This is a genomic window from Microlunatus soli (assembly GCF_900105385.1).
GTDB lineage: Bacteria > Actinomycetota > Actinomycetes > Propionibacteriales > Propionibacteriaceae > Microlunatus > Microlunatus soli.
This window is the reverse complement of the sequence record NZ_LT629772.1, coordinates 5,389,929-5,503,561: the sequence shown is the minus strand read 5'-3', so window position 1 is coordinate 5,503,561 and position 113,633 is coordinate 5,389,929. Positions and strand designations below refer to the sequence as shown.

Genomic DNA, 113,633 nt, shown 5'->3' with positions numbered 1-113,633 from the left:
CGCCATACTGGCGTCGACCACGACACACCGCGGTTGCTGGACCGCCAGCGCCGCGATCGCCTCCTCCGGCGTCGCCACCGACTCGATGTGCACCGGCGCGGCGCTGCCGAGATCCACCACGAACTCCCGCACCAGCGCTGCCAACAGCCGCTTGCCGGCGGCCTCCACCACCAATACCCGACCCGGACCGTCGTCGGCCGGCAGTCGCTCGGGGCTGCCCGAAGATCCCGGCTCGACCGGCAACGTCACGGTGAAGGTGCTGCCCTCGCCGAGCCGACTGTCGGCTCGCAACTCGCCGCCGAGCCGGTTCGCCACCTGCCGGCTGATGGACAGTCCGAGTCCGGTGCCGCCGTACCGGCGACTGGTGGTGCCGTCTGCCTGCTGGAAGGCGCCGAAGATCGTCTCCAGGTTTTCCTTCGCGATCCCGATGCCGGTGTCCAGCACCGCGAACTCGATGCTCGGCACCGCGCCGTCGACGGTGCGCCGATCAACCATCCGGACCCGCAGTTCCACCCGGCCGTGCTCGGTGAACTTCACCGCGTTCGACAGCAGGTTCCGCAGCACCTGTCGCAGCCGCTGCTCGTCGGTGGACAGCACCGCGGGCACGTCCGGTGCCAGCGTGACGGCGAACGCCAGCCCCTTCTCCACCGTCAGCGGCCGGAACGTCGTCTGCACGTGTTCCAGCAATTGCGGGAGCGGCGTCGGTTCGATCTGGATGTCCATCTTTCCGGCCTCGACCTTGGACAGGTCGAGGATGTCGTTGATCAACTGCAGCAGGTCGGTGCCCGCCGACTGGATCACCTCGGCGAACTCGACCTGTTTCGGGGTCAGGTTCTGTGTCGCGTTCTTCGCCAGCACACCGGCCAGGATCAACAGACTGGTGAGCGGCGTGCGCAGCTCGTGCGACATGTTCGCCAGGAACTCGGACTTGTAGCGCGACGCCATCGCCAACTGCTGGGCGCGTTCCTCGATCTCCTGACGGGCCTGCTCGATCTCGAAATTCTTGATCTCGATGTCCCGGTTCTGGGTGGCCAGCAGCTCCGCCTTCTCGGCCAGTTCGGCGTTGGACTGTTGGAGTTTCAGCTGCTGGGCCTGCAATTCGCCGGACCGGGTCTGCAGCTCGCCGGCCAGCCGTTGCGACTCCTCCAGCAACGAGTCGGTACGGGCGTTGGCGATGATCGTGTTGACGTTGACGCCGATGCTCTCCATCAGCTGTTCCAGGAAGTCCCGCTGCACCGGGCTGAACCGGCTGAACGACGCCAACTCGATCACGCCGAGCACCTGGTCCTCGAACACGATCGGCAGCACGATCAGGTTGACCGGCGGCGCCTGTCCCAGCCCGGAAGAGATGTTGACGTAGGCGGGCGGGGTCTGGTCCACCACGATCGGGACCCTGGTCAGCGCGACCTGCCCGATCAGCGACTCCCCCAGCTCGAACGTCACCTCGCGCCCGCCGCCGTACCCGTAGCCGGCGAGCAACCGCAGCACCGACGCCCCGGGATCCATCAGGAAGAAGGTGCCGTGCTGCGCACCGACCAACGGCGTCAGCTCGTTCATGATCAACTGCGCCACGGTACGCAGATCCCGGTGCCCCTGCAGCAATCCGGAGATCCGGGCGAGGTTCTTGTTCAGCCAGTCCTGGTCCTCTCCTGCCCGGGTGGTCTCGCGCAGCGACTGCACCATGGCGTTGATGTTGTCGCTCAGTTCGGCCACTTCTCCCTTGGCCTCGACGGAGATCGAACGGGTCAGATTGCCGGTGGCGACCGCGCTGGCGACCTCGGCGATCGCCCGTACCTGCCGGGTCAGATTGCCGGCCAGCTCGTTGACGTTCTCGGTGAGCCGCTTCCAGGTACCTGACACGCCTTCGACCTCGGCCTGCCCGCCCAACCGGCCCTCCTTGCCGACCTCGCGGGCGACCCTGGTCACCTCGGCGGCGAAGGCCGACAACGTGTCGACCATGGTGTTGATCGTCGTCTTCAGTTCGAGGATCTCGCCACGTGCGTCGACGTCGATCTTCTGGTTCAGCTCGCCACGGGCCACCGCGGTGGTGACCTGGGCGATCGACCGCACCTGGTTGGTCAGGTTGTTGGCCATCGAATTCACGTTGTCGGTCAGGCTCTTCCAGGTGCCGGCCACATTGGGCACCCGGGCCTGGCCGCCGAGCATCCCTTCGGTGCCGACCTCGCGCGCCACCCGGGTGACCTCGTCGGCGAACGCCGACAGCGTGTCCACCATCGTGTTGATCGTGTCGGCCAGCGCGGCCACCTCGCCCTTGGCCTCGACGGTGATCCGCTGCGACAGGTCACCACGGGCCACCGCGGTCGCCACCGACGCGATCGACCGCACCTGATCGGTCAGGTTGTCGGCCATCACGTTCACCGACTCGGTCAACCCCTTCCAGGTGCCCGACACACCCTTCACATCGGCCTGCCCACCGAGCCGACCCTCGGTGCCGACCTCACGAGCCACCCGGGTCACCTCGTCGGCGAAGGTGGACAAGGTGTCGACCATCGTGTTGATGGTGTCCTTCAGTTCGAGGATCTCGCCCCGCGCGTCCACCCGGATCTTCTGCGACAGATCACCCTGCGCGACCGCGGTGGTCACCTCGGCGATGGACCGCACCTGGTCGGTCAGGTTGTCGGCCATCACGTTCACCGACTCGGTCAACCCCTTCCAGGTGCCCGACACACCCTTCACATCGGCCTGCCCACCCAGCCGACCCTCGGTGCCGACCTCCCGAGCCACCCGAGTCACCTCGTCGGCGAAGGAGGACAGCTGGTCCACCATCGTGTTGATCGTCGACTTCAGTTCGAAGATCTCGCCGCGCGCGTCGACGGTGATCTTCTGCGACAGATCGCCGTTGGCGACGGCGGTCGCGACCTGGGCGATGGAACGCACCTGGGCGGTCAGGTTGCCGGCCATGAAGTTCACCGAGGTGGTCAGGTCCCGCCAGGTCCCGGCGACGCCGGGCACCTGTGCCTGGCCGCCGAGGATCCCTTCGGTGCCGACCTCCTTGGCCACCCGGGTGACCTCGTCGGCGAAGGAGGACAAGGTGTCCACCATCGTGTTGATGGTGGACTTGAGTTCCAGGATCTCGCCCCGCGCGTCCACCCGGATCTTCTGCGACAGGTCCCCCTCGGCGACCGCGGTGGTCACTTCGGCGATGGCACGCACCTGGTCGGTCAGGTTGTCGGCCATCACGTTCACCGAGGTGGTCAGGTCGCGCCAGGTCCCCGCTACGCCCGGCACCTCTGCCTGGCCGCCGAGCCGCCCCTCGCTGCCGACCTCCCGAGCCACCCGGGTCACCTCGTCGGCGAAGGAGGACAGCTGGTCCACCATCGTGTTGATCGTGTTCTTCAGCCCCAGCAGCTCGCCCTTCACCTGAACGGTGATCTTCTGCGTCAGGTCGCCCTTGGCGACCGCGGTTGCGACGCTGGCGATGTCTCGGACCTGCGCGGTCAGATTGCCCGCCATCGCATTCACCGACTCGGTGAGATCCTTCCAGGTCCCCGATACCGCCGGGACCGATGCCTGGCCGCCGAGCTTGCCGTCGGTTCCGACCTCGCGGGCCACCCGGGTGACCTCGGTGGTGAACAGTGCCAGCTGGTCGACCATGCCGTTGAACACCACCGCGATCTCGTCCAGCAGGGTGTTGCCGACCTGCGGCAGGTGAGTGCTGAAGTCGCCGTCCCGGACGGCCTTCAACCCGTCCAGCAGCTGCAGCAGGCGCTCGTCGTCAACAGCGCCGTCGAGGTGTCGGTCCGTCTCGCGTGTGGTCATCGCGGGTCCCCTTCCACTGCGCAGGTGTCAGCGCGTTCACTGCTCCAGCAGACCGACGTCGAAGGACTGCTCGCCGGCCGCGACCCGGTGGATCGTGCTGAGCAGATTGTCCAACCGCCCCGCCTTCAGCACCAGTCCGTCGCCACCGGCCGCCCGGACCCGGTCGGCGATCGCACGGTCCGCCTCGCCGGTGAAGATCAGGACGCGACCGGACGGATGGTGTTCGCGCAACGGTGCGATCGCGTCGACTCCGTCACCGTCGGGCAGCCGTCGGTCGAGCAGCACCAGATCGGGGCCGAGCTCGGCGGCCAGCGACACCGCTTCGGCGATCGTCCCGGCGGTCCCGACGAGGTCGATGTCCTCGACGGTCTCGAACGCGGCGACCAGGGCCATCGCCACCTGGGCGTGGTCTTCGACGAGCAGCAGTCGGATCGGGCCCGGTGCGTTCGGCTGGGAATTCGGTGCGTTCGGCTGGGAATTCACGCTGCATCATCTCCCGGGGCAACACCCACGGGATTCCGGGAGTTCGTGCCGCTGCTCGCAGCATACCGACCCGGGTCTGCCGGGGGAGCAGATCCGGGTCGACAGCAGAGATGAGCTGATCAGTACCAGGACATCGGGTTGATCATGTTGCCGTCCTTGTACACCATCAGGTGCATGTGGCAGCCGGTGGAGTAGCCGGTGGTGCCGACGTAGCCGATGACCTGGCCCTTGTTGACGTGGTCGCCGACGCCGACGGTGTAGCGGATGGCGTGGTTCATCGCCGTGGTGATGTAGTGCCCGTCCACCTTGCCGTGATCGATCAGCAGCCGGTTGCCGTAGCCGGCGTTGAAGTACTTCTCGGCGACCCGGCCGTCGTACGGCGCATGGATCGGGGCACCGCAGGCGGCGCCGAAGTCGGTGCCGTCATGCAGCTTCCAGATGTGCAGCACCGGGTGCAGCCGCATCCCGTACGGGGAGGTGATCGGTGCGTCGGCCGGATAGACGAAGCCGTGGTGCGCCGAGCTGTCCGATCCGCCGCCACCGCCGCCACCGGAGTTGTCGGAGGAACCGCCCCCGCCGCCTCCGGAGTGCGACTTGTTGGCCTGCCGCTCGGCGGCGCGTTCCTCGGCCCTGGCTGCTTCGGCCTCGGCCTTCGACCGGGCCTTGGCTGCGCGTTCCCGGGCGGCTCGGGCACGGGCCTCGGCGGCGGCCTTGGCTCGGGCGGCTGCGGCCCGGCGGGCGGCCTCGGCCTTCTCCCGGGCGATGCGTTCGGCGATCCGCTTCTGGACCGCGGCGTCCTCGTCCTGCAGGTTCTGATAGTGCGCCTTGTCCGCGGCGGCGGCCTTGTCGGCGGCAGCCTGGGCCGACTCGCGCTGTTTGACCAGCCCGGCGACGGTCGCCTTCTGGGTCTCGGCCTGGGCCTCCAGATTGCGTTTGGTCTGCAGGTTGGCGGCGGCCGCGGCGCGATCGGCGGCGACCTGCTTCTCCAGGGCTGCCTGCTTGGCCTTCTCGGCGTCCAGCTTCTTCTGCAGCGCGGTGAGGTCGTTGAATTCGGACTGGTTGGTGTCCAGCATCGTCTGCGACAGTTGGAGCCGCTTCTCCATGTCGTTGGCCGACGAGCTCGTGGTCAGCACGGCGAGCGGCATCAGGCTGGTCTGCTTCTGGAACTGGTTGCGGACGATCTCGCCGACCAGCGCCTTCTTCTTGGCCAGGTTCTGCCGGCCCTTGGCGACGGCCGCCTTGGCCTGGGCCAGTTCGGCCCGCTGCTGCCGGAGCTTGACCGCCATCGCAGCGTCCTTGTCCGCGGCGACCTGGGCCTCCTGCTGAGTCTTGGCCAGCGCGGCCTGCGCTGCGCTCAGTTCGTGTTCGGCCCTGGTCAGCTCGACGGCGGCGTCGGAGGCGGCCTGGGAGGACTCGTTCATGTCCTGCTGGGTCCGACTGATCTGCTGTTGCAGCTCTTTGTGCTTGTCGTCCAGTGGGTCGCCGACGGCGGCCGACACGGTCAGGCAACCGGTCAGCGCAGCGGTCGCGAGCGCCATCCCGATCCGGAACAACGGACGGCCCCGGCGCCTCGCGGTCGCCGAGCTGCCCGCCGTACGCGGATCGTTTTCAGTTGTGTGCATGGACGCTGGCCGGAGCCAGGCGAAGCCACCTCGTGCTGCTGGTGCCTCGCTGTCGTCCGGAACGCCGTTGTCGACGCAGGGAAGGTCCGGAACCACAGCTTTCCCCAATCAGTACCTAGGAGTGTGCTGTCAGATATTGCCCTGGATCATCCGGTTCGCACCTGCGGCGCAGCCGCAGCGACGGTGCAAACCGGAGGATCCGGGTCTACTGCCAGATGGAGTTGTGCAGAGCAGGCGGACGACGTCGTACGACGTCGGCAACGACCGACTCCAGGGTGATTTAACAGCACAGACCCCATCCGTCACACAACCTGGCGACGCGTGTCCGCCCGATCGGGGAGCAAACCTGAGTAACTCTCAAGGTCAGACGCGGAGGTACTTCCGGGTCGTCACAAGCGTGGGAATCACCGCCAGCAGGATGCCGACGATGCCGACGGCGCCCATCGCGAGGAAGGTTTGGTTCCAGCCGATCCAATTTAAAGACTGGATCGAGACTTGAGCCTTACGCATGATGATGAAGTAAACGCCTGCGGCCAATGTTGCGCATGAGAGAGCCGCTCCGATCAATGCGGAGATCACTGATTCCAGCAGGAACGGCAGCGTGATATAGAAGTTGCTCGCTCCGACCAGCCTCATGATGCCGATCTCGCGTCTTCGGGCGAACGCGGTCAGCCGGATCGTGTTGCCGATCTGCAGGGCTGCGGCCAGCAGCAGCAGGGCCGAGGCGATGATGGTCCCCCACTGCAGCAGGTTGATCCAGCTGAAGAGCGGGTCGAGGATCTGTTTCAGGTCCTGGATCGCCTGGACCCCCGGCAGCCCCTGCACCGAGGAGACGACGCCGTCGTACTGCTCGGGGTTCTTCAGCTTGATCCGGAAGGACTCCTGCATCTGGTCCTCGGTCAGCGATCCCTGCAGCGGGTTGCCCTCGTAGGCCTTCTTGAATTCCTGGTACGCCTCGTGCTTGGACTCGAAGTAGACACCGCCCTGGGCGACCTCGGGATTGGACTCCAGGGTCTGCCGGATGACCTGCTTCTGCGCCTCGGTGGTGTCCTGACCCGGCGTGCAGTTGTCGCCGGAGGAGACCGCCTTGGAGCAGAGGAAGACGGTGATCTCGATCTTGTCGTACCACTTGCCCTTGGCCAGTTCGACCTCCTGCTGGGCCAGCAGACCGGCACCGAACAGGGACAGCGAGACCCACATCGTGACGATCACGGCCAGCGTCATCGTCAGGTTGCGGCGCAGTCCCGCGCCGGCCTCGGCGAAGATGTGTCGGAGTCGCATATGTCCTACAGGTTCCTGTTCGTTCTAGGGGAAGTGCCCGGCGCAGCCACCCGACGCCGAGCCGCTCCACAGATCACGCCCGATCCGACGTGACCCGATCGGTCCGACCCGGCCATCCGAACCCGACCAGCCCGACCGGCCCGGGGGGTCAGGGGGGTCGTCCCCCCTGCTCTGATAGTCACGTCTGGTAGCCGTAGACGCCACGGGACTGGTCGCGGACGACGAGTCCGTCGTCCAACTCGATGACCCGCTTGCGCATCTGATCGACGATGGTCTGGTCGTGGGTGGCCATCAGCACCGTGGTGTCGGCCCGGTTGATCCGGTCCAGCAGCTTCATGATGCCCACGCTGGTGGCGGGGTCCAGGTTTCCGGTCGGCTCGTCGGCGATCAGGATCATCGGCCGGTTCACGAAGGCTCGAGCGATCGCCACCCGCTGCTGCTCGCCGCCGGAGAGCTCATCGGGACGGCGGTCCTCCTTGCCGTCCAGACCGACCAGGTCCAGCACCTCGGGGACCACCCGGTTGATGGTGGTCTTGGACTTGCCGATCACCTGCAGCGCGAACGCGACGTTCTCGTGCACGGTCTTGTTCGGCAGCAATCGGAAGTCCTGGAAGACGGTGCCGATCTGGCGCCGCATCCCGGGGACCTTCCAGCTGTGCATCTTGGACAGGTCACGGCCGGCCACGTACACGTTGCCCTGGGATGCCCGCAGCTCACGCAGGATCAGTCGCAGGAAGGTCGACTTGCCCGATCCCGACGTACCGACCAGGAAGACGAACTCTCCCTTGTCGATCTCGACGTTCACGTCGCCCAGGGCAGCGCGCCGCTGCCCCTCGTAGACCTTGGTCACGTTCTCGAATCGAATCACAATGCTTCTCAGCTAGGAGGTGTGCCCGCCCCGAGAATCGTGCAGTCACGAGTTCGCAGGCGGGACCGGCCGCAACGAGTGTAGGCGAGACCTGATCGTTATCCACATATTGCGGCGGGCGCGCCGGAAATGACCCTCTCTCGCAGCCGTCAGCTGGTGGCGAACTCTCCCCAGCCGTGCCAGCGGTCGATCTCGATCCAGGCGTCGACCCGCGGCCGGTCCCGATTCGGGTACGGGTTGCCGCTGTAGGCGCGGCTGAGTCGGTCGATGCCGGCCAGCTCGGTGTCATCGACGATCTCGACCACCCGGCCCTGCAGGCTGACGTGTTCGTACCAGCTGTCGGCCAGCACCGTCAGTGAGACCCGGGGATCGTTGCGCAGATACTCCAGTCGCTTGCGGCCGGCGTCCATGTTGACCAGGATCCGGCCCCCTTCATAGCCGTACCAGGTGGCGACGGTCACCGGCTGCCCGTCCGGGCGGACGGTGGCGATGATCGCCGGGTTCGGCTGGGCGAGGAACTTCTCGATCTCGGCGGGGATCGGTGGCTTGGGCATCTGGCTCCTTCTCGGTTAGACGGCTGCCTCTTCGGTACGGCGCCACCGGACGCCGGCGTCCAGGAAGTCGTCGATCTCGCCGTCGAACACGGCGTCGGGGTTGGAGGTCTCGTAGTTGGTCCGCAGGTCCTTGACCATCTGGTACGGGTGCAGCACGTAGGACCGCATCTGCGCTCCCCAGCTGTTGCCGCCGTCGCCCTTCAGCGCGTTCAGCTCGGCCTCGCGCTCCTTGCGGGCCCGTTCCAGCAGCCGGGACTGCAGCACCTGCAGCGCTGCGGCCTTGTTCTGCAGCTGGGACTTCTCGTTCTGACAGGACACGACGATGCCGGTCGGCAGGTGGGTGATCCGGACCGCGGAGTCGGTGGTGTTGACGCTCTGTCCGCCCGGGCCGGAGGACCGGAAGACGTCGATCCGGATGTCAGCCTCGGGGATGTCGATATGGTCGGCCTGTTCGGTGACCGGTAGCACCTCGACCCCGGCGAACGAGGTCTGCCGCCGGCCCTGGTTGTCGAACGGGGAGATCCGGACCAGCCGGTGGGTGCCCTGCTCCACCGACAGGGTGCCGTAGGCGTACGGCGCCTTGACGGTGAAGGTGGCCGATTTGATGCCCGCTTCCTCGGCGTAGGAGGTGTCGTAGACCTCGGCACCGTAGTGATGCCGCTCGGCCCAACGCAGATACATCCGCAGCAGCATCGCGGCGAAGTCGGCGGCATCGACGCCACCGGCCTCGGAACGAATCGTCACCAGGGCGTCGCGCTGGTCGTACTCGCCGCTCAGCAGGGTCCGGACCTCGAGGGAGTCGATGGCCTTGCGCAGGTTGGCGAATTCGGTCTCCGCCTCGGCCAGGCTGTCGGCGTCACCCTCGGACTCGGCGAGTTCGACGAGCACCTGGACGTCGTCCAGCCGGGAACGGAGCTTGCTGACCCGCTCCACGTCGCCCTGCAGCGAGGACAGCCGGGAGGTGACCCGCTGTGCGTTCTCCTGGTCGTCCCACAGGTCGGGGCGGGCGACTTCCTTCTCCAGCTCGGCGATCTCGGCCTGCTTGGCCTCCGGATCCGTGACGGACTCGATGGAGGTCAGGGCACGGTCGAGCTCGGTCCACAGAGCAGAGAAGTCGGTAGCCACAGCCGCCCAGCCTACCTCCCCGGAACGGCCCCCAGTCATCCCTGGTCGACCCCCTGGTCCGCCGACTCCGCGACTCCGGCCACCTATCGTTGGAGCCATGGGAATGGGATTCGTCAAAGGACTGGCCAAGGGCGCGATCGTCGCCAAGGTGGTGCAGGTCGCGCAGCGTGAGCTGCGTAAGCCCGAGAACCAACGCAAGATCAAGGAGACGGTGCAGCGCGTCCGGCACAAGATCCGCTGACCGCGGATCACCGTTAAGCTCCTGTCCCGCAACGATGGACGTCGGCGATGGGTGGAGTGAGATGGCAGAGGTGGCCGATCCGGTGCTGGCGATCGACATCGGCGGGACCAAGATCGCCGTAGCGGTGGTCCAGCCGGACGGGACGATCACCCACCAACTGCGGGCACCGACCCCGAAGGACGCCGACGCCGCGGCGACCTTCGCCCCGGCGGCCGAGGTGATCGGCAAGATCATCGGTGAGGCCGGGCTGAGTGGCCGGCAGCGGGTCGGAATCGGATCGGCCGGCCCGATCGACGGTCCGGCCGGATGGATCTCGCCGGTGAACATCGCTGCCTGGCGCGAGTTCCCGGTTGTCGAACAGGTCCGCCGGGTGGTGGCCGAGGAGACCGGCGCCGATCCCCTGGTCGGTCTGGCCGGCGACGGGCACTGCATGGCATTGGGCGAGCATTGGCTGGGTGCGGGCGCCGATGTGCATTCGATGGTCGGGATGGTGCTGTCGACCGGTGTCGGCGCCGGTGCGGTGATCAACGATCAGTTGTACGCCGGGACGACCGGCAATGCGGTGTTGCTCGGCCACATCAGTGTGAACGCGTTCGGGCCGCTCTGTGTCTGCGGCGGCCACGGTTGTGTCGAGTCCTACGCCCGCGGGCCGGCGATGGTCGTCCAGGCCCAGCAGGCCGGCTGGACCGGTGGCGACGACGCCGAGGCACTGACCGCCGACGCGCGGGCCGGCGACCCGATCGCGATCGAGGTGATCGACCGCGGGATGCGTGCGTTGGCCGCCGGGATCGCTGCCACCGCAACGTTGTTGGACGTCGAGACCTTCGTCCTCGGCGGTGGTGTCGCCAAGGCCGGCGAGGTGATCTTCACCCCGTTGCGCCAGCACCTGCGTGACTTCGCCACCCTGTCCTACGTACAGAACCTCGAGGTCCGACCGGCGATACTGGACAACGCCGGCATCCTCGGCGCCGCTGCCCTCGCCCAAACCCTGTCGACCTGATCGTTTCGGCCGACCCTGTCGTGATCACCGACTCGCCGAGCGGAACGCGCTCGGTGAGGTGGACGTCGCGATCCGGAACCGCCGGGAGAAGTACAACGGGTCGTCGTAGCCGACCCGGCCGGCGACCTCGGCGATCGGCAGGTCGGTCATGATCAACAACTGGCGGGCCAGATCCATCCGCTGCCGTTGGATGTGAGCCATCAGGCTGGTGCCGAGTTGATCGCCGGCCAGGTGTGCCAGCCGGGTTGCCGACAGACCGCCGATCCGGGCCAGTGATGCGACGGTGTGCGGTCGATCAAGATGATCACCGGCGTACTCCAGGACGGCCAGCAGTCGCGGATCGAGAACGGGCCGGCGCGGGTTCTGGGTGTCGCACCAGAGCAGCACCTCCTCCACCGCGTTCATCGCGAACTGAGGACTCTGCGGCAGACCGCTGCGGGCTGCGACGGTGGCCCGGTCGAGATTGGCGACCACCCGATCCCGGACCGCGTGCTCGATCGGCAACTGCCGGATGCCGGGTGCGACCGACGGCCAGTCCAGCAGCGGCAGCCAGTCCGGGCGTGGTTCCAGATGGGCCCAGCGCAAGGTCCAGCGGCCGGCAGCGGGATCGGTCCCGTAGTCGTGCGGCACGTACGGTTCGACGACGGTGATCTGGTCCGGGCCGGTCCGGATGTCACGCTGGCCGGTGACCCGCAACCGGCCGCCGCCGGCGACGGTTGCCAGCAGCAGCCAATCGGTGGTGCCGCGCAGCCGGACGGTGCGGTAGGTGTCGTCGCCGTCCAGCCTGCCGGTCAGCACCCGGGCGGTGCGGCGGGCGACCGAGACCGCGTCGGTCTGCTTGGCCATGACAGGATTATCCATGCTGCCGACCGGATCAATCCTTCAGACTCGGGGGCACCTGGGGCAGGATCGTGCCATGACCACATCGCACGCCGAACTGGCTGCCGAGACCAGGACACTGCTGACCGCCACCCGTTCCGATCTTGCCGCGGGCGTGATCGGTCCGGACGAGTTGCGTCGGCGCTATGACGCCGACGGCGTTGTCCAGGTCAACCAGGTGTTGACCGGTGACGACATCGACCAGATCCGGACCGCCTTCATGGATCAGGTGCACTCCGATCCGGGAGCGCTCGGCAATGTCAACGAGGTCGCCGACGACAACGTGCTGTCCCGGTATCCGCGGCAGATGCAGCCACATCGCCGGCCCGATCTCGCCGCCGGTGCGATCGCCCGTCGGCTGCTGACCGATCCGCGCATCCTGGACATCGTCAGCACCCTGGTCGGCCCGGCCTACGGCGCTCAGTCGATGTTCTACTTCAAGCCGCCGACCGCCCGCGGTCAGGCGATGCATCAGGACAACTACTTCCTCAAGGCCCATCCGGAGACCTGCATTGCTGCCTGGGTAGCGATCGACCGGTGCGATGCGGCCAACGGCGGACTGTCGGTGGTGCCGGGCAGTCACACGATGGACGTGGTCTGCCCCGAGGTCGCCGACGCCGAACAGTCCTTCACCACCGGGCTGGTCCGGCCTCCGGAGGGGATGACCGCGGTGCAGACCGAGATGCAGCCGGGTGATGTGCTGTTCTTCCACGGCAGTGCGGTACACGGGTCGCTACCGAACACGACGACCGACCGCTACCGCCGTTCGCTGATCTTCCACTACGTACCGCAGGCCAGCCAGGAGGTGTCCCGGTTCTACATGCCGTTGATCTCTCCCGACGGCACCGAACTCACCATCGACGAAGCCACCGGCGGCGGCCCCTGCGGCGACGGCTGGGAAGGGTCGGCACACTGAGCAAAGGCACGGACCCGACCACCTCGGGGGTCAGGAGGGTCGTCCCCCTGCTAATAAATCGTGTAGCCGCCGTCGAATACCAGTACTGAGCCGGTCATGAAGCTGGAGGCGTCGGAGGCGAGGTAGACGACGGTCGGGCCGAGCTCCTCGGGCGCGGCGGCGCGCTGCATCGGCGCGTCGTCGATCCAGTACGGCTTGAACTTCGGGTCGTCGGCGGGGGCCATCTCGGTCTTCACATAGCCCGGGGCGAGGGCGTTCACCCGAACGCCGTGCGGCGCCCACTCCGCGGCCAGTGATTTGGTGAGCTGGTGGACGGCGGCCTTGGAGGCGTTGTAGCCGGGCTGCCATTGGGGTCGGTTGACGATCAGCGCCGAGATCGACCCGATGTTGATGATGTTGCCATGGCCCTGCTGCACCATCCGGCGGCCGAAGGCCTGCGCGCAGTGCCAGACGCCGTTGACGTTGACGTCCATCACGGTGTTCCACTCCTCGGCGCTGACCTCCAGCGCCGGCCGGTGCACACAGGTGCCGGCGTTGTTGATCAAGACGTCGACGGTGCCGAGCTGTTGGTAGATCTCGGCGACTGCCGACTCGACCTGGGCCGGGTGGGTGACGTCGGCGCTGACCGCTGCGGCCCGTACTCCGTGTTGTTCGATCTCGCTCAGCAGGTCCTTCACCGCCGCCGGATTGCGGACCAGCACGGCGACGTCACTGCCGGCTTCGGCCAGCGCCAACGCCAGCGCGCGACCGATCCCGCGAGCCGCGCCGGTGACCACGGAAACCTTGCCCTGCAACGAAAAACTGTCCAGTACTGCCATGCCGGATCTACCTCTATCGGTGGGAGTCGGTGAGCTCGTCGATCTTGACCAGGCGTTCGGCCTTGGGCTTCTTCGGTGGCAGGTCGTGCAGCCAGATGATCACGAACGCCGCCAGCGAGCACCCTAACGCCAGCACCGGGCCGATGGTCGCCCACCACACCAGCAGGAATCCTGCGGCCGCGATCACGGCGACCGGAAGCACCGTTCTGACATCGAGGTCGCCGTGGTGGGCCCGGACGGCGCTGTAGACGACCCAGGGCACCATCGCCAACGCGACGAAGATCTCGGCGAACAGCATGCTGCCGGGAAATCCGGCACCGACCAGTCGGACCATGGCTACCAGTCCGATCAGGCCGGTGAGGCCGCCGACCAGGAGCCGAGCACGCGGTGTGAGCACCGACTCAGCCTATCGGCGCTCCCCCGGCTCGGCCGGAGGCACAGCGCTGTGTCGTCTCGTTCTGTGTTCGAACGGGCCGACTATCCCGACCAACCCGAGTAAGCTCCCCGGAAATGGGTGTCGACAGGGGCATCCGGCCGAAGCTGGGCGGCACGGCGACATCAGACATGGGGGACGAAGCACTGGTGGGCTTTTTCGATCCCGGGCTGCTGCTCGGCGGTCTCGGTGTCGGCGTCATCGTCGGCCTGACCGGGATGGGCGGCGGCGCCCTGATGACGCCGATGCTGGTCTTTCTGTTCAAGATCGATCCGCTGGTGGCGATCGCCAGCGATCTGGTCACCAGTCTGTTCATGAAGCCGGCCGGCGCGATCGTCCATCTGCGTCGGCGGACGGTGAACCTCAGGTTGGTGCTGTGGTTGTGCGTCGGGTCGGTGCCGGCGGCGTTCGGTGGGGTGTTCGCCCTGAAGGCATTGCATCTCGGCACCAGGACCGACGCGGTGCTGTCGACGGCCCTGGGCATCGCGCTGCTGGTCGCGGCGGCCGGCCTGATCTACCGGGCCTGGCGACAGTTGGTGATCAACGAATCCGCCCTCGGCGAGGGACGTCCGGTCGGTGGCGCGGCGCCGCCGATCGTGATCCGCCCGGTGCCGATCGTCATCCTCGGTGCGGTGGCCGGGCTGTTCGTCGGACTGACCTCGGTCGGGTCCGGTTCGATCATCGTCGTCGCGCTGCTGTTGATGTTCCCGGCGTTGAAGGCCTCGCAATTGGTCGGCACAGATCTGGTCCAGGCCGTACCGCTGGTGGCTGCCGCGGCCACCGCGCACGCGATCAACGGCGACGCCGACTTCGGGATCGCCATCTCGCTGCTGATCGGCGCCATTCCCGGCGCGTTCATCGGCGCCCAGATCTCCTCCCGAGCACCGGGCGGCATCATCCGCCGGGCGCTGGCGGTGCTGTTGGTCTGCTCGGGCATCAAGATGCTCGGAGCACCCAGCCCTGCGGTGTTGATCGCCGCGGTGGTGATGCTGGTCGCCGGCAATCTGGCCTGGGTCTGGGTCCGCCGCCGTTCCCATCGACGGGCCGCGGAACGTCGCACGTCGCGCCCGGCAGAGGGGAACGTGGCTGGGCCGCTCGGGGGAACGCGCCCAGCCACGTCTACCCACCCCGAGAGTCGGACCGCGAACTCGTTATCGGGGGATACGAGCGGATCCGACCAGAGCCCACGGTAGCGCCGAACCTGTCATCGCGGGAGCCCCGTTCGCTTCAGGGGCGGGAGAACAAGAACATCCCGTCGGCCAAGATCAACTCGGGGCCACACACGCCGACGTCGTGCAGGAACCGGTCGAACGGCACGGCGGCTCCGGCCGACCAGTCCAGATATTCGCGGTAGAGATCATCGACCGGTGCCTGGCCGTGCCACGGGCTGGCGGTCAGCCAGTAGGTGACTGACGGCGCCGGCCGTTCCTCGACGCGCCCCTTGACTTCACCGGCCAGAATCGTCATCTCTCCGCCTCCCGACGTGTTGCTCACTGTGTGTGCACCAGTCTCGCCGGGCGCCGGGCGGCAGCACATCGATCTGCGGGCCACACCGCCGTACGACCGAGGTCGTACGGGTTCACCCGGGTGACGGAACACGGGCGCGCGTACCCGATCCGCCGTCGATGCTGTGAGGATCGGTGAACCCGAACTCCAGGAGTACGACGGGCACAAGATCATCAGGATCGCCGCGATGGTCCTCGCCGGTCGCGCTCTGACGCTCGGAGTGAGCGGCTGGAGCGGCAGGGTTGATGCAACGGGTACGGCGATGTCGTGACGATCTGCGACAACACCGTCACAAGGGTCCTGAGCCTCTCGAAGGACCGTATGTTCGACCGCCCTTCGACAGGCTCAGGGATCTTGGTCAGCCGTTCTGTCCAGAGATCTTGATCGGCCGTTCAGGTGAGCGATCTTGATCGGCCGTTCTGGTGCTGCGACGGACGGCCTCGGCCCCCACCATGAGGATCGAGCAGGGAGCGGCCGAGGAAGTCCTGACGTCAGGCGCCGAGATCGTGGAGAAGCACACCGAGTTCCTTCTCCTGGGCGGCCGGCGCGGCTGCCTTCACACCTGGGTGGTCGATTGCGTACACCTTCAACACGCTGTCCATCTCACGGTCGAGGAAGGTCCAGGCGGTGTCGTCCTTGGGTTGCAGAGTCGGCTGATCGGCATCCCAGGTATCGCGCATCTTCTGTACCGTGGCGTGCGACGCGGCGGCCTTGCCGGCCTGGTCCTGTGTCCGTGCGGTCTTGGCCAACGCTACGTATTTGGCGATCGTCGGCTTCGGGAAGTGGGCAATCGCCTGAGCCGGCTTCAACTGCTTGACCGGTCCGGTCGCCGCACCGTCATCGGCGGCGGCCGCGTTCTGGTGCGGTGTCAGGTGTGCTGCGGTCATGATCACCGCAGTCAGCACCGCCAGCACCACAAACCCGATCAGCCCGATCCGTTGCCGACGCCGATCGGTGGTGACAGCCGGTTCGTGGGTCAGGTCGACGACCTCGGAAACGTCGGCGCGTGAGATGGTCAGGTAGATGACCGTGGCCAGGATGAGGCCGAGGAAGATCAGACTGGTGGTGAAGGTGCCGAGCCCGAGGCCGACCGGTTCGCCGGGGCCGGCAGGGGTCGTCGGAGAGGCGAGGAAGTCGCCGATGTTCGCACCCAGTGGGCGGGTCAGGATGTAGGCCAGCCAGAACGACAGCACCGGGTTGGCACCGAACCGCCACAACAGGGTGATGGCGATGATCAGCCCGAGCGGCAACAGGGCCGCGATGCCGGGCGACCAGCCGGTCAGCTCCAGCGACCAGTCGCCGGTCGCCGTGCCGAGGGCGAACGTGACCAGCACAGTCAGCCAGTAGAAACTCTCCCGCGGCAGCGAGATGATTGAATGGATCGACAGGGTGTGCTCCCGCTTCCACCAGATCCCGAACACGACCACCAGCAGGACGGCGAACACCGAGGAGGACAGCCAGAGCGGGACGTTCAGCTCATCGGTCAGGATGTCGGTGTAGAGCGTGCCCGTCACCGACACGACCACCACGGTCAGCCAGTACGGGAACGGTACGTAGCGCCGGCGGGTCAGCTGGATCGCCAGCACGGCGATCAGCACACCGGTGAAGATCAGCGCGGTGTTGTTCAGGCCGACGCCGAGCGTCATGTTGATCCAGTCGGCGAAGCTCTCGCCGACCGTCGTACAAAGGATTTTGATCACCCAGAACCAGATGGTGACCTCGGGGACTTTGTTGAGCAGGCGGCCGCCGGCGAAGCGCGGGCGTGATGCGGTAGTCGTCGCTGTTGTCATGCAGCGAAGCTAACTTCTACAACTGTGTAGATGCTTAGAACGACTCGAATCGCGCTGACGTAAAATCGGGCTTCCGCATCGGCGACCAGAGCGGCAGCGAACGGAGGAACACGTGGGTCCACTGGGCGAACGGCACTCCGGCCGAGAGTCGGCGCGCCGTGCACACGGCACTCTCGAGGCGGTGGTCACCAAGCTGCTGCTGGATGCCGACCGTCCACTGAAGGCCAGTGAGGTCCGTGATCAGCTCGCCGTCCGCGACCAGGATGCCCTGTCCTACAGCACAGTCGTCACCATCCTCACCCGGTTGTACGAGAAGAACGTCCTGACCCGCGAACGGGACGGCCGGGCCTTTCGCTACGCCCCGGTGTCGGACCAGGCCGGGCTCGCCGCGCGTCGGCTGAACGCGGTGCTGGACGACATGACCGATCGCGATGCCGTCCTGACCCGCTTCGTCAGCGGGCTCTCCGAGCACGACGAGCAGCTCCTCCGGCAGCTCCTCGACGAGCCGAACCGCCCCGAGTCCTGAGTGATGCAACCCGATGTCGTGATCTGCCTGCTGGCACCGCTGCTCGCGGTGCCGATCGCCAGAGCCACCACCCGATGGCTGCACCCGCGGACGGCAACGATGGTGATCACCGTGTCCGCGGTCGTGCTGGCCGCAACCAGCTGCATCGGCTTGGGCATCCTGGTCATCGGTGCCCTGGCCCGCTGGGACATCGTGTCGGAGTCGGACCGGATCGCCCACCGGTCGGTGCTGTTGCGCCAGCTGACCATCCCACCGGTCGCAGCGGTCGCCACCCTCGCGCTGACGGCCGCGAGTGTGGCTGCTATCGGCTATGGCATCCGCCGACTGCGCTCGTTGGTCCGGTCCCACCGACATGCACGCTCGTTCGCCGGCCCGGATCGGATCGTCGTCACCGCGAGCCCGGCTGCGGACGCGTATGCCATCCCCGGTCGCCCCGCTCGGATCGTCGTCTCCCGAGGCATGATTACCGCTCTGGACGCCACCGACTTCGATGCCCTGCTGGCCCACGAGCATGCCCATCTTGATCATGGTCACCACGGCTATGTCTCCGTCGTCCGACTCGCGGCTGCGGCGAATCCGTTCCTTCGACCACTGGTGCCGGCGGTCGAATTCGCGATCGAGCGGTGGGCCGACGAGCACGCGGCCCAGGTGACCGGCGACCGTCGGGCCGTGGCGGTCGCCATCACGAAGGCGGCCCTGGCAACCGGACCTCGGACCGACCCCGGTGCCCTGCCTGCGGTCCGACTGGCGATGGCAGCGCCGATCGCCTCACGCGCCGACGGCCCGGTCCCCCGTCGGGTCCGAGCACTGCTGACGCCGACTCCACGCAGCAACTCTTTTGCCATGGCCGCGAGCTGCGCGTTGACTGCGATCACCGCTTGGTGCGCAGCCGAAGCAGCCGGCGATCTGGGCCAGCTGTTGGCGCTCGCTCCGGGATCGCTGACCTGATAGAGGAATCGGCTGTGACCGGCAAGTGGGTGCAGAGGGACTCGAACCCCCGGCCCCTTCCTTGTAAGGGAAGTGCTCTAACCAACTGAGCTATGCACCCGGGCAACCGCAGCACATCGATGACCGGCGGCGGATCGGCGCGACAAACCCTAGCCGACGACGTCAGCGGCACCGAATCAGTTGGGTGCGCGTGGCCCCGGGAGTCAGCGCCGGAGCCGGCGATTAGTACGGACCCGATGGACGTCGCACATCCCCACATCCCCCGAGTGGCCGTCAACCTCCATCGGGTCCGTCACCCCATCGTGCCACGAGCTCCCCCATTCAATGCAACTTTCATCGATTTCGAGATCGGTGTCGCAGCATCCGGCGCCGGTCCAGCACCATGTCCACGGCTCGCGGGTACGGCCGCTCCGGATGCGGCAGGACGCCCTCCACCACGATCGGCAGCCGTTGTTTGTTGCGGGCCTGCCGAGCGCGTTCGCGATTCTCCAGCCGCAACTCGTTCAACAGATGTTCCAGCGCCACGATCACACTGCTGCGCAGCAGCCAGGCGTTCCGCGCGTCCGGGCCGACGAGCATCAGCTCGGCCAGCATCGCGCGGGTCTCCCCGGCATATTCCAGACTCTGCCGCAATGCTTCTTCGGCGTGTTCCTCGCGGCCGTCCGCCTCGGCAGCGACGAGTTCGCCGAAGGCGCGCAGACACTCGGCGGTCTGGCCGAGCACGACGGCGAAGATCTGCCGCAGCTCGTCACCGAACCGGTCCTCGGGTTCCTCGCCGTCCGGCAACTCACCCACGATCGCGGTGAACAGCGCTCGCAACGCCATCAGGCACCGGTCGTAGGTGTCCAGCGCGCTGTCCAGCACCGGTACGGCGTTGGTGGTCCCGAGCGCCCGTGGATTCCACCGCCGGCGCTCCCGCAGGCTGGCCACCGACCGCACCACCTCGGCCAGCTCGCCGGAGGTGTCGCGGGCCAGATCGAGCCAGTCCTGCGCCTGCGCCCGGGTCGGTGGCTGATCCCGCATCGTGTCGGCGGCGTCGTCCAAGGGTCGGGCCATCGAGGCTGCCAGCCGCTTCAGCCCACCGATCACCGATGCCGCGGCCAGAGCGGTCGGGAACAGCATCCCCATCGCCATTCCGACCCCGGCACCGACGAACGTGTTCAGCACCCGGATCTCCGCCGCGACACCGTGGTTGGTGACGCCGAGGATCAACATCGCACTGATCGGCGCTTCCAACAGCTGCTCTCGCAACCGGAGCACCCGGGCCAGCAGCAGTGCCGAGGCGATCGCCGCGCCGAGGCTCCACCAGGTCAGGCCGATCCAGTTGGACAACAACGTCGCGATCAGCACCCCGGACAGCACCGCCCCGACCCGGACCAGCCCCATCCGGAAGGTTCCCACCGCTGACGCCTGGACCACCAGCATCGCGGTCAGCGGGCCGGTCAGGTCGATCGGCCCGCCCTTGGCCAACGGCAGTGTCAGCAGATAGGCGACCACGGCGGCGATCGTCACCCGCAGCATCTGGACACCGAAGGGCAGCAGCCGACCGGGGACGTCCCGCCACGAGGTCGGGTGTGCCGGCCAGATCAGGCCGAGCAGTCGGCTGTTCAGCACATCTGAAGGATTACACCCCACCGGTCGACGCGGTAGGCGTGAGCAGCATGACAGCGATCTGAAACAGCTCCGGCGTTCACTGGCTTCGGCCGCATCACCAGGTGAACGGTCACCGAATCGCAGCGGTGACGCGCACCGGCTCCGATCCGAGCGGCCGGAGGGGGTTCCATGCTGCGCTTCCATTTCACCGCAGATGATCTTGCCCGGGTCCGGATGACGCCGGGACCGGATCCGCTCTGGGAGGCGCTGCTCAGCGCCCATCTGCTGCACCGGACGTCGCGGGCGGCGCCGTTCGACCGATGGCGACGCCAGGTCGTCGGCGGGCTCACGCCCAAGGCCCGGATGTTGCCGACGCTGGCACCGCCGCGCGGCTATTCACCCGACTTCCTCACCCCCGATCTGGCCGGCAGCACCGACCTGGACGCCGCCGTCGAACGGGTGCAGCTGACACCGCGTCGACGGCTGCGGACCGAGTTGGAGTTGCTCGCGGCGTGGCGTCGACCGTGCGGCTGGATCCAGCAACTGAGCGCCGGCGACCCGGCAGTCCTGGAGGCCCTCGGCACCGGTCTGCGTGAGTACCACCGCTCGGTGCTGGCGCCGTCGTGGGAGCGGATCACCGGCGCCGTCGAGGCCGATCGGGCTCGGCAGGCCGCGGCGTTCCTGGAGGCCGGCGTGGACGGCATGCTGGCCGGGTTGCATCCGTCGATCCGCTGGACCTCACCGGTGCTCGAACTCACCGCCAAGGCCGATCGGGACATCCACCTGGCCGGCCGTGGCATCCGGCTGATCCCGTCCTTCTTCTGCTGGCGGGATCCGATCACGTTGCTCGATCCCGAGCTGGTTCCGGTCCTGGTCTATCCGGTACCTCATCCGCGTGCCGGTGACGCCGCTGCCGAAGCCGACGACGGCCGGCAACGACTGTCCGCCCTGCTCGGCCGGACCCGGGCATCGACGCTGCGAGCTCTCACCGTGAGCGCCTCGACCAGCGGTGTCGCACGACGGCTCGGCATCTCGGTCGCCTCGGCCTCCGAGCACACCCGGGTGCTGCGGGAAGCGGGGCTGATCGAGAGTCGACGTGACCAGGGCGCGGTCCGGCATTCACTGACCGGACTGGGTCGGAGTCTGCTGGCCGGCACCGAAGCCGCCGAAGCCACCCTGGTCCGTACCGCGTGATCGGTGCCCACGGGCCGGAAACAGCGCTGGCCGCTGATCCGTCGGAGGGCTAGTTTGTGGGTCGATGAGCTCACCACTGCAGGTGCGGCTGCTCGGGGAACTGGAACTGGTCCGCGGCACGGATCGGATCGCCATCACGGCCGGGCGACTGCGAGCGCTGTTGGCGCTGCTGGCGTTGTCAGCCGGCCGCTCGGTCACGTCCGAGCGGCTGGTGGGTGAGCTGTGGGCCGAACAGTTGCCGTCCAACCCTCGCCGCAGCCTGCACACCTATGTCAATCGGCTGCGCAATCTGGTCGGCGCCGAGACGATCGCCACCGATCCGTACGGCTACACGTTGCGGTTGGATCCCGATCAGGTCGACGTGCTGCGGTTCGGCAGATTGTTGGCCGACGCCCGGCAGGCAGCAGACCGCACCACCGAGCGACTCGCGTTGGAGGCGGCGCTGTTGCTGTGGCGCGACGAGCCGTTCGGTGGCATCGACGCCCCGGTCCTGCAGCAGGTCGAACGGCCCCGTCTGGTGGAGGCCTTCCTGACCGCCAGCGAGCGGCGGATCGATCTCGATGTCGAGCATGGCCAGCTGGACGGTCCGATCGAGGAACTGGCCGAGCTGACCGGTCGCTATCCGCTCCGGGAATCGCTGTGGGTGCGGCAGTTGCGGCTGCTGGACCGCAGCGGCCGCCGGGCCGAGGCGCTGGAGCGCTACGAGCAGGTCCGGCGGCTGATCGCCGATCAGCTGGGGAGCGATCCCGGTGCGCCGTTGCAGACCGTTCATGCCGCGCTGCTCGCCGACCCGACCACCGACCCGACACCCGAGCCGACACCGGCAGTGATTCCCCGCCAACTGCCGCCGGACCTGCGGATCTTCGCCGGCCGGTTGGATGTGCTCCAGGCCCTGGACAGTCGACTCGACGGGGCCGCTGGGGCGACGCTCCGCTGTTGATCACCGGCCCTCCCGGAGTCGGCAAGACCTCGCTGGCGGTGCACTGGGCGCATCGGATCGCCGACCGCTTCCCCGACGGCCAGCTGTACGTGAATCTGCGCGGCTTCGGTCCTGCGGATCGGATGCTCAACCCGGCCGCCGCGTTGCGCGGTTTCCTCGATGCGATCGCGCCCGGTGCCACCGTCCCCACCGACCCGGACGAGCAGGCAGCACGGTTCCGCAGCCTGATGGCCGGCAGGCGAATGCTGCTGGTGCTGGACAACGCCCGGGACAGCGATCAGGTGCTGCCGCTGCTGCCCGGCACCGGAGGTTGCCTGGTGATGATCACCAGTCGGCACCAGCTGACCGGACTGATCGCCACCACCGGGGCGATGCCGGTCGAGGTCGAGCCGGTCGGCGTCGAAGACGGGCACCGACAGTTGATGGCACGGCTGGGGCGCAACCGGGTGCGGGACGAACCGGCAGCCGTTGCGGAACTGGTCGCGGCCTGCGCCGGCCTTCCGTTGGCGATCGCGCTGGTATCGGCCCGCGCCGCGACCCAACCGCAATTGCCGCTGTCGGCGCTGGCCGCCGAATTGCGCGAGGCGCCGGGCGGCCTCGATGTCTTCGGTGGCGACACCGCCGCTGCCGACCTTCGTACGGTGTTCTCCTGGTCCGCTGCCGCTCTCAGCCCGGCGGCGGCGTCGGCCTTCCGGCTGCTCGGCCTGCACCCCGGCCCTGACCTGACGACGATCGCCGCTGCTGCGTTACTGGGCCGGCCGGTCGCAGCGACCCGAACCGTGCTGATCGAGCTCTGTCGGGTGCACCTGCTGCGCGAGCACCAACCGGGCCGCTACAGCAGCCATGACCTGATCGCCAGCTACGCAGCCGAGCTCGCCGCCGAGGTGCCCACCGCGGCACGCATCCAGGCACTGGCCCGGATGATCGACCACTACCTGCACACCGCACGGCGGGCCACCGAGCTGCTGGCGCCTCGGCTGCGGCCGCTGACCCCGTTCCCGGCGGCGGCTGAACCGGTGCCGGTCGCCGCCGTCGAGACCCAGCGAGAGGCCCAGACCTGGTTCAGGAGTGAGCATGATCAACTCCTGGCGATGATCGACATCGCCGCCGGCTCTGATGATCTTGTCCGGCGGGTGTTCCTGCTGCACGAGGCGATGCGGGATTACGTGGAGATGCAGGCTCATTGGTACGACTGGAAGCAGCTGGCCGAGCTGTCGCTGACGGTCGCCGGCAGGATCGGCGACCGGCACGAAGAAGCGCGATCTCTGCAGAGTGTCGGCGGTGCCTTGGCCCATCTCGGACGGCTGCAGGAGAGCTTGCGAGCCTTCGAACAGGCCGCCGACCTCTACCGCAGCCTGGACGATGACCAGGCGGTGGCGCGGGTCGAGTCCAATCTGGGCAAGCTCGCAGCCCTGAACGCCGATTTCGACTCGGCCATCGCCCATTCGGAGCGTGCCCTGGAGCTGTACGCCGCCCAGGACAACGGCTTCGGAGTCAACTGGGTGCGGGTCGATCTGGCCTGGTTCCACGGCCAGCAGGGCGACTACGACACGGCCTTGCGATACTGCCAACAGGTCCGCACGTTCCATCGTGAGGACGACCCGAGCCTGCTCGCGCCGGTCTGGGACACCGAAGGATTCGTGCACTACAAGCTCGGAGACCTGCACCGTGCAACAGAATGCATGCGGCAGGCTCATGATCTCTATCGCCAGATCGGTGACCGCTTCAACGAGGCCGATGTCCTTGATCATCTCGGCGACGTCCTGCTGGCTCAGGGTGACCGCAGCGGCGCGCGGCAGACCTGGCAGCAGGCGTACGAGATCCTGCGGCCGACCGGCCATCCGATGGCCGACACCGTGCACAGCAAGATCATCCGCCCGGTACGGTCGACCGACGCGATGCCGGCCGGCTGATCAGTCGTCCAGCGGCCGCCAATAGGCGCAGAAGTCCAGACGGCTCTTGGGCACTCCCGCCGAGCGCAGATGATTGCGGGCGGCCACCATGAAACTTGCCTCTCCCACCACATAGCCCAGCGACTCGGGATCGACTTGCAGCTCCAGCACGTGGAACAACAGCGCTGACCCGGGCATCGTGCCCGGCTGGCGGACCGCCCACACCGGATCCGCACCGACAAGATCACGAACGTCATCGGCATGCGGCACTTCGAGCAGGTACTGCGCCGGTCGGCCGTCCAGTGATCGAGCAATTCCCTCGACACCCGGCAGGCCGCTCTCGTCGGCGATGATCACGATCGGACGGTCATCCGGCTGATGGGTGAAGATCCGCCCCTGGTCGAGGATCGCCAACCGGTCACCGGGGGCGGCGTTGCACGCCCAGTTGGCGGCGATGCCTTCCACCTGTCCTGACGGCCCTGCGTGCACGACGAAGTCGATGTCCAGCTCCCAGCTGCCGTCGACCCTTCGAGCATCGCGGATGGTGTAGTTCCTGATCACCGTCCGCCGATCGGGGTCCGTGGCGGTCCAGCGCCCGTACCAGCCCTCGATGTCACCGTAGGGAGGGATCGAGGTCGACGCCTCGTTGGGCAGGAACAGTCGCAGCCACTGGTCGTACCCCAGATAGTCGAACTCGTCGGCGAACTCGGGATCGTCGCCGCCGACCGTGATCCGGACGAAGCCCGAGGAGAGTCGCTGGACCGCACGCACGGTCACGTCGCGGACCGATGCCCGCGCCGGCTTGACGTCTCGCTCCGAAGCCAGCTGTTCTGCCATCCTGCTCCCCTGTTCGTGTTGGTGAAGCTGCTCGGGTCGGGTCGGGTCGGCCCGGTCAGGACTTCAAGGCGGCCGCGAGCAGCGGCGGCACCTTGTCCAGCGCGTAGCGAACCGACAGCAGCGAGTCGACCGCATAGGCCCTGGAGATCGTCGGGTTGTCCAAGATCACGTAATGCCCTTGTTCCACAGCGGGCACCTGGCGGAAGAGCTTGCTCTTCTCGATCTCTTGCGCGCTGGTGCCGATCGGCATCACCACCAGCAGGTCGGCGTCCAGCAGATCGAGATTCTCCTCGGAGACCTCGACGCTGAAGCCGTCCGGTTCGGCGGCGTCGACCGCCGGGCTGTTCCGCAGACCGAGGTCGGTCATGAAGCGGACCCGATCGGTGGTCTTGATGTAGGCGCCCCAACCGTTGCTGCTGTTGGCCGCGACGGTGACCGTCTTGCCTTTCAGCTGCGGATACTTCGCGGTCGTCGCGGCGAATTGATCATGGACGTCAGCGAGCAACCGTGTTGCCCGATCAACTCGACCGAGCGCCTTCCCGATCATCTCGACCTGGATGTCCATCGTGGTTGCATAGTTGTCGCCGCCCTTCGGCACGCCGACCGTCGGGGCGATCTTGGACAACTGCTGGTAGCGCTTCTGATCACCGGACGCCTTCGTGTCCAGGATCAGGTCCGGTTTCAGCGCGGCGACGTCCTCATAGGACAGTTCGAGGGTGCCAAGGATCTTCGGCGACTTCTCGTACCGGCCTTCGGCCCACGGGCCGACACCCTCTCCGCCGAAGGCCAGCCAGTCCGCGGCTCCGACCGGCTGCACCCCGAGCGCCAAGGCTGTCTCGGCGTCTCCCCAACCCAGGGCGACGACCCGCTGCGGATTCTTCGGCGGTGTCACCGCACCGAACTTGGTGCTGATCGAGGCCGCGGCCGACTCCGAGGTGCCGGGACGATCACCGGCGTCGGACTGGCAGCCTGCCGTCACGACGACGAGCAATACCGTGATCAGCGCGGCGAGGCGTCGAGCCATCTGCACCCTTCCCGAGGTCCGATCGCCTTGACGCGCCGGAGTTAGGCAACCCTAACCCACCGGTGTCCGATGACTCAAACCGGTCTCACGACTGTCGCAGGTCAGGGTGTTGCGGTGATCAGGACAAGTGATCCCTGGTACTGATCCTGGCTCCGCAACTGCCCGTGTCGGCGGTCCCAGCTTCCGTCGGCGAGGTCAGCCCGCAGCGCCTCGACCGAGGCTTGCGCCAGATCGGGGGCGACGAAACTCCAGGCAGAGTTCGCCAACCGGGCACCCGGATCGAGGAATGCCTCCGGCCGGCCGTAGTACGCCTCCGAGAAACCGTCCCGGCACCGCAACGGGATCGGCAGTGGTGTGATCTCGGTCGTACCGCCCAGGGCCCCGGCGATGCGCGCCAGGGGCGGATAGCGGCGAGCCTCGGTGTCCAGTACCGCCGGCGCATAGTCGTTCAGCCAGAAGTCGTGCACCAGGACCGGGTCGCAGGTCAAGATCACCACCGGCCCGGTCGCCACCCTGCGCATCTCGGCCAGACCGCCCTCGAGGTCGGACCATTGGTGGACCGAGAAGGTTGTCATCGCCGCGTCGAAGCTGTCGTCGGCAAACGGAAGGTCCTCTGCGACCGCATCCACCGCGGGCGGCCGATCGGCCGGACGCTGCTCCCGCATCGCGACCGACGGCTCGACGGCGGTCACGTCACGATCGATGGGTTCATAGGAGCCGGCGCCGGCACCGATGTTGATCACCGTGCGAGCGGCACCCAGGGCGCTCTCGATCGCCGCGGCGAAGCGTGGCTCGGGCTCGCGATAGGAGCGGTAGCCACCGCCGATCTGTCCGTAGTCGGCGTCGCCGGCACTTCCGTCAGGTCTTCTCACGGCGACGACCCTAGAGAGTCGACGTCGCCACGATCAAGGCAAATATTCATCAGGTGAGATATTTTGGGGGCCCAGGATCGGTTTGTCGGTACGGTCACGCCCGGCAACATCCAGCACCCCTGTCCGGCGACATGACCTCGAACTGCCGGAGTTCGTCCGACCTCCGGCCGATCCGATCACCCTGCTGCGGGGCTGGGGCGGTGTCTCAGCTCGTATGGTGTTGATCAAGGACCTCGCCGACCGCAGAGTCGTTCCGGGCTTCTCCACCGACAGCCGCAAGGACCGCGATGTCGTGGCCAATCCTCATGCAGCATTGGACTTCTACCGGCGCGAGCGGGCGCAGCAGATCACCATCAGCGGCAGCATCTCCGAGGCCGACGCAGCGACCTCCGATGCCTTGTTCGCCGACCGGCGCAGTCGACCGCTTCCACCGTCGGCTGCGCTACCGCGCAACGATGATCGCTCCGACGTCGACACGCTGCAATCCTGACACCGGACAGCGCGACGCGTGATCATCGTTGCTCCCCACGCATCGCGGGCCCGGATCGCCACATTCGATCATCGTCGTCAACGCTTCGGATCCGCTCAAATCCGAGCCGCTCGTACAGTAGGGATGGATCTGTAGACCTGCGATCTCGATTGCAGTCCGCGGTGCGCACAACACGGAGCCGTCCGATCCGATGATCCGCGGTCATGATCACGTCCACATCATCGAGCGTCATCGGCCGAAATGTTCTCGCCAAGAGGTCAGCCGACCATCGAGAACCGGTTTCGGCAAATCCTTATCTCGCGCGCGCTGCAGGCAGGTCTTCCGACGCGAAGATCTCGCGCGAGTACTGCCAGGGGTCGCCAGTCTCGATCTCGTCGTCGATATCAACGCAGTCGACTCTGAACCGACGTCGAAATCGGAGCAGCGGTGCTGAGTTTCGTCTTTGTCCACAGCCTTGCTGATTGGCTGGGAAGAACTGTCGGTGGCTGTCCCTAGGGTGGCTCCATGAGTGCGGGCGCGGTGGTCGGTGGGCGGCGGGTGGAGCTTCTCACCGGTGCGTTCCGGCTGCTCCGTGCGTCACGGGCGGCACATGTTGGTTCGGTTGATGATGGCTGTGTTCGTGGCCACGGATCCGCGGGTTTTCCTTGTGTCCACAGGGATGCCGGCTGTCGGGCAAGACTGTCCGCGCCGGTCCGTAGGGTGGTTTCATGAGTACGAGCGGGGTGGTCGGCGGACGACGGGTGGAGCTTCTCACTCGTGCGTCCCGGCTGCTCCGAGCACGGCGCCCGGCGCATCTCGGTCCGGTCGGTAGTAATGGTGATCATGGCCGCGGCTCCGGCGATCTTCTCTTGATCCACAGGGATTCTGGCGCTCGGGCAAGACTGTCGGTGGGTGTCCGTAGGGTGGTTTCATGAGCGCGGGCACGGTGGTCGGTGGGCGACGGGTGGAGCTTCTCACTCGTGCGTCGGAGCTGGCTCGTGCCGAGTGGGCGGCCGGTTGTGGGTTGTTGGAAGTGGTGGCGGAGTGGGTGGTGGCGAACCCTGGTGATGGGTTGGTGCCGCAGCGGACTCGGTTGGAGATGGCCTCGGAGCGAGCGATGGTGTTGGCCGGTGACGGCACGCCGACGGTGGCCGAGACCGCGGCGGCGACGTTGGGGTTGGAGATCGGGCTGAGTCAGTGGCAGGCCTGTCGGCTGGTCGCCGACGTGTTGGATCTGCGGTATCGGTTGCCGCGGATCTGGACCCTGGTGCAGAGCCACGGTGTGCGTCCCGGTCATGCCCGACTGGTTGCTGCCAAGACCCGGTTGTTGTCGGTGCAGCAGGCGGCGGTGGTGGATGCCGAGGTGGTCGGGATGATCAGCGCTGTGACCTATGGCGGGTTGTTGACCGCGATCGATGCCGCCATGCTGCGGGCTGATCCGCAGGGTGCCCGAGTGCGGGCGGAGACGGCTGCCCGGTGGCGGGGTGTCCGGGTGGGTCGGGAGTCCGAGGACGGCGCGATCGATGTTCATGCCCGGATGGATGCCCCGGACGGGATCGCGTTGGGTGAGATGGTGAAGCGGTACGGCCGGTTGTTGCGGGACAACCGGGATCGGTTGCCGGAGTGTGTGCCGGATCGTGATCCGCAGTCGGTGGATGAGTGGGAGGCCTTAGCAGTCGGCCTGTTGCGGTTGCCGTTCGTGACCTGCCGGGTGTTGCTGGAACTCGGCTGCCCGGACCTGTTCGACGCCGCAATCGATCTGTTCACCGCCACCGACAACGACTGCACACCCGACACCGAAACAGATGATCACCGGACCTGTGATGATCATGATTCCCAGGGCGATCACGGCCGCCAGCCACGTGATGATCATGGTCCTGGTGATGATCGTCCTGGTGATGCCCAGCCGGACGGTGATCAGCCCTACCGTGACCAGCCGTATCGCGATCAGCCCGGTGGTGATCCGTGCGATGAGGTGTCTGAAGGTGGGCTGGGCCAGGGTGCTGCCGACCACGCTGACGTTGACCGAGCCGCGGCCGGCTCGACCGCCGGCACTCAACCAGGAGATGGCCGGCCCGATGAAGGCCAGGGCAATGGTGGCCACCACACCGACGATCACGTCGACACCGATCGCGCCGAGACGGATCTGACGGCCGCAGGCCCGACGGATACCGCGTCTCCTGGCGCCGGCCCGACCTCTGACCATCCGACCCACGACCAGCCGGACGGTGATCATCCCGATGACGACTCGCACGATGACGATCTGACAGGCGACGCCCAATCTGACAGTGATCGGGATGCTGCCCGGGAGCGGGCGCTGCGAGCGTTGATCCGCGGCATCGACCCCCACAAACTGTTGCCCCTGTCAGTACTACACGTCCACATCGACGAATCCGCGGTCCGCGGCGACCACGCCGTCGCCCGCGTCGAAGACCTCGGCCCACAACTGGCCGACACCGTCCGCCGCTGGCTGCGCACCGGCACCCGACTGCACATCACACCCGTCATCGACCCCGCATCGGTCACCGCGGTCGACCTCTACGAAACCCCGACCTGGATGCGCGAAGCCCTCCTCGCGCGCAACCCGCGCAGCGTGTTCCCCTTCTCCAACCGGATCAGCCGACTGATGGAGATGGACCACACCATCGCCTACCTGCCACCACCGATCGGACCACCGGGCCAGACCGGCCCCCACAACCTGGGACCGATGGCCACCGGCGAACATCGGGTCAAAACATTCGGCACCGTCCGCGTGCGCCAAGTCGAGCCCGGAACCTTCATCTGGCACACCGAGACCGGCCGGGTGATCATCACCAACCCCGCCGGCACCCACGACCTCGGCACCGGACCCTGGCCCCAACAACTCTGGCATGCCGCAACCAGACCCCAACACCACAAAACAGCCGACTGACCAGACCGAGGGTGGGCCCAGCAGACGTCCCGACCTGCAGCGCTCACGGCGGGGCGGCCGACCAGGCGCTCTGTGGAGGCCCGCCGGGCATCCGGCGCAGCTGACTGAGCGAGGGGTGGTCCGCTGAGCAACTGGCCGGATCGAGTGAGCATCCGGGGCGGTCGGCTACGCATCCGGGTCGATCTCCCCAGCAAAGAGGGACGGCCGACTCAGCAACACGAGACAACGACCAAGCTGATCAACTTCGCGCGTCTTCCAGCGCGTGCTGTTCCCGGTGATCACGCGGGACCGGAGTCAGCTTCGCGGTTGCCCGACCGCTGCGGCGCCGCAGAGGTGCCGACCTGCAGGGCAGGGCCGCCCAACCCGACCAGCTGTGGCCGCGAATTGACTCCTGTCCACTCAGCGTCGCAGTCGCTGCACCAGACGCGCGGTCCACAGATCGCCGTTGCGGGCTTCGAGGTCGACGATCGGGCGCCCGCGCTCGCAGGCCGCGATCGCATCGGACACGAGCCGTACGAAGATCCACGCCATCACTCGATCGGGGTCGACGTCGAGGCGCCCGCAGAAGCTCTCGATGACCGACCTCCACTCGCTCTCGGGATCGTGCAGGTCTCCCTTCCGGAACAGCAGATATTGCACGGCGTCGTAGCCGGGCTCGCCGAGCATCGGCAGCGGATCGATGGCCAACCAGGGGCGACGCGTCGCCGACAGAATGTTGTGATGATGCGTGTCGCCGTGCAGCAGGACCTCGGTGTCGGTCGATCCGGCCAACTGAACCAGTCCATCGACCGCCTCGCCCAGCAACCGTTCGTCGAACGGCCTTCCGACGGCGGCGAAACGATCGGGCAATTGTGCGGCCACCGCCCGGGCACGATCGGTCAGTCGGACGAACTCGACGTCATGATCATGAACGCCGTGGTGCAGTGCCTGGATGACCTCCGCCGCTGCCGCGTCCGCCGCCGACGAACCGATCGTCTCCAACGTCGCACCGGGCCGACACTGCTCGACAAGCATCGCCCCGGATCCCGCGTCCTGCGCAAGCAGCTCGGGCGCGCCGTCACCGGCCCAGATCCGCAGCGCCGCTGCTTCCTGATGGCGGAAGTCGCCGGCGATGGTGCCGGACTCGATCGGCGATGGCAGCGCGATCTTGAGCACGGCCGGGCTTGAGAAGCCATGAACCGGCGCCACCAAGGAGATGTGGCTCCCCGGATACGGACGGGCCAGCCGGATCCCCCACTGGGCACTCAGGTGAGCGCAGAGTTGCGGCAGCCCGGCGAGCCATTCGCGTCCGCGTAGGGTTGCGCCCGCCTCGGCGCGCAGGCGGGCGGGAATGTCCACTGCACGGCTCCTCGTGATCGCGGTGATCAGTGCGGGATCTCGGTTCCGGTGTAATCGGAGAGGTCGTCGATCAGCGGATAGATCATCGCAGCTTCGGAGTCGGGGCCGATCCCGAATTCGGCGGACCGTCGGAAGCCGAACCGTGGATAGTAGGCGGGCACGCCGAGCAGAACGATCATGGCCTCACGACCACGACGGCTCGCCTCCTGCTGTGCGGCGATCACCAGCCGGCTACCGATGCCATGGCGCTGCCATTCCGGGTGAACGCTCAGCGGCCCCAGCTGCAGCACGGGAGGCATCGGCCGTCCGCCGAGGATCTTGCGGCCCAGCAGGCAATGCCCGATGACTGCACCGTCCAGGTCGGCGACCAGGGACAGCTCGGGCACGAATCCGTCCGAGGATCTGATCGCCGCCACCATGTCGACCTCGACCTGTCTGCCGTCGAAAGCCAGTCGGGTGACCGCGGCGATGGCGCCGACGTCAGCATCGGTCTCCGGACGGACGGTGATGTCCGCCGTCCGTCGGGCGGCGTCACCGGACATGCGATCACCGGTTGAAGAGAACACGTGATCATCGTGTCGCAGGCCGCACCCGATGCCGAACGAATTTCCTCCCGATGGTGCTGGACCGCATCCGATATCCACCTTGCCGATCGGTGACAGCCTGGCTAGATTGACCCATAACGTGGATCTGATCGCATCACCGTGATGTGATCGCCGTCCGTGGCGGCCATCCGCCCCTTGAAGGGTCGTGTTGGCATGCCTCAATTCGCTCTCTCCCCCATCGTCGAGCGCTACATCCTGCATGTGAAGGTGCTCCGTGCTTGTGCGCCCGGGCTGTCTGTCGCCTGTCTGGCGCTGTCGATCGTGTCTGCGGCAGCGGCGACCGCGTCGATCGTCTGCACCGGCCGGCTGGTCGCGTCGCTGAATCGCGATCAGCCGACCGCGTTCGGTTGGGCGATTGCCACCGCGCTGACGTTCTTGATCATTCCGCTGGCCGGGTCCGCTCTCAGTGCGGTCGGCCAGGTGATCGCGGATCGGTACCTCGTGCTGATCACCGAAACCGTCTTCGACGCCGGTCTCTCGCCCGACTCACTCACCGTCCTCGAGGATCCGGAGACGGTAGGGCGGCTGAAGACCGCGGGCGAGGCATCGCGGGACTGGCTCTTCCAATCCGGTGTCCAGGCGACCTGGTCGTTGCTGACGATCCGGCTGAGTGCGATCGGCGCATTCGCGGTGCTGACCACCTGGTCATGGTGGCCACCGGTCCTGTTGGCGGTCGGATGGACGGCGTATTCACGCGCGTTCGGACGGTGGAGCAGCACGATCTTCGACGGACTGCTCGACCTGACCGGCACCGACCGGAGACGCGCGGGGTATTTGCGGGACCTGTTGATCCATCCGAACGGCGCCAAAGAGGTCCGCCTCTTCGGGCTGACCGATCTGCTGGTGAGCCGCTACGTCACCGTGTGGCATCGCGCCCAGAGCTTGGTCTGGGCACATCGCAGGTCATCGGTACGCCGCACGCTCATCGTGCTACTGGCGCCACTCGTCGCCACCGCCGTCGTTGTGTTGCTGTTGATCGTGGACGTGGACCGGAGCCGCGTCGACGCCGGCGCCCTGGTGACACTGGTCCAGGCGATCTCGGCGATGGCCGCGTTCGGCCCGCACACCGACCCGCAGGTCGCGTTGACGCGCACCCTGTCGACCCTGTCGGTCCTAGGGCGGACGCGGACCGACCTCGGACTCCCCGAGCTGCTCCCCCCGGTGCAGGGCTCACCTGCCGAGCCTCGATTTTTCCTACCTGCCGAGGATCCGACACCGATTCCGGCAGCGATCCGGCTGACCGACGTCTGCTTCAGCTACCCGACGGCGCCGCGTCCGACGCTGAACGGAGTGAATCTGGAGATCCCCGCCGGACAATCGGTGGCAGTGGTCGGCCTGAACGGTGCCGGCAAGTCCACCTTGATCAAGTTGCTCTGCGGCCTCTATCAGCCCGACACCGGCGCCGTACGGATCGACGAAAGCGATCCGGGCGTGGACCGGACCGTTCGCAGCCGACTGGCGGTGATCTTCCAGGATTTCGTTCGTTATCAGCTGTCGCTGCGCGACAACATCGCTCCGGAGGTGTCGCCATCCGGTGCCGACGCCCTGGTCGCTCGGGCGATGCACGATGCCGAAGGGGACGAGATCCTGCAACGCCTCCAGCACGGCTTCGACACCGTCCTGTCGGCCGAATACACCGGAGGCACCGATCTGTCCGGTGGGCAGTGGCAGCGGGTCGCACTGGCACGAGCCCTGGCTGCGCTGAGCACGGGTGCCGGCGTGTTGATCCTGGACGAGCCGACGGCCGCGCTCGATGTCCGAGCCGAGGCGGCATTGTTCGATCGGTTCCTCACGGTCGCCCGTGGGGCCACCACCGTTCTGGTCAGTCACCGGCTGTCCAGCGTGCGTCATGTCGACCGCATCGTGGTGCTCGCCGACACCGGTGACGGCTCACGGATCGTCGAGGACGGCAGTCATCACGAACTGATCGGTGCCGGCGGTCGGTACGCGGAGCTGTTCAGGCTCCAGGCGTCCCGATTCGGTCAACAACGGGACGCATCGTGATCAAGGCGTTCCGTGCGGTCTGGTTGATCATCTCGACCTCGGTCCGGGTCGATCCGTTGCGATCGGTGTTGTGCCTCGCTGAGTCGGCCGGCGTGGCGATGGCGGTGCTTCGACCGATGTTCCTGGCGTGGATGATCACCGGCGCTGGTCACCGGGATCTGCAGCGGATCGTGCTCGGAGCCGCCCTGTTCGTGGCCTCGATCGCCGCCGACAAGGCCCTGTGCATGATCGGTGTCAACGCCAGGATCCGACAACTCGAAAAGGTCAGCCACACCTTTCAGGCGCGGGTCGCCGAGATCACGGCCCGGATCCCGACGCTTGATCATCTGGAGTCCCCGCAGTACTTGGACCAGTCCCAGCTCCTCCGGGAGCGGAGCGGGACCCTCGGCGTCGCGCTCAATACTCTACTGAACACGCTCAACGACGTCGTTCGGGTCGGGGGCACGCTGATCCTGGCGGCCGCCGCCGACCGCCGTGTCCTGCTGATCGCTGTCGCCGGTATCCCGTTGTTGATCAGCACCCGGTGGTTCGTTCGTTGGCAGGCCGCTGCGGAGAACTCGTCGGCACAGCCGGGCCGGTTGACCGCACACCTGCTCGGACTTGCCAGCGACCCGTCCGCCGGTGCCGAGATCATGGTGTTCGATCGCGGCACCGTCCTCCGCCGACATCTGCATCAGGCGGCGCTGCGATGGCGGCGGCCGTTCACCGAACTGGCTCGGCGGACGGCCGCCGTCGAGTCGGCATGCCACGTGCTGTATTTCATGATCGCCGGCGTCGTCCTGGCGTGGCTGGTGGCCGACGTGCTGAACGGACTGCTGGCGGTCGGCTCCTTCGTGCTCGCCCTGCTGCTCGTCAATCGCATCCAGTCCGGCAACCAGGATCTGCTCGAGGCAACCGGCAATCTGATCGACATGATCCGTACGACGATGCGGCTGCTCTGGCTGCTGGACTACCGGCAGCAGGTCTCGTCGGCCGACTCCGGCCAGCAGCACCCACCCCGGACGTTCAGAAGCGGCATCACGCTGGACCGCGTGAGCTACCGGTACTCAGCCGATCGCCGACCGGCCGTGGACGAGGTGTCCCTTCGGCTGCCGGCCGGCACCGTGGTCGCCGTCGTCGGGGAGAACGGCGCCGGCAAGACCACCCTGGTGAAGTTGCTCACCGGGATGTATCGGCCGACCGACGGTCTGATCCTGATCGACGATGTTGATCTTGCTCAACTCGACACGTCGGCCTGGCGGTGTCGGATCAGTGCCGCCTTCCAGGACTATCTGCAGCCACAGTTCCTGGCCTCCGAGGCCATCGGTCTGGGCGACCCTCGGTATCTCGACGACCGTCGTCGGCTACGGTCGGCCGCCCGACGCGGAACGGCCGAGACCGTCATTGATCAACTCCCGGCCGGCCTAGACACCCAGCTCGGTGCCCAGTGGCCGGACGGCGTGGATCTGTCCGGCGGTCAATGGCAACGGATCGCCCTTGCCCGCGGCATGATGCGGGACGACCCGTTGCTGCTGGTCCTCGACGAGCCGACGGCGGCGCTCGACGCGGCCACCGAGAACGACCTCTTCGAGCGGTACGCCGAGGCAGCCCGCTCGGGCAGCCGGACCGGGATGATCACGTTGCTGATCACCCACCGCTTCTCGACCGTCGCGGCGGCCGACCTGATCATCGTCCTGGACCACGGCCGGCTGATCGAGGTCGGAACCCACCGCCAATTGCTGCGCAGCGGCGGTCACTACGCCGAGCTCTATCGACTGCAGTCGAAGGGCTACCGTCGGTGACCGCCGCGCCAGTGCTAGCGCGTGACCCCGCCCGGCGCGTCGCCGAGCGGGACCGGTGCCGGCCGTTCACAGCTGGTCTCGACCTCGACCGCTACCCCGTCGGAAGCCGAACGGAGGAAGGACAACATCACGTCCAACGCGTGCAGAGCAAGATCACCGGAAGCCCGGATCTGCTGGTCGGCAGGTGTCACCGCGAGATCGGCGATGCCGTAGCCGCGACCGGCGTCACGATAGCCGGCGCTGACCGGCAGGACACTCCACTCACCGCCGACCGGATGCACCGAGACGTCGCCGTCGAAGCGGTTCGGGTCGGGCACGATCAACGAGCCGTCGGTGCCGTGCACCTCGATGTTGGATGCCTTGCTGGCCGCGGCGTCGAAGCTCATCACCACGGTGGAGAGCACTCCGGACTCGTGCACCAGGACGCCGGTGACGTGGGTGTCGACCGCGACATCGAAGCTCTCGCCCGCCCGGTCACCGGATCCGATGGTCCGCGTCGTACGGGTGTGGCTGGCCTCGGCGATCACCCGACGGACCGGCCCGAGGATGGTGATCAACGCCGAGACGTAGTACGGCCCCATGTCCAGCACCGGGCCGCCGCCAGGCTGGTAGTAGAAGTCCGGATTGGGATGCCAGCGCTCGTGACCCGGTGTCACCATCGTCGCGGTCGCCGCGATCGGGCTGCCGATCACACCGTCGTCGACCGCCTTGCGGGCAGTCTGGATGCCGGTTCCGAGCACGGTGTCCGGTGCCGAGCCGACCCGGACACCGGCCGCACGGGCCGCCTCGATGATCTTGTTCCCGTCCTCCAGCGTCGCCGCCAGGGGCTTCTCCCCGTAGACCGTCTTACCGGCCGCGATGGCCTGCAACGCAACCTCGGCATGAGCCGCAGGCAGGGTCAGGTTGAGCACGACGTCGACGTCGTCACTGGCGACCAGTTCGGCGACCGTCAGCGCCCTGGCACCGTACTTCTCCGCCACCGCAGCCGCTCGCTGTTGATCAAGGTCGGCGACCGCGACCAACTCCAGGATCGGCAGTCGCTCGATCACGGCGAGGTACTGACCGGAGATGTTGCCGGCACCGACCATCCCGATCCTGATCTTGGTCGCTTCGCTGCCGGCGCTCATCGGGTCACCCACAGCAGGCCGCGCTCGATGATCGTCTTGACCGACGGGTCCTGGACGACGGTGAGCTGATGACCGGGGGTGCAGACGAAGACCGTGCCTTCGCCCCATTGCCGGGTCCAGATCGCCGGGCAGGTGATCGGACGATGCCAGTTGTCGAAATCACGGGCCGGGATCGTGGTGGTGGCCAGAACGTCGTTGTAGTCGTCACTGAGCACCCAGTACTGCTCGGTCTCCAGCTCGAAGTCGGAGATCCCGGCGACGATGGGATGGTCGGCCTGATCATCGACGATGTCGACGGTGTAGCGGACGAAGTTGTTGCTCGCCCCACCGGTCAGATTTTCCGGGCGATCCCGGACCTGGTGATGGGCGAACTGGCCACCGATCAGCTGCAGGTAATCGGCCTCGTTGCGGTAGGAGTCGGCGATGCCGCCGTGCCAGCCGGCCAACCCGGTGCCGGCGGCGACCGCCTTCTGCAGGCCGGCCAGCTCGTCCTTCTCGATGGTCGACATCGTGACCACCTGGACGACCAGGTCGACACCGGCCATGACCTCGGCATCGGCGTAGATCTTGGTGCTCTCCTCGACCCGGACCTGGTAGCCCTGCTCCGTCAGGAACGGGACGAAGAAGTCGGTGGTCTGGACCGGCTCGTGGCCGTCCCAGCCGCCTCGGACGATCAACGCCTGCTTGCCGGTCATGTCCCGGGCTGTGCGATCGCTGCTGGGGTCAGCCTTGGTCTGGCTCTGTTCGGTCGTCATCGGCGCTCGACGTCTCTCCTCGGATTGCGGCAGCGGATGCCCGCGGCCGCCGTAGGCTGGTGAAGTTGCGCAAACCCCGCACTGCGTGGGTGCGTAGCAAGCAGCGTTCCACTCGCCTGATCCACTGTCAATCGACGCGAGGCCGAGATCTCGCCCCTCGACCCTCCTCCGGGCATGTTGCGCAAATCTGCCCCTGCCGTGAGGATGAATTCCGTGATCAGCAGTCCCCGGCAACCGACATTGGCCGACATCGCTGCCCGGGCAGGCACGACGATTCCGACGGTGTCGAAGGTGCTGAACGGTCGCTCCGATGTGTCCGAAGGCACCCGGCGCCGGATCATGGATCTGGTCGCCGAAACCGGATATCGGCGACGCGGCTCGACAGCTGCGCGGCCGGCGTCGGCCCGCCCGGCCGGTGACCGACGACTGATCGACCTGGTGATCAGCGGGGTCGCCGGCGGCTGGGCCAACCAGGTGCTGATCGGGGTGGAGAGCGCCGCCGCTGCAGCCGGCCTGGAACTGGTCGTCACCGTTGCCGGCGGCCAGAGCGACGGCAATCGGGAGGACTGGGTGACGCGGCTGCTGGCGCGTTCGTCGGCCGGCGCCGTACTCGCGCTGGTCGACGCCTCGACCCAGCAGCTGGCGATGCTGACCGCCGCCGGCATTCCGGTGGTGTTGCTGGATCCGGTCGATCGGCCACCGGAAGGCATCGCGTCGGTCGGCGCGACCAACTGGCCGGCCGGTCGCGACGTCGCTGAACACCTGCTGGGCTTGGGACATCGCCGATTCGGCGTCCTCGCCTGGAGCAAGGATCTGCTCTACAGCCGGGCCCGGGTCGACGGCTTCTGCTCCGCCGTCGGTGAGCTGGCCGGCGAGGAGTCCGAGATCTCGACGCTCTACGTCGACGGCCGGCTGAACGCCGTCCAGGCGGCGGCCCGGCTACTCGATTCGGCGGACCGGCCGACCGCCGTCTTCGCCGGTGCCGACACCCTCGCCCTGGGCGTTCTGCAGGTCGCCGCGGACCGCGGCATCGCGATCCCGGACGACCTCAGTGTGGTCGGCTTCGACGACGTCCCGGAGGCGAAGTGGGCCGGGCTGAGCACCGTACGGCAGCCGATCGCCGAGATGGGCGCGGCAGCCCTCCGACTACTGCTGCGGCAACGCGACGCCGACCGGCGCTTGCCCCGCGAAGAACTGGCCACCACCCTGGTCCTTCGCGCCAGCACTGCCGCACCAGCACGGCACCCCTGACACCTTCGGATTCGCGGGCGTTCTCCGCGCGTTCACCTGCGTGACTTGTCCGGCAATGTCATGATGGGCGTTTATTGTCCGCCGAATCCCGGAACCGCACCCGCAATGAACCTGCTCAGACTTCCGACGCTGCTCGATCCGCGGCACCTCGCGCTACGCACCGGATCGAACGACGCCGCCGTCGCGCCCCGGCAGCAGCATCGGCGGCAGCCGATCGCGCTCCCCGAGGCCGAGCCGGCCGAGGTCGGAATGGATGCCGCAGCGTTGCAACGGGCGACGTCCTTGGCGAGCCGGCGCGGCGCGGCCGTCCAGCTCTGCGTGATCCGGCACGGCCGGGTGGTCAGCAACCAGGCGATCAACTGTGAACCGGACGGGCTGTTCTGGATCTTTTCGGCCAGCAAGCCCTACACCACGGTCCTGATCCACCAGTTGGCCGAGCGCGGTCTGTTCGATCTGGACGATCCGGTGGCGACCTACTGGCCCGAGTTCGGCCAGCACGGCAAGGACGGCATCACGATCCGGCACGTGCTGCAACACCGCACCGGGTTCGCCACCGCCGGCGGCGCGCTCCGGGACGTGCTGGCCTGCACCGATTGGCAGCGTGCGGTGCGGATCATCGAGGGATTCCGGCCCCGACGGCAACCGGGCACCGAACCGGCCTACCAGTTCCTGATCTTCGGCTTCATCCTCGGTGAGGTCGTGCAGCGGATCACCGGGCGGCCGTTCGCCGACGTGTTGTTCGATCAGCTGATCGAACCGTTGCAGGTGGCCGACACCCATCTCGGGATCGGCCCCGACCTGGCGCCCCGGCAGGTGCCGGTCGAATTCCGGCATCTCGGCGGACGGATCGCCGCCGGTGGCATCAACCGACCGGCCACCCGGCAGGCGGTGATGCCCAGCGCCGGCATCTCGGCGACCGGCTACGACGTCGCCCGGTTCTATCAGATGCTGCTGGATGGTGGCCTGGTCGGGGACCGGCAGCTGATCAGCCCCGAGGCGATCCGCCGTGCCCGAACCCCCAGCAGCAACGGCGAGATCGACGGCTTCTGCCGCGCACCGGTGCCCTGGTCGCTGGGCTTCCAACTCGGTGGCCTGCGCGGCCCCGGCCGGGTGCCGCCGTTCGGCTATCGCAGCAGCCGCAACACCTTCGGCCACAACGGCAGCAACTGCTGTGTGGCCTGGGCCGACACCGATCGCGATCTCGCGTTTGCCTACCTGACCAATCTCCGCAGCTACACCGCGACCGACATGGCTCACCTGGCCGCAGTCGCCGATCACGTGTTCGCCGCCTGCCGGGACTGAACCCTGTCACCGGGGTGGGCGATGATGGGCACACCATGCCGAGCTGGACGCTGCGGGCGGTGCAGAAGGCCGCCCCGGATGCCGCGTCCTTGACGGCTGCCCGCAGGCTGGCCGGGCCGGGGCCGTGGTCCGATGTCGGCAGCACGGCAACCCTGGTCTGGGGCAAGTGTCAAGGATCGGGCGCGACGCCCTACCAAGTCAGCATCGACAGCACCGGCCCGACCTATCGGTGCTCCTGTCCGAGTCGGAAGTTTCCCTGCAAGCACGCTCTGGCGTTGATGCTGCGATTCTCGGCATCGGAGGATGACGACGACACCGCCGCCCCGAGCGCCGGTGATGGAGTGCCCGAGTGGGCTCGTGCCAAGGCGCAGCGGGCCGCCGACGACGCCGACCGGGAGGCCCGGGCCAAGAAGCCGGTCGACGCGGCCGCGCGGGCCAGGCGGATCGCCGATCGGCGGGCCCTGATGAGCGCCGGGATCGAGGATTTCGCCCGCTGGCTGACCGATCTCGTACGCGGCGGGTTGGCCGAGGCGGGCCGGCAACCCCTCGACTGGTGGGACCGGACGGCGGCCCGGCTGGTCGACGCCCAACTGCCGGGACTGGCCGAACGGGTCCGTCGGATGAGTGTGGAGTCCGAACGCGGCGAGGCAGCGAGCCGGCTGTTCCTCGAGATCGGTCGATGGTGGCTGGCCGTGCGTGCCTGGCGTCGTTTCGACGAGCTCGATGAGCCGACCCGGGCCGACCTGCGCGTGGTGCTGGGCTGGCATGTCAGCACCGACGACGTCCGCGCCGGCGATGCGATCACCGACGACTGGGTGGTGCTCGGTGCCTATCGGAGCGAGGACGAGGGTGCCATCTCCCAGCAGCGCACCTGGCTGCGCGGTGAACGGTCCGGTGAGATCGTCCAGATCCTCGACTTCGGAGCCCAGGGCCGGCCACTCCCGATCGCCCGGCTGGCCGGCTCGGTGCTGTCCGCCGAACTCGCCCGCTATCCCGGACACTCGCCGCGCCGGGCATTGTTCGCCGAGGAGCCCGAAGCACTGAACCGGACCGCGCCGCTGCGACCGATCGGGGCCGGGCCGGGGCTCACGATCGACGGCGGTCTGGCCGCGCTGAACGCCATCTGGCAGCACAACCCGTGGGCCGATCGAGCACCCGTCCTGCTGCACGGGGCCGTCGGGCTCCGGCAGACCGGCCGACGGCGCGACGAGCAGACCGCCGGTCGACTGACCGACGCCGACGGTGCGCGGATCGACCTGACCGACGGCTCCCCGACATTGCTGGCGCTGACCGGCGGACTGCCGGTGACGATCTTCGGCGAACTCGAACGCGAACGGTTCCGGCCGCTCTGCGTCGAGACCGAGGAGGGCCCGGTCCCGCTATGACCCGACCGACCGACGAAGCCGTCCGCTCCTGGTGGGCCGAGGTCAGCACCGCCGCACTGTTCGGCACCGGACGCAGACCATTGCCGCCGGTCCCGCCCGGAATGCCGTCCCGCCCCGCCGCGACACCGGAGATCGCCCTGCTGGACGCCGCCGCGCTCGGTGCCGCACTGACCCGGGCCGGCCGACATCCCGAGGCCGGCACGGTCGACGGGCCCGGCGACCGTACGACGCCGGCCGACCCCGACCGGCGGACCGAACCGAACCCACGGGCCCGTCAGCTGCTGGAGTTGATCATCAGCCAGTCCCCTGCCGGCCCACGACTGCAACGGCGACTGCTGCAGCACTGGTTGACCGCCGCGGCGGCATCCGATCATCGGATCCCGCATCGCTGGCTGCCGACCGTGATCGAGCTCGCCCGGCGGGACACCGCACTGCAGCCACTGGTCAAGATCACCGCCGACGCTCGCGGCCGCTGGCTCGGCGGACTGCAACCCGAGTGGGGCTGGTTGTTGCAGGATCCGGACGCCCCGATCGACCCGCAGCAGTGGGCCCGGCAGAGCACAGCGGAGCGGGTCCAGGCCGTCCGTCGACTGCGAGAGCGGGACCCGGCCGCCGTCCGGGACCTGATCGCCTGCACCCTGCCGACCGACGGCGCCCAGGATCGGGCGACGCTGCTGAACTGCCTGAGGATCAATCTCGGACCGGACGACGAATCCCTTCTGGAGCAGGGACTTGACGACCGGTCGATGCTGGTCCGAGCGACCGCCGCACGACTGTTGGACGGACTTCCCGGATCGGCACGGGCACAGCGGATGGCCGAGCGGTTGACCCCGCTGCTGGCCGAGCCCGGGGCGTCCGATCAGAGGTTGATCATCGATCTGCCGACCACTCCGACCGATGTCGGCGTCCGGGACGGGCTCGGCCGACCCCCGACCCGGCGTTCCGAACGCGGCTACTGGCTGGAACGACTCGCGGCCGGCGCCCCGCTCACCGTGTGGACCACCGTGACAGGCCGCGACCCGGCCCACAGCTGGGCGATGATCACCGACGACGACGCCCGGCACGGCATCGTTGCCGCCGTGCTGGCCCGGAACGATCGTCGATGGGCGCGGGCGATCGCGCCACAGGCCGACATTCCCGAGCTGTATCGACTGTTGCCGCTGAAGGAGTGGGACCCGTTGGCGGCCGCTGCGGTTGCCCGGCTGACGACAGGGGCGAAGGTCCGGACCATGATCGAATCCGCGCCGGCACCATGGGGCCCGGACTTCAGCCGAGCGGCGATCGACACCGTGACCCGGTTGAAGGGTCGGCTGTCGGAGCTGCTCGATCCGATGGCTCACGGCCTGCACCCCGCCGCCCTGGGCCGGCTGACCGAACTGGCCACCGGGGCCGGCGACTTCGCGGCCCGCGAGGCAGCCGGCCGACTGACCCAGTACCTGACCCTGACCACCGAGATCACGGAGGCGTTGAGATGACCGAGGCCGGCACCGGACCCGAACTGCTGCGAGCACACGCCGAGGACGCCTACGCCGCCGAACTGAGCGCGCTCGCAGCCACCGACGACCGACCGCGGCCACCGCGCTGGCAGCTTTCGCCCTGGGCGGTGACCAGCTATCTGCTCGGCGCCGAACTCCCCGACGGCACCGTGATCAGCGCCAAGTACGTCGGCGACCGGCGGCTGATCGAGATCGCGGTCGCCTCGCTGGCCACCGACCGCGCCCTGCTGCTGCTCGGCGTCCCGGGTACGGCCAAGACCTGGGTCAGTGAACATCTCGCCGCCGCGATCAGCGGCGACTCCACCCTGCTGGTCCAGGGCACCGCCGGCACTCCGGAGGAGTCCCTGCGCTACGGCTGGAACTACGCCCGACTGCTTGCCGAGGGGCCGAGCCGGGACGCCATGGTGCCCAGCCCGGTGATGCGAGCGATGCAGACCGGAGCTCTGGCCCGGGTCGAGGAGCTGACCCGGATCCCGGCCGACGTGCAGGATGCGCTGATCTCCATCCTGTCGGAGAAGACGCTGCCGATCCCGGAACTGGACGATGAGGTCCAGGCTCTGCAGGGCTTCAACGTGATCGCCACCGCCAACAGCCGGGACAAGGGCGTCAACGATCTCTCCTCGGCGCTGAAGCGGCGATTCAACACCGTGGTGCTGCCGTTGCCCGACACGCTGGAGTCGGAGGTGCAGATCGTCCGCCAGCGCGTGGTCTCGATCGGACACTCGCTGCAGCTCCCGGCCGAACTGGACGACGCCGCGCAGATCGAGCGGGTGGTGACGATCTTCCGCGAGCTGCGGGACGGCCACACCCTGGATCGACGGACCACCGTCAAGTCGCCGACCGCCACCCTGTCCACCGCCGAGGCGATCTCGGTGATGACCAACGGTGTCGCCCTGGCAGCCCATTTCGGCGACGGGAGGATCCGCGCGGTCGACGTGGCCGCCGGCCTGATCGGCGCCGTGATCAAGGATCCGGTGCAGGACAGGATCGTCTGGCAGGAGTATCTGGACACCGTGGTCAAGGACCGTGACGACTGGGCCGACCTGTACCGTGCCTGCCGCGAACTGAGCTGATCATCGATGGCGACGGTCGAGGTACTGGGGATCAGGCACCACGGTCCCGGGTCGGCGCGTTCGGTGCTGCAGGCGTTGGACGAGTTGCGACCGGACCTGGTGATCATCGAAGGACCACCGGAGCTGGACGGCCTGCTGTCGCTGGCCGCCGATCCCGATCTGGTGCCGCCGGTCGCGGCGCTGATCTACGTCACCGACGAACCGCACCGGGCGTCGTTCTATCCGTTTGCGTCCTTCAGCCCCGAATGGGTCGCGCTGCGCTGGGCGATCGGCAACAGCGCCGACGTACGGTTCGCCGATCTGCCGGCGACCAACTTCCTGGCCATGACCGACCGTCGGCAACACCCTGGCTCGGATCCGATCGGACGGTTGGCCGCCGCGGCGGGATACGACGACCCGGAACGCTGGTGGGAGGACGCGGTCGAGCACCGCGCATCCTCAACCCTGCAACGGTTCTCGCTGATCGGCGAGGCGATGGCGGTGATTCGGGAGCAGGACGCCGAGCAGTCCCCGGATCCGGAGACGTTGCGCCGGGAAGCCGCGATGCGCAAGATCATCCGCGCCGAGCTACGTGCCGGCCGCGAATCCGTGGTGGTCGTCTGCGGCGCCTATCATGCTCCCGTCCTGGTGCCGGACAGTTTCCCCACAGCGACCTCGGACAACCGGCTGCTGACCAAGCTGCCGCGGACCAAGGTCACGGCAACCTGGGCACCCTGGACGGCCGGCCGACTGGCGACCTCCAGCGGATACGGCGCCGGCATCACCGCACCCGGCTGGTATGCCCATCTCTTCAGCTGTTGGGAATCCGGACGTGCCGAGGAGGTGGTCCCGAGCTGGCTCACCCGGGTGGCCCGGACGCTGCGTGATCAAGGACTCGACGCGGCTCCGGCCACCGTCGTCGACGCCGTCCGGCTGGCCGATGCGCTGGCCGCCATCCGTGGCCGACCGTCGGTCGGTCTCGCGGAACTGACCCACGCCAGCCAGGCGGTGCTGTGTGGCGGCTCCGCGATCCCGCTCCAACTGATCGACCGGACGCTGGTCGTCGGCGAAGAGCTCGGCCGGGTGCCCGACTCGGCACCGCTGGTCCCTCTGGCCCAGGACCTGACCCGGCTCCAGCGACGGCTCCGGATGAAGCCGTCGGCGACGCCGACCGACATCATGCTCGACCTCCGCAAGGACAGCCAACGCGACCGATCGCTGCTGCTGCACCGGTTGCGACTGTTGGGCATCGACTGGGGCCGACAGATCGACGCCGGCGGCAGTACCGGCACGTTCAAGGAGGCCTGGCGTCTGGAGTGGACACCCGAATTCGCCGTCGGCCTGGTCGAGGCGGGGCTGTACGGGACGACAGTGCTGGACGCAACGGAGAATCGCGTCGCCGAACGCGCCCGATCCGCCGACCTGGCCATCCTCGCGACGTTGATCGAGGAGGCGTTGCTGGCCGAGCTGCCACGGGCCCTGACCGCGGTCACGTCGGCGCTGGCCGAGCAGACCGCCCAGCAGCACGACACGCTGACCCTGCTCGGAGCGATCGAACCGTTGGCCCGGGTGCACCGCTACGGCGACGTCCGACAGGCCGACACCAGCCTGGTCGGCGGCGTCCTGGAGTCGGTCGTGACCCGAGCGGCGATCGGCCTGCGCGCCGCCTGCGGGTCGGTTGACGACGACGCCGCAGCAACCTTGCGGGAGGCGATCGACGCCGCGCACCGTGGTGTCGCGTTGAGCGGGATCGGTGATCAGGCATGGCAACCGGCGCTGGAGCTGGTGGCGGCCGACGACCGGGTACACGGGCTGATCGGAGGACGGCTGAACCGGATCCTGACCGATTCGGGTGCGGTGTCCGCCGAGGAGTGCGCCCTGCGGCTCAGCCGGCGACTGTCCCGCGCCGTTCCGGCGGCCGCGGGCGCGGCCTGGCTGGAAGGCTTCCTGGACGGCGATGCACTGCTGTTGCTCCATGATCAACAACTACTGACCATGATCGACGACTGGGTGGCCGACATCGACGAGGCGAGCTTCGACGACCTGGTGCCGTTGCTCCGCCGGACCTTTGCCCGTTTCGAACCCGCCGAACGACGCCAACTCGGCCATCACCTGTCGCGACGGGACCGGACCTCCGACTCCCCCGCCGCGGAGAGCATGATCGACGTCGAACGTGCCTGGCCGGTCGTCCGGCGGGTCGGCGACCTGCTCGGCCTGGAGGTGGCATGACATCCGACGATCAGCACGCGGCCGATCCGACGGAACGGGAACGGTTGACCCGCTGGAGGCTGGTGCTGGGCGGCGGCGACGCTGACGGCCTGACCACCACCGACATCGAATCCGGCAGCGCCGCCGGCGACGACCTCGAGCTCAGCGACGACGACCGGATCCGCGATCGCGCGTTGTCCGAGCTCTACGACGGCAACCGGCGCGGCGGACTCGGCGCCTCGGCACCCCGGGTCGCGCGCTGGCTCGGTGACATCCGAGGTTACTTCCCCAGCTCGGTGGTCCAGGTGATGCAGACCGATGCGATGCAGCGGCTCGGCCTGCACCGGTTGCTGACCGAGCCGGAGATGCTGGAGGCGGTGCAGCCCGACATCGGCCTGGTCTCCACGCTGATCGGGCTCAACCGGGTGATCCCCGAACACAGTCGCTCGACGGCACGCCGGGTCGTCCGGCAGGTCACCGACGACCTGGAACGACGGCTGGCCGCAGCCACCGTGCAGGCGGTTTCCGGAGCCCTGAACCGCGCGGCGAAGACCCGCCGACCCCGGCACGCCGACATCGATTGGGGCAAGACGATCGCTGCCAACCTGCAGCACTATCTGCCCGAGTACCGCACGGTCGTTCCGGAACGGCTGATCGGCCATGCCCGCCGTACTCAACAGGTGCAACGCCGGATCATCCTCTGCATCGACCAGTCCGGCTCGATGGCGGAGTCGATCGTGTACGCCTCGGTCTTCGGCGCGGTCCTGGCCTCGCTGCGGACCGTGGCCACCAGCATGATCGTTTTCGACACCGAGGTGGTCGACCTGACCGAGGAGTCGGAGGATCCGGTGGAGGTGCTGTTCGGTGTGCAGCTCGGCGGCGGCACCGACATCAACCGGGCACTGGCCTACTGCCAGGGGCTGATCGACCGGCCCGAGGAGACCGTGTTGATCTTGATCAGCGACCTGTACGAGGGCGGCATCGCCGAGGAGATGCTGCATCGGTCGAAACAGATCATCGACTCCGGTGCGACCATGATCACGCTGTTGGCGCTCAGCGACAGCGGGGCGCCGTCCTACGACGCCGGCCATGCGGTGGCACTGTCCGAGCTCGGAGTGCCTGCCTTTGCCTGCACTCCCGACCTGTTCGGTGACCTGATGGCTGCCGCGATCGATCGCCGCGACATCGCCGGCTGGGCCGCCGACAACGACATCAGTGTCGCGGCACCGTCCGACGCTGCCAGCGGTTCCGCGCCGAGGAATGGGCCTTCCGGATCAGCGCCCTGACGTCGGCCTCGGTGCGCCGGCCGGGATTGACGACGGCGAGCCAGCCGAGTTCGCCGTAGACCGGATGGGCCATCACGGTGTCGCTTCGGCTCGGATCGGTGCCCGGCGGTTCGGCGTCCCTCGGCTGTCGTCCCAGCCGGTCGATGAACTCCTGCCGGCCGGCGGCGACATTGACCCGGAAGGTGTCCGGCCGATCGAGCCGGGACCGGTCATCGCCGGGATAGTCCTTGACCACGATGGTGGCGAACGGCTGCCCGGTCGCCGGCACCACCTGGTCCGGTGCGTAGTAGCAGAACACGTCACCCCAGGCGATCTCCGGGCTGCCGTCGCCCGGCCCGGGTCGCCAGACGAGCGTGCCGTCCAACTCCTGCAGCATGGTGATGATCTCGGCTATCGTCATGGTTCCAGCGTTCCATTGAAGTGCATGTGGAGGCTTTGCCCCGCAGCTCGGGAAGGGCGGACCGTGCCAACCCTCAACTCGGCCCGGATGCGGACCGCTCATCTGGCCCGCCGTGCCGACTATTCGGTGCAACAGGTCCGCAACCTCGAACGCGACGGGGTGCTGCCACCGGCCGAACGTTCCGACAACGGCTACCGGATCTACCACGAGCGTCATCTGCAGTGTGCCCTCGCCTATCGGGGGCTGGCCGCCGGCATCGGCCCGGTGCAGGCCAAGCGGTTGCTCCGAGCAGTACACAACGGCCCCGCGGCCGCGGTGCTGGCGATGCTCGATGCAGCCCACGCCCGGCTCGACACCGAGCGCGGCGATCTTGCGCTGGCGCGACATGCGGCGGCCCAGATCGGCAGCGAGCCGATCGGCGATGTGCGGCCGGCCGATGATCTGACGATCGCCGAGCTCGCCGACGCGCTCGGGATGCGGACCTCTGCACTGCGGCATTGGGAGGCGGCCGGGCTGCTGACTGCGGAGCGCGACCCTCGGGGGCGGCGCCGGTTTACGCCCGAGCAGGTCCGCGACGCGCGCATCGTCCAGCAGCTGCGCTCGGCCGGCTACCCGATCGATGCTGCCCGCGCGACGCTGGAACAACTCCGAACGCTGCACGGCTCCGCCGCCGGCCTCGAAGCGATCCTGGCCGACAGAGAGGAGTCGATCACCCGTCGCTCCCGATCCCTGCTGGCCGGCAGCGCGGCACTGAGCCAGATCCTCCCCCTCGACTGAGCTGCTCGCCGACGCAGCCCGGTCAGTCGGCGGCGTTGGCCATCGCCCGCTGTGCTGCGTCGCAGCTGTCGGTGGGATTGGAGTTGAAGGCGATCACGGCCTGCGGCGCGTGCCGTCTGATCAGATTCACCACGGTCTCGAAGAGCTCCAGCAGCGGCTCGGGCTTACGGATCCCGCCGCCGACGACGACGACGCAGTCGTAGGCGCGCTCGGCCAGTGCTGCGGTGATCTCACCGACGGCCGATTCGTCCAACGACACCAGGCATTCCGTCGGTTCCAGACCGGAGCCGGCGAACCTGTCGCGGCCGATCCGCAGCGCGGTGTTCACCTGCTCGGCGTCGACATTCGGAACAGTCGTCGGGTCGAAGCCGACCAACAGGACAGGGCGTGAGGTTGTTGCTGACACGCCAGCGAGGCTAACCCCGGCGGGTCAGGCAACGGTATGACAGCTGTAACGCCTTCCCGTTCGACCGGTGATGATCACCGACGGTTCACGGCAAGCAGTCGACCAGGGCCGACGGCCCGTGCAGCCAGTGCCCGGCGACGGCCGTGGCGTGCACACCGACAGTGATCAACTCCGGCGCGGCCAGTGTGTACGGGTCGGCGTCGAGCAGCACCAGGTCCGCCGGTTGCCCGGCGCGTACGATGCCGCGCCCGCGGGTCGAGAAGCGCAACGCATCGGCAACCGACAGCTGTTGTTCGGGGTGCCAGGGGTGGCCGATGATCGACTCCCGATCGACGGCTGCGGCGATCGCCCGCCAGGGATCGAGCGGCGCAACCGGCGCGTCGGAACCGAATTCGATCATGGCGCCGGCGTCGACCAGTGCCGCAAACGGGAAGGCCCGTCCGGTACGTCCTGCCCAGTAGCGGTCCGCGACCTGCCAGTCGTCGATCGCGTGCCAGGGTTGCATGCTGGCGGTGACACCGAGGACGGCGTAGCGGCCGAGGTCGTCGTCGGCGACCAGCTGGGCGTGTTCGATGCTGCCGCCGGCGCCGGTCCGTTCGAAACAGTCCAGCGCGATCGTATTGGCGAGGTCACCGATCGCGTGTACCGCCATGATCAACTTCCGCCGCTGGGCCTGCCGCATGATCTCGGACAGGGCCTCATGATCGAGAACGGTCTCACCGTGGCCGTCGGTGCCGGGATACCGGTCGTGGCACAACGCAGTCCGGGTGTTCAGCGAGCCGTCGACGAACACCTTGACCGGGCCGAGGGTGAGCAGACCGTCGCTGCCCGGCAACTGCTGACCGGACGTCAATCCACGGGTGGTTGCATCGGACAGCTCCGGCGCCAGCACCGCGCAGTCGACCCGGATCGGCGTCCGCCCGAAATGCTGACGTCGTTCCCAGACGGTGAGGTTGTCGGCGAACTCGAAGTCGCGCAGGCCCACCAGACCACGCCGGACGGCCGAGCCGACGACCTCCTCGACCAGGGCATCGGTGCGTTGCTCGCTCGGCTGCGGCAGCCGCATCAGGGCCTCGAACCAGACCTCCTCCTTGAGCACTCCGGTCGGGTGGCCCGGGTGTCCCAGCAGTGCGATCCCGGCGCTGTTCGCCCAACCACAGTGCAGATCGGCGCTGATCATGATCACCGGGCGGCGTCCGAACCGACGATCGAGCAGGTCCTTGTGCAGCGGCTCGGGCCACAGCCCGTCACGGAACCGGGCGCCGATCAGCGGTTCGTCGGAATCCGATCCGCCGGCTTGCGGTGCGGTGGCCGCTGCAGCAGCCACCAGGTCGACGGCGTGCGCGGCAGATGTCGCCGTCGACAGGTCGATCCGGCTCTGCTGGATCGCATACTGGGTGAGGTGGGCGTGGCCGTCGTACAGACCGGGGACCAGCCATCGCCCGCCGGCGTCGTACCGCACACCGTCATGATCGACTTCGTCATGATCAACGATCTGGGCCACCACGCCGTCGGCGATCCGGACGTCGAGCCGTCGGTCCGCACCCGGTCGACGGACGTCGATCAGCCAGTTGCCGCCCGTCACCAGCCCACTCGCTTCACGTATCGGGCAGCGACACGTGCCGTGCTGCCAGGTCGATCGAGCGGCGGACCCCGAGCAACTGCATCGCTCGGCGGTATTCGGTGCTCAGGATTTCGTAGGCGCGGGCGACACCGTCCTGGCCACCGGCCATGATCCCGTACAGGTAGGCCCGACCGACCAGCGCTGCATCGGCGCCCAGGGCCCGGGCCGCCGCGATGTCCTGGCCGTTGCGGATCCCGCTGTCGACCAGGATCGGTACCTGGTCGCCCAGCGCCTTGCGGACCTGTGGCACCAGCGTGATCGGCGCCGGCGTCCGGTCCAACTGCCGGCCGCCGTGGTTGGACAGCACCACCCCGTCGGCGCCGTGCTCGACCGCTTCCGCGGCGCCCTCGGCGGACAGGATGCCCTTGACCAGCAGCTGTCCCTTCCACTGCTCCCGGATCCAGTCCAGGCTGTCCAGGCTGAGATTGGAGTCGAAGACGCGGTCGGCGATCTCGTTGAACTTGTACTTGGACTCCAGGAACTTCAACGAGGCAAACGAAACCTGCTCGGTGGTCAGCTTGTTGACCCACCAGGACGGATGCCGCGCCATGTCGACGATCGTCGCCGGCCGCAGGGTCGGCGGGATGGTCAGTCCGTTGCGATCGTCCCGGAACCGTTTGCCGGAGACCGCGGTGTCGCAGGTCAACACGATCGTCGAGCAGCCGGCGTTTTGGGCGCGACGGATCAGTTCGGCGTTGATCTCCTGAGAGGTCGGATACAGCTGGAACCACAGGTCGACCTCGGGTGCGGCGGCCCGGACGTCCTCGACAGTGGTGTTGCCGACGGTCGACAGCCCGTACGGGATGCCGACGGCCTGCGCCACCCGGGCCACCGCGGCTTCGCCGTGGTGGTGCATCATCCGGGTGTAGCCGGTCGCGCCGAAGCCGAGCGGCAGCGCCCATCGGCGACCGAACACCTCGACCTCGAGCTCCGGGTCGGCCACCGGGTGCAGCGCATCGGGGTGGAAGGTGAGGTCGCGGAAGGCCTGCACGTTCCGGTCCGCGGTGACCTCGGACTCCGCCGCACCGTCGACATAGTCGAAGACCGACAACGGCGTCGTCCGCCGCGCGGCCTTGCGCAGGTCGTCGATGGTCAGGGCATTGTCCAGTCGACGCTGCGTCGGGTTCACACTCGCCGACCGGAACTGGATGTTCTGCCGAACCTCCGACCAGCGGGGTCGGCGACGAGTCACCGGGACCGGGGATACGCCGGGGAGCCTGGTCTTGCGCGGCATCGCTCAGTTCCCCCGTTCCGGATCAGCACCGATCCGCAACAGCACCTTGCAGGCCGCCGAACGGTCGCTGGCGGTGTCGAACGCCTGCTGCGCGTCGGCCAGCGCGAATTCGTGGGAGATCAGTGGCTCGGGATCGATCGTGGTCGCCAGCAGGTCGATCGCCTCGGCGAACTCGGTGTGGAAGCGCCACGATCCGCGCAACCGGATCTCCTTGTTCACCAGGGCGTTGCCGAGGATCGAGGTCATCCCGGGCGGCAGGATGCCGACCTGGACGATCAGCCCGGCCCGACGGACCGTACGGATGCAGCTGTTCAGCCCCGGCCCGGAACCCGACGCCTCGATCGCGACGTCGACCTGTTCCGGCCAGGAGCCGTCCTCGGTCCGATCGGCGCGCAGCAGCACGTCGGCGCCCATCTGCCCGGCCTGGGCCAGCGCCTGATCGGTCAGGTCGGACGCGTACACGGTGCCGGCCCCGGCCTGCTTGGCGGCGGCGACCGCAAGGCAACCGATCGGCCCGGCGCCGGTGACCAACACGGTCCTACCGGCGATGTCGCCTGCTCGTTTGACGGCGTGATAGGCGACGCTGAACGGCTCGCTCAGTGCTGCCCGCCGCAGCGTCATCCCCGGCGGCAGCGGCACTGCACGCTCGGCGTCGACCACCAACCGCTCGGTGAAGCCACCCTGGATGTGCGGAAAATGCGCAGCCGACCCGAGGTACTGACTCTTGGCGCAGAGCTGGGGCTCGCCGGAGGTGCATTCGACGCATTCACCGCAGACCTTGGCCGGATGCACCGCGACCGACTGGCCGACCTGCAGACCGGTCACGCCGGTGCCGAGCGCACCCACCCTGCCGACCACCTCGTGGCCGACGGTCAGCGGCTCCCGGATCGCGAATTCGCCGGCAGCGCCGTCGTGGTAGTAGTGCAGATCCGAGCCGCACACACCGCCGTACGTGATGTCCACCGCCACCTCGCCGGCAGCCGGTTGCGGGGTCGGCCGCTCGGCGACCTGCAGCCGCCCCGCCCCCTCGATGACACACGCCAACATGGCTCGTCCTCACTCTCGTCCGTCCGATCCGACCGGCGCTGAATCGCACCGGCCCGGAGTCATTGTCGCGGCACCGATTCGGCGTCCCGCCACCGGCCCCGCCGTCCGATTGGGCAGAATGGACCTCCATGGCATCGACAGCGGCGCGGATCTGGCACGCGGTGAACGTCCTGATCACCGGCGCGTCCCTGATCGCTCAGACCTGGCTGGTTCTGATCGGCAGCGTCGACGTCAACTCCGGCGCCAGCACTGCCGGCCTGCCGCTGTCCAGTCGGCTGGTGAATCTGTTCAGCTTCTTCACCATTCAGTCCAACATCCTGGTGCTGGTCGCGGCGATCCGACTGCTGATCGACCCCGACCTCGGCCGCGGCCGTGGCAACGGGGCCTGGTGGCAGGTGATCCGGCTGACCGGACTGCTCGGGATCGTGATCACCGGCATCGTCTACGTGACCGTGCTCCGCCCGCTGATGGACCCGACCGGCATCCACGCCGCGGTCAATGCCGGGCTGCACTACATCACGCCACCGGTCGCGCTGATCGGCTGGCTGATCTTCGGCCCACGCCCGCGGATCGGCTGGCGGACACTGCTGCTGTCGATGGTCTGGCCGATCGCCTGGATCGTCTACACCCTGATCCGCGGCGCGATCACCGACTGGTACCCGTATCCGTTCCTGGACGTCGCGGTGATCGGTGCGGCGGCGACCGCTCGCAATCTCGCGGTGATCGTCGTGCTGGCGGTGCTGTTGCTGTTGATCATGAAAGTCGTCGACCGGTTGCCGATGCTGCCGAAGGGCTCTGATTCCTCTCCGGTTGGTCTCAGCAAGGAAACCTAGGATGCGCGTGTGGCTCCTCTCGCGCTCGACATTGGCCCCTCCGAACTGTTGATCATCCTCGCCGTCGTGCTGGTGCTGTTCGGCGGCAGCAGGCTTGCCGGACTGGGCAAGAGCGCCGGTCGGGCGATCAAGGAATTCAAGGACGAGACCGGTATCCCGGACTCATCGACGACGGCCGACCTCGCGGAGCGCCCTGCCGTCCCCGCGGAGCACCCTGCCGTCCCCGCGGAGCGCTCTGCCGACACCGGTCAGCGGCCGACCCGATAGCGCCCGTCCGGGCCCGGTTCCGGTTCAGCTGCTGACGGCGCGCAGGTGCTCGCCGATGTCGCGAGCGGCACCGATCTCGTTGCACACCGACCAGCGGACCACGCCGTCGGCGTCCAGCACGAACGAGCCACGGACCGCACAGCCGCGTTCCTCGTCGAACACGCCGAAGGCTCGAGCGACGGCGCCGTGGGGCCAGAAATCACTCAACAGCGAGAACCCCAGCCCGAGCTGGTCGGCGAAGGTGCGTAACGCAAAGATCGTGTCCACCGAGATCGCCAGCACCCGCGTCCCGGCGGCGGTGAAGTCGGGCATTGACGTCTGCAGCTGACCGAGCTCGGAGCTGCAGATGCCGCTGAACGCGTACGGATAGAAGACCAGCACCGCCGGCGCACCGAGCAGGTCGGCCCGACTGATCGTCTGGCCGTGCTGGTCCTGCAGGCTGAAGTCCGGCGCAGCCGCACCGAGCGACAGCGGCTCCGAGGTCAACGTCTGGGCCCTGGGGTCAACGCCGGGGGCCCTTCGGCGGCACCAGCTTGCTGGCCGTCCAGCCCGCCGAGACCGGGACGGTGGAGGTCAGGGTCAACCCGGCGGTGACGGCACCCTCGTTCAGGTCGGTGGCGTCGACGAAGCCTTCCCGGCCGACCTTGGGTGTCAACAGCCAGACGTATCCGGTGTCGTTCAGGTCGGTGATGGCGTCGAACAGTCCATCGATGATGTCGCCGTCCTCATCGCGCCACCAGAGCAGGACGACGTCGACCGGCTCCATCGCCTCTTCGACGAGTTCGCCGTCGATGGCGTCCTCGACCTCTTGACGGAGAGATTCGTCGACGTCCTCGTCCCATCCCAGTTCCTGCACGATCTGCCCAGATTTGAAACCGAGCCTGGAAACAGCCGACGACGTTCCCTCGGGCCGTGCGGTCGAGCTCACAACACCTCCAGTTCCCTCGTCCCGCCCTCCGGCAAGGACTCGTCTGGCCGTACCGTGATGGGCCGGCCGGTCGTGCGATCGCGTGCCGATCACACGTCCTTGATCCGCCAGACTGCCAGAGCTTGACCCTCAGGGGAAAGTTTGAGCGCGGCCGTTGCCGTGTCGTAACGCAGCGTTTGCCCTCCTCAGCCGCCCGGACGACGTTCGATACCGCCGGTATCGATGATCTGCGCCAGCATCTGGACGAGCGTAAAGCAGGTCCCGCTGCGCCCGTGTGGAGCGAGGTGACAGGATGGGTGGACGCAATGTTCACAAAATGCCGTCCGACGCATCAGCCGGAAGGCATCGCGGATATGCACCGACGGCGGGCCGGACCCCCGACGACAACCCGAGCACGACAAGAAGAGAAGCAGCACCACCCCTGCTGCAACACGTGAGGAGCCTCGATGGCCAGTCCTGGAAAGCTTCCAGCCATCACTGCTGAAGGCCTGCCCAGCCAGATCCCGGACACCGATCCGGAGGAGACCGCCGAGTGGCTGGAATCCTTGGACGGGCTGCTGGACTCCGACGGCAAGCATCGTGCCCGCTTCATCATGCTCAAGCTGTTGGAGCACGCTCGGGAGCGTCAGGTCGGCGTGCCGGCCCTGCGCAGCAGTGATTACATCAACACCATCTCCACCGAGTTGGAGCCGGAGTTCCCCGGTGACGAGCTGATCGAACGGCGGATCCGGGCCTTCATCCGGTGGAACGCCGCGATCATGGTGTCCAAGGCCAACCGCAAGGGCCTGGAGGTCGGCGGTCACATCGCCACCTATCAGAGCGTGGCCAGCCTGTACGAGGTCGGCTTCAACCACTTCTTCCGGGGCAAGAACCATCCCGGCGGCGGCGACCAGATCTACTTCCAGGGCCACGCCTCCCCCGGCATCTACTCCCGGGCCTTCCTCGAAGGCCGGCTGACCACCGATCATCTGGACGGCTTCCGGCAGGACGCCTCCCGGGGCGCCGGACGGTCAGTGACGTCCTACCCGCACCCGCGGATCATGCCGGACTTCTGGGAGTTCCCGACGGTCTCGATGGGCCTGACCGGGATCAACTCGATCTACCAGGCGCGGTTCAACCGCTACCTGCACAACCGCGGCATCAAGGACACCTCGCAGCAGCGGGTCTGGGCCTTCCTCGGCGACGGCGAGATGGGCGAACCGGAGTCGCTGGGGGCGATCAGCCGGGCCGCCCGCGAAGAGCTGGACAACCTGACCTGGGTGATCAACTGCAACCTGCAGCAGCTGGACGGCCCGGTGCTCGGCAACGGCAAGATCGTCCAGGAACTGGAGTCGGTCTTCCTCGGCGCCGGCTGGAACGTGATCAAGGTGCTCTGGAGCCGGGACTGGGATCCGCTGCTGCATGCCGACGTCAACGGCACCCTGGTGAACAAGATGAACACCACGCCGGACGGCCAGTTCCAGACCTACTCGGTCGAGGACGGCGCCTACATCCGGCAGAACTTCTTCGACTCCCCCGAGTTGCAGTCGATGGTGCAGAACTACACCGACGATGATCTTCGTCGGCTCGGCCGCGGCGGCCACGACTACCGCAAGGTGTACGCGGCCTTCAAGGCCGCGACCGAACACGTCGGACAGCCGACGGTGATCCTGGCCCAGACGGTCAAGGGCTGGACCATCGACGCTCTGGAGGCCCGCAACGCGACCCACCAGATGAAGAAGCTCTCGGTCGACGACCTGAAGGCGTTCCGGGATCGGCTCTACCTGCCGATCGACGATGATCAACTGACCGATCCGTACGATCCGCCGTACTTCCATCCGGGTGAGGACTCGCCGGAGATGAAGTACATGCACGAGCGGCGGGAGGCGCTGGGCGGTTACCTGCCCGAACGCCAACCGAAGCCCAAGATCGTCAAGCTGCCCGGCGACGAGGTCTACACCCCGCTGATGAAGTCGGCCGGCTCGGCCAAGGTGGCCACCACCCAGGCACTGGTCCGGTTGCTCCGTGACCTGATGAAGGACCCGGAGATCGGCCAGCGGATCGTGCCGATCGCACCGGACGAGTTCCGCACCTTCGGCATGGACTCGATGTTCCCGACCGCCAAGATCTACTCGCCGCACGATCAGAGCTACGAGTCGGTCGACCGCAAGCTGCTGCTGTCCTGGAAGGAAGGTCCGAAGGGTCAGCTGCTGCACGAGGGCATCTCCGAGGCCGGCGCGCTCGGCTCCTTCACCGCGGCCGGATCGTCGTATGCCACCCATGGCGAACCGATGATCCCGTTCTACATCTTCTACTCGATGTTCGGCTTCCAGCGGACCGGTGACTCGATCTGGGCGGCTGCGGACCAGATGTCCCGCGGCTTCCTGATCGGCGCCACGGCCGGTCGTACCACGCTGACCGGTGAGGGCACCCAGCACGCGGACGGGCATTCGCCGTTGCTGGCCTCGACCAACCCGGCAATCGTGCACTACGACCCGGCGTTCGGTTTCGAGATCGCCCAGATCGTCAAGGACGGCCTGCATCGGATGTACGGCTACTCCGACGAGGATCATCCGGGCGGCGAGGACGTGATCTACTACCTCACCGTCTACAACGAGCCGGTTGCTCAGCCCGGTCCGCCCGATGATCTTGACCCGCAGGCGATCCTGAAGGGGCTCTACCACTTCAGCTACGCCCCCGAGGTGCAGGGCGAGGGTGAGCATCCGACCGCGCAGATCCTGGCCTCCGGTGTCGCGATGCCGGCAGCGATCGATGCTCAGCGGATGCTCGCCGAGGAGTGGGGTGTGGCAGCCGACATCTGGTCGGTCACCTCCTGGAACGAGTTGCGCCGCGATGCGCTGGCCGCTGATCACCACAACTTCACCCATCCGGGCGAGGACCAGCAGACGGCGTACGTGACCCGAGCCCTGGAGGGCACCTCCGGTCCGGTCGTCGCAGTCAGCGACTACATGCACGCCGTTCAGGACCAGATCCAGGGCTGGGTGCCGAACAGCTGGTTCAGCCTCGGCGCCGACGGCTTCGGCATCGCCGACACCCGCGCCGGCGCCCGCCGCTATTTCCAGGTCGACGCCCAGTCGATCGTGGTCGGCACCCTGGCTGCCCTGGCCCGGGACGGCAAGTACGACCCGGCCGCTGTCGCCACAGCGTTCAAGAAGTACGAGCTGAACGATCCGACCGCCACCGCGGGTGTGCACCAGGAGGGCGCCGGAGCCTGACCGGGTTGACGCTGAAGGGTTCAGCCACCGGCCGTGATGCCCAGATATTGCTCGGCGAAGGCAGCCGCGGCGGTCGGTGAGCTGAACAGCCGACGGAGCCGGGACAACGCGGTTCCCGCGTGATGGGAGTCGCCGGACGACGGTCCGTGGAACACCTCCGACAGCCAGCCGGAGAATTCCTGGTAGTCCCAGACCCTGCGCAGGCACCGCGCCGAGTAGTCGGCGAGCGCGGACTCGTCTCCCCCGGCCAGCCGGCCGACGAGCGCGTCGCCGAGCGCGAACGCGTCGTGCAGGGCGAGATTCATGCCCTTGGCGGCGATCGGGGCTGTCAGATGGGCCGCGTCACCGGCCAGGAAGAGCCGACCGTACGCCATCGGCCGGACCACGAAGTTACGCATCGGGAGCACGCGCTTCTCGATCAGCCTGCCCTCGGCGAGCGGCGCGGCACCCTGCGCAGCGAGGCGCTGCTGCAACTCCGCCCAGACCCGGCGGTGCGACCAGTCCGCCGGATCGTCGTCGGGTAGGCACTCCAGGTAGTAGCGGGTCATCGTCGCGCTCCGGGCCATGTGCCCGGCGAACCCGCTCGGGTGCAGGCCGAAGACCGCACAGTCGTTGGACGGCGGCACCTCGGCGAGCAGGGCCAGCCACCCGACACCGTAATCGTGTCGCGCGATGCCGGCCCGTGACGGCAGCGCGTGCCGTGTCACGCCCTGGGCCCCGTCGCAGCCGGCAACGAAGTCGCAGCGCAGGAGCCGCCGTCGGCCGGTCTCAGCGTCGGTGTAGCTCACCTGCGGATCGGCGGTGTCGGTACCCGTGAGCTCGACATCGGCAACGCCGAAGACGATCTCGCCGCCGCGGACGTCGGCGTACTCGGCGACCAGGTCGGTCACCAGCCGCGGCTGCGGATAGACCCAGTGGTGTTGGCCGGTCAGCTCACCGAAATCGAAGCGCAGTCGCTCCCCCTCGACCCGGAACTCGCAGGTCGTCTGCCGTACGGCGTGGCGGAGCAGATCGGCCGCCAGCCCACGTCGTTCGAGGCCGCGGACGACACACTCCTCCAGGACGCCGGCCCGCGGCCGCTGCTCGATGAAGGCCCGGGACCCGGCCTCCAGGATCACGCAGTCGATGCCGGCCGCGCGGAGGATGTTCCCGACCGTCAGTCCGGCCGGGCCGGCGCCGATGATCACGACCGATCCGGTCATGGTGCTGATCATGGCAGGGGCCGTGCCCGCGGCCTGTCGACTTCAGTCCTCGCCGAAACCCGGGTGGCGGGTCGACCATTGATGCCGCTGCGACTGTTCCGGCTGCCGCGAGTCGCGGTCGGCAGTGTCTCGTTGCTGCTGTTCGGCGGTGTCGCGGTCGCGATGTGGTACTTCACATCCCTGTTCCTGCAGAACGTCCTCGGCCTCAGCGCACTCCGGGCCGGCCGCGGGCGCGGCAACCCGACCTGACCGAGCAATGTGTCGTGGAATCGGCCGCTCAACAACGATCTGCTCGGTCAACTCCGGCGATCCTCTGGGAGATGATCTTGTGGCCGGCACCGGGGGAATGGATAGTATCCGGAGCGTGAGAGGAGCTTGCGATGCCCGTGATCAATAGCGCCGAGGTGATCCTGGCCGACCTCGAGGTCGAGACCGTGCGGACCGACGCGACGCAGAGTTTTGTCAAGCAGGAAACGATTCTGGTACGACTGAGCACCGACGACGGCCTGATCGGGACGGGCTACTCCTACACCATCGGGACCGGCGGACCGGCGGTCGTCTCGCTGCTGCAGGAGAGTCTGCTGCCGTTGCTGATCGGCGAAGATCCACGCTGCGTCGAAGCCTTGTGGCGGCGGTTGCACGACAGTACCCATGCCACCACGGTCGGCGCGATCACCTCGCTGGCACTCGCCGCCGTCGACACCGCGCTGTGGGACCTCCGCTGTCTTGCTGCCGGACAGCCGCTGTGGTGCCTGGCCGGCGGTTATCGGCAGGCGATACCGCTGTATGACACCGAGGGCGGCTGGTTGCATCTGGCGACGGACGAGTTGGTCGCCGGCGCCTCCGCCTCTCAGCGCGCCGGCTGGCACGGGGTCAAGATCAAGGTCGGCAAGCCGTCGGTGACCGAGGACCTCGCCCGGCTGCAGGCGGTCCGGGATGCCGTCGGTGCCGAGTTCCCGATCATGGTCGATGCCAATCAGTCGATGACCGGCGCCGAGGCGGTCCGCCGGGCGGCGGCGTACGAGGCAGTGGGCTTGGGTTGGTTCGAGGAACCGTTGCCGGCCGACGATGTCAGCGGTCACGTCCGTCTCGCCGCCAGCACCTCGATCCCGGTGGCGGTCGGTGAATCGTTGTACTCGATCGGGCAGTTCCGGGATTATCTGCAACGCGATGCCGCCCATGTCGTCCAACCCGACGTCGCGCGGATCGGCGGCATCACCCCGTGGCTGAAGGTCGCCCATCTGGCCGAGGCTCATCACGTCGACGTCTGCCCGCACTTCCTGATGGAGTTGCACGTCAGCCTGGTCGCCGCGGTGCCCAACGGCCGCTACGTCGAACACATCCCGCAGCTGCGGGCGATCACCACCGAAGAGGTCGAGATCGTCGACGGACATGCGTTGGCTCCGGATCGGCCCGGCATCGGCATCGCCTGGGACTGGGACGCGATCGACGACCGCCGAACGCGGTAGCACGCGCTGAAGACGTCCCTCCGATTCGACCTGGGCCGAATGCCGAGCCCGGTCGGCCTACGGCTGAGTAGCCTCCTCTCGCTGAACTACTGCCGAGGGCAGTCGAGCTGAGGAGATCTGGTGTCCCATCCAGAGCGACCTCGATCCGGGAGGCGGGTCGGGTTGGTCGTTATCGGCACGATCGCGAGTATCGCCGTGATCGGAGCCGCGGTGCTGTTGATCCTCACGTTCGCCCGGTTCGGTCCGCTACGCGCGGCCGCACCGGCACCGCTGCCCCCTACGCCCGGCAGCAACGGCAGTGCGACGACCAGGCCACCGACCGCCCCGACCGACCGAGAGTCCGCCACGACCACCGCACCGTCCCCGTCCGCCGGCCCCCTCGGCGCGCCGGTACCGTGCAGGACCGGCCGTCCGCAACCGATGTGCTTCGACGACCGGGTCGTCAATTCCCACCACCTGAGGACGTACTTCAGAACCGAGAAGTCGCGCGACTTCGGGTGGAAGTGCTACCAGCGCGGTGACAAGGTGCCGAAGGTCGGCAAGCAGCGGGAGATCGGAAGCTGCAGCGTCGCGCACTACTACCCGGAACGGAAGTTCAACTGGCAGCAGGAAGTCACCTGGACCAACCTCAGCAACGACCCGAAGCGCAAGCTCGACGAGATCAGCGCATCCGTGGCCGTCCGTAAGGGAGTCACGACCGATCGCGAGGTAACACCCGCCGACGCGCGGCTGGTCGCGGATGCGGCTGTCGGCACGGCGCTGAAGGCCGCATTCGGCGAGCACAGCGAGATCGCCGATCAACTGCTCGACGCGTACACGACCACCTGTCACGACACCGCGGACGGACATCCGTCGAAGACCTCGACCGGTTACACGATCACCTGTGACCAGCCGTTCGTGCTCGACGTCGGCAACCTGCACCAGATCTCGGAGTCGGTTTCGTTCAGTTCCTACCCGTGACCGACACTGTCGGTCGGCGAATCAGGGTCACTCGCACCACTCCAGCAGCCGATCGACCGGCCAGGTGTTGATGATGCGATCCGGCTCGATGCCCACGGCGGCTGCGCGTTCGCAGCCGTAGGCCAGGAAGTCGAGTTGGCCCGGTGCGTGGGCGTCGGTGTCGATGGAGAACAGGCATCCGGTCTCGTACGCCAGTCGCATCAGGTCGTCCGGCGGGTCCTGCCGTTCGGGCCGGGAGTTGATCTCCACCGCGGTGTCGAACTGCTTGCAGGCTTCGAAGACGACCTCGGCGTCGAACACCGACTGCGGTCTGGTCCCTCGCTCGCCCTCGACCAACCGACCGGTGCAGTGGCCGAGAATGCTGACCTGAGGGTTGGCGATGGCGGCCACCATCCGATGGGTCATCGACTCCGAATCCGAGCGGAGCTCGGAGTGCACGCTGGCGACCACCACATCCAGCTCGGCCAGCAGGTCCTTGGTCTGATCGAGTCCACCGTCGGTCAGGATGTCGACCTCGATCCCCCGCAGTACCCGGAACGGCGCCAGGTCTTGATCAAGTTCGCTGATCACCTCCAGCTGCTCGCGGAGCCGCTCGGCGGACAGTCCGCGTGCGACCTTGAGCCGCGGCGAATGATCAGTGATCGCCGCGTACTGATGACCAAGATCAATTGCGGTCGTCATCATCTCCCGCAGCGGGCTGCCACCGTCGGACCAGTCCGAGTGCAGGTGCAGATCGCCACGCACCGCCGACCGCAGCTCGACCCCGCCGGTCGCCAGCGGCTTGGCGGAACCACGGAGCTTGGCCAAGGCATCGGGTACGACGCCGCTCTCGGCCTGGCTGATCACCTGTGCGGTCTTCGGTCCGACCCCGGCGAGCTCGGACCAGCTGCCGCGTCGACGGTGATCATCGTGCTCCGCGCCGGTCAGTCCCTCGACCGCGTCGGCCGCCCGCCGATAAGCGCGGACCCGATGGGTGTCGGCACGGGAACGTTCCAGCCAGAAACCGATCTCCCGCAGCGCCGCCACCGCATCGGGGTGGTCGTCGCCGCCGATGCTGCCGGTCCCGGGTCCGTCCACGTGCTTCTCCTCCCGTGGCGCCCGATTCCCGATGGCCCGATTCGGCTTCGAGCGCAGACGCCGAATCAAACTCTACTGGGGCCGCGCTACAGCGCCAGAACGGAGCCGTACCGTTTCGCCTCGCCATCGGGGATGCCGATCATCCCGTCAGGTCCGCGACATCCGACGGACCGGCCGATTGTTGTTGATCATGATCACCCGGTACCGAAGGCCGGCGGTGCTGTCAGTAGGCGACGGCGGTGCCGTAGGCGTATTGCCGGCTACTGTGGTCGGCCTGTCGCAGTCTCGGAGTCGGACCGAGTCCGGGAACACCGACGATGACCGCCCCATGACCGGCGTTCTCGTGCGGTGCACCGATCACCAACCCGGCGGACGAGCCGGCGAGGGCGGCCCCGGTGAGATCGCCGTTCTCGACCCAGCCCGGCATCCCGGCCGTCGCCTGATTCCAGCCCTTGCCGGTACCGATCGTCTGCACCACCCCAGTGGCATACGCCGACTTGATCTCCTCCTCCGGTGCCCCGACGATCAGTTCCAGCCGATCACCGAGCACGGCCGAGGTCACCGCCCAGCCCAACCGGTCCCCCTCCTCCACCTGCCCGGTCATGCCGTACGAGTCCTGATCCCAATTGATGATGGTGCCGTTCGGACGACCGGTCGATCGGGACAGCGGCACCACGGCCACCGTGCCGGCGTGCCGGAGCCCGTCGATGCCCTCGTCCGGCGCGCCGATCAGCAGCCGCGGACCTGCGGCATCGGCCGGCGGCGTCACATGCACCGACCATCCGAAACGGTCACCGGATTCCGCCGTGCCCGGGAAGCCGGTCCGAGCCTGACTCAACGAGTGCGGATCAAATCGTCCTTGATCGGACAGCACCAGCACGGTGCCGGCGTCGGCCACTCCGGACGATGTCTGCCCCGGTGCTCCGATCGCCACGATTCCTTGATCAACACTGATCGACGTCCCGAACCCGGCCTTCGGCGACGGCGCACCGGCGACGCCGGCCGTCGCGTAGCTGATGGTCCTGGCGTCCGCGGCGGTCTGGTTGCCGTCCCCGCCGCGGATCCGGAACGACGTCACCGACCCGGCACCGCCGACGCCGCCGACAACCGCACCCGGCGCACCGATGTAGAGGCGTTCGGATCCCCGTTCGCCTTCGTCGGCGTCGCGCGGCGTCGACGCCACCGCTGCCCCGAAGTGGGCACCCGGCTGCGGCGTACCCGGTACGCCCGCGATGCCGGGGGCGAACCGGCCGAACTCCTCGAGCGTGCCCGAACCGGTCATCCCGTAGATGTAGACGGCGCCGGCCTCCTCGACCCCGTCGACGGTCTCGTTCGGACTGCCGACCGCGATCAGACTGCAGAGTTCGGAGTTGCTGTCCTGATAGCTGGACAAGTAGGTCAGCGATGACCCGAAGCCCGGCACGGTGCTGTGGATCGTGTCCCGCGTGTCGTCCTCACTCCGGTACACCTTGAGGTAGCTGCCGACCGAGTAGACCACGTCCGGCAACTGCGGCAGGCCGACCGCGACGTCGGGCTTGCCGTCACCGCTGATGTCGTCGCTGCTGCGGCAACCCGTCGCGGCCGCCGCCTGCGGGACGCCGACGGACAGGCCGACGGACAGCATCGCAGCGGTCAGCAGGACCCGCCATCGGCGGCGCGCCGCACCGTGGCTGCCGGTCACCGGGTGCCGTTCACGGCGATCGTCGTCGATCATGACCACTCCTGGGGGTGAAGTGTTGAGATCACTCTAGGGCCAGGCTCAGGGCGCGACAGCGGATCCGTACCGGTCGGCGTTCGTGCTCGGTGCGAGCCAGCGGACCGGGTCGGAGTCGCCGGCAGGACCGCGGTAGATCACGGCGCCCGATCCGGCGTTCTCGCCAGGCACCCCGATCACGCCACCGGCCAGCGCTGCACCGAACCGGTCACCGTTCTCGTTGCCGCCCGGGATGCCTGAGCTGGACTGACTCAGACCGAAGTCGTCGTCACCGATCACCTGGACCATGCCCGCATCGCGGTGACCGTTGATGTCCTCGCCGGGAATCCCGATGATGAACTCCCAGTTGTCTCCGATCAGCACCGAGGTGATCGCCGAACCGAACGCGTCACCGGCTTCGGCTGTGCCCGCCAGATCCGAGGAATCCTGGTTCCATCCGGTGCTCACCGGCACCGGCGCGCCACTGTCGATGCGGATCGGAACATTCACCGCCGATCCGGCATCGGCTACCGACGAGAGATCCTCACCCGGGACTCCGACGACCAACGGGATCACCGCATCACCCTCCTGGCCGGCCAGCTCGATCGCCGCCCCGAACCGATCACCGCGCTCCGAACTGCCCGGCACGCCGGAGGTCGACTGACTCAGCTGACGCGGCGCGAACGGCGCGGCATCGTCCTCGGCCATGATCAGTGCCGCGCCCGCGGCCACACCGCCGACCGCCTGTCCGGGAGCGCCGATCGCCACCACGCCGTGGCTGACCGAGAGCGCCGCCCCGAGGGCACCGTGCGGCGTCGGTGCACCAGGAACGCCGGCGCTGGCGTAGCTGATGATCTTGCCGTCCTCGGCTGCGGGACGGTCCGCGGTCCCGAGCCGGAAGGAGGTGACACTGCCGGCATCGGCAACCGACGAGACGTCCTGCCCGGGCGCCCCGACGTACAGCCGGCGTGACCGCGGATCGACCTCGTCGTGCAGTCGGGTCGCTGACGCCACCGTTGCGCCGAAACGGGCGCCGGCCTGAGCGGTCCCCGGTACACCGTCATGTCCTTGGGTGTACCGGCCCCGTTGGACGAACTCGTCACCGTCCCAGGCGTAGACATAGACGGCGCCCGCTGCGGCCTTGCCGTCGACCGTCTCCTGCGGGCTGCCGACCACGAGTTGGCTGCAGAGCCGATCATCGCCCTCATTGACGTAGGACGACAGTTGGCCGACCGAGGAGCCGAAACCGTTGGGCCCTTGGAGCCGGACGACCTTTTCCCTGTCCTCGTTGGTGATCCGGACCTGGACCGTGCCGCTGCGGCCACTGGCGCCCGGGGCACCGATCACCGGGTCGGTGCGGTAGTCCCCGTCGAAGTCGTACGAAGCGCGCAGGCACTCCGGTTCGGCGGCCGCCCGCGGAGCACCGATGATCAATCCCGCGATCACCAGAGTGGATGCCAGCGCCGCGGCGGCCAGCCTGTGGCGGGTTGATGACTTGTCGCGGTTCTGGTTCGCGTTGATCATGGTGGCTCCTCGGGCGGGATCTGCTCACCTTAGGTGAAGCTGTGAGCGTCGACGGGCCGAATCGATCACGATCAGTAGGTCGATTCGATCACGCCGAGCAGCACGTTCGGTCACGACCGGAACACGACCGGTTCCACCCGGGCGAGGTCAACCGAATACGCTGCGCACCATGGCGGCAACTCCTCGCGGCATCAGCCGATCTCTGCTGCCGTCTGCCAAGACCCGGGCGGCGATCGCCAAGCGGATGGCGGCGGTGTCGGGTGAGATGACGACCGCGGCCGTCTCGGAGATGGAGAGCCGACATGCCTGGTTCTCCGAACTGGACGCCAAGCACCGGTCCTGGATCACGCTGGTCGCGCAGGCCGGTATCGACGGGTTCGTCCAGTGGTTCGCCAATCCTGAGCCGGAACGCCCGTCGACCGCCGACGTCTTCGGTTCCGCACCTCGGGAGTTGGCTCGGCGGATCTCGCTGTACCAGACCGTCGAACTGGTCCGGACCACGATCGAAGTGGCGGAGAACCAGATCGACGAGTTGATGCCGCGCGGCGACCGCGCCGTGCTGCAGGCCGCCATGATGCAGTACAGCCGGGAGGTCGCGTTCACCGCTGCCGAGATCTACGCCCGGGCGGCCGAACTGCGCGGGGCCTGGGATGCCCGGCTGGAGGCGCTCGTCGCCGATGCCGTGATCCGCGGCGAGACCGACGAGACCGTGTTGTCGCGCGCCTCCGCATTGGGCTGGCGATCGTCGGCCAACGTCGTGGTCGTGGTCGGCCCGGAGCCGGCCGAGGAGCCGACCGTCGCGATCGAGAGCATCCGGCACGAATGCGCCAAGGCCGGGCTCGACATGCTCGGCGCCGTTCAGGGTGATCGGCTGGTGGTGGTGCTGGGTGGTGGCGAGATCGCCGCGCCCGATGTCGCACTGCGGATGGTCGAGCGGTTCGCCGACACCTTCGGCGCCGGCCCGATCGTGATCGGCCCACCGGTTGATCATCTCGCCGAGGCCACCCGCAGCACTCGGGCGGCGCTGTCCGGCTACCGGGCGGCCGCCGCGTGGCCGGATGCCCCGCGACCGGTCCGGGCCGACGATCTGCTGCCCGAGCGCGCGCTGTCCGGCGACGGCCATGCCCGCCGTGCTCTGGCCCGCGACATCTACGCTCCCCTGGCGGCAGCAGGGAGCGGCCTGCTGGAGACCTTGATCGTCTTTCTTGATCATGGCGCCAGCGTCGAGGCGACCGCCCGTTCTCTGTTCGTGCATGCCAATACCGTTCGCTATCGGTTGAAGCGGATCAGCGAGGTCACCGGTCATAGCCCGACCGACGCCCGGGACGCCTACGTCTTACGGCTGGCACTCACCCTGGGGCGGCTGCTACCGACCGACGGCAGGCAGACCAGTTGATCTTGGACCGTCGGCGACGAGCCTCGGCCCGTCAGCCGCCGCGGAGCACCTCGAGGGCATGATCATATTTTCCGGCCAACCTGGTGCGGGTCCGGTCGTCGAGCCGAGCGACCCGGGCCGGATCGGTGTTGTCGGCGATGTCGGCGAACTTGACGCGTAGCGCCAGCGGATCCGCCCTGACCCGCCGGTAGTAGTCGTCCGGTTCATCTTTCTCGACCCTGGTCAACGCGACCACCGCGGCCACGATCGCCGCGTCGAAGTCGGCGGCAAGATCATCTGCTGTGACGTCGGTGTCCTCGACCACGTCGTGCAACCAGGCGACGACCCTGCCGTCATGATCATCTTCGGCCAATCGGTCGGCGACCCGTTCGGGATGACCGATGTACGGCTCGCCGCTCTTGTCGGTCTGCCCCCGATGCGCCTGGGTCGCGATCGCTATCGCCCGGTCGACGCTCTCCGCTGTCGCCATCTCGTACTCCCTCACGTTCGGCTGGTGGCTGCTTCGCATTCTGCCCATCCCCTCCGACGACATGCCGATCCCAGCAGTTACCGGGCCGCCGACCTCGGCCAGATTGCAACAGTTGCTACCGAATCGCCCCGGGCCAACCAACACCCGAGGGCGATTTCGCAACAGTTGCTGCGATGTGACCCTCGTCGCCTGGGCGTTGCGCGGGATCAGACGAGAAGCCCGTAACCTCATCAGACACACCAGTCACATTGGTCACTTCTGCCAACGTCCGATCCGGTCATCAGGGGTAGACCTGTCCGTGCACTGGTCGGGTGTTTGTAGGGATCTGACAACTCGACATCAAGAGATTCGTCGTGTCGTTGCAGGGCTGAACGGGGGTCGGCGCGGAAGAGTTGTCGCGTGCTCGCCATTGTCGCTCCCGGTCAGGGTGCCCAGACCCCAGGTTTCCTGAAACCGTGGATCGCCGAACCGACCTTCTCCGAGCGGTTGGACTGGTTGTCGGCGGTCAGCGGACTTGATCTTGCTCACTACGGGACCGAGGCCGACGCCGAGACGATCCGAGACACCGCGATCGCGCAACCGTTGCTGGTGGCCGCCGGCCTGTTGGCCGCGCTCGAACTCTTTCCGCATCCGACCGACGCCTTCGCCCATATCGGTGTTGCCGCCGGACATTCGGTCGGCGAGATCACTGCGGCAGCCGGCGTCGGTGTCCTGACCGCCGAGCAGGCGATGGTGCTGGTCCGGGAGCGGGGCCGGGCGATGGCCGAGGCCAGTGCCGCGACGCCGACCTCGATGACGGCGGTGATCGGCGGCAACCCCGACGAGGTGCTGGCCAAGATCGACGAGCATGGGCTGACCGCGGCCAACAACAACGGACGCGGCCAGGTCGTGGCCGCCGGCACCGTTGACCAACTGCGAGCGTTGGCCGGTGACCCGCCGGCCCGGGCCCGGCTGATCGAGCTCAGCGTCGCCGGCGCGTTCCACACCGTGCACATGGCGCCGGCGGTGCAGCATCTGTCCGATCTGGCCCGCGCGGTTTCCACCCACGATCCGCGGACCCGGTTGCTGTCCAACGCCGACGGACAGGTGGTGCACGACGGGGCCGAGGTGCTGCAACGCATCGTCCGCCAGGTGTCCTCCCCGGTCCGCTGGGATCTGTGCATGACGACGATGGCCGATCTCGGCGTCACCGGCCTGCTGGAGATGCCGCCGGCCGGCACCCTGACCGGCATCGCCAAACGCAACCTGAAGGGCGTCGAGGTGTTCGCAATGAACACTCCCGATCAGCTCGGCGACGCGGCCGACTTCGTCCGCCAGCACGCCGACGCCGGCGCCGCCGGGCCGATCAACGGCAATCCGACCTGGCGACTGATCGTGTCCCCCGGCAAGGGGCAGTTCATCCGTACCGACGATCTGGAGATCGGCACAGTACTGCCGCGCATGAGCACAGTCGGTGCTGTCAAGAACCTCCGCGACGAGATCCCGGTCAGTGCCCCGCATGGCGGGATCGTCGTGGAATGGCTGGCCGAGGACGGCGATCCCGTCTCGCCCGGCCAGCCACTGCTGAGGTTGCATCCGGTCGTCGAAACGGCCGACGCGACCGAGGTGAGCCGCTGACGATCACCGATGAGCAGGTCGCATCTTCGTGATCGACATCTCAACCGGGCATGATCGACAACTGAATCCGGACCAGCCCGGTCCATCCGATCGCTCGATCGACAACTACCAGCATGATCAACCACAAGGGAGACAAGCCAGATGGCAACCACCGAAGAGATCCGCAGCGACCTGGCCGAGATCGTCAACGAGGTCGCCGGGGTCCCGGCCGACGACGTCCAGCTCGACAAGTCGTTCACCGATGACCTCGATGTCGATTCGCTCTCGATGGTCGAGATCATCTACGCCGCCGAGGAGAAGTTCGGCGTCAGCATTCCCGACGAAGAGGCCAAGAACCTGAAGACGGTCGGCGACGCCGTCGCCTACATCGAGCGCGCCGCCGCCTGACACCCCTCGGGTCGGCGTCACGACTGCAGCAGCGGGACTGACGCCGACACCGCACCCCACGACTAACGCGAGGAGCGCATCCCTGATGTCCCGGACCACTGTTGTCGTCACCGGCCTCGGAGCCACCACTCCGCTCGGCGGCGATGTGGCATCCACCTGGGCCAATCTGGTCGCCGGCAAGTCCGGCGTCCGTCCGATCGAAGCCGACTGGGCAACGGATCTGCCCTCGCGGATCGCCGGCCAGCTCGCTGTCGACCCGTCGGAGGTCCTGAACCGGGTCGAGGCCCGACGCCTGGATCGCTTCGCCCAGCTGGCGCTGATCGCCGCCAACCAGTCCTGGACCGATGCCGGCTTCGGCTTCGGCGAGGACAATCCCGTCGACCGGGAACGACTCGCGATCAGCATCGGGACCGGCATCGGCGGCATGCACACGCTGCTCGGCCAGTGGGACATCCAGAAGGAGAAGGGTTTGCGGCGGGTCAGCCCGCTGACCGTGCCGATGCTGATGGGCAACGCCGCATCGGCACAGGTGAGCCTCCGGCTCGGCGCCCAGGCCGGCGCGCACACCCCGATCTCGGCGTGCGCCAGCAGTAACGAGGCGATCGCGCACGGACTGGACCTGATCCGGCTCGGTCGCGCCGACGTCGTGGTCGCCGGCGGATCGGAGGCCGTCGTCCATCCGATGCCGATCAACGCGTTCGCCCAGATGCAGGCCACCAGCCGGCGCAACGATGAGCCGCAGTTGGCCTCGCGGCCGTTCGACAAGGATCGGGACGGCTTCGTGCTCGGTGAGGGTTCGGCGATCTTCGTTCTGGAGACGCTGGAACACGCCCAGGCCCGCGGCGCCCGGATCTACGGTGAGCTGGCCGGAGCCGGCACCACCTCCGATGCCTACGACATCGTCGCTCCCGACCCGAGCGGACTGAGTCAGGGGCGGGCGATGAAGCTCGCACTGCGGGAGGCCGACCTGGACGCCAAGCAGATCGTCCACGTCAACGCACACGCCACGTCCACCCCGACCGGCGACCCGGCGGAGGCGGCGTCGATCCGCTTCGCCCTCGGCGAGGACACCGACGCGATCGTCACCTCGACCAAATCGATGACCGGTCATCTGCTCGGCGGTGCCGGCGCGCTGGAGTCGATGGCCACCCTGTTGGCGTTGCGCGATCGCGTCGTGCCGCCGACGATCAACCTGGACAACCCCGAACCGGGACTCGGCATCGACATCGCCACCACCTCCCGCGAACTACCTGCCGGCGATCTTGCCGGCATCAACAACTCCTTCGGCTTCGGCGGCGCCAACGTCGCTGTCGTCTTCACCAACCAGTACGCGACAGGAGCTTGACATGACAGCCGTCCTTCGTGATCAGAACGTGCAGAGTCCCGGCGATGCCGTGGACCGAGCCGAGCAGAGACCGAAGGACGAGTCAGCCGGTACGAACCCGGCCAAGCCCAGCAAGCCGCCGCGGGACAGCGATCCGCGCAACCCGAACCTGCGACTGGCCGCGTTCTTCGACCCCGATTCGGTCGAGTTGATCACCGCCGACGACGGCTCGGGAATGCTCGCCGCGATCGGAACCGTCGACGGCAACCGCGTCGTCGCCTTCTGCTCCGATGCGACGATGTCGGGGGGCGCGATGGGTAACGACGGCTGTGCCGCGGTGGTGTACGCCTACCAGCGCGCGATGGCCGAGCAGCTTCCGATCGTCGGCATCTGGCACGCCGGCGGTGCCCGGCTGCAGGAGGGCGTGCTGTCGCTGGACGCGGTCGGCAAGATCTTCAACGCGATGACCCATGCCTCGGGCAAGATCCCGCAGATCTCGGTGGTGCTCGGACCGGCGGCCGGCGGCGCCGCCTACGGTCCGGCACTGACCGACATCGTGATCTTGGGACCCGAGGGGCGGATCTTCGTCACCGGCCCGGACGTGGTCCGTTCGGTCACCGGTGAAGACGTCAACATGCTGCGCCTCGGCGGACCGGACACCCACGGGCGGCGCTCCGGCGTGGTGCACATGGTCGCCGACGACGAAGCCGACGCGCTGGCCCGTGGTCGCCGATTGATCGGTCTGCTGGCCGATCAGCGAGCGGTCGCGACCGACGTCGCCGACACCGACCTGGCCGCCCTGCTGCCGGAATCGACGAAGCGCGCCTACGACGTGCATCCGCTGGTCGAGGCACTGCTCGACGACGACACCATGATCGAATTGCATGCCCGCTGGGCACCCAACATCACCATCGCGTTCGGCCGGCTCGGTGGTCGTACGGTCGGTGTGATCGCCAACAACCCGCTCCGGCTCGGCGGCTGCCTGGACTCGCTCAGCGCGGAGAAGGCCGCCCGGTTCGTCCGGATGTGCGATTCGTTCGGCGTCCCGCTGGTGGTGCTGGTCGACGTGCCGGGCTATCTGCCCGGCGTCGGGCAGGAGTGGGACGGCGTCGTACGACGTGGCGCCAAGCTGCTGCACGCCTTCAGCGAAGCCGGCGTGCCCCGCGTCACCGTGGTGACCCGCAAGGCCTACGGCGGCGCCTACATCGCGATGAACGCCAGATCGCTGGGTGCCACCAAGGTGTTCGCCTGGCCCGGCTCGCTGATCGCGGTGATGGGATCGATCGCGGCGATCCGGATCCTGCACCGCCGCAAGCTGGCCTCGACGCCGGAGGATCTGCGTCCGCAACTGGAGGCCGAGTTGGCCGCCGAGCACGAACGGATCGCCGGCGGGGTCGAGCGGGCGCAGCAGATCGGTGTGGTGGACGAGATCGTGTCCCCCGACGTGACCCGCTCGGCGATCGCTGCAGCGATCGCCGAAGCCGACACCGGTTACCGCGGTCAGCACACCAACATTCCGTTGTGACACCGGGAACCGGTTGACATTCATCGGGTCTCTTGACAGGCTGCGACGACACCTCAGCCCGAAATGTCGACTCTGCATCGCCACGTCCGGGTGCAGACATCCCATGAATTGCCAGCCTGTGTATGAGACCTGTTCTTTCCCGTCGCTCCGTGTTGTCCGTCGCCGGCGCCACCGGCTTGGCCGCGCTGACACTGCCGCTGGCCTCCTGCGGAAACGACCCTGCAGGCGGCGGCCACACTGACCATCACGGTCGGACCACGCTGTCCTGGTTGATGTGGTCCGGCGGCAGCGAGGAACAGCAGTCCTGGCTGGACGCAGCCGCCACCGTGCACCGCAGCCGACCGGACCTCACCCTCGAACTGCAGACGAGTTCGTTCGACGACTACTTCACCAACCTCGGGACCCGGATCGCCGGCGACGGCGCGCCCTGCCTGGTCAGCATGCAGAGCCTGCGGCTCGGCACCTTCGACGAGACGATGGTGCCGCTGGACGACCTGATCGCCGACCGTGGCATCGCGCTGGACGATTTCGATCCCAACGCGCTGAAGGCGCTGCAGTCCGACGGCCGGCAGATGGCGCTGCCCTACGACAACGGTCCGCTGCTGATCCTTTACAACAAGGACATGTTCCGCGCCGGCCGGGTCGCCGAACCCGAGCCGGACTGGACCATCTCCGATTTCGAGCAGACGGCGAAACGACTCACCCGCGGCCGGAAGTACGGCTATGCGGCCTTCCCCAACAGCGAACCGATGCTGTCGATGCTGGCCACCTACAACGGGGCCGGTGCCGTCACCGCCGATCGCCGACTCAGCCTGACCGACGAGGCGATGATCGAGGCGTTCGGTTGGTACACCGGGCTGGTCCGTGATCAACGGGTCGCACCGGAGATCTCCGGCAACACCGACAACAGCACCGATCAGTTCCTGGCCGGCAACGCGGCCATGGTGACGACCGGCCCGTGGGACATCCTGAACGTCAACGCCGAAGCCGATTTCACGGTGGGACTGGTCCGGCTGCCGGCCGGACCGCACGGATCGCGGACGCTGTCGGCCGGGTCGGGATTCGGCATCGCCCGCAGCTGCACGGTGCCGGAGAAGGCGTTCGAGGCGGTGCAGATCCTCACCGGACAAGCCCAGCTGACCGCCCTCGGGGCGCAGGGCCGGGCGTTCCCGGCACGGCTCGCGGCCCAGCACGCCTGGTACGAGAGCGCGCCGAAGGGAGCCAAGGCCGCGCTTTCCTCGGCACTGGAGACGGCGACACCGCTGGTCACCACGGAGAACTGGACCGAGGTCGCCGACGGCATCGGTCAGTACGGCGGGCAGGCGTTCAACGGCGAGCAGTCACCGCGCGCCGTACTGGAACAGTTGCAAAGCGATTTCGGGGACGCCCCATGACAGCGACGACACTGGACCGACGCGCCGATCGGAGGACGTCGGAATCGGCTGCCGGCCGTCGGCGGCGCAGCGACCTCGGGCCGGCAGCGGTCTTCCTGTCGCCGGCCATCATTGGGCTGACCGTCTTCACCCTGTTCCCGATCGTGATGTCGCTGTTCGTCAGCCTGTTCGACTGGCCGGCGTTCGGCACCCGCGACTTCGTCGGCGGCGGCAACTTCGTCGATCTACTGACCAGCACGCAGTTCCGCCGGGTGATCGCCAACACGGTGCTGTACACCGTGCTCTACCTGCCGTTGAACATCATCGTCTCGCTCGGTCTGGCGTTGTGGATCGCCAGCATGGGACGGGGCCGGCAGGCCTTGCGAGTGATCTTCTTCCTGCCGGTGGTGACCCCGATCGTCGCCCAGGTGCTGGTCTGGCGGCTGATGTACCAACCGGACGGCGTGATCGCCGGCCTGCTCGCGCCGTTGGGGATCGAGGCACCGAACTTCCTCGGCGACAGCTCCTGGGCAATGATCTCGATGGTCCTGATGAGTGTCTGGCAGGGCTTCGGCTACAACATGTTGATCTTCTCCGCCGCTCTTGATCAGATCCCGCAGTCGATCGAGGATGCGGCCAGCGTCGACGGCGTCGGGGTCTGGCAACGCTTCTGGCACGTCAAGCTGCCGATGATCTCTCCGATGCTCTTCTTCGCCACCACGATGACCTTGATCACCACGTTCCAGGTCTTCGCGCAACCGATGATCTTGACCGGCGGCGGGCCGGGCGATGCCACCGAGACACTGGTCCTCTTCATCTACCGCAAGGGATTCTCCTCCTTCGCCCTCGGGACGGCGGCTGCAGCCGGCTGGTTCCTGTTCGCGCTGATCCTGATCGTCACGCTGGTCCAGTTCGCCAGCCAGCGGAAGTGGGTGAACTACGATGTCTAGCCTCGCCGACAGCCGCCGAGCCCGTACGGTCCGGCTGAAGCGCTACCGACACACCGCATCAGCGGTGCTGCTGTGGATCGTCGCGATCATCTTCCTGCTGCCGGTGCTCTACGCGGTCGCCGTGTCCTTGAAGCCTGCCGCCGATGTCTTCGACATCCCACCCACGTTGGTCGGTTCGTCGATCCGATGGCAGAACTACGTCGAGGCGATGACCTATCTGCCGTTCGGTAAATTCATCGCCAACAGCGTGCTGGTCGCCGGTTCCGGCACCATCGTGGTCCTGATCGTGTCCAGTACGGCGGCGTACGCGTTCGCCCGGCTCGGCTTCCGCGGCCGGTCGGTGATCTTCATGATCTTCCTCTGCACGCTGATGATCCCGCAGGAAGTGCTGGTCATCCCACTGTTCATCGAGATGCAGGGATTCGGTTGGGTGGACAGCTATCCGGCGTTGATCCTGCCGTTCGCGTTCACCGCGTTCGGCACCTTCCTGTTGCGGCAGTTCTTCCTGACCGTGCCGCAGGAGATGGACGATGCCGCCACCATCGATGGTGCCGGTCGGTTCCGGACCTTCGTGTCGATCATGCTCCCGTTGGCTCGACCGAGCCTGGCCGTGCTGGCTGTCTTCACTTTCATCACCTACTGGAACAGCTTCCTGTGGCCGTTGGTGATCACCTACAGCACCTACGACAAGGGTGTCGTCCCGGTCGGCCTGCAGCTGTTCTTCAGTCAGCAGGGCAGCCAGTGGCATCTGGTGATGGCGGCAGCCGTGGTGTCCATGGTGCCGACGGTGATCATCGTGCTGCTGCTCCGCCGCCATCTGGTCAGCGGGATCTCCACAGCAGGACTGGGCGGCCGCTGACCGTGCTCAACCGGGCTCGGCGACGGTCTCCGGTGTCGTCCGTACCGACCAGATCCCGGCGACCGCGAGCCACAGGACCGCAGACAGTGTTGCGATTCCGCTGATCGTCAGAGCGAGTTCGACGTCCAGCAGGCCGGCCAGACCGGCACCCGCCGCGGAGCCGAGTGCCAAGGCGGCACCGCTGACGAACTGCACGCTCCCGTTGGCCCGCCCGCGGACCGCGTCGGCGAGCAGCCGCTGCTTGGTCGTCTCCTGGTGGACATCCCACAGTGTCCAGCCGAACGCATTCACCAGACGACTGCCGATCACCACCGGCAGCGCCAGCGGCCCGGCGACGATCGCCAACGGCAGCAGCGCCATCCCCGCACTGCGCAACAGAGACCCGCTGACGATCGACCGGCCGGCGCCGAATCGCGATCCGATCCGGCGGGCGAGGAACGCCGCCACCAGACCGCCGACCGTGCCGACGCTGTACACGACGCCGATCATGCCCGCCGACAGGCCGAGATCTCGATTCAGGAAGACCAGCGTGATGCTCTGACTCGCCGACCAGGCGAAGAAATACAGGCCGTCGGAGATCGCCAGCGACCGCACCGTCCGTTGCCGCCAGGTGTAGATCAGTCCATCCAGGAAGGCGCGCAGCACCGGTTCATGATCATCGGGCATCGGTGGGCGTTCCCGGCGACGGATGGTGGCGTTGGAGACCGCGCTGACCAGATAGCTGGCACCGGTGATCAGCAGGCCGGCCGGCGGGCCGAGCGCCTGGATGATGAAGCCGGCCAGGCTCGGCACCGCCGTCCGGGTCACCCCGTCGGTCGCGCCGGTGGCTGCGTAGGCCTGCTCGAGTCGTTCGGACGGCACCACATTGGGGATGTAGGACCGATAGGCGGTCAGCCAGCAGACGTCGAAGGCGCCGACCAGGATCGCCAACACGAACAGTTGGCCGATGGTCAGCCAGCCCAGCAGGGCCGCGACCGGGACACTGAGCAGCAGCACGGCGCGGGCGACGTCGGAGATGATCAACAGCCGCCGTCGGGACACCCGATCGACGATCACCCCGACGAACAGTCCGAAGATCAGCCAGGGCAGGTTGAACACTGCGACCAGCAGACCGACGGTCGGCGCCGACGCCTGCAGGGTGATGATCGCGACCAACGGCACGGCCAGCACGGAGAACTGTTGGCCGACCAACCCGGTGGCCTGCGCGATCCACAGATGGACGAAATCGTGATTGCGCCAGGGCGGCACACTCGGCTGCTCGGACACGGGTCCCCTCGGCTAAGCTGATCGGAACCGAAAGCTTGACTGACTTGGCTAGCCAAGTCAAGAGGAGGGTGATGGGTTCCGTCGACGATCTCTTCGACCTCGATCCCGACAGCGACCGGACGACATCGCAACAGATCGCCAACGCCGTACGGGCAGCGATCCTGCTCGGCGTCTTCGCCGCGGACGAGAAGCTGCCGTCGCAGCACGAACTGGCGGCCCGCTACGGCGTCGCCCGGGAGACGGTCAAAGCGGCACTGCGCATCCTGCACGGCGACAAGCTGATCGTCAGCCGGCAGGGCTCGGGCGTGTTCGTCCGGCACCGCCAGGGCAGCACCGAGACCTTGACCGACATTCTGCGCGGCGCGTTCGACCGGCCGCACGTCTCCATCGACTACTGCGGCTTCAACGGCGAGACCCTGGCGAACACATTGCCGCCCAGCCTCCACGAACTGGGCACCGGGCGGCTGTCCGCCACGACCGTGCGGCTGCGGATGCTGCTGGTCGACCCGGAGTTGTTGCCCGCCATGCCGCGGGCGGTGCCGCAGGATGCCCAGCAGCGGTCGCCGACCCGTACCGGCCCACCCCCGGACATCCGGCGGACCTTCGGCGGCCTGCTCGACCGCTCGGTCGGCCGGCTCGCCGCCGCGCTGGACGAGCTCACCGACCGCAGGCTCGTCGACTCGACGCAACTGGAGGTCCGGGTGCACGGCCTCGGCCCGTCGGTGAAGCTCTACCTGCTGAACGGCGAGCGGGCCTTCTTCGGCTTCTACCCCGTCACCACCGCCGCCTACGAACTGGGTCCGGATCGGGTGCCGACGTTGCTGCATCATCCGTCGGGCTGGGACGCCACGGTCTTCTCCGCCGCCGACGGAATGTCCAGCTCGATCGCGCCGATCGACGGCGACAGCGAGAGCCGCGGGCCGATCAGCAGCGGGCCGCCGTTCACCACCCAGGCCCGCGCCTGGTTCGACTCCCTGTGGACCACGCTGGCCCGCAGCTACCCGATCACAGAAGGAAGCCGATGACCGACGCCGCCACCGATCTGCCGAGCGACTACGAGCAGAGCCCCGACCGACCGGTCACCGCCGACCAGGTGCCCGCCGTGGTGGCCGAGATCGCTGCCGGAGCAGCGATCCGGTGGATCTGGCACAACGAACTGGACGGTCGCACCTATCGGATCGAACGCAGCAACGGGACGGCAGAATACGTCAAATGGTCCCCCGACCATCCGGAGATCGATCTTGGTCTCGAGGCGGCGAAGCTGACCTGGACCGCCACCTACAGCACCGTGCCACAGGTCCTCGGCCACGGCCGGGACAGCGCGACATCGGAATGGCTGCACACTGTCGCCGTACCGGCCGAATCCGCGGTTTCCGCCACCTGGAAGGCCGATCCGCTGACCGCAGCCCGCGCGATCGGCACCGGACTGCGAATGCTTCATGATCGACTTCCGGTCGCCGACTGTCCGTGGTCCTGGCAGGTCGCCGATCGGGCCACCAAGATCAAGAAGCCGCAGCACCGGACGCTGATCGAGCAGGCCCCGGAGATCGACCGGCTGGTCGTCTGCCACGGCGACGCCTGCGCACCCAACACGCTGATCGCTGCGGACGGTAGCTGCGCCGGGCATGTCGATCTCGGCAGCCTCGGTCGGGCCGACCGGTGGGCAGACCTGGCGATCGCCACCTACAGCCTGGACTGGAACTACCAGCCGGCCTATGAGGACGAACTGCTGGCGGCGTATGGCGTCGCGCGCGACGACGACCGGATCGACTACTACCGCCGGCTCTGGGACGCGACCTGACGAGCGTTCGGTCCGGACGGGTCTGACCGGCAGCCGATTGATACCGTCACGGCATCATGTATTCCTTCGAGCAGCTTCGCGGTTTCGTCGCCGTCGCCGAGGAACTCCATTACGGACGGGCGGCCGAGCGGCTGGCGATGACCCAGCCGCCGCTGTCCCGGCAGATCCAGAAACTGGAACGGGCGATCGGTGTCCGGCTGCTGGAACGGGATCGACGGCGGGTCCGGCTGACACCGGCCGGCGCCGCCTTCCTGGACGAGGCACGCCGGCTGCTGGCGTTGGCCGACGCAGCTCCTGATCTTGCTCGACGGATCGACGCCGGCTCCTCCGGCACGCTGCGACTCGGCTTCACCGCGGCCTCGGCGTACGCGGTGCTGCCCGGCGTCCTGACGAAGCTGCAGCAGGCGTTGCCGGAGGTCGATCTCGACCTGACCGAACTGGTCACCCGGGCCCAGCTCGAAGCGTTGGCGAACCACGAACTCGATCTCGGTCTGGCGCGACCGCCGTTCGACGCCGACCTCTTCGCCTCCCGTCCGTTCGCCCGGGAGGCGTTGTGCGCAGCGGTCCCGGACGGTCACCGGCTCGCCGCCCTCGACCGGCCGCTGACCGAGCGGGACCTGGCCGGCGAGCCGGTGATCATGCCGTCGGCCACCGACGCCCGCTACTTCTACGACCTGGTGATCCGGACGGTGTCCATCGACCCTGCGTCGGTGGTGCATTCGGTCAGTCAGGTGCTCACCACGACGTTGCTGGTCTCCGGTGGCCTCGGGATCGGCTTCGTCCCCGAATCGGTCTCCCGGCTCGGCGTCCGCGGCGTCACCCTGCTGGAACTCGCCACCAGCGCGCACCAACCGGTCGAGCTGCATCTGGTCTGGCCCCGTGACTCCCGCAACCCGGCGCTGCCCCGGGTGATCGACCTGCTGCTGGATCGGGCAAGTGGGCTGCCGGCGATCAGGACGTGGCGGTGAAGTCGGCGGAGTCGACGGTCCAGGCTCGCGCCTGATCGGACAGGGTGAACCCCAGCCCGGGGCGATCCGGCAGCCACATCCTGCCGTCGTGGGTCGCCAGCCGTTCGTTGAACAGCGGGTCGAGCCAGTCGAAGTGCTCGACCCACGGATCGTTGCCGGCAAAGGCAGCGGCCAGATGCAGATGGATCTCCATCGCGAAATGCGGCGCCAGATCCAGCTGATGATGCTCCACATATGTTGACAGCTTGAGGAATTGGGTGATTCCGCCGATCCGCGGTGCGTCCGGTTGGACGACGTCGGCGGCGCGGGCGTCGATCATCCGGACGTGTTCGCCGACCCCGGCCAACATCTCACCGGTCGCGATCGGAGTGTCCAGGGCGCTGCTCAGTGCCGCGTGACCTTCGGCGTCGTAGGCGTCCAGCGGTTCCTCGATCCAGACCAGGCCGAACTCCTCCAACGCCCGGCCCAGCCGCAGCGCCGTGCGCCGGTCCCATTGCTGGTTGGCGTCGACCATCAGCGGTACGTCCTCGCCGAGCGCCTCCCGTACGGCGGTCAACCGCTGCAGGTCGGTCCGCCAGTCCGGCTGGCCGACTTTGATCTTGATCCCGCCGATCCCGTCGGCCAGTGATCGTTGCGCGTTCTCGATCACCTGCTCGATCGGGGTGTGCAGGAATCCGCCGGAGGTGTTATAGGTCCGGACACCGTCGCGGTGTGCGCCGATCAGTTTGCCGACGCTCAACCCGGCGCGCTTGGCCTTCAGGTCCCAGAGCGCGACGTCGATGGCGGCCAACGCCTGGACCGACAGGCCGCTACGGCCAACCGACGCTCCGGCCCAGACCAGCTTGGTCCACAGTTTGCCGATGTCGGAGGCGTCCTCGCCGATCACCGCCGGCGCAACCTCACAGGCATGGGCGAACTGACCGGGCCCGCCGGCCCGCTTGGAGTAGGAGAAGCCGATGCCATCGTCGCCGGCTGCCGTCGTCACCTCGGCGAACAGGAAGGCCACCTCGCGCATCGGCTGCTGCCGCCCGGTGAGCACCTTGGCATCACTGATCGGCGTCGACAGCGGCAGCGTGATCGAGGACAACCGGAGCGCGATGATCCGATCCGCCGAGGTGGCCACACTGGTTTGCTGCGAAGTCATGGCGCGCTGTCCTCCTGGCTGCTGGCGAATGATCGCGGCATCAGCGTAGGAAGGGCTGTTCCCCTCGGTCCAACACCATTTGGGGATTGTTCGATGCCGCCCCGGCATCACAGCCGCCGGATTTGCGAATCGGGCCGGGTTGCGGGATCAGTCGGCCTGATCGACTTGCGGAAACTCCTGTTTCGCCTGCCGCAGGATCCGCCGCATCATCCAGACGTCGACGGCGCCGCCCAACACGCCACCGGCGACCGGGAGCCCTCGCCCGAGCCGGGTCAGGAACCGCTCGCCGACCGATTTCAGCAGCCGGACCCCGACCGCCTTGTTGATCACCATCAGCGCCGACGGCGGCAACCGCCGCAACGCCATCCCGGTCAACGCCCCACCGGGCACCGCCGCTCCGGCCGTCTTCAGGATCTCGTCGCTGCGGGAACCGACCAGGGACAACAGCACGGCTGTCCGGATGTGCGGCTGGTTCACGTCGTAGCCGCGCAGGCTGGCGATCGCGCCGACCGTCCGGGTCGCCTGCAGATAGAACTCCAACAGGTTGACCGGGATCGCGACCGGCATCGTGACGAAGCCGCCGAGTCCGGTGGCGAAACCGCCGGCACCGCCACCGATCGTCGCCTGTCGGGACACCCGTTCGACCGCGTCCTCGGTGCTTTTGCTGCGGGCGCGCGCCGACCGGGCAAAGGCTTCGGCCGACGGCAACGGGCCCTTGCCGTCGAGACCCGCATCGAGCAGTCGGCGGATCAGCTTGCCGACCGCGCTGTCATCCGGCTCGATGGTCTCGGCCAGTTCGAGCGCCGGCCGTTGCTTCGACGGCTTGCCCGCCAGTGGATTGAACGGGTTGTCCCGCACACGTTTGATGATGTCGCCGACGCCCATGGCCCAACAATAGGTGCCGACCGGTCGACCATCGACCGTTCCGTCAGCGCATGCAGGCGGCGATCAGACGTTCGAAGCCGGCCCGGGCGTGCTGGATCGCCTTCGGGTCCAGGTCGAGTTGCATGGTGTGGTTCAGCGACAGCATCAGGCCGGTCGCTTCGAAGATCACCTGATCGACGTCGGTGTCGGCGCTGAAATCGCCGTCCTGGACAGCGGTGGAGATCTGCTCGGCGAGGTAGGCCCGCCATTCCTCGGTCCGCTGCCGGGCGACGTCGCGGACCGGGCCGGGACGGTCGTCGTACTCGGTGGTGACCTGGGTGAAGAAGCAACCGCCGGGATAGACGCCGCGTTCCAGATGCGAGATCCAGGCCTCGACCAGTTTGCGAAGTCTGGCCAGCCCCGGCGCGGCGTGCGCGGCCGGGACGATCACCTCGCGACGATAGACCCGTACGGCCTCGTTCAGCACTGCGAGTTGAAGATCGAGTTTGCTGCCGAAGTGCCCGATCACGCCGGATTTGCTCATCGTGAGTTCTTCGGCAAGTCGGCCCAAGGTAATGGCGTCCAGACCCTCCACCGACGCAAGATCGACCCCGGCAGTCACGATCAGGTGCCGGGTCTGCTGCGCATGTGCCGCGGAACGTCGGGGACTCACACCTAAGATTATCCCAGATCAGATTTTAGAGAACGCGCGTACGCTAAACTCGGGTCTGTGACCGATCAAACTCCGGCCGCCACCGAGCGCCCCTCCTCCCCTCGCCCCGAGCCGACCCGTCACGGCTCGGAGATCATCGGCGCCGGCTGCTACCAGCCGTCGAAGGTGCTCACCAATCACGACCTGGAGGGGATGGTCGAGACCAACGACGAGTGGATCCGGACCCGGACCGGGATCCGGGAGCGTCGGATCGCCGGCGACGAGGACACCGTCCCCACCATGGCCACCGCCGCGGCTGAGGATGCGCTGGCCAACGCCGGAATCACCGCCGCAGCCGTCGATCTGATCGTGGTCGCCACCTGCACCTCCGATCAGCGGTCGCCGAACACTGCCGGGCGGGTGTCGAACAATCTCGGCGCACCGTCCCCGGTCGCGATGGACATCAACGTCGCCTGCTCCGGCTTCGTCCATGCCCTGGCCGTGGCCGACCAGGCGATCCAGGCCGGCACCGCGACCACGGCGTTGGTGATCGGGGCGGAGAAGCTCAGCTCGGTCACCGACTGGACCGACCGCTCGACCTGCATCCTGATCGCCGACGGCGCGGGTGCGTTCGTGCTCCGACGCGCCGAGCGCCCGGGCGTCAGCGCGGTGACCTGGGGTACCGAGCCCGAGCTGACCGACGCTGTGGTGATCGAGCCGCCGACGAACAAGTTCGTCCAGGACGGCAAGTCGGTGTTCAAGTGGGCGATCTCCAGCGCCGCCGGCTATGCGTCCAAGACCGTCACCAATGCCGGCTACACGATGGATCAGATGGGCGGTCTGTTCAGCCACCAGGCCAATCTGCGGATCATCGAGCCGCTGGCCCGCCAGCTCGGACTGTCCGATCGGATCGTGGCCACCGACGTGGTCACCTCGGGCAACACGTCGGCCGCCTCGATCCCACTCGCCTTCGCCAAGATGTGGCAGGCCGGCGAACTGCCCGCCGACACCCCGTTCCTGCTGTTCGCCTTCGGCGGCGGCTTCTCCTACGCCGGTCTGGTCGCCCGCACCCCACGCGCCTGAACTCGAAGGGCGCTGTCAGACCACCTCGTGCAGCCAGCGGACGGGGGTGCCGTCGCCGGCATAGCGGAACGGTTCGAGTTCGGCGTCCCACGGGCCGCCGAGCAACTCGTCCAGGGCGGCGACGATGTCCTTGCCGCCGAGGGCAGCGGTGACGGTCGCCTTCCGGATCCGTTCCTCGCTCACCATGATGTCGCCGTGCAGTCCGGTGGTGGCGCGGAAGATCCCCAGCTTCGGGGTGTAGGAGTACCGCTCGGCCTCGCTGGTCGTGGTGCGTTCCTCGGTCGCCTCGAACCGGATCCGCTGCCAGCCCTTGAGCGCGCTGGCCAGCTTGGCCGCGGTGCCGATCGGCCCGGTCCAGGAATACTCGGTGCGATAGGACGAACGCTCCGCCGGCTGGGCGATCCACTCCAGCCGTACGGGCATGCCGAACACGCCGCCGACCGCCCACTCGACGTGGGGACACAGTGCCGACGGCGTGGAATGGATGTACAAGACACCACGGGTCGTACTCATGGTCGATCCTTCCCAGCTTCGCTGACGCCACGACAACCCACCTGAGGGCTGCCTTCCCCGACATCCTCAGAGCCTGTCGCGACCGGTCGCACCGGTCCGAACCGAACCAGGAGGGTGATATTTGACGGGCCGTAGCGAGCGACCTCCGGGCGGGTGCCCGGATGTCGCGCAGTAGCTTCGGTCAAACACCGCGCTCCTGCCGCCTATTCTGCACCATCGGGGCAATTCCGCCAGACCGCAGGACGCCGAACCGCACCGACACGCCGCACATCGAGCCGATCGCCGGCCCCGGCAGAAACGCCGAATCCGGCATCCCGGCGGCCGATTTCGGCTTGAATGGGGGGCACGGTGGGATGTGACCGCGGATCCAGGATTCGTCCCGGCTCGCACAAGCACACCTCGCGGCGGCGCTCACCGAGCGTCTGTGGGTCCCTTGCGTCACCCCAGCAGACACGAGGGGCCCACCCCCGCCGACCGGGCAGGCGACACCCGGGCTCGGCTACACCGGTACGGTCTGATCTGTGCACCATGCCTACGGCAGCTGGCCGTCCCCGATCACCGCAGAATCGCTGACCGCCGGCACCCTGGCGCTCGGCGACCCGATCCTCGACCAGGACGATCTCTGGTGGCCACAGGCAGATCCGACCGACGGCGGTCGGGTGAGCCTGCATCGGCTGAGCCTCGACCGCGGGCGCGCCGGCACCGAGACCGAGGTGACGCCGGCGCCGTTCAATGTCCGCAGCAGGGTCCATGAGTACGGCGGCGGCGCGTTCGCCGTCGCCGACGGGACGGTCGTCTTCTCCGATTTCGCCAGCAACCGGCTGTATCTGCTGAGCAGGGACGAGACGACTCCGCGGCCGCTCACCACCGATCCGGAACTGCGGTACGGGGCCCTGCAGATCGATCCGGCGCGGGATCTGCTGGTCGCCGTCCGCGAGGACCATCGCGGTGATGGGGAGCCGATCAACACCGTGATCGCCCGCCGGCTGTCCGACTCCCCCGAGATCGCCGACCGGGTGCTGTGTGCCGGTGCAGACTTCTACGCCGGACCCCAGTTGTCGGCGAGCCGACTCGCCTGGATCGAGTGGCAGCATCCGAACATGCCGTGGGACAGCACCCGACTGCGGATCGCCGACCTACCGCTGACCGGCGACGGCACCGTCGACCTCGAACCACGTACCGGGACCGTCCTGGCAGCCAAGACGATCCTCGGCGAGACCGAGCAGGAATCGGTCGGGGCGCCGACCTGGGCGCCGGACGGCAGCCTGATCTTCGTCTCCGACCGGACCGACTGGTGGAACCTGTACCGCTGGGATCCGGCTGCGGATCGGGTGCAGCCGCTCTGCCCGATGGACGCCGAATTCGCACCGCCGATGTGGGCCCTGGGCGGCAGACCGTACGTGATCATCGATGACGATCGGATCGGTTGCGCCGTCAACCGCGGCAATCGGACCGAACTGGGGATCCTGACGGTCTCCGATGGCGAGCTGAACATCGTCGACACCCGAGCGGTGGACGTCGGATCCCTGACCTGCAACGGACAACAGCTCGGCTGCCGGCTCGGTTTCGCCGATCGTCCGAGCGAACTGGTGATCATCGACCTCGGCTCGTCGACCGGGCCCGCCGAGCAGGCTGCGACGGCTGTCACCCCGTCGGCCGTGACGACCGTCCGGCGCAGCAGTGACGCGACGCTGCCCACTGACCTGGTGTCGATCGCGACCGCGGTCAGCTGGGAATCCGAGCTCGGCACGGTTCACGGCTGGTACTACCCGCCGACCAACGCCGATCTGACCGCGCCCGACGGTGAGCTGCCACCGATGATCACGATCTCGCACGGCGGCCCGACCGCGGGCAGCAGCCCGGCCTACGCCCGCAGCATCCAGTTCTGGACCAGCCGCGGGATCGCCGTCCTGGACGTCAACTACGGCGGCAGCACCGGTTACGGCCGGCGCTACCGAGAGCGACTGCGGCGGCAGTGGGGCGAGGTCGATGTCACCGATTGCGCCGACGGCGCCCGGGCGATGGCTGATCAGGGCAGGGCCGACCGCCGCCGGTTGGCCATCCAGGGTGGCAGTGCCGGTGGCTATACGACACTGCGAGCGCTCACCGCCACCGACGTGTTCACCGCCGGGATCAGCCATTACGGGATCGGGGATCTGACCGCGCTGGTCGCCGACACCCACAAATTCGAGTCCCGCTATCCCGAGTCGCTGGTCGGCCGCTGGCCGGAGGAGGCCGAGCTCTACGCCGACCGGTCACCGATCAATCACGTCGATCAACTGACTGCACCGATCCTGCTGACCCAAGGAACCGAGGACAAGGTGGTCCCGCCGAACCAGGCCGAGACCTTCGCCGCTGCGGCTCGGGCCAAGGGTCTGCCGGTCGCGTTGATCATGTACGCCGGCGAGGGCCATGGCTTCCGCCGCGCAGAGAACATCATCAGCAGCCAACAGGCGACCTTGGCCTTCCTCGGCCGCATCTTCGGCTTCACCCCGGCCGACCAGCTGCCCGACCTCGAGATCGAGAATCTCCCACCAGGCAACGGATCCTGACCACCGTCGCTCAAAGAACCCTGAGCATGTCGAAGGGCCTGTTTCCCGGCCGAGACGCGATCCTTCGACAGGCTCAGGACCCTTCGACAGTCTCAGGGATCTTGGGGCGGGCACCGAAGATCGCGGTTCCGATCCGGACGGTGGTCGCACCGTGGGCGATGGCCAGTTCGAAGTCGTTCGACATCCCCATCGAGAGCTCCGCGTAGTCGGCCTCGATCCGGTCGTCCTCGGACAGTCGGCGACGCAGGTCGACCATCGTGTCGAAGCAGGCCGCGACCCGTTCGGCGTCGGTGCTGTTGGCCGCGATGGTCATCAAGCCCCGTGGCCGCAGCCGCGGGCAGTGCTGCACCGCAACCGCCAGCTCCGACACCTCCTCCGGGCGGACCCCGAACTTGCTGTCCTCACCCGAGCTGTTCACTTCGATGAACACATCCAGCGTTCGGTCCAGCGCGTCCAACCGCCGGTCCAGGGATTCGGCCAGCCGGCGGCTGTCCAGGGCCTGGAACTCGTCGGCGAAGGCAGCGACATCCTTGGCCTTGTTGGTCTGCAGGTGCCCGATCATCGCCCAGCGCAGGTCGCCGAACTCGGCCAGCTCGGCCGCCTTCACGGCGGCTTCCTGAACCTTGTTCTCCCCCACGATCCGGACCCCGGCACGGTAGCCGGCGATGATCGACGCGGTCGGCTGGGTCTTGGAGACCGGCAGCAGCCGGACTTCGTCGGGATCGCGCTCGGCGCGCCGGCAGGCAGCGTCGATGGCCGCCCGTACCCGGGCCAGGTTGTCGGCGATCTCGTCGGCGGTGGCGCTCACCCGCCCAGGCTATCGGCGGCCGGCTGCTACCGCGGTGCCGACCCTGGGCCGTCCGGCGGGCCGGCTCAGAACCGGGTCGACCTGTGGGGTGCTGAAGAAGCTTCGCACCCGGTCGGGCAGCCGGAGGTGATGATCGGTCTGCTGCTGGAAGGCGTCGCCGGCCTTCAGCACCAGTGCCTCCTCGAAGGGCCGGCCGGCGATCTGCAGACCGAGCGGCAGTCCGTCGTCGGTGAATCCCATCGGCAGCGACAGCACCGGGTTGCCGGTGCTGTCCCAGTAGCCGGTGTAGATGCCACCGCCGTCACCCTCGGTGAGGTCCTTGCCGATCGCCCCGGTCTCCGACAGCGGTGTCGCTCCACCGGCGGCCGTCGGCGTGATGATCAGGTCGACGTCACGCAGCGTCGCGGTGACCGCCTTGACGCCGACCCGACGGGCCCGCTGGGCCTGGACGTAATCCGCAGCGGTGTAGAACATCCCGGCACCGACGGTCATCCGAGTCGCCTCGAAGTAGTCCTCCCACCGGGTCTGGAAGTCCGGCAGGTGATAGGCCAGCGCCTCCGACAGCATGATCACCATGTCGGCGGCAGCCATCTCCCGGTAGTAGGGCAGTTCGATGTCGACGACCTCGGCACCCCGGTCCCGCAACGCTGCCAGCGCGTCGGTCCAGACCGCCGCCAGCGCCGGGTCCTCATGGGCCCCGCCGATCCGGTCGAGCCGGTCCGCCCCGATCCGTATGCCGGTCAGGTCGCCGGTCAACCCGGTCAGGTAGTCGTCCACGGGATCGGTTGCCACGTTGGGATCGGAGGGATGATGGCCGGCGAGCACTTCCAGCATCACCGCACAGTCGCGCGCCGAGCGGGCCATCGGTCCGATGTGGTCCAGGGAGTAGCCCAGGGGCACACAACCGGACTTCGGTACCCGGCCGAACGTCGGCATCAGGCCGGTGATCCCGCAGAACGCCGCCGGGATCCGGATCGATCCGCCGGTGTCGGTGCCGAGCGCGCCGAGCACCGCGCCGGTGGAGACGCTGCTCCCGGAGCCGGAACTGGAGCCACCGGTCCAGCGGTCCGGATCCCAGGGGTTGCGCGGGATCGGGAACGGCTTGGCCGGGTCGGGCGACCCGATCGCGTACTCCATCGTGGTCAGTTTGCCGACGATGATCGCACCGGCGGCCCGTAACCGCTGGACCACCACGGCATCGCCATCGCTCCACGCCTGGTCGAGCACCAGTGACTGTGCTGTCGAGGGTGCCTCGGAGGTGCTGATGATGTCCTTGATCCCGATCGGGATGCCGTGCAATGCCCCGACCTGATCACCGGCGGCCCACCGGGCATCGGCGGCAGCGGCCTGGTCCAGCGCTGTCTGGTTGAACCTCTTCAGAAAGATGCCGAGCTCGGCGTCCTGGTCGTCGGCGATGTCGATGGCCTGCTGGACCAGCTCGACGCTGGTCACCTGCCCGCTGCGGAGTGCGGCGGCGGCTTCGGTCAGTGTCTTGTACGCGGTCATGATGATTCCTTCGGCTGGGCCTTCAGACGGCACGCGGATCGAACAGCACGGCGGGTTCCTCGTAACGGACTCCTGGCATCGACGCCAACGACTCGACGAGCTTGCGGTTGCCCGCGTACCGGCGGACGAATTCGGTGACCTCCGCCGGACTCGGCGTCACCTGATGCTGAGCGAGCAAGGCTTCGACGATCGCACGATCGTCGGGTTGACCGGTCATCGGAACCATCTCCTTGTTGATCTTGAGCGACGGCGTTGATCTTGCGTCAGGGGCGATCGACGGATCCATGGTTGCCGGCATCCGGTTACCACTCCTAGCGTGCCGAGTAACGCCGCTGTTTCGCCGTTTCTGATCGCCCGTCGCACGCTTGATCGCGCCGTTCTGCGGACCGCTCCGCCGAGAATCGGCGATGTTCCGCGGGTGATCTGCCGGAGTCAGCTGAGCGGTCGGAAGTCCGGATGAGCGGCGAACGAACTCAACATCACCCGGTCTGCACGCATCCAGATGTAGGCCACATCGAAGGCTGAGCCCGTCATGTCGAAGATCGTCTGTTCCAAGGTGATCAGCGGGGTGTTGATCTTGGCCCGAATGGTCTCGGCCAGCACGGGATCGACCGTCGAGGCCCCGAGAGCGAACTCCGTCGCTCCGATGGTCAACCCACCCCGGCCGAGGAATTCGTAGAAGTCGTGGCGGAACTCCAGGTTCTCCAGCGTGCCGGCCTCGGGAAACTTGAAGTAGTTGGTCGCAATCGCCACCACATCGCCGTCGGAGCGCATGAGGTAGTCCAGTTGCAGGACCTCCTCGGTCGCCTCCGGCATCTGTCGGCGCACGGCGTCGGGCGTCCTGACCCGTTCCTGAGCCAGCACGGTGATGTCGGTGACGAGGGACCAGAACCCGTGCCGCGGAACGTGGTCGATGCCATGTCCGTCGACCAACGAGTTCCGCTGCGGATTGGCCACCGCGATGGTCCCGTAACCGCGCAGTCGGTCGACCAGACCTTCGGTACGCAACAGGTCCAACGCTTCACGCACCACTGCCCGGGGCACGGCGTACCCGGCCATCAGCTCACTCTCCCCCGGCATCTTCGCGTCGAGGTAGACGCCATGCAGGATGTCGGATCGGAGCAGGTCGCGGAGCCGTCGCACTCGGTCGCGGTGTGCATCCGCCCGCCGCGAAGACGCCGACCGTGATCGCGACTTCATGGTGATCGAAGCTAGCAACGGCGCGTTTCAGCCGTGTTTCACCGGCGACCCTGCGGCCGGGTCGGAGAGGTTGTGGGGTCGGGCGACTCACGACAGCAACGAAAGCCGCTTCGTCAGCTTGGTCACCGCCCCGCGCGGGCCGGCGACGATCAGACCGACATAGTCGATCTCCTGCGGTTGCGAACCGGCGAGCGCCTCGACGTAGGCAGGGTAGCTGCGCGAGCGGCGCGCGACCTCGTCGAACGCGACCACCGTGAGGGCCTCGTTCGAGCCGGCGCGGCGGTGGAGGTCGGCCAGTTCGGCGGTCGATGCCGTCAGCGTCGGGACCGGTATCGGGTTGAGCCCGGCGTGCATCGCCCCGGACGCATCGGGGCTGTCGGGTGCCACGGAGTCCTCCAGCCGGCCTCCGAGGGCGAGCCCCAGGACCACCGATGCATTGGCCGCGTGCGCCCGCGAGAGGTCGTCCCGCAGCACGACCACAATCTTCTCCATGCTCATCCCTTCAGGTCTTGCCGGACCGTATGTCCGCAGAGTCCCTGTGAACATAGTCATCTGTCGCCTGGATTGGACTGACCGCCGAACAAAATTCGGCAGCCTCGCCTACCTTGGTGCCATGGACGAACTTGATGCGGCGATCGTGCGCGAACTGCAGCGGGACGCGCGCCAGACCAACCGGGAGCTGGCCCGTCAGCTCGGTATCGCGCCGTCGACCTGCCTGGAGCGGGTACGGCTACTGCGCAGCCGCAAGGTCATTCGCGGCTACCACGCCGAGGTCGATCCGACCGCTCTGAACCGCAGCATCGAGGCCTTCATCTCCACCCGTATCCGTCCGCTGAATCGCGATGTCATCGGGACCTTCAAGGCAGCGTTGATCGAGTTGCCCGAGGTCGTTGCCGTTTTCGTGGTCGCCGGTGACGAGGACTTCCTCATCCAGGTCGCTGTTCAGGACCTCGACCATCTCCATGCATTCCTGATCGACAGGTTGAGCCACCGCCGAGAAGTGATCAGTTTCAAGAGCCAGATCGTCTACCAGAGCGCGCACAAACAGGTCAGAGAGCTGCTGCCGACCCCCTGAAGTCGGCGCCGGACGCTGGTGGCCGCTCCCGTCGACGTCTACGGTGATCCTATGCGCCAGGTCGACGTGGACGGCGAACCGGTACGGGTGCGACACCCCGACCTCCGGCGGCTGGACTCTGCCCACGACGCCTTCGTCGAGACAGGTGCATCCGACGCCGCGATCCGACCGTTGGTGCTGGACTCCTGGCACCGCAGCATTCGGGCCGGCTTCGATCCGGAGCACTCGGTTGCGCCGTTCCGACTCGACGCCGACCAGATCGCCCAGCTCCGCGAGCAGCATCCGCTGGCCGCGGCGATGCCGGTGATCCGGCAGTTGCTGGTCGAGGAGGCCGCGCAGGCGGGAATGATCGTCGCGGTGTCGGACGCCGCCGGACGACTGCTGTGGGTGGAAGGCAACCATCGGCTGCGCAGTCGCGCCGAGCAGATGAACTTCGTCGAAGGCACCAGCTGGACCGAGGACGATGTGGGCACCAACGCGCCCGGCACGGCGTTGGCACTGGACCGGGAGGTGCAGATCTACCGGGCCGAACACCTGGCCCGACACGTCACCCCCTGGAGCTGCTCGGCAGCGCCGGTGCACGATCCCGACACCGGATCGATGCTCGGCGTGCTGGATCTGACCGGCGGCGACGAGGTGGTCGGACCCACCAGTCTGGCCCTGGTGCGGGCAACCGTCCGCGCGGTCGAATCCGAACTGCGGATCGCCCGGCTGGTCCCGCGACTCGACCCACCGGCCGACCGCCTCAGCCCACCCGCCCGGCCACGACTGCAGGTGCTCGGCCGGCACGCCGGCGAGTGGCGGACCGGGAGCCAGCACGCCCGACTGAGCCTTCGGCACAGCGAGATCCTGGTGCTGCTCCAGGCCAGCGCGGACGGACTGACCGGTGACGAACTGGGTGCCGCTCTCAGCCGACATCCACTGGCCGCCGTCACCGTCCGCGCCGAGCTGTCCCGGCTCCGCCAGACGGTGTTGCCGTACGGCATCCACACCCGTCCCTATCGGCTGGGCTTCACCGTCGACGCCGATGTCGAGCAGCTGGTCACGGCGCTGCGGCATCGTGATCATCGGCGCGCCGTCGAGCTGTATCGGGGGCCGTTGCTGCCGCAGTCCGAGGCGCCCGCGATCATCGATCTGAGAACCGATCTGCATCTGGGCGTCCGGCAGCTGCTGCTGACCGCGGGTGATCCGGACTCGTTGTTGCGCTTCGCCGACACCGACTTCGCCCGGGACGACCTCGAGCTCTGGGAGGCTGCCGCCGCGATGCTGCCGCCCCGATCGCCGCGCAGCAGTGAGGTGGACCGCCGCATCCAGCGGCTCCGGTCCGACTACTGATCCCCCTCCTGATCCACGCTGCAACGTTGCTGCAACCTCCCGACTCCTACCGTGCCAGCACGGTCCTGGTGGACCGAACGTTCACAGACAGAGGAGTCACCGATGACCGTGTATGCCCCACCCGGAACAGACGGCAGTGTCGTCAGCTATCAGTCCCGTTACGACAACTGGATCAACAATCAGTGGGTCGCACCGACCAGTGGCACATACTTCGAGAATCCCTCACCGGTGAACGGAAAGACCTTCTGCGAGGTCGCCCAGTCCGGCGCCGCCGACGTCGAACTGGCGATCGACGCTGCCGAGGCGGCGGCACCGGGATGGGGACGCACCTCGGTCGCCGAACGGGCAGTGATCCTGAACAAGATCGCCGACCGGATCGAGGAGAATCTGGAGCTGCTCGCCGTCGGCGAGACCTGGGACAACGGCAAACCGGTCCGCGAGACGCTGGCCGCCGACCTTCCGCTCGCCGTTGATCATTTCCGCTACTTCGCCGGCGCGATCCGTGCCCAGGAAGGCGGTGTCAGCCAGATCGACGACGACACCGTCGCCTACCACTTCCACGAACCGCTCGGCGTGGTCGGACAGATCATCCCGTGGAACTTCCCGCTGTTGATGGCGACCTGGAAGCTGGCCCCGGCGCTGGCCGCAGGGAACGCCGTGGTGCTGAAGCCGGCCGAGCAGACTCCGGCGTCGATCATGTTGCTGGTCGACCTGATCAGCGATCTGCTGCCGGCCGGTGTGCTGAACGTGGTCAACGGATTCGGGGTCGAGGCGGGCAAGCCACTCGCCTCCTCCAACAGGATCCGCAAGATCGCCTTCACCGGGGAGACCACCACCGGCCGGTTGATCATGCAGTACGCGAGCCAGAACCTGATCCCGGTCACCCTCGAGCTCGGCGGCAAGAGCCCGAACGTCTTCTTCGGCGACGTCGCCGCCAGCGAGGATGCCTTCTACGACAAGGCTCTGGAAGGTTTCGCGATGTTCGCCCTGAACCAGGGCGAGGTGTGCACCTGCCCCAGCCGAGCACTGATCCAGGAGTCGATCTACGACCCGTTCCTGGCCGCCGGCACCGAACGGGTGAAGGCGATCAAGCAGGGCAACCCGCTGGACACCGAGACGATGGTCGGCGCCCAGGCCAGCAATGATCAACTGGAGAAGATCCTCTCCTACATCGACATCGGCACCCAGGAGGGCGCCCGCGTGATCACCGGTGGTGAGCGCGTCGATCTCGGTGGCGATCTGTCCGGCGGCTACTACGTCGCGCCGACGATCTTCGCCGGCACCAACAAGATGCGGATCTTCCAGGAAGAGATCTTCGGGCCGGTGGTATCGGTCGCCTCGTTCACCGACTACGACGACGCGATCTCGATCGCCAACGACACCCTGTACGGGCTGGGTGCCGGTGTCTGGTCGCGCAACATCAACACTGCCTACCGGGCCGGTCGCGACATTCAGGCCGGACGGGTCTGGACCAACTGCTACCACGCCTACCCGGCGCACGCCGCCTTCGGCGGCTACAAGTCCTCCGGCATCGGCCGGGAGAACCACGCGATGATGCTCGACCACTACCAGCAGACCAAGAATCTGCTGGTCTCCTACAACGAGAACAAGCAGGGATTCTTCTGATCGATACCAGTCCCTCCCCCTGATCGGACGGATCTGATCATGACCGAACGCGTGGCGCTGACCGAGTCGGCCGCGGAGTTGCTCCGCGAGCTGTGGGTCGAGAACGGCCCGCTGATGTTCCATCAGTCGGGTGGTTGCTGTGACGGCTCGGCGCCGATGTGTTTCCCCGAGGGTGAGTTCCTCACCTCCGATGCCGACGTCCGGCTCGGCGAACTCGATCTCGGGGACGGCCGGACGGTACCGGTGTGGATGTCGGCAGAGCAGTACGCCTACTGGCGGCACACGCACCTGACGATCGACGTCGTCCCGGGTCGCGGCTCCGGCTTCTCACTGGAATCGCCGACCGGCAAGCGGTTCCTGATCAGATCGCGTCTACTGGACGATCCCGAGTCGGCGCCGGAGCGGGTCGCTCCGGTTCCCCCGGCCGGCTCGGGGTCGCCGTCCCCTCGATCCTTCGACGCCGACCCGGAAGGAGGTGGGACGACCGATTGACAGCTCAGAACGGTATCCTCGCCCATCGTGACGGTGCGCGAGGACGGCGTGTGGTCGGAGACCCTCGACCTCACCGAGGTCAAGATCGACAATGCGAGACGAAGCACCGGGACCGCCGGACGGAGCACCGGGACGGTGCGCGGCCATCTCGCGCCGGGCGCACCGGACTGGGTCTACCTCCCGGTCACCGTGCCTCATCGCGCGGTAGACGCCGATCGCGTGACCTGGATCGCCGCCCGGTACGACTACTCCCGGCCCGAGGTGGCAGACGGCGCGATCGGCAACGCAGCTGATCTGGGGGTCTTCGACCCACGCGGCTGCGAGCTCGGCGGCACCGGCTTCCGCGGCTGGTCCGGCGGCGCGCGAGCCGAGTTCGTGATCACCGAAGCATCCGCCACACCCGGTTACCTGCCCGGGCCGATCCCTGCCGGCACCTGGTATGTGGTGTTGGCCCCGTACACCGTCGCCGCCGACGGGATGGACTTCACCGTCCAGGTCGAGATCGGATCCGGCACCCCGCCGGCCGATCTGGCCGGCACGGCTCTCCCCCGCCGGACCGATCACCCAGCACAGTTGATCACCGGCCGCGGGGCCGGCTGGTATCGCGGCGACTCCCATCTGCACACCGTCTACTCCGACGGGAAGCGGACGCCGGCCGACGTGGCGGCCCTGGCCCGCGGCCGATCGCTGGACTTCATGATCAGCACCGACCACAACACCCCCGCCTCGCACGGCACCTGGGGCGAGCACGCCGGCGACGACCTGTTGATCATCACCGGTGAAGAGGTGACCACCCGCAACGGCCACCTGCTGGCGCTGGGCATCGAACCGGACAGCTGGATCGACTGGCGGTTCCGCGCTGTCGACGACCAGCTGCCACGATTCGTCGACAGCATTCATGATCATGGTGGGATCGCTGTCGCAGCTCACCCGTACGGTGGCTGCATCGGCTGTTTCTGGCGATTCGGTTTCGATCACGTCGATGCCGTCGAGGTCTGGAACGGGCCGTGGAACATCGGCAACGAGGCGGCCGTCGCGACCTGGGACAACCTCCTGGTGGCCGGCGGCTCCAGCGGTCGCTGGCTGCCGGCGATCGGCAACAGCGACGCCCATGCCGACCCCGACGTCGTCGGGCTGCCGCAGACCGTCGTCCGCGCCGAGCAGCTCGGACGCCGGCAGATCCTGGCCGGGATCGCCGCCGGTCACAGCTGGATCGCCGAGTCCGCCGACCTCGAGCTCGACCTGGTCGCCACCGCCGGTGATCACAGCGCCGGGATCGGCGAACGTCTGACCGTCAACCGGCAGACGTCGGTCACGGTGTCGGTCCGGGTCGCCGGACTCGCCGCCGGAACGATCCGGTTGATCACCGATCAAGGTCCGATGCACGTACAGCCGCTGGCCACCGACGGTGTCACCGAGGTCAGCTGGCAGACCACCGGCTCGCTGACCGGCTACGTACGGGTCGAGGTCCGGCACCCGGTCGACGACCCGGCTTTTCCCTTCGGAAGGATGGCCGCCCTCACCAACCCCATTCGGCTCCGGTAGCGTTCCGACATGGCCGACCCGTCCCATCGCCGAGCGCGCAGGCGTGGCGGACGGACCCCGATCGCGGCGGCGGTGCTGGTCGGTCTGGTGTTGGTGCTCGGCCTGGTGATCACCGCGATCCGGCCGGCCTGGCACGTCGACCCGATCTCCTGGAAGCTGCCCGAGCGCAGCATGCCGATGCGCACCATGCCGGTGCCCGACCAGTCCGGGCAGCAGACCGCGGCCACCCCGAACGCCCCCACCTCAGGCGGCGTCGACCTGTCCTGGATGCGCTGGGTCGGCCTCGGGTTGCTGATCGCGGCGGTCGCGGTGGTGATCACCGTGATCGTGGCCCGGCTGCTCGCGCTCCGCCGGATGCAGGCCGATCAGCCGGACACCGAGATCGACGTCGTCGAGATCACCCCGGACCTGCCGACCCTGCAGCAGGGCGCCGCCACGGCCGAGGAGCGGCTGCTCGCCGTCGGCAACCCGACCGATGCGATCATCGCCGCCTGGATGGCGTTGGAAGAGGCCGCCGAGGCATCGGGGGTGCCGCGTCAACCGGCGCAGACCCCCACCGAGTTCACCGCCGACGTGCTCGGCCGGACCGGCGTGGCCGCCGAACCCGTCCAGACCCTGCTCGGGCTGTACCTACGCGCCCGATTCGCCGCCGTGCCGTCGTCGGGTGCCGACCTGGACCGGGCCCGGGACTGCATCCGTGAGCTGGCTGGCAGTTGGCAGGCCTTCGCTGACGGCAAGACCGAGACCGCGACCACCGGCGGTGATCCGGGATGAGGACTCCGACCCGGGGCCGGACCGTCGCCGTGCTGGTGATCGCGGCGCTGGTGATCCCGGCGATCGGCTGGCTGATTCTCGGCCTGCCGCCGCTGCAGGCGATGTTGATCGGCGCGCTCGGCGCCGGGGTCGCCGCCCTGATCCGGTTCCCGCCCGACGGGTACGACGCGAGCTTCCCCGAACCACCGGCACCGATCCGCGACCGCGGCGCCCGCCGGGAGGCGTTCCGGTTGTCCTGGAACGTCGCCGGCCGGGAGGACCGGGTCGGCAGCACCCTGATCGCACGACTGCAGGAGATCGCGGCCCGACGGCTGATCGATCACGGCCTGCGGCTGGACGACCCGTCCGATCGGGATCGGGTGATCGCTCTGGTCGGGCAGCAGCCGTACAAGATCCTGACCCTCGCGCCCGGCGGCGAGGCGACCACCCGCGCCTTCGAGCACGCCCTTGCCGCCGTCGAAGGACTCGGTTCGACCGGGACCGCCGTCCAGCTGAGCTCACAGAGAGGGGGCGCCGATGACCGACGTCCGAACCAGTGAACAACCGACCCGCGAAGACGGGCTGCCCGTCGCCGAGATCTCGCGACTGTGCCGCACGGTGTTGGACGAGGTCGGCACCGTCGTGGTCGGGATGGAGGCGACGCTGAACACGGCGCTGGCCGCGATCCTGGCCGGTGGCCACGTGCTCTTCGAGGACGTGCCGGGGCTGGGCAAGACGCTGGCCGCGCGTTGCCTGTCCGGCGCCCTGGGGTTGCAGTTCAGCCGACTGCAGTGCACCCCGGATCTGCTGCCGGCCGACATCACCGGCTCCTACGTCTTCGACCCGGCCAAGGCGGTCTTCGAGTTCCGGCCTGGGCCGATCTTCACCGGCCTGTTCCTCGCCGACGAGATCAACCGCACCACCCCGAAGACCCAGTCGGCCCTGCTGGAGGCGATGGCCGAAGGCCAGGTCACCGTCGAGGGGCACAGCTTCAGGCTGGAGGCTCCGTTCCACGTGCTGGCGACCTCCAACCCGATCGAGTACGAGGGCACCTATCCGCTGCCCGAGGCCCAGCTGGACCGCTTCATGGTCCGGCTGTCGGTCGGCTACCCCGCGGCAGCCGCCGAACGGGATGTGCTGGAGCGACGGCTCGGCCGCAAGCAGGAAGCCGCGGCGGTCGCCGAGATCGTCGATGCCCGTACGGTGCTGGCGATGCAGGCCGGTGTGGAGACCGTCGCGGTCGATCCCGACATCGTCGGCTACTGCGTCGATCTCGCCGCGGCGACCCGTGATCATCCCGCGGTCGAGGTCGGCGCGTCGCCGCGTGGTTCGCTGGCGCTGATGCTGGTCGCCCGTGCCCGCGCCGTGATCGACGGCCGTGACTACGTCACCCCTGAGGACGTCAAGGCGATCGCCCCGAGTGTGCTCGCGCACCGGATCAGCCTGACACCGCAGAGCTGGGCGTCGGGACTGCCGGCGACCGAGGTGGTCGGCAATCTGCTCGGGCAGGTGGCCGGCCCGCAGGTGACCCGGTCGGCATGAACGACGTCCGCAGCATCGAAGCGCCGAGCGATCCGCGGAAACGCGACTGGTGGCCGACCGGCGGGCTGGCCGTGTCGATCATCGTCGGCATCCTGCTGATGCTGTTCGGGATGCTGTCGGGTCGGCTGCAGCCGATCGCGATCGCGATGCCGCTGTTGCTCGGATCTGCCTGGAGCTGGCTGCGGCGGCCGCAGCGACGTGGCACCGTCTCGTTGTCGGCCCGCGCCGAGTCCACCAACGAGTCCAGGGTCGGCAGCACCATCGGCTGGCGGCCCGGCGGTGAAGCACTCCGGGTCCGGGTCAGTGCACCCGGTCATCGCAGCGTCGACGCCGTGCTCGCCGCCCCTTCGGATCGGGGTGAACGCAGGATCGGGATCAGCATCCGCACCGCCCGCACCGGGCGCCGCCCGATCTTCACTGTTGATCACGGGGAGCTGGCCGATCTGCAGCTGATGGGTTCGACCGGCGGTACCGAGGGACCGATGCCGATCACCGTGCTGCCGCGCGCGGAGCAACTGCGGGAGGTGCCGTTGCCGTACCGGTTGCAGGGTCTGACCGGGCCGCACGACTCCCGCCGCGCCGGCGACGGAAATGATCTTCGCGACATCAACCTGTTCACCCCCGGTGATCGACTGCGGCGGATCGACTGGCGGGTCACGGCGCGCCGCAACAGCGGCGGATTCGGCGGACCCGGAACGATCACCGACCTCTATGTCCGCCGCAGCTACGCCACCGCCGATGCCGGCGTGATGCTGGTGCTGGACTCCCGCGACGAGGTCGGCCCGGATCTGACCACCTGGAACGATTCCAGCAGCATCGCCGAGGACGAGCCGACCTCACTTGATCATGCTCGGACCGCGGCGCTGACGCTGGCCAGGCGTTACCTGCAGGCCGGTGACCGGGTCGGCCTGGAGGACCTCGGCCGGATGCGTCGGCCGATGCCGCCGGCCGGTGGGATGCGGCAACTGCAACGACTGACCGTACGGATCGCGCTGGCCGAGCCGGAGGGCGAACCGCGGGCCCGGCGACGGGCACCGCGGCTGCCGTCCGGTGCGTTGATCATCATCTGCTCCACCTTCCTGGACGACGAGACCGGCAAGCTGGCCCAGCTGTGGCACGGCGCCGGTCATCGGGTGATCGCCGTCGACGTGCTCCCCGAGCCGGAGCTCCGACACGCACCCGGTCGGCTGCTCACCGCCTACCGGATCATCGCCATGGATCGTCATGATCGACTTGCCGAGCTGGCCCGTTCGGGGATCGAGGTGATCAGCTGGCGACAGGCCGAGACCCAGCCGATGGCCGGTCGGATCCGCCGGTCGGCACCGGTCGGGCTGACCGATCAGCAGCTGCCGGTCGCGCTCGCCACCCTGTCCCGCCGGAGGGTGCGTCGATGAGCAACCCGATCCGGATGGTGACCAGCCGAGTGCACCGGGCGCAGGACTCGGCCCGGCAGACCCGCGCTGCGATCACCCGACCCAAACCGCCGGTCGAGGTGCAGACCGGACGCCGGGTGTCGGCCTGGCTGCTGCGATTGCTGGGGCTGCTCGCCGGGGTGGCGATCCTGATCGTGCTCGACCCCGGCGTGGTGGCGATCGTGCTGCTGGCGGCGATGCTCGTGGTGGTCGCCGTGTTGCCGACATCGGCCACCGGTGCCGTGTTCTGTGCCGGCGTCGGGTTCTTCTGGATGATCACCCCGACCCCCGCCCTCGGCGCCACACAGTTCGTGCTGCTGGCGTTGACTCATCTGACCTGGGTGCTGGCCGGGACGCTGGCCGGCCTGCCGCTGCGGACCAAGATCGAATGGGTGGCGCTGCGGCTGCCCCTGATCCGGTACGTGATCATCGACCTGATCAGCCAACTGCTGCTGGTCGGCGCCCAACTGCTCCGACGCGGTGTCGGCGACGCGACCGGCAGCAGCACAGCCCTGGGGTCCGTCGTGCTGGCCTGCGCGGTCGTACTGGCGATCGCCGCCTGGCTGACGCTCCCCCGCCTGCACCGCCTCTGACCCGTTCCCGCGCACTTTTGCGGTTCCCGCGCATGCTGTAACCAGCGCTGCGACCGCAAAAGTGCGCGGGAACACGTGGAGTGCGGGTTGTCCACAGGGTCGGACTGGTGGAACGTTTCAGAAGTGGTGGGGTCTGGTGGACTCCTGTCATGGCTAGCATCATCGGGCGACCGGCTTCGACCAGGCAGCTGCGCGACCGCGGCTTCAGTCAGGAGCAATTGCGATCGCTGCTGCGGCAGGGAGACATCACTCGTCTCCGGCGCGGCGCGTATGCCGACAGCGGTCCCGATACCGACGACTTCGCAGCAGCGTTGATCACTCATCGGCAGTTGATCATGGCCACTGTCCCGCTGATCGTCGCCGGCTCGTGCATCAGCCACACCTCGGCCGCAGTGCTGCACGACCTGCCGGTGCCGCCGCGCCTCGGCGCGGTGCACGTCACCCGATCCCGGCAGAGCGGCCAGGGCCGACGGACCGAGGACCTGCACGTCCATGCCGCACCGCTGCCCGATCAGGATCTCTGCCTGGTCGACGGGATCGTCACCACCTCCGTGCCGCGGACAGTGGTCGACGCCGCGCGGATGCTGTCGTTGGGACGCGGGATCGCGATGGCCGACGCCGCCCTGCGTACGGCGTCAGTTACTCGGGAAGACCTGATACGAGTCAGTGTCGGGCTCGGCAAACGCGTCGGGATGCCGCGCGCTCGTACGGTCATCGGCATGTCCGATCCGCGCAGCGAGAGTCCTGGTGAGTCGTTGAGTCGGGTCGAGTTCCAGCTACACGGGTTGCCCGCACCCGACCTCCAGCGAGAGCTCTACGACGATTCCGGCACATGGGTCGCCCGAGTCGATTTCATCTGGGACGCCTACCGGTTGGTCGGTGAATTCGACGGAAAGATCAAGTACGGCCGCTATCTCGACCCGGACCTACCGGTCCAAGAGGCCATCTACCGGGAGAAGCTACGCGAGGACCAGGTCCGCGAACTCGATTACCGCGTCGTCCGCTGGACCTGGGCCGACATCTTCAGCGGCGCGATGGTCAGCCGGATTCGACGAGCCATCGACCGCACCCACTAACTCCCCCGGTTGCCGCGCACTTTTGCGGTTGTAGCGGGCCGTACAGGGCGCGCTGGAACCGCAAAAGTGCGCGGGAACGCAGGGGGTTGGGGTTAGGGCCAGCGGGCGCCGAGGGAGATCATGCCGAGGGCGGCGAGGATGGCGAAGCCGAGGCCGAAGCCGGCCCAGCGGGAGGTCACTTCCTTGTCCACCTTGACCTTGCCGACCGAGGAGCCGATGTCCTTGTAGACCTCTTTCAGCTCACCGGCGGACTCGGCCCGATAGGCCTCGCCGCCGGAGATCTTGGCGACGCCGGCGAGCTCGGCCCGGTCCACCGGCACCGGCTGGTAGGTGCCGTTCACCTCGATGGTGCCGCCCGGAGTCCCGTACGCGATCGTGTAGATCGGCACGTTCTCCTTCTTGGAGGCCTGCGCGGCCTGGGAGGCGGGCCGGCCGATCTGGGTCTTGCCGTCGGACAGCAGCACGATCCGGGCCGGCGGCTTGCTGTTCGGGTGATCGGGATCCGGCGGCGCCTGGGCGATCGCGTCCAACGACTTGTAGATGCCCTCACCGATCGCGGTCGACGGCTGCAGCCGCATCGTGTTGATCGCGGTGATCGCGTCCTCGTGCTGGGTCGTCGGCGGCAGCAGGATGTTCGCGGTGCCGGCGAATTCGACGACCGAGACGTTGAACTTCTCCGGCAGGTTCTTCACGAATTGGACCGCGCCCTGTTTGGCGGCGGTCAACCGGTCCGGCTTGACGTCGGTGGCCATCATCGAGTTCGACACGTCGATGGCGACCACGATGGTGGCGCGTTCGCGCGGCACCTGGACGGTGTCCTTCGGTTTGGCGAAGGCGACGGTCAGGGTGAGCAGGCTGAGCACCGACAACCCGACAGCGACGTGCCGCTTCCACGGCAGTTCGCGCGGGATGACGTAGTCCAGCATCGTCCGGCCGGCCTGTTGCTTCTTCTTCTGCGCCCGGCGTCGGTAGAGCAGCAGATACAGCACCAGCAGCGCCGGGATCAGCAGCAGCAGCCACAGCCGGGAGGGTGCCAGGAAGGAGAGCATCGGGATCAAAGACATCGTCATCATGGCCACCTCGCCCCCAAGGATATGGCGCCCAGCGCGGCGAGCACCGCCAGCGCCAGGCCGTAGCCGGCGAACCGGGAGGTGATCTCGCGATTGGCCTTGACGTAGCCGACCGAGGAGCCGATGTTCTCGTACACCTTCTTCAACTGCTCCGGACTGTCGGCGGAGAAGGTCTGGCCGCCACTGAGCTTGGCCAGCTCGGCCATCTGTTCCTTGTTGGGCGGCACGGTGTAGCGCTTGCCCTCCAGGTCGACGTAGCCGTTCTCGGTGCCGTAGGCGATGGTGTGGATCGGCACCTTGCGCTGCTTGGCCTTGGTCGCGGCCTGCTGCGGTGACTGTCCGGTGGTGTTCTCACCGTCGCTGAGCAACACGATCGCGCCGGGCGCGGTGGCCTTCGGGTTCTTCGGATCCTTGGGTGCCTGGCTGATCGCCCGCAGCGCGGCGTCGATGCCGTCACCGATCGCGGTCGACTCGGCCGGCTTGATCGCATCGATCGCCCGGTTGACGGCCTGATGATCAAGGGTCGGCGGGGACAGGATCGACACCGATCCCGCCATCGAGACCGCCGACACGTTGTACTTGGCCGGCAGCGAATCGACGAACTGCTTGGCCGCCGTCTTCGCGGCCTGCAGCCGGTTCGGCTTGACGTCGGTGGCTTCCATCGAGATCGACGAGTCGATCACCAGCACCACGGTGGCCCGTTCCCGCGGGACGTTGATCTCGTCCTGCGGCCGGGCGAAGGCGGCGGTCAGTGTGACCAGGCTGAGGATCGACAGCGCGACCGCCAGATGCCGTCGCCACTGCGACTGCTTGGGCATCACGACGTCCAGCATCGAGGTGTTGGTGAACCGCATCCCGCGCCGGTTCCGGAAGCGCATCGCCAGCACGTACGCCGCGACCAGGACCGGGATCGCCAGCCAGAGCAGCAGCCGGTTCGGATTCTGGAAGGAGAACAGCGGCGCCAGGAGCAGCGGGCTGATGACCAGCTCGTTCATTTGGCGACTCCCTGTGGCGGTGCGTGCAACATGCTGGCGACCCGGCGGTAGGCCAGGACGAAGCGGGCGATGTCCTGCACCCAGTCCCGATCGGTCCGCAGCTGGATGTGTCCCACACCAGCCCGACGCAGCGAGATCCGGATCCGTTCCCGCTGCGCGGCGCTGGCCGCGTCCATCCGGGCTCGAGCGGAACTGTCCCCGGTATTCACATAACGTTCGAAGTCGGTCTCGGGATCCCGGATCAGCATTTCGCCGACGTCGGGGAACTCGATCTCCCGTTTGTCCACGACTTCGACAGCGAGCACCTGGTTGCGGACCGCGAGCCGGCGCATGGCGCGTTCCCACTCCGGTTCGACGTTCGGATCGAGTTCGTGATCGCCAGGCGTCAGGAAGTCCGAGACCACCACCCGCAATCCGCGACGGCGCTGGGTCCGGGCGAGCTGGTCGATGCCCTGGGTGAGACTGTACGACCCGCGCGCGTGGTCGGGGACGAACGGTTCGCTGAGCATCTTGCGAAGCAGTCCGTACAACGCCGACCGGCCGGACCGGGCCGGCAGCCGGCGCATGCTGTCCGGCCGCATGATGTAGCCGCCGAACCGGTCGCCCTGCTTCTGGCTCAGGAAGCCGATGGTGGCGACGGCGGCGATCCCGAGGTCGCGTTTGGTGACGCCTTCGGTGCCCCAGTTCATCGACGGGGTGACGTCCAGCATCGCCCACACCTCGAGCTCGCGGTCGGCCATCGTGTCCCGCACGTACGGGACGGTGGTCCGGGCGGTCACGTTCCAGTCGATCTTGCGGACGTCGTCCTCACCGGGCCGGTAGATCCGGGCATCGTTGGTGTCGGTACCCGGTCCCGGCAGCAGACCGAGATGATCACCCTGCAGGAAGCCTTCCAGCCGCCGGACGATGGTCAACTCCAACCGACGCAGCGCCGCCTCGGGCGCCAGCTTGTTCAGCGGGATCGTCGGCTTGGACGGCATTCCGACGACCGAACCGACAGCTCCCGGCGCGTCCTCCGGCCGGACGAAGGCAGCCGGTCGTGCACCGTGGGCCGGTTGGCCGGTCGGCGGCGGGAAATCCGCTGGTGGTGGATACGACACGATGCTGACGGGTCCTCGGATCTTCTCGGTACGCGGGCAGGTCGGACGTCAGCGGTACGACGGCTGTTGCTGCGCCGGCGGCTGCGCACCGCGGCCGGAATTGTTGTTCCAGACCGGGGTCGGCGGCGGGACGACGGCCAGGATCCGTTCGATCACCTGGGCGGTGGACACGTTGTCGGCCACCGCGTCGAAGCCGAGCACGATCCGGTGCGACATCACGTCCTTGGCGACGGCCTGGACATCGGTCGGCAACACGTAGTCGCGGCCGTGGATCAGGGCCAGCGCACGGGAGGCCGCGACCAGACCGAGGGTGGCACGCGGCGAGCAACCGATCTGGATCACCGATTCCAGGTCGGTCAGGTTGAACTCGCTCGGCGTCCGGGTGGCCATCACCAGCCGGACGATGTACTCGGCGACCAGGTTGTGCACGAACACGTCCTGGGCCTGCTTCTGCAGCTCCCGGATCCGGTCCGGGTTGAGCACCGGGGTCGCGGTCGGCGGTTCGACACTCATCCGACGGAGGATCTCGAACTCCTCGTTGCCCCGCGGGTACGGAACGTCGACCTTGAGCAGGAAGCGGTCCCGCTGCGCTTCCGGCAGCGGGTAGACGCCTTCGGACTCGACCGGGTTCTGGGTGGCGATCACGATGAACGGCTTGGGCAGCGGGTTGGACTCGCCACCGATCGACACCTGACCCTCGGCCATCAGCTCCAACATCGCCGACTGCACCTTGGCCGGTGCACGGTTGATCTCGTCGGCGAGCACGAAGTTGACGAACACCGGGCCGAGCTCGATGTCGAACTTCTCCTGGCTCTGCCGGTAGATCCGGGTACCGACGATGTCGGAGGGCACCAGGTCGGGAGTGAACTGGATCCGGGAGAACGCGCCGCCGACCACGGTGGAGAAGCTGCGGACGGCCAACGTCTTGGCCACGCCGGGCACACCTTCGAGCAGGATGTGGCCCTTGGCCAAGAGTCCGACCATCAGCTGCTCGACCATGTGTTCCTGGCCGACGATGACCCGCTGGACCTGGCTGATCGCCTCGCGGAGCACGGTGGCGGCCTCGGCATTGGCACCGGTGGCCGGCGGTGCACCGCGGCCGTCGGCAGCCTGCCCGGGGAACTGTCCCGACCGTCCGGCCCCGGCCGGTGTCGCCGCCGAACGCGGCGGCAGCGGCTGATCCATGCCGTTGTTGCCGCCGCCCTGCCCGTGCACGCCAGCTTGACCCTGTACGGGAGGTTGACCCTGGACCGGTGGCTGGCCCTGGACCGGCGCCTGACCCTGACCAGGCGGCGGGTACTGCGCCTGCTGCCCGGCGGTCTCCCACCACTGCTGCTGCTCCGCCGGCCGCTGGCCCGGATTGCCCTGCTGGCCGTTCGGTGAACCGGAGTCGGCCGGCCTGCCGGAATGGCCACCTGGATGAGGGCTGCTCACGCGCTTCTCCTGTGCGTCGACTTAGCTGAACTGACGTGGTCAAGCCTGCCCGAACGAGTCCGATCATCGCGAATCATCACGAACCGGTCCGGTACGGCATGGTCCTGCGCCATTGTCGCAGACCATTCCATCATTCCCCCGGGCCAAACACGGCACACAGGGTCGCCCCACAGCCGCCGTAGCCCACCCGCGATCTCGGGCGGGAGCCAGGGAGCGGGCACAATGGGTCTTCCGGATCCCGAGCGGTTGTGTCCGCGGGGCCGGCAGGCCGCCGATGTGATGAGATGGGACCCGATGTCGAACCAGCCGCCCGATGCGCCGGGCCCACCGCCCGACCCGGACGCTTCGCCGTTCGATGACGGCCCGACCCGGGACGGCGCCTTCGACGACGACGCGGTCTACATCAGCCCCCTGTTGGCCGAGGACCCGCCCAAGATCGGCGACTTCTGGATCGACGGCCGGCTCGGCGCCGTACCGGCCGGGGTTGCTTTCACCGGACATGCCGATGCCCGCGCCGATCGCAACGACGGCGAGAGCACGCCGGTCATGGTGCTGCTGCTGTCGGAGGGCGCTGCTGCCGACGCGGCCGCCCGGGATCGGTTCTCCGGACTGATCAACGCGCTGCACATCGACACCGTCATCGCCCGCGGCGGTCACGGCCAGGACTCCGGCCGGCTGGGCCGCAAGTTCCGTAGCGAGGACGACGATCCGGTCGGGCCGGACGACAAGCTGGTGGCACCGTGGGCGGCGCTGGCCTACGACGGCAGCCCGGCCGCGGCGGCCGAAGCCGAGCGGATCCTGAACGAGGTGCAGCTCGGGTGGCTGCCCCAGCAGGGCAAGGCGTCGGGCCCCGACTATCGGCTGTACTGGATCGACCGGGTGAAGCCGGGGTTGTCCCGACTGTGGCCACTGCCTTGGCCGGGCCGATTCGACCGCGCGGGCTGGCGCACCATCCTGGTCTCCTGGCTGCTCACACTGCTGCTGGCGGCTCTGGCGGTGCTGATCGCGATCCTGATCTTCCGCAATCAGCCGCCGCAGGCGCCGCCCCCGCCGACCGGTGGGTCGGGCAGTCCGCCGCCGCAGTCCAGTTCGCCGTCGCCGCAGTCCGGCTCGCCGTCGCCGCAGTCCGGCTCGCCGTCGCCGCAGTCGGGTTCCCCGTCGCCGCAGTCGGGGTCCCCGTCGCCGCAGTCCGGCTCGCCGTCGCCGAGCAACAGCGGCTCCGGTGCACCCTCCGGTTCGCCGTCCATGTCCGGTTCGCCGTCCGGATCCCCGAGCCCGAGCGGAACCGCCTCCGGTGGTGGCGGCGAACCGACCGGTACAGGTTCCGCGGCGGGCAGCCCGTCGCCCCGGTCCAAGCTGTGAACGGGTCCAAGCTGTGAACGGGGTCGACACGCAGGTCTCGCCGACCGAGGCGACCGTGCCGCGACGACCGCGGCTGATCGTCTCCGACCTGGACGGGACGTTCCTGTCCCCCGACGGGACGGTCAGCCGACGGAACATCGCCGCTGTCCGGGCCGCCGAGGACGCCGGCATCCCGGTGGTCTTCGCCACCGGCAGGCCGATCCGTTACCTGGATCCGATCCGCGAGTTGCGACGGACCCACGCGACCGTGATCGCCAGCAACGGTGCGATGACCTACGACCTCGGTACCGACACGGTGCTGGCCACCCGGACCATCCCGGGCCGGCTGGCAGCCACCGCCATCGCCGAGCTGAGGGAGGCGATCGACGGTGTGGCATTCGGCGTCGACAGCGGCAGTCGCGCCGCCTACGAACCGGCCTACGTCGAGCAGCACGGAGCAGTCGAGTTCGCCGCCATCGTCGATCCCCATCGATCGGTGACCGAATTGCGGCCGCTGCTGGCCGACGGCGAGTTCGTCAAGCTGTTGGTGGTGCTGGCCAGCGGTGACGCCGACCAGCTCACCGACCGGGTCCGGGCGGTGCTCGGCGACCGGCTGACCGCCACCCACTCCTCACCGTCCCGGCCGCTGGTCGAGGTGTCCGCGGCCGGCGTCAGCAAGGCGGCAACGCTGGCCGCGCTGTGCGAGCAGCTCGGGATCACCGCCGATCAGGTAGCCGCGTTCGGCGACATGCCGAACGACCTGGAGATGCTGCGCTGGGTGGGGATGCCGTACGCGATGGGCCACGCCCATCCCGAGCTGCTCGGCTGCGGTGCGACCGTGATCGGCAGCAACACGGACTCCGCGGTCGGCGCCACGATCGAGGACTGGCTGTAGTTTCACTGTCTAGGGTGTGTCCGCCGCCCGGTGGCGTCGTCAGCAGCGTCCGGCGGCCGCGCCCGGCGGCGGAGGAGGAGGGAGTACGGGTGGATCCCCTTTCGGCTGACCGCGATGTCGGCTGCGTGCGTGCCGGACACGGCGCGACAGCCGCGACCCGACGGGACACCCGCTAGGCCATGGCTACCGTCAGCACCGGGCGACATCCCGAAGCAGAGCAGCCCAGTTCCGAGCAAACCCGGCCCGGCGGCGCCGGCGGCCGGCCCGGACCTCGATCGCACCCCTCCCCCAGCTCGCCGACGACGGGTGCCGACGCACCGGCGGGAACCCGACCCCGTCCCGGTCGGAGCCTGCTGTCCGGTCTACTGACCTGCCTGCTGCCGTGTCTGGCCTCGCTGTTCGTCGCCGGCAAGAGTTGGGGCGCCGGATTGATCCCGTGGAAGCCGCGGCAGGCCGACCTGGAGGTCTACCTGCGTGCCGGCCGTGCCCTGCTGAGCGGCGCGGACCCGTACCACCTGCCGGACTCGTTGCCCTTCCTGTACCCGCCGTTCGCCGCGATCCTGGCGGTCCCGATGACCTGGCTGCCGCACGGCTTGGTGCTGGCCGGTTGGGCGATCGGCATCGGTCTGAGCACGACGGCGATCCTGCATCGGCTAGGTCTGACCGGATGGCGGCTCAGCCTGGTCAGCGCGGCGACCGTCCTGGTCGTCGAACCGGTCAACCAGACCACCGCCTTCGGACAGCTGGGGGTCTTCCTGGTCGCGTTGGTGCTGCTGGATCTGGTCGCCGGTCCACGCGCCATCACAGTCCCGGCCCGGATCCGTCGCGGCCGCTGGCTGCCCGAAGGGGTGCTGGTCGGTCTGGCCACCGCGATCAAGCTGACGCCGGGCCTGTTCTTCGTGTACCTGTTGGCGATCCGACGATTTCGCGCCGCGGCCGTCTCGATCGCGACCATGATCATCTGTTGTGGACTGGCGCTGCTCGCCGCGCCGCGCACCTCGATCGACTTCTGGTCCCGGTTGTTGCACGGCGACAGCGGACTGGGCAGCAGCATCGTCTATCTGATCAACCAGTCGATCCTCGGGGCGAGCACCCGGATCCTCGGCTACAACACTGTCGGCAACGCGATCGGTCTGGCGCTGGCCGTGATCGCCGCCGCACTCGGCGTGATCGTCGGAGTCGTCTGGCACCGGCGCGGCGACGAGATGATGGCCGTCGTGCTGTGCGGCGTCGCCACCCTGCTCGCCTCGCCGGTGTCCTGGTCCCATCACTTCGTCTGGGTGATGCCGTTGGGATATCTGCTCGCGGTCCGGACCGGCTGGCCGGACTGGTTCCGGGTGCTCGGCTGGCTGTTCGTCGGCTGGGTCGTCGCGGCGCCGTACAAGTTCCTGCCCAGCGGCGATGACCTCGAACTGAAATACCGGTGGTGGCAGGAGATCTTCGGCGCCACCACGCCGGTGCTCGGTCTGGCGGTGCTGGTCGCGGCCTGGCTGGTGGGGCGTCGACGTCCCGCAGCACCGTCCGCCGACAGTGTCGCGGAGGTCGGCACCGATCGGTGACGGAGCACGCAGGATTGTCGTGAGCATTGTCATGCCGGGTGCGAGGGTTGATCGAAGATGATCTTGGCATGAAGACCAGATTCGCGCCGGTGATCATGCTCGCCGTGGTGTCCCCGCTGACCGCGGAGTTCCTGCTCGGCGACCAGTATCTGCAGGGATTTGCCCCTGCACCCGCGCAGATCGTGATGTTCCTCGCGTTCGTCGCGTTCTACGGGATGGCGGCAGTGCTGATCCGCGAGCTCGGCCGTCGGCTCCGGGTCGGCTGGCCGGGCCTGCTGCTGCTCGCGCTCGGCTACGGCATCGTCGAGGAGGGGCTGATCACCCAGACCCTGTTCAACCCGCACTATCTCGGCCTCGATCTGCTGGCGCCGGGCCATATCGACGCGCTCGGCATGGGGGCACCGTGGACGGTGTTCGTGATCAGTCTGCACGTGGTCTGGAGCATCGGTACACCGATCGCGATCACCGAAGCCTGGTACGGATCCCGGCGGCACGACGGCGACGGAGCACCGGACACCGGATCCTGGCTCGGCCCGGTCGGGATCGTGGTCTGCGCCCTCGTACTGCTGATCGGTGTCGCGGGCACCTTCGTCGAGAGCACACTGGCCTCGGCGACACCGTTCCTGGCACAACCGGCCCAACTGATCGGCGCCGCCGTGGCCGCGGCGGCCGCCGTGCTGGGCGCGATCGCCTTGCGGGGCAGGGATCACAGCGTGCTGGACGGATCCCCGACGGCCAGCGTCTCCGGCGGCCCGACGCTCCGGCAGGTCCTTCTCGGCGCCCTGTTCGGGGTGCTGGCGACCAGCATCTTCCACGCTGCCGACAAGCTGCCGGACCGGCTGGGCTGGGTCAGTTTCGCCGTCATGCTGGTGGTCTGGCTGATCGCACTGTTGATCATGTCGCGCTGGCGACCGGCGCCGTTCGGTGTCGCGACCGGAGCCGTCCTCAGCTACGCCTGGGTCGGGATGCTGCCGGCAATCCGGACCGGCACGGTCGGCGCGGTCATCGAGCAGAGCGTCCTGATCATCGGCTATCTGGTGTTGCTCAGCTGGATCATCCGCCGGCTCGGCCGTGATCGGGCACGACCCGCTTCGTATCGTGCCGCAGGCGAGCGGCCAGCCCGTCGATGAAGATCTCCAGTCCGATGATGAACGCCTCGTCCAGGTCGGTGTCCTGGGGTACGTCCTGCTCCTCCGGCAGCGCACCGGCCTGTCGCAATTGATCATGGGCCTGGACCTCGGCGGCGTGACCCAGCACGAAGTGGGTCAGGGCGGCCGCCGCAGCCCGGCTGGGCGCCGTGGCCAGGCCGGACCGGTCCAAGATCTTGATCATGGACTCCAACGGTTCGCCGGAACCGGGATGCAGGGCGTAGCCCGCGGCCACCAGCTCGGCACCGTCGCGATGGGCGAGCAGCGCGTCGCGGAATCCGGTGCACAGTGCCGTCAACTGCTGTTGCCACCGCTTCGGGTCGTCCGACGCCACCCCGGTGACGGCCGGCCCACTGGCGATCCGGTCCGCCATCGCGGCCAGCAGGGTCTGCTTGTTGGCGAAATGCCAGTACAGCCCGCCGGCCTGGACGCCGAGTTCGGCCGCGAGCCGGCGCATCGTCAGATCGCCGAGGCCGTAACGGTCCAGGATCGCGAAAGCTCCGTCCAACACCGATTCCCGGGACAGCCGCATGATTTGACGGTAGCGCACTTCGTCGCTAACTTGAACATCGTTCATGTTGAACGTCGTTCAAGTCGGGAGGGTCGTCCATGTCGTGGTCTCCGCTGCCCTCCGAACTGCCCTCCGACGATCTGACCCCGCCAGGCTCCGCGCCCTCGATCCGGCTCAGCGGGGTCGGCGTCCGGCGCGATGACATCCCGGTCCTGAGCGACGTCGACCTGATCCTGGACGATCATCGGATCGCGATCATCGGCGCCAACGGGTCGGGCAAGAGCACACTGGTCCGACTGCTCAACGCCCTGGTGCTACCGACCGTCGGTCAGGTCACCGTCGACGGCGAGTCGACGGCCAAGGCAGCCCGCCGGATCCGTCGCCGCATCGGGTTCGTCTTCCAGAATCCCGACAACCAGGTGGTGATGCCGATCGTCGCCGACGATCTGGCGTTCGGTTGCCGCAACATCGGCATCCCGCGTGCCGAGATCGGCGACCGGGTGCGGCAGATCCTGGATGCGCTCGGGCTCGGCCGGCTGCATGATCGCGAAACCCACACCCTGAGCGGCGGCGAACGTCAGCTGGTCGCCCTGGCGGCGGTGTTGATCATGGAGCCGTCGGTGATCATCTTCGATGAGCCCACCACCATGTTGGATCTGCGCAATCGCCGTCGACTGCAGGAACACATCGATCGACTTCCGCAACGCGCGATCATGGTCAGCCATGACCTCGACCTGGTGCAGAGCTATCCGCGGGTGATCGTGCTCGACCAGGGCCGGGTCAGCTACGACGGCGCCCCGGAGGCGGCGATCGCGCACTACCGTGAGTTGAGCCGATGAACGTCGCGACGATGAACGCCAACAGCCTGCTGGCACCGGTGCCGACCGCGGTGAAGTTCGGCGTCCTGTTCGTCGCCGGCATCGGGCTGTATCTGATCACCGCGCCGATCGTGCTCGGCGCCCTGCTGACCCTCGCCGTGATCGCGCTGCTGCTGACCCGGGCCCCGGCACGTCGGTTGGCGCGGACCGTTGCCGGTGTGCTGATCATCATCGGCGTCGTCGTCCTGTTGACCGGGTTGGGCACCGGCTGGCAGCCGGCCCTGGTCACCGGCCTGCGACTGCTGACG

Annotated in this window: 105 protein-coding genes and 1 tRNA gene (2 of these 106 cut by a window edge); 58 read left to right on the top strand and 48 right to left on the bottom strand. The window is 68.0% G+C overall.

What is annotated here, in order from left to right:
- The 7 genes from BLU38_RS25200 to prfB form a co-directional block, all read right to left on the bottom strand.
- Positions 1-3,780, bottom strand: partial view of a HAMP domain-containing protein gene (locus BLU38_RS25200; protein ID WP_091528712.1) — the 5' portion only. The gene continues 642 nt to the left of window position 1, outside the view; 3,780 of the gene's 4,422 nt are visible here — the first part of the coding sequence; the start codon lies at positions 3,778-3,780; the stop codon falls past the left edge of the window.
- Positions 3,781-3,816: 36 nt separating this feature from the next.
- A complete protein-coding gene (locus tag BLU38_RS25195) occupies positions 3,817-4,263 on the bottom strand; it encodes a response regulator (protein WP_091528710.1) in 447 nt (148 codons plus the stop codon).
- Between the two features lie 119 nt (positions 4,264-4,382).
- Complete coding sequence (locus BLU38_RS25190; RefSeq protein WP_157683704.1) at positions 4,383-5,885, bottom strand: M23 family metallopeptidase; 1,503 nt, start codon at positions 5,883-5,885, stop codon at positions 4,383-4,385.
- A 363-nt stretch (positions 5,886-6,248) separates the two neighbouring features.
- Entirely contained in the window at positions 6,249-7,166 is a 918-nt protein-coding gene (gene ftsX, locus BLU38_RS25185) for a permease-like cell division protein FtsX (RefSeq protein WP_091528706.1), read from the bottom strand.
- Positions 7,167-7,344: 178 nt separating this feature from the next.
- Positions 7,345-8,034 carry a cell division ATP-binding protein FtsE gene (gene ftsE, locus BLU38_RS25180; RefSeq protein ID WP_091528704.1) on the bottom strand — a complete coding sequence of 230 codons (690 nt, stop codon included), beginning with the start codon at positions 8,032-8,034 and terminating at the stop codon, positions 7,345-7,347.
- A 149-nt stretch (positions 8,035-8,183) separates the two neighbouring features.
- Positions 8,184-8,588 carry a PPOX class F420-dependent oxidoreductase gene (locus BLU38_RS25175; RefSeq protein ID WP_091528702.1) on the bottom strand — a complete coding sequence of 135 codons (405 nt, stop codon included), beginning with the start codon at positions 8,586-8,588 and terminating at the stop codon, positions 8,184-8,186.
- A 15-nt stretch (positions 8,589-8,603) separates the two neighbouring features.
- Positions 8,604-9,713, bottom strand: a complete 1,110-nt coding sequence (gene prfB / locus BLU38_RS25170) for a peptide chain release factor 2 (RefSeq protein ID WP_231920033.1) — start codon at positions 9,711-9,713, stop codon at positions 8,604-8,606.
- Positions 9,714-9,810: 97 nt separating this feature from the next.
- Between prfB and BLU38_RS31060 the strand changes: the two genes are divergently transcribed.
- The gene (locus BLU38_RS31060; RefSeq protein WP_157683703.1) at positions 9,811-9,954 is read left to right on the top strand and encodes a hypothetical protein; all 144 of its coding nucleotides are present in this window, start codon (positions 9,811-9,813) and stop codon (positions 9,952-9,954) included.
- A 61-nt stretch (positions 9,955-10,015) separates the two neighbouring features.
- On the top strand, positions 10,016-10,954 hold the full coding sequence (locus BLU38_RS25165; RefSeq protein WP_091533120.1) for an ROK family protein: 939 nt from the start codon (positions 10,016-10,018) through the stop codon (positions 10,952-10,954).
- A 24-nt stretch (positions 10,955-10,978) separates the two neighbouring features.
- On the opposite strand, the gene BLU38_RS25160 is transcribed toward BLU38_RS25165, so the two are convergent.
- The gene (locus tag BLU38_RS25160; protein ID WP_172836218.1) at positions 10,979-11,800 is read right to left on the bottom strand and encodes a helix-turn-helix domain-containing protein; all 822 of its coding nucleotides are present in this window, start codon (positions 11,798-11,800) and stop codon (positions 10,979-10,981) included.
- A 70-nt stretch (positions 11,801-11,870) separates the two neighbouring features.
- Here BLU38_RS25160 and BLU38_RS25155 point away from each other — a divergent pair, with 70 nt between their 5' ends.
- A complete protein-coding gene (locus BLU38_RS25155; RefSeq protein ID WP_091533118.1) occupies positions 11,871-12,749 on the top strand; it encodes a phytanoyl-CoA dioxygenase family protein in 879 nt (292 codons plus the stop codon).
- A gap of 50 nt (positions 12,750-12,799) precedes the next feature.
- On the opposite strand, the gene BLU38_RS25150 is transcribed toward BLU38_RS25155, so the two are convergent.
- Both BLU38_RS25150 and BLU38_RS25145 read right to left on the bottom strand, forming a co-directional pair.
- Positions 12,800-13,567, bottom strand: coding sequence for an SDR family oxidoreductase (locus BLU38_RS25150; protein ID WP_091528693.1), 768 nt, complete (start codon positions 13,565-13,567; stop codon positions 12,800-12,802).
- A 13-nt stretch (positions 13,568-13,580) separates the two neighbouring features.
- Positions 13,581-13,964 (bottom strand): hypothetical protein, encoded by a 384-nt coding sequence (locus BLU38_RS25145; RefSeq protein WP_091528691.1) that lies wholly within the window; start codon positions 13,962-13,964, stop codon positions 13,581-13,583.
- Positions 13,965-14,077: 113 nt separating this feature from the next.
- Between BLU38_RS25145 and BLU38_RS25140 the strand changes: the two genes are divergently transcribed.
- Positions 14,078-15,193, top strand: a complete 1,116-nt coding sequence (locus BLU38_RS25140; RefSeq protein ID WP_197679856.1) for a sulfite exporter TauE/SafE family protein — start codon at positions 14,078-14,080, stop codon at positions 15,191-15,193.
- A gap of 34 nt (positions 15,194-15,227) precedes the next feature.
- Here the strand turns inward: BLU38_RS25140 and BLU38_RS25135 are convergent, their stop codons facing one another.
- Positions 15,228-15,467: a hypothetical protein gene (locus BLU38_RS25135; RefSeq protein ID WP_091528688.1), complete on the bottom strand. Its 240-nt coding sequence runs from the start codon at positions 15,465-15,467 to the stop codon at positions 15,228-15,230.
- Between the two features lie 163 nt (positions 15,468-15,630).
- Between BLU38_RS25135 and BLU38_RS31055 the strand changes: the two genes are divergently transcribed.
- Complete coding sequence (locus BLU38_RS31055; RefSeq protein WP_157683702.1) at positions 15,631-15,777, top strand: hypothetical protein; 147 nt, start codon at positions 15,631-15,633, stop codon at positions 15,775-15,777.
- Positions 15,778-15,997: 220 nt separating this feature from the next.
- On the opposite strand, the gene BLU38_RS25130 is transcribed toward BLU38_RS31055, so the two are convergent.
- Entirely contained in the window at positions 15,998-17,296 is a 1,299-nt protein-coding gene (locus BLU38_RS25130; protein WP_091528686.1) for a COG4705 family protein, read from the bottom strand.
- Positions 17,297-17,408: 112 nt separating this feature from the next.
- Between BLU38_RS25130 and BLU38_RS25125 the strand changes: the two genes are divergently transcribed.
- Positions 17,409-17,822 (top strand): BlaI/MecI/CopY family transcriptional regulator, encoded by a 414-nt coding sequence (locus tag BLU38_RS25125; protein ID WP_231920032.1) that lies wholly within the window; start codon positions 17,409-17,411, stop codon positions 17,820-17,822.
- A 3-nt stretch (positions 17,823-17,825) separates the two neighbouring features.
- Positions 17,826-18,770, top strand: coding sequence for a M56 family metallopeptidase (locus BLU38_RS25120; RefSeq protein ID WP_231920439.1), 945 nt, complete (start codon positions 17,826-17,828; stop codon positions 18,768-18,770).
- Positions 18,771-18,796: 26 nt separating this feature from the next.
- Here the strand turns inward: BLU38_RS25120 and BLU38_RS25115 are convergent.
- Both BLU38_RS25115 and BLU38_RS25110 read right to left on the bottom strand, forming a co-directional pair.
- Positions 18,797-18,870: transfer RNA gene (locus BLU38_RS25115), tRNA-Val, on the bottom strand.
- Positions 18,871-19,103: 233 nt separating this feature from the next.
- On the bottom strand, positions 19,104-20,384 hold the full coding sequence (locus BLU38_RS25110) for an FUSC family protein (protein WP_157683701.1): 1,281 nt from the start codon (positions 20,382-20,384) through the stop codon (positions 19,104-19,106).
- A 168-nt stretch (positions 20,385-20,552) separates the two neighbouring features.
- Here BLU38_RS25110 and BLU38_RS25105 point away from each other — a divergent pair, with 168 nt between their 5' ends.
- The 3 genes from BLU38_RS25105 (at position 20,553) to BLU38_RS25095 (ending at position 24,410) form a co-directional block, all read left to right on the top strand.
- On the top strand, positions 20,553-21,557 hold the full coding sequence (locus BLU38_RS25105; protein ID WP_091528677.1) for a winged helix-turn-helix domain-containing protein: 1,005 nt from the start codon (positions 20,553-20,555) through the stop codon (positions 21,555-21,557).
- 64 nt (positions 21,558-21,621) lie between these two features.
- A complete protein-coding gene (locus BLU38_RS25100; RefSeq protein WP_091528674.1) occupies positions 21,622-22,497 on the top strand; it encodes an AfsR/SARP family transcriptional regulator in 876 nt (291 codons plus the stop codon).
- Positions 22,494-24,410, top strand: coding sequence for a tetratricopeptide repeat protein (locus BLU38_RS25095; RefSeq protein WP_172836217.1), 1,917 nt, complete (start codon positions 22,494-22,496; stop codon positions 24,408-24,410). The genes BLU38_RS25100 and BLU38_RS25095 overlap by 4 nt, the downstream gene beginning before the upstream one ends.
- Here BLU38_RS25095 and BLU38_RS25090 read toward each other — a convergent pair whose 3' ends face one another.
- From BLU38_RS25090 to BLU38_RS25080, 3 genes are all read right to left on the bottom strand, one after another.
- Positions 24,411-25,226, bottom strand: coding sequence for a siderophore-interacting protein (locus tag BLU38_RS25090; protein ID WP_091528669.1), 816 nt, complete (start codon positions 25,224-25,226; stop codon positions 24,411-24,413).
- A 55-nt stretch (positions 25,227-25,281) separates the two neighbouring features.
- Complete coding sequence (locus BLU38_RS25085) at positions 25,282-26,250, bottom strand: iron-siderophore ABC transporter substrate-binding protein (RefSeq protein ID WP_091528667.1); 969 nt, start codon at positions 26,248-26,250, stop codon at positions 25,282-25,284.
- 101 nt (positions 26,251-26,351) lie between these two features.
- On the bottom strand, positions 26,352-27,122 hold the full coding sequence (locus BLU38_RS25080; protein ID WP_091528664.1) for a class I SAM-dependent methyltransferase: 771 nt from the start codon (positions 27,120-27,122) through the stop codon (positions 26,352-26,354).
- A 214-nt stretch (positions 27,123-27,336) separates the two neighbouring features.
- Here BLU38_RS25080 and BLU38_RS25075 point away from each other — a divergent pair, with 214 nt between their 5' ends.
- Entirely contained in the window at positions 27,337-27,612 is a 276-nt protein-coding gene (locus tag BLU38_RS25075) for a hypothetical protein (RefSeq protein ID WP_157683700.1), read from the top strand.
- Positions 27,613-28,522: 910 nt separating this feature from the next.
- A complete protein-coding gene (locus tag BLU38_RS25070) occupies positions 28,523-30,502 on the top strand; it encodes a hypothetical protein (protein WP_091528659.1) in 1,980 nt (659 codons plus the stop codon).
- Positions 30,503-30,901: 399 nt separating this feature from the next.
- Here BLU38_RS25070 and BLU38_RS25065 read toward each other — a convergent pair whose 3' ends face one another.
- Both BLU38_RS25065 and BLU38_RS25060 read right to left on the bottom strand, forming a co-directional pair.
- On the bottom strand, positions 30,902-31,840 hold the full coding sequence (locus BLU38_RS25065; protein ID WP_157683699.1) for an aminoglycoside phosphotransferase family protein: 939 nt from the start codon (positions 31,838-31,840) through the stop codon (positions 30,902-30,904).
- Between the two features lie 26 nt (positions 31,841-31,866).
- Complete coding sequence (locus tag BLU38_RS25060; protein ID WP_157683698.1) at positions 31,867-32,382, bottom strand: GNAT family N-acetyltransferase; 516 nt, start codon at positions 32,380-32,382, stop codon at positions 31,867-31,869.
- A 216-nt stretch (positions 32,383-32,598) separates the two neighbouring features.
- On the opposite strand from BLU38_RS25060, the gene BLU38_RS25055 reads away from it, so the two are divergent.
- Complete coding sequence (locus BLU38_RS25055) at positions 32,599-34,449, top strand: ABC transporter ATP-binding protein (RefSeq protein ID WP_091528654.1); 1,851 nt, start codon at positions 32,599-32,601, stop codon at positions 34,447-34,449.
- Positions 34,446-36,230 (top strand): ABC transporter ATP-binding protein, encoded by a 1,785-nt coding sequence (locus BLU38_RS25050; protein WP_231920031.1) that lies wholly within the window; start codon positions 34,446-34,448, stop codon positions 36,228-36,230. The genes BLU38_RS25055 and BLU38_RS25050 overlap by 4 nt, the downstream gene beginning before the upstream one ends.
- A gap of 14 nt (positions 36,231-36,244) precedes the next feature.
- Here the strand turns inward: BLU38_RS25050 and BLU38_RS25045 are convergent, their stop codons facing one another.
- Positions 36,245-37,357 carry a Gfo/Idh/MocA family protein gene (locus tag BLU38_RS25045; RefSeq protein ID WP_091528651.1) on the bottom strand — a complete coding sequence of 371 codons (1,113 nt, stop codon included), beginning with the start codon at positions 37,355-37,357 and terminating at the stop codon, positions 36,245-36,247.
- Positions 37,354-38,112, bottom strand: coding sequence for a ThuA domain-containing protein (locus BLU38_RS25040; protein WP_231920030.1), 759 nt, complete (start codon positions 38,110-38,112; stop codon positions 37,354-37,356). The genes BLU38_RS25045 and BLU38_RS25040 overlap by 4 nt, the downstream gene beginning before the upstream one ends.
- A gap of 213 nt (positions 38,113-38,325) precedes the next feature.
- Here BLU38_RS25040 and BLU38_RS25035 point away from each other — a divergent pair, with 213 nt between their 5' ends.
- The 7 genes from BLU38_RS25035 to BLU38_RS25005 all read left to right on the top strand — a co-directional run bounded on the left by BLU38_RS25035 (position 38,326) and on the right by BLU38_RS25005 (position 48,092).
- A complete protein-coding gene (locus tag BLU38_RS25035) occupies positions 38,326-39,363 on the top strand; it encodes a LacI family DNA-binding transcriptional regulator (protein ID WP_197679854.1) in 1,038 nt (345 codons plus the stop codon).
- 105 nt (positions 39,364-39,468) lie between these two features.
- Positions 39,469-40,665 (top strand): serine hydrolase domain-containing protein, encoded by a 1,197-nt coding sequence (locus BLU38_RS25030; RefSeq protein WP_157683697.1) that lies wholly within the window; start codon positions 39,469-39,471, stop codon positions 40,663-40,665.
- 35 nt (positions 40,666-40,700) lie between these two features.
- A complete protein-coding gene (locus BLU38_RS25025; protein WP_197679853.1) occupies positions 40,701-42,050 on the top strand; it encodes an SWIM zinc finger family protein in 1,350 nt (449 codons plus the stop codon).
- Entirely contained in the window at positions 42,047-43,525 is a 1,479-nt protein-coding gene (locus tag BLU38_RS25020) for a DUF5691 domain-containing protein (RefSeq protein ID WP_091528646.1), read from the top strand. The genes BLU38_RS25025 and BLU38_RS25020 overlap by 4 nt, the downstream gene beginning before the upstream one ends.
- Positions 43,522-44,619 (top strand): ATP-binding protein, encoded by a 1,098-nt coding sequence (locus BLU38_RS25015; protein WP_091528644.1) that lies wholly within the window; start codon positions 43,522-43,524, stop codon positions 44,617-44,619. The genes BLU38_RS25020 and BLU38_RS25015 overlap by 4 nt, the downstream gene beginning before the upstream one ends.
- A 6-nt stretch (positions 44,620-44,625) precedes the next feature.
- Positions 44,626-46,827, top strand: coding sequence for a DUF5682 family protein (locus BLU38_RS25010; RefSeq protein WP_091528641.1), 2,202 nt, complete (start codon positions 44,626-44,628; stop codon positions 46,825-46,827).
- Positions 46,824-48,092 carry a vWA domain-containing protein gene (locus tag BLU38_RS25005; protein WP_091528639.1) on the top strand — a complete coding sequence of 423 codons (1,269 nt, stop codon included), beginning with the start codon at positions 46,824-46,826 and terminating at the stop codon, positions 48,090-48,092. Before BLU38_RS25010 ends, BLU38_RS25005 begins: the two co-directional genes overlap by 4 nt.
- Here BLU38_RS25005 and BLU38_RS25000 read toward each other — a convergent pair.
- Entirely contained in the window at positions 48,019-48,492 is a 474-nt protein-coding gene (locus BLU38_RS25000) for a DUF6194 family protein (protein ID WP_091528637.1), read from the bottom strand. The two genes, BLU38_RS25005 and BLU38_RS25000, sit on opposite strands and share 74 nt — an antisense overlap.
- 63 nt (positions 48,493-48,555) lie before the next feature.
- On the opposite strand from BLU38_RS25000, the gene BLU38_RS24995 reads away from it, so the two are divergent.
- Positions 48,556-49,269, top strand: a complete 714-nt coding sequence (locus BLU38_RS24995; RefSeq protein WP_091528634.1) for a MerR family transcriptional regulator — start codon at positions 48,556-48,558, stop codon at positions 49,267-49,269.
- A 22-nt stretch (positions 49,270-49,291) separates the two neighbouring features.
- Here the strand turns inward: BLU38_RS24995 and BLU38_RS24990 are convergent, their stop codons facing one another.
- The 4 genes from BLU38_RS24990 to BLU38_RS24975 all read right to left on the bottom strand — a co-directional run bounded on the left by BLU38_RS24990 (position 49,292) and on the right by BLU38_RS24975 (position 53,580).
- Complete coding sequence (locus BLU38_RS24990) at positions 49,292-49,675, bottom strand: hypothetical protein (RefSeq protein WP_091528631.1); 384 nt, start codon at positions 49,673-49,675, stop codon at positions 49,292-49,294.
- An 85-nt stretch (positions 49,676-49,760) separates the two neighbouring features.
- A complete protein-coding gene (locus BLU38_RS24985; RefSeq protein WP_157683696.1) occupies positions 49,761-51,260 on the bottom strand; it encodes an amidohydrolase in 1,500 nt (499 codons plus the stop codon).
- Between the two features lie 13 nt (positions 51,261-51,273).
- Positions 51,274-52,428, bottom strand: a complete 1,155-nt coding sequence (locus BLU38_RS24980) for an alpha-hydroxy acid oxidase (protein WP_231920029.1) — start codon at positions 52,426-52,428, stop codon at positions 51,274-51,276.
- A 108-nt stretch (positions 52,429-52,536) separates the two neighbouring features.
- Entirely contained in the window at positions 52,537-53,580 is a 1,044-nt protein-coding gene (locus BLU38_RS24975; protein ID WP_091528622.1) for an L-idonate 5-dehydrogenase, read from the bottom strand.
- Positions 53,581-53,708: 128 nt separating this feature from the next.
- On the opposite strand from BLU38_RS24975, the gene BLU38_RS24970 reads away from it, so the two are divergent.
- Positions 53,709-54,413, top strand: coding sequence for a Pr6Pr family membrane protein (locus BLU38_RS24970; protein ID WP_091528620.1), 705 nt, complete (start codon positions 53,709-53,711; stop codon positions 54,411-54,413).
- A 9-nt stretch (positions 54,414-54,422) separates the two neighbouring features.
- Entirely contained in the window at positions 54,423-54,680 is a 258-nt protein-coding gene (locus BLU38_RS32200) for a Sec-independent protein translocase subunit TatA/TatB (protein ID WP_091528617.1), read from the top strand.
- A gap of 24 nt (positions 54,681-54,704) precedes the next feature.
- On the opposite strand, the gene BLU38_RS24960 is transcribed toward BLU38_RS32200, so the two are convergent.
- Together BLU38_RS24960 and BLU38_RS24955 are read right to left on the bottom strand one after the other, a co-directional pair.
- Complete coding sequence (locus BLU38_RS24960; RefSeq protein ID WP_091528615.1) at positions 54,705-55,166, bottom strand: peroxiredoxin; 462 nt, start codon at positions 55,164-55,166, stop codon at positions 54,705-54,707.
- Positions 55,167-55,182: 16 nt separating this feature from the next.
- On the bottom strand, positions 55,183-55,608 hold the full coding sequence (locus BLU38_RS24955) for a DUF3052 domain-containing protein (protein WP_091528613.1): 426 nt from the start codon (positions 55,606-55,608) through the stop codon (positions 55,183-55,185).
- A 446-nt stretch (positions 55,609-56,054) separates the two neighbouring features.
- Between BLU38_RS24955 and aceE the strand changes: the two genes are divergently transcribed.
- Positions 56,055-58,823: a pyruvate dehydrogenase (acetyl-transferring), homodimeric type gene (aceE, locus tag BLU38_RS24950; RefSeq protein ID WP_091528611.1), complete on the top strand. Its 2,769-nt coding sequence runs from the start codon at positions 56,055-56,057 to the stop codon at positions 58,821-58,823.
- Positions 58,824-58,843: 20 nt separating this feature from the next.
- Here aceE and BLU38_RS24945 read toward each other — a convergent pair whose 3' ends face one another.
- Positions 58,844-60,025: a 4-hydroxybenzoate 3-monooxygenase gene (locus BLU38_RS24945; protein WP_197679852.1), complete on the bottom strand. Its 1,182-nt coding sequence runs from the start codon at positions 60,023-60,025 to the stop codon at positions 58,844-58,846.
- An 81-nt stretch (positions 60,026-60,106) separates the two neighbouring features.
- Here BLU38_RS24945 and BLU38_RS24940 point away from each other — a divergent pair, with 81 nt between their 5' ends.
- From BLU38_RS24940 to BLU38_RS32110, 3 genes are all read left to right on the top strand, one after another.
- Positions 60,107-60,274, top strand: a complete 168-nt coding sequence (locus BLU38_RS24940; RefSeq protein ID WP_231920028.1) for a hypothetical protein — start codon at positions 60,107-60,109, stop codon at positions 60,272-60,274.
- Between the two features lie 131 nt (positions 60,275-60,405).
- On the top strand, positions 60,406-61,494 hold the full coding sequence (locus tag BLU38_RS24935) for a mandelate racemase/muconate lactonizing enzyme family protein (protein WP_091528603.1): 1,089 nt from the start codon (positions 60,406-60,408) through the stop codon (positions 61,492-61,494).
- Between the two features lie 120 nt (positions 61,495-61,614).
- Positions 61,615-62,454 carry a hypothetical protein gene (locus tag BLU38_RS32110; protein WP_157683695.1) on the top strand — a complete coding sequence of 280 codons (840 nt, stop codon included), beginning with the start codon at positions 61,615-61,617 and terminating at the stop codon, positions 62,452-62,454.
- A gap of 27 nt (positions 62,455-62,481) precedes the next feature.
- Here BLU38_RS32110 and BLU38_RS24925 read toward each other — a convergent pair whose 3' ends face one another.
- From BLU38_RS24925 to BLU38_RS24915, 3 genes are all read right to left on the bottom strand, one after another.
- Positions 62,482-63,531, bottom strand: coding sequence for a PHP domain-containing protein (locus BLU38_RS24925; RefSeq protein ID WP_231920027.1), 1,050 nt, complete (start codon positions 63,529-63,531; stop codon positions 62,482-62,484).
- A gap of 223 nt (positions 63,532-63,754) precedes the next feature.
- On the bottom strand, positions 63,755-65,245 hold the full coding sequence (locus BLU38_RS24920; RefSeq protein WP_157683694.1) for a hypothetical protein: 1,491 nt from the start codon (positions 65,243-65,245) through the stop codon (positions 63,755-63,757).
- A gap of 45 nt (positions 65,246-65,290) precedes the next feature.
- The gene (locus BLU38_RS24915) at positions 65,291-66,748 is read right to left on the bottom strand and encodes a hypothetical protein (RefSeq protein WP_091528595.1); all 1,458 of its coding nucleotides are present in this window, start codon (positions 66,746-66,748) and stop codon (positions 65,291-65,293) included.
- Between the two features lie 169 nt (positions 66,749-66,917).
- Here BLU38_RS24915 and BLU38_RS24910 point away from each other — a divergent pair, with 169 nt between their 5' ends.
- Positions 66,918-68,144: a PucR family transcriptional regulator gene (locus BLU38_RS24910; RefSeq protein WP_091528592.1), complete on the top strand. Its 1,227-nt coding sequence runs from the start codon at positions 66,918-66,920 to the stop codon at positions 68,142-68,144.
- A 31-nt stretch (positions 68,145-68,175) separates the two neighbouring features.
- On the opposite strand, the gene BLU38_RS24905 is transcribed toward BLU38_RS24910, so the two are convergent.
- A complete protein-coding gene (locus tag BLU38_RS24905; protein WP_091528589.1) occupies positions 68,176-68,613 on the bottom strand; it encodes an HD domain-containing protein in 438 nt (145 codons plus the stop codon).
- A 399-nt stretch (positions 68,614-69,012) separates the two neighbouring features.
- Here BLU38_RS24905 and BLU38_RS24900 point away from each other — a divergent pair, with 399 nt between their 5' ends.
- The 7 genes from BLU38_RS24900 (at position 69,013) to BLU38_RS24870 (ending at position 76,648) form a co-directional block, all read left to right on the top strand.
- Positions 69,013-70,230 (top strand): acyltransferase domain-containing protein, encoded by a 1,218-nt coding sequence (locus tag BLU38_RS24900; RefSeq protein ID WP_091528586.1) that lies wholly within the window; start codon positions 69,013-69,015, stop codon positions 70,228-70,230.
- A gap of 141 nt (positions 70,231-70,371) precedes the next feature.
- On the top strand, positions 70,372-70,617 hold the full coding sequence (locus BLU38_RS24895; protein ID WP_091528583.1) for an acyl carrier protein: 246 nt from the start codon (positions 70,372-70,374) through the stop codon (positions 70,615-70,617).
- Between the two features lie 85 nt (positions 70,618-70,702).
- Positions 70,703-71,962 (top strand): beta-ketoacyl-[acyl-carrier-protein] synthase family protein, encoded by a 1,260-nt coding sequence (locus BLU38_RS24890; RefSeq protein ID WP_091528580.1) that lies wholly within the window; start codon positions 70,703-70,705, stop codon positions 71,960-71,962.
- Position 71,963: 1 nt separating this feature from the next.
- Positions 71,964-73,466, top strand: coding sequence for an acyl-CoA carboxylase subunit beta (locus BLU38_RS24885; RefSeq protein ID WP_091528577.1), 1,503 nt, complete (start codon positions 71,964-71,966; stop codon positions 73,464-73,466).
- A gap of 149 nt (positions 73,467-73,615) precedes the next feature.
- A complete protein-coding gene (locus tag BLU38_RS24880) occupies positions 73,616-74,860 on the top strand; it encodes an ABC transporter substrate-binding protein (RefSeq protein WP_157683693.1) in 1,245 nt (414 codons plus the stop codon).
- A complete protein-coding gene (locus BLU38_RS24875) occupies positions 74,857-75,789 on the top strand; it encodes a carbohydrate ABC transporter permease (protein ID WP_091528571.1) in 933 nt (310 codons plus the stop codon). Before BLU38_RS24880 ends, BLU38_RS24875 begins: the two co-directional genes overlap by 4 nt.
- Complete coding sequence (locus BLU38_RS24870; RefSeq protein WP_091528568.1) at positions 75,782-76,648, top strand: carbohydrate ABC transporter permease; 867 nt, start codon at positions 75,782-75,784, stop codon at positions 76,646-76,648. Before BLU38_RS24875 ends, BLU38_RS24870 begins: the two co-directional genes overlap by 8 nt.
- A gap of 6 nt (positions 76,649-76,654) precedes the next feature.
- Here the strand turns inward: BLU38_RS24870 and BLU38_RS24865 are convergent, their stop codons facing one another.
- Entirely contained in the window at positions 76,655-77,914 is a 1,260-nt protein-coding gene (locus BLU38_RS24865; protein WP_091528565.1) for an MFS transporter, read from the bottom strand.
- A 71-nt stretch (positions 77,915-77,985) separates the two neighbouring features.
- Here BLU38_RS24865 and BLU38_RS24860 point away from each other — a divergent pair, with 71 nt between their 5' ends.
- The 3 genes from BLU38_RS24860 to BLU38_RS24850 are packed head-to-tail and all read left to right on the top strand — an operon-like array spanning position 77,986 to position 80,683.
- On the top strand, positions 77,986-78,939 hold the full coding sequence (locus BLU38_RS24860; RefSeq protein ID WP_091528562.1) for a GntR family transcriptional regulator: 954 nt from the start codon (positions 77,986-77,988) through the stop codon (positions 78,937-78,939).
- Positions 78,936-79,715: an aminoglycoside 3'-phosphotransferase gene (locus BLU38_RS24855; protein WP_157683692.1), complete on the top strand. Its 780-nt coding sequence runs from the start codon at positions 78,936-78,938 to the stop codon at positions 79,713-79,715. The genes BLU38_RS24860 and BLU38_RS24855 overlap by 4 nt, the downstream gene beginning before the upstream one ends.
- Before the next feature lie 56 nt (positions 79,716-79,771).
- Positions 79,772-80,683, top strand: coding sequence for a LysR family transcriptional regulator (locus BLU38_RS24850; RefSeq protein WP_091528559.1), 912 nt, complete (start codon positions 79,772-79,774; stop codon positions 80,681-80,683).
- Here BLU38_RS24850 and BLU38_RS24845 read toward each other — a convergent pair.
- The 3 genes from BLU38_RS24845 to BLU38_RS24835 form a co-directional block, all read right to left on the bottom strand.
- Entirely contained in the window at positions 80,667-81,827 is a 1,161-nt protein-coding gene (locus BLU38_RS24845) for an L-talarate/galactarate dehydratase (RefSeq protein WP_091528557.1), read from the bottom strand. The genes BLU38_RS24850 and BLU38_RS24845 overlap by 17 nt on opposite strands.
- A gap of 147 nt (positions 81,828-81,974) precedes the next feature.
- A complete protein-coding gene (locus BLU38_RS24840; protein ID WP_091528554.1) occupies positions 81,975-82,712 on the bottom strand; it encodes a hypothetical protein in 738 nt (245 codons plus the stop codon).
- 43 nt (positions 82,713-82,755) lie between these two features.
- Positions 82,756-83,364 (bottom strand): TetR/AcrR family transcriptional regulator, encoded by a 609-nt coding sequence (locus BLU38_RS24835; RefSeq protein WP_091528552.1) that lies wholly within the window; start codon positions 83,362-83,364, stop codon positions 82,756-82,758.
- Positions 83,365-83,421: 57 nt separating this feature from the next.
- On the opposite strand from BLU38_RS24835, the gene BLU38_RS24830 reads away from it, so the two are divergent.
- Positions 83,422-84,426 carry a beta-ketoacyl-ACP synthase III gene (locus BLU38_RS24830; RefSeq protein WP_091528549.1) on the top strand — a complete coding sequence of 335 codons (1,005 nt, stop codon included), beginning with the start codon at positions 83,422-83,424 and terminating at the stop codon, positions 84,424-84,426.
- Positions 84,427-84,441: 15 nt separating this feature from the next.
- Here the strand turns inward: BLU38_RS24830 and BLU38_RS24825 are convergent, their stop codons facing one another.
- Complete coding sequence (locus BLU38_RS24825; protein ID WP_091528547.1) at positions 84,442-84,939, bottom strand: DUF3145 domain-containing protein; 498 nt, start codon at positions 84,937-84,939, stop codon at positions 84,442-84,444.
- Positions 84,940-85,460: 521 nt separating this feature from the next.
- Here BLU38_RS24825 and BLU38_RS24820 point away from each other — a divergent pair.
- Positions 85,461-87,491: a S9 family peptidase gene (locus tag BLU38_RS24820; protein WP_091528544.1), complete on the top strand. Its 2,031-nt coding sequence runs from the start codon at positions 85,461-85,463 to the stop codon at positions 87,489-87,491.
- Between the two features lie 73 nt (positions 87,492-87,564).
- Here the strand turns inward: BLU38_RS24820 and BLU38_RS24815 are convergent, their stop codons facing one another.
- From BLU38_RS24815 to BLU38_RS24795, 5 genes are all read right to left on the bottom strand, one after another.
- Positions 87,565-88,299, bottom strand: coding sequence for a YggS family pyridoxal phosphate-dependent enzyme (locus BLU38_RS24815; protein WP_091528541.1), 735 nt, complete (start codon positions 88,297-88,299; stop codon positions 87,565-87,567).
- A 9-nt stretch (positions 88,300-88,308) separates the two neighbouring features.
- Positions 88,309-89,805: an amidase gene (locus BLU38_RS24810; protein ID WP_091528539.1), complete on the bottom strand. Its 1,497-nt coding sequence runs from the start codon at positions 89,803-89,805 to the stop codon at positions 88,309-88,311.
- Positions 89,806-89,827: 22 nt separating this feature from the next.
- The gene (locus BLU38_RS24805) at positions 89,828-90,103 is read right to left on the bottom strand and encodes a hypothetical protein (RefSeq protein ID WP_172836215.1); all 276 of its coding nucleotides are present in this window, start codon (positions 90,101-90,103) and stop codon (positions 89,828-89,830) included.
- Positions 90,104-90,237: 134 nt separating this feature from the next.
- Positions 90,238-91,005, bottom strand: coding sequence for a GntR family transcriptional regulator (locus BLU38_RS24800; RefSeq protein WP_091528535.1), 768 nt, complete (start codon positions 91,003-91,005; stop codon positions 90,238-90,240).
- 87 nt (positions 91,006-91,092) lie between these two features.
- Positions 91,093-91,497, bottom strand: a complete 405-nt coding sequence (locus BLU38_RS24795) for a DUF2000 domain-containing protein (protein WP_197679851.1) — start codon at positions 91,495-91,497, stop codon at positions 91,093-91,095.
- Between BLU38_RS24795 and BLU38_RS24790 the strand changes: the two genes are divergently transcribed.
- The 11 genes from BLU38_RS24790 to BLU38_RS24740 all read left to right on the top strand — a co-directional run bounded on the left by BLU38_RS24790 (position 91,496) and on the right by BLU38_RS24740 (position 102,454).
- Positions 91,496-92,080: an Lrp/AsnC family transcriptional regulator gene (locus BLU38_RS24790; protein ID WP_231920026.1), complete on the top strand. Its 585-nt coding sequence runs from the start codon at positions 91,496-91,498 to the stop codon at positions 92,078-92,080. The genes BLU38_RS24795 and BLU38_RS24790 overlap by 2 nt on opposite strands.
- A gap of 51 nt (positions 92,081-92,131) precedes the next feature.
- A complete protein-coding gene (locus BLU38_RS24785) occupies positions 92,132-93,415 on the top strand; it encodes a GAF domain-containing protein (RefSeq protein WP_091528527.1) in 1,284 nt (427 codons plus the stop codon).
- Positions 93,416-93,517: 102 nt separating this feature from the next.
- On the top strand, positions 93,518-95,041 hold the full coding sequence (gene adh, locus BLU38_RS24780) for an aldehyde dehydrogenase (protein ID WP_091528523.1): 1,524 nt from the start codon (positions 93,518-93,520) through the stop codon (positions 95,039-95,041).
- 39 nt (positions 95,042-95,080) lie between these two features.
- Positions 95,081-95,533, top strand: coding sequence for a DUF779 domain-containing protein (locus BLU38_RS24775; RefSeq protein WP_091528521.1), 453 nt, complete (start codon positions 95,081-95,083; stop codon positions 95,531-95,533).
- Positions 95,534-95,560: 27 nt separating this feature from the next.
- Positions 95,561-97,078, top strand: coding sequence for a CehA/McbA family metallohydrolase (locus tag BLU38_RS24770; RefSeq protein ID WP_091528518.1), 1,518 nt, complete (start codon positions 95,561-95,563; stop codon positions 97,076-97,078).
- A 9-nt stretch (positions 97,079-97,087) separates the two neighbouring features.
- Entirely contained in the window at positions 97,088-97,852 is a 765-nt protein-coding gene (locus BLU38_RS24765; RefSeq protein WP_091528516.1) for a DUF4129 domain-containing protein, read from the top strand.
- Complete coding sequence (locus BLU38_RS24760) at positions 97,849-98,391, top strand: hypothetical protein (protein WP_091528514.1); 543 nt, start codon at positions 97,849-97,851, stop codon at positions 98,389-98,391. Before BLU38_RS24765 ends, BLU38_RS24760 begins: the two co-directional genes overlap by 4 nt.
- Positions 98,369-99,373, top strand: coding sequence for an AAA family ATPase (locus BLU38_RS24755; protein WP_091528512.1), 1,005 nt, complete (start codon positions 98,369-98,371; stop codon positions 99,371-99,373). The genes BLU38_RS24760 and BLU38_RS24755 overlap by 23 nt, the downstream gene beginning before the upstream one ends.
- Complete coding sequence (locus BLU38_RS24750; RefSeq protein ID WP_091528509.1) at positions 99,370-100,767, top strand: DUF58 domain-containing protein; 1,398 nt, start codon at positions 99,370-99,372, stop codon at positions 100,765-100,767. Before BLU38_RS24755 ends, BLU38_RS24750 begins: the two co-directional genes overlap by 4 nt.
- Positions 100,764-101,378 carry a hypothetical protein gene (locus BLU38_RS24745; protein WP_091528506.1) on the top strand — a complete coding sequence of 205 codons (615 nt, stop codon included), beginning with the start codon at positions 100,764-100,766 and terminating at the stop codon, positions 101,376-101,378. Before BLU38_RS24750 ends, BLU38_RS24745 begins: the two co-directional genes overlap by 4 nt.
- Positions 101,379-101,527: 149 nt before the next feature.
- A complete protein-coding gene (locus BLU38_RS24740; RefSeq protein ID WP_091528504.1) occupies positions 101,528-102,454 on the top strand; it encodes a type IV toxin-antitoxin system AbiEi family antitoxin domain-containing protein in 927 nt (308 codons plus the stop codon).
- Between the two features lie 92 nt (positions 102,455-102,546).
- Here the strand turns inward: BLU38_RS24740 and BLU38_RS24735 are convergent, their stop codons facing one another.
- From BLU38_RS24735 to BLU38_RS24720, 4 genes are all read right to left on the bottom strand, one after another.
- Positions 102,547-103,518, bottom strand: a complete 972-nt coding sequence (locus BLU38_RS24735; protein ID WP_091533097.1) for a VWA domain-containing protein — start codon at positions 103,516-103,518, stop codon at positions 102,547-102,549.
- A 5-nt stretch (positions 103,519-103,523) separates the two neighbouring features.
- Positions 103,524-104,519 (bottom strand): VWA domain-containing protein, encoded by a 996-nt coding sequence (locus BLU38_RS24730; RefSeq protein ID WP_091528501.1) that lies wholly within the window; start codon positions 104,517-104,519, stop codon positions 103,524-103,526.
- Positions 104,516-105,499, bottom strand: coding sequence for a DUF58 domain-containing protein (locus BLU38_RS24725; RefSeq protein WP_091533096.1), 984 nt, complete (start codon positions 105,497-105,499; stop codon positions 104,516-104,518). The genes BLU38_RS24730 and BLU38_RS24725 overlap by 4 nt, the downstream gene beginning before the upstream one ends.
- Positions 105,500-105,667: 168 nt before the next feature.
- Positions 105,668-106,792 (bottom strand): AAA family ATPase, encoded by a 1,125-nt coding sequence (locus BLU38_RS24720; RefSeq protein WP_407939720.1) that lies wholly within the window; start codon positions 106,790-106,792, stop codon positions 105,668-105,670.
- 807 nt (positions 106,793-107,599) lie between these two features.
- Here BLU38_RS24720 and BLU38_RS24715 point away from each other — a divergent pair.
- From BLU38_RS24715 to BLU38_RS24700, 4 genes are all read left to right on the top strand, one after another.
- Positions 107,600-108,415, top strand: a complete 816-nt coding sequence (locus tag BLU38_RS24715) for a hypothetical protein (RefSeq protein ID WP_331715087.1) — start codon at positions 107,600-107,602, stop codon at positions 108,413-108,415.
- A 13-nt stretch (positions 108,416-108,428) separates the two neighbouring features.
- On the top strand, positions 108,429-109,289 hold the full coding sequence (locus BLU38_RS24710) for an HAD family hydrolase (protein ID WP_157683690.1): 861 nt from the start codon (positions 108,429-108,431) through the stop codon (positions 109,287-109,289).
- A gap of 179 nt (positions 109,290-109,468) precedes the next feature.
- Positions 109,469-110,848, top strand: coding sequence for a glycosyltransferase 87 family protein (locus tag BLU38_RS24705; protein ID WP_091528495.1), 1,380 nt, complete (start codon positions 109,469-109,471; stop codon positions 110,846-110,848).
- A 68-nt stretch (positions 110,849-110,916) separates the two neighbouring features.
- Positions 110,917-111,978 carry a hypothetical protein gene (locus tag BLU38_RS24700; RefSeq protein ID WP_091528492.1) on the top strand — a complete coding sequence of 354 codons (1,062 nt, stop codon included), beginning with the start codon at positions 110,917-110,919 and terminating at the stop codon, positions 111,976-111,978.
- Here BLU38_RS24700 and BLU38_RS24695 read toward each other — a convergent pair.
- Positions 111,902-112,528: a TetR/AcrR family transcriptional regulator C-terminal domain-containing protein gene (locus tag BLU38_RS24695; RefSeq protein ID WP_091528489.1), complete on the bottom strand. Its 627-nt coding sequence runs from the start codon at positions 112,526-112,528 to the stop codon at positions 111,902-111,904. The two genes, BLU38_RS24700 and BLU38_RS24695, sit on opposite strands and share 77 nt — an antisense overlap.
- 77 nt (positions 112,529-112,605) lie before the next feature.
- On the opposite strand from BLU38_RS24695, the gene BLU38_RS24690 reads away from it, so the two are divergent.
- Positions 112,606-113,346, top strand: coding sequence for an energy-coupling factor ABC transporter ATP-binding protein (locus BLU38_RS24690; RefSeq protein WP_091528486.1), 741 nt, complete (start codon positions 112,606-112,608; stop codon positions 113,344-113,346).
- 11 nt (positions 113,347-113,357) lie between these two features.
- On the top strand, positions 113,358-113,633 hold the 5' end (the start) of the coding sequence (locus BLU38_RS24685; protein ID WP_172836214.1) for an energy-coupling factor transporter transmembrane component T family protein. The gene runs 315 nt beyond the window's last position; only the first 276 of its 591 coding nucleotides appear in the window; the start codon lies at positions 113,358-113,360; the stop codon falls past the right edge of the window.

What these genes read in the sequence shown, in the direction of transcription:
- BLU38_RS25190 (WP_157683704.1), bottom strand. Translation starts at nt 5,885, where the DNA reads ATGCACACAACTGAAAACGATCCGCGTACGGCGGGCAGCTCGGCGACC.
- ftsX (WP_091528706.1), bottom strand. Translation starts at nt 7,166, where the DNA reads ATGCGACTCCGACACATCTTCGCCGAGGCCGGCGCGGGACTGCGCCGC.
- BLU38_RS25175 (WP_091528702.1), bottom strand. Translation starts at nt 8,588, where the DNA reads ATGCCCAAGCCACCGATCCCCGCCGAGATCGAGAAGTTCCTCGCCCAG.
- BLU38_RS31060 (WP_157683703.1), top strand. Translation starts at nt 9,811, where the DNA reads ATGGGAATGGGATTCGTCAAAGGACTGGCCAAGGGCGCGATCGTCGCC.
- BLU38_RS25165 (WP_091533120.1), top strand. Translation starts at nt 10,016, where the DNA reads ATGGCAGAGGTGGCCGATCCGGTGCTGGCGATCGACATCGGCGGGACC.
- BLU38_RS25160 (WP_172836218.1), bottom strand. Translation starts at nt 11,800, where the DNA reads ATGGCCAAGCAGACCGACGCGGTCTCGGTCGCCCGCCGCACCGCCCGG.
- BLU38_RS25155 (WP_091533118.1), top strand. Translation starts at nt 11,871, where the DNA reads ATGACCACATCGCACGCCGAACTGGCTGCCGAGACCAGGACACTGCTG.
- BLU38_RS25150 (WP_091528693.1), bottom strand. Translation starts at nt 13,567, where the DNA reads ATGGCAGTACTGGACAGTTTTTCGTTGCAGGGCAAGGTTTCCGTGGTC.
- BLU38_RS25140 (WP_197679856.1), top strand. Translation starts at nt 14,078, where the DNA reads ATGGGTGTCGACAGGGGCATCCGGCCGAAGCTGGGCGGCACGGCGACA.
- BLU38_RS25135 (WP_091528688.1), bottom strand. Translation starts at nt 15,467, where the DNA reads ATGACGATTCTGGCCGGTGAAGTCAAGGGGCGCGTCGAGGAACGGCCG.
- BLU38_RS25130 (WP_091528686.1), bottom strand. Translation starts at nt 17,296, where the DNA reads ATGACAACAGCGACGACTACCGCATCACGCCCGCGCTTCGCCGGCGGC.
- BLU38_RS25120 (WP_231920439.1), top strand. Translation starts at nt 17,826, where the DNA reads ATGCAACCCGATGTCGTGATCTGCCTGCTGGCACCGCTGCTCGCGGTG.
- BLU38_RS25105 (WP_091528677.1), top strand. Translation starts at nt 20,553, where the DNA reads ATGCTGCGCTTCCATTTCACCGCAGATGATCTTGCCCGGGTCCGGATG.
- BLU38_RS25100 (WP_091528674.1), top strand. Translation starts at nt 21,622, where the DNA reads ATGAGCTCACCACTGCAGGTGCGGCTGCTCGGGGAACTGGAACTGGTC.
- BLU38_RS25090 (WP_091528669.1), bottom strand. Translation starts at nt 25,226, where the DNA reads ATGGCAGAACAGCTGGCTTCGGAGCGAGACGTCAAGCCGGCGCGGGCA.
- BLU38_RS25085 (WP_091528667.1), bottom strand. Translation starts at nt 26,250, where the DNA reads ATGGCTCGACGCCTCGCCGCGCTGATCACGGTATTGCTCGTCGTCGTG.
- BLU38_RS25075 (WP_157683700.1), top strand. Translation starts at nt 27,337, where the DNA reads ATGGTGTTGATCAAGGACCTCGCCGACCGCAGAGTCGTTCCGGGCTTC.
- BLU38_RS25070 (WP_091528659.1), top strand. Translation starts at nt 28,523, where the DNA reads ATGAGCGCGGGCACGGTGGTCGGTGGGCGACGGGTGGAGCTTCTCACT.
- BLU38_RS25060 (WP_157683698.1), bottom strand. Translation starts at nt 32,382, where the DNA reads ATGTCCGGTGACGCCGCCCGACGGACGGCGGACATCACCGTCCGTCCG.
- BLU38_RS25055 (WP_091528654.1), top strand. Translation starts at nt 32,599, where the DNA reads ATGCCTCAATTCGCTCTCTCCCCCATCGTCGAGCGCTACATCCTGCAT.
- BLU38_RS25045 (WP_091528651.1), bottom strand. Translation starts at nt 37,357, where the DNA reads ATGAGCGCCGGCAGCGAAGCGACCAAGATCAGGATCGGGATGGTCGGT.
- BLU38_RS25040 (WP_231920030.1), bottom strand. Translation starts at nt 38,112, where the DNA reads ATGACGACCGAACAGAGCCAGACCAAGGCTGACCCCAGCAGCGATCGC.
- BLU38_RS25030 (WP_157683697.1), top strand. Translation starts at nt 39,469, where the DNA reads ATGAACCTGCTCAGACTTCCGACGCTGCTCGATCCGCGGCACCTCGCG.
- BLU38_RS25025 (WP_197679853.1), top strand. Translation starts at nt 40,701, where the DNA reads ATGCCGAGCTGGACGCTGCGGGCGGTGCAGAAGGCCGCCCCGGATGCC.
- BLU38_RS25020 (WP_091528646.1), top strand. Translation starts at nt 42,047, where the DNA reads ATGACCCGACCGACCGACGAAGCCGTCCGCTCCTGGTGGGCCGAGGTC.
- BLU38_RS25015 (WP_091528644.1), top strand. Translation starts at nt 43,522, where the DNA reads ATGACCGAGGCCGGCACCGGACCCGAACTGCTGCGAGCACACGCCGAG.
- BLU38_RS25010 (WP_091528641.1), top strand. Translation starts at nt 44,626, where the DNA reads ATGGCGACGGTCGAGGTACTGGGGATCAGGCACCACGGTCCCGGGTCG.
- BLU38_RS25005 (WP_091528639.1), top strand. Translation starts at nt 46,824, where the DNA reads ATGACATCCGACGATCAGCACGCGGCCGATCCGACGGAACGGGAACGG.
- BLU38_RS25000 (WP_091528637.1), bottom strand. Translation starts at nt 48,492, where the DNA reads ATGACGATAGCCGAGATCATCACCATGCTGCAGGAGTTGGACGGCACG.
- BLU38_RS24975 (WP_091528622.1), bottom strand. Translation starts at nt 53,580, where the DNA reads ATGTTGGCGTGTGTCATCGAGGGGGCGGGGCGGCTGCAGGTCGCCGAG.
- BLU38_RS24970 (WP_091528620.1), top strand. Translation starts at nt 53,709, where the DNA reads ATGGCATCGACAGCGGCGCGGATCTGGCACGCGGTGAACGTCCTGATC.
- aceE (WP_091528611.1), top strand. Translation starts at nt 56,055, where the DNA reads ATGGCCAGTCCTGGAAAGCTTCCAGCCATCACTGCTGAAGGCCTGCCC.
- BLU38_RS24945 (WP_197679852.1), bottom strand. Translation starts at nt 60,025, where the DNA reads ATGACCGGATCGGTCGTGATCATCGGCGCCGGCCCGGCCGGACTGACG.
- BLU38_RS24940 (WP_231920028.1), top strand. Translation starts at nt 60,107, where the DNA reads ATGCCGCTGCGACTGTTCCGGCTGCCGCGAGTCGCGGTCGGCAGTGTC.
- BLU38_RS24935 (WP_091528603.1), top strand. Translation starts at nt 60,406, where the DNA reads ATGCCCGTGATCAATAGCGCCGAGGTGATCCTGGCCGACCTCGAGGTC.
- BLU38_RS24920 (WP_157683694.1), bottom strand. Translation starts at nt 65,245, where the DNA reads ATGATCGACGACGATCGCCGTGAACGGCACCCGGTGACCGGCAGCCAC.
- BLU38_RS24915 (WP_091528595.1), bottom strand. Translation starts at nt 66,748, where the DNA reads ATGATCAACGCGAACCAGAACCGCGACAAGTCATCAACCCGCCACAGG.
- BLU38_RS24910 (WP_091528592.1), top strand. Translation starts at nt 66,918, where the DNA reads ATGGCGGCAACTCCTCGCGGCATCAGCCGATCTCTGCTGCCGTCTGCC.
- BLU38_RS24905 (WP_091528589.1), bottom strand. Translation starts at nt 68,613, where the DNA reads ATGGCGACAGCGGAGAGCGTCGACCGGGCGATAGCGATCGCGACCCAG.
- BLU38_RS24895 (WP_091528583.1), top strand. Translation starts at nt 70,372, where the DNA reads ATGGCAACCACCGAAGAGATCCGCAGCGACCTGGCCGAGATCGTCAAC.
- BLU38_RS24890 (WP_091528580.1), top strand. Translation starts at nt 70,703, where the DNA reads ATGTCCCGGACCACTGTTGTCGTCACCGGCCTCGGAGCCACCACTCCG.
- BLU38_RS24885 (WP_091528577.1), top strand. Translation starts at nt 71,964, where the DNA reads ATGACAGCCGTCCTTCGTGATCAGAACGTGCAGAGTCCCGGCGATGCC.
- BLU38_RS24875 (WP_091528571.1), top strand. Translation starts at nt 74,857, where the DNA reads ATGACAGCGACGACACTGGACCGACGCGCCGATCGGAGGACGTCGGAA.
- BLU38_RS24870 (WP_091528568.1), top strand. Translation starts at nt 75,782, where the DNA reads ATGTCTAGCCTCGCCGACAGCCGCCGAGCCCGTACGGTCCGGCTGAAG.
- BLU38_RS24860 (WP_091528562.1), top strand. Translation starts at nt 77,986, where the DNA reads ATGGGTTCCGTCGACGATCTCTTCGACCTCGATCCCGACAGCGACCGG.
- BLU38_RS24855 (WP_157683692.1), top strand. Translation starts at nt 78,936, where the DNA reads ATGACCGACGCCGCCACCGATCTGCCGAGCGACTACGAGCAGAGCCCC.
- BLU38_RS24850 (WP_091528559.1), top strand. Translation starts at nt 79,772, where the DNA reads ATGTATTCCTTCGAGCAGCTTCGCGGTTTCGTCGCCGTCGCCGAGGAA.
- BLU38_RS24845 (WP_091528557.1), bottom strand. Translation starts at nt 81,827, where the DNA reads ATGACTTCGCAGCAAACCAGTGTGGCCACCTCGGCGGATCGGATCATC.
- BLU38_RS24840 (WP_091528554.1), bottom strand. Translation starts at nt 82,712, where the DNA reads ATGGGCGTCGGCGACATCATCAAACGTGTGCGGGACAACCCGTTCAAT.
- BLU38_RS24825 (WP_091528547.1), bottom strand. Translation starts at nt 84,939, where the DNA reads ATGAGTACGACCCGTGGTGTCTTGTACATCCATTCCACGCCGTCGGCA.
- BLU38_RS24810 (WP_091528539.1), bottom strand. Translation starts at nt 89,805, where the DNA reads ATGACCGCGTACAAGACACTGACCGAAGCCGCCGCCGCACTCCGCAGC.
- BLU38_RS24805 (WP_172836215.1), bottom strand. Translation starts at nt 90,103, where the DNA reads ATGCCGGCAACCATGGATCCGTCGATCGCCCCTGACGCAAGATCAACG.
- BLU38_RS24800 (WP_091528535.1), bottom strand. Translation starts at nt 91,005, where the DNA reads ATGAAGTCGCGATCACGGTCGGCGTCTTCGCGGCGGGCGGATGCACAC.
- BLU38_RS24790 (WP_231920026.1), top strand. Translation starts at nt 91,496, where the DNA reads ATGCTCATCCCTTCAGGTCTTGCCGGACCGTATGTCCGCAGAGTCCCT.
- BLU38_RS24795 (WP_197679851.1), bottom strand. Translation starts at nt 91,497, where the DNA reads ATGGAGAAGATTGTGGTCGTGCTGCGGGACGACCTCTCGCGGGCGCAC.
- BLU38_RS24785 (WP_091528527.1), top strand. Translation starts at nt 92,132, where the DNA reads ATGCGCCAGGTCGACGTGGACGGCGAACCGGTACGGGTGCGACACCCC.
- adh (WP_091528523.1), top strand. Translation starts at nt 93,518, where the DNA reads ATGACCGTGTATGCCCCACCCGGAACAGACGGCAGTGTCGTCAGCTAT.
- BLU38_RS24775 (WP_091528521.1), top strand. Translation starts at nt 95,081, where the DNA reads ATGACCGAACGCGTGGCGCTGACCGAGTCGGCCGCGGAGTTGCTCCGC.
- BLU38_RS24765 (WP_091528516.1), top strand. Translation starts at nt 97,088, where the DNA reads ATGGCCGACCCGTCCCATCGCCGAGCGCGCAGGCGTGGCGGACGGACC.
- BLU38_RS24760 (WP_091528514.1), top strand. Translation starts at nt 97,849, where the DNA reads ATGAGGACTCCGACCCGGGGCCGGACCGTCGCCGTGCTGGTGATCGCG.
- BLU38_RS24755 (WP_091528512.1), top strand. Translation starts at nt 98,369, where the DNA reads ATGACCGACGTCCGAACCAGTGAACAACCGACCCGCGAAGACGGGCTG.
- BLU38_RS24750 (WP_091528509.1), top strand. Translation starts at nt 99,370, where the DNA reads ATGAACGACGTCCGCAGCATCGAAGCGCCGAGCGATCCGCGGAAACGC.
- BLU38_RS24745 (WP_091528506.1), top strand. Translation starts at nt 100,764, where the DNA reads ATGAGCAACCCGATCCGGATGGTGACCAGCCGAGTGCACCGGGCGCAG.
- BLU38_RS24740 (WP_091528504.1), top strand. Translation starts at nt 101,528, where the DNA reads ATGGCTAGCATCATCGGGCGACCGGCTTCGACCAGGCAGCTGCGCGAC.
- BLU38_RS24735 (WP_091533097.1), bottom strand. Translation starts at nt 103,518, where the DNA reads ATGTCTTTGATCCCGATGCTCTCCTTCCTGGCACCCTCCCGGCTGTGG.
- BLU38_RS24730 (WP_091528501.1), bottom strand. Translation starts at nt 104,519, where the DNA reads ATGAACGAGCTGGTCATCAGCCCGCTGCTCCTGGCGCCGCTGTTCTCC.
- BLU38_RS24725 (WP_091533096.1), bottom strand. Translation starts at nt 105,499, where the DNA reads ATGCCGTCCAAGCCGACGATCCCGCTGAACAAGCTGGCGCCCGAGGCG.
- BLU38_RS24715 (WP_331715087.1), top strand. Translation starts at nt 107,600, where the DNA reads ATGGTGCTGCTGCTGTCGGAGGGCGCTGCTGCCGACGCGGCCGCCCGG.
- BLU38_RS24705 (WP_091528495.1), top strand. Translation starts at nt 109,469, where the DNA reads ATGGCTACCGTCAGCACCGGGCGACATCCCGAAGCAGAGCAGCCCAGT.
- BLU38_RS24700 (WP_091528492.1), top strand. Translation starts at nt 110,917, where the DNA reads ATGAAGACCAGATTCGCGCCGGTGATCATGCTCGCCGTGGTGTCCCCG.
- BLU38_RS24695 (WP_091528489.1), bottom strand. Translation starts at nt 112,528, where the DNA reads ATGCGGCTGTCCCGGGAATCGGTGTTGGACGGAGCTTTCGCGATCCTG.
- BLU38_RS24690 (WP_091528486.1), top strand. Translation starts at nt 112,606, where the DNA reads ATGTCGTGGTCTCCGCTGCCCTCCGAACTGCCCTCCGACGATCTGACC.